The sequence below is a fragment of the Nonomuraea sp. NPDC001831 genome (assembly GCF_042892035.1).
GTDB lineage: Bacteria > Actinomycetota > Actinomycetes > Streptosporangiales > Streptosporangiaceae > Nonomuraea.
In genome coordinates, this window is the sequence record NZ_JBIATU010000009.1 from 1 (window position 1) to 111,667 (window position 111,667).

General features: G+C 71.8%; 111 protein-coding genes, 3 tRNA genes and 2 rRNA genes (1 of these 116 cut by a window edge). 81 read left to right on the forward strand and 35 right to left on the reverse strand.

The features are described from left to right. Positions 1-92, forward strand: a 23S ribosomal RNA gene (locus ACFYYW_RS27300); the annotation flags it as partial. 73 nt (positions 93-165) lie between these two features. Continuing rightward, positions 166-282: ribosomal RNA gene (gene rrf, locus ACFYYW_RS27305) — 5S ribosomal RNA — on the forward strand. A gap of 123 nt (positions 283-405) precedes the next feature. Here rrf and ACFYYW_RS27310 read toward each other — a convergent pair. Next, a complete protein-coding gene (locus ACFYYW_RS27310; protein WP_364393145.1) occupies positions 406-1,290 on the reverse strand; it encodes a carbohydrate-binding protein in 885 nt (294 codons plus the stop codon). Positions 1,291-1,394: 104 nt separating this feature from the next. On the opposite strand from ACFYYW_RS27310, the gene ACFYYW_RS27315 reads away from it, so the two are divergent. The 19 genes from ACFYYW_RS27315 (at position 1,395) to ACFYYW_RS27405 (ending at position 25,045) form a co-directional block, all read left to right on the forward strand. Further along, positions 1,395-2,720, forward strand: a complete 1,326-nt coding sequence (locus ACFYYW_RS27315) for a bifunctional folylpolyglutamate synthase/dihydrofolate synthase (protein ID WP_387652591.1) — start codon at positions 1,395-1,397, stop codon at positions 2,718-2,720. Further along, positions 2,717-3,058 (forward strand): DUF4233 domain-containing protein, encoded by a 342-nt coding sequence (locus tag ACFYYW_RS27320; protein ID WP_364415668.1) that lies wholly within the window; start codon positions 2,717-2,719, stop codon positions 3,056-3,058. Before ACFYYW_RS27315 ends, ACFYYW_RS27320 begins: the two co-directional genes overlap by 4 nt. A gap of 11 nt (positions 3,059-3,069) precedes the next feature. Next, positions 3,070-4,644 carry a hypothetical protein gene (locus ACFYYW_RS27325; RefSeq protein WP_387652593.1) on the forward strand — a complete coding sequence of 525 codons (1,575 nt, stop codon included), beginning with the start codon at positions 3,070-3,072 and terminating at the stop codon, positions 4,642-4,644. A 166-nt stretch (positions 4,645-4,810) separates the two neighbouring features. After that, positions 4,811-5,221 (forward strand): nucleoside-diphosphate kinase, encoded by a 411-nt coding sequence (gene ndk / locus ACFYYW_RS27330; RefSeq protein WP_352328453.1) that lies wholly within the window; start codon positions 4,811-4,813, stop codon positions 5,219-5,221. A 273-nt stretch (positions 5,222-5,494) separates the two neighbouring features. Then, on the forward strand, positions 5,495-6,526 hold the full coding sequence (locus ACFYYW_RS27335; RefSeq protein WP_352328454.1) for a rod shape-determining protein: 1,032 nt from the start codon (positions 5,495-5,497) through the stop codon (positions 6,524-6,526). Beyond that, a complete protein-coding gene (mreC, locus tag ACFYYW_RS27340; RefSeq protein ID WP_387652595.1) occupies positions 6,526-7,404 on the forward strand; it encodes a rod shape-determining protein MreC in 879 nt (292 codons plus the stop codon). Before ACFYYW_RS27335 ends, mreC begins: the two co-directional genes overlap by 1 nt. 90 nt (positions 7,405-7,494) lie before the next feature. Further along, positions 7,495-7,959, forward strand: a complete 465-nt coding sequence (gene mreD, locus ACFYYW_RS27345) for a rod shape-determining protein MreD (RefSeq protein WP_352328456.1) — start codon at positions 7,495-7,497, stop codon at positions 7,957-7,959. Then, positions 7,956-10,004 carry a penicillin-binding protein 2 gene (gene mrdA, locus ACFYYW_RS27350; RefSeq protein ID WP_364393154.1) on the forward strand — a complete coding sequence of 683 codons (2,049 nt, stop codon included), beginning with the start codon at positions 7,956-7,958 and terminating at the stop codon, positions 10,002-10,004. The genes mreD and mrdA overlap by 4 nt, the downstream gene beginning before the upstream one ends. Further along, complete coding sequence (gene rodA / locus ACFYYW_RS27355) at positions 10,001-11,164, forward strand: rod shape-determining protein RodA (RefSeq protein WP_352329260.1); 1,164 nt, start codon at positions 10,001-10,003, stop codon at positions 11,162-11,164. The genes mrdA and rodA overlap by 4 nt, the downstream gene beginning before the upstream one ends. A gap of 69 nt (positions 11,165-11,233) precedes the next feature. Next, positions 11,234-13,144, forward strand: a complete 1,911-nt coding sequence (locus ACFYYW_RS27360) for a TIGR03960 family B12-binding radical SAM protein (protein ID WP_352329261.1) — start codon at positions 11,234-11,236, stop codon at positions 13,142-13,144. Between the two features lie 152 nt (positions 13,145-13,296). Continuing rightward, complete coding sequence (locus ACFYYW_RS27365) at positions 13,297-14,049, forward strand: TIGR03936 family radical SAM-associated protein (protein WP_352329263.1); 753 nt, start codon at positions 13,297-13,299, stop codon at positions 14,047-14,049. Positions 14,050-14,814: 765 nt separating this feature from the next. Continuing rightward, a complete protein-coding gene (locus tag ACFYYW_RS27370; RefSeq protein WP_387652599.1) occupies positions 14,815-17,478 on the forward strand; it encodes an Rne/Rng family ribonuclease in 2,664 nt (887 codons plus the stop codon). Between the two features lie 208 nt (positions 17,479-17,686). Next, positions 17,687-17,989, forward strand: coding sequence for a 50S ribosomal protein L21 (rplU, locus tag ACFYYW_RS27375; protein ID WP_055506260.1), 303 nt, complete (start codon positions 17,687-17,689; stop codon positions 17,987-17,989). Between the two features lie 15 nt (positions 17,990-18,004). Continuing rightward, positions 18,005-18,262, forward strand: a complete 258-nt coding sequence (gene rpmA / locus ACFYYW_RS27380) for a 50S ribosomal protein L27 (RefSeq protein WP_012893687.1) — start codon at positions 18,005-18,007, stop codon at positions 18,260-18,262. 137 nt (positions 18,263-18,399) lie between these two features. Continuing rightward, positions 18,400-19,752, forward strand: coding sequence for a GTPase ObgE (obgE, locus tag ACFYYW_RS27385; RefSeq protein ID WP_352325647.1), 1,353 nt, complete (start codon positions 18,400-18,402; stop codon positions 19,750-19,752). A gap of 543 nt (positions 19,753-20,295) precedes the next feature. Beyond that, complete coding sequence (proB, locus tag ACFYYW_RS27390; protein ID WP_387652602.1) at positions 20,296-21,417, forward strand: glutamate 5-kinase; 1,122 nt, start codon at positions 20,296-20,298, stop codon at positions 21,415-21,417. 10 nt (positions 21,418-21,427) lie between these two features. Next, positions 21,428-22,711, forward strand: coding sequence for a glutamate-5-semialdehyde dehydrogenase (locus ACFYYW_RS27395; protein ID WP_387652604.1), 1,284 nt, complete (start codon positions 21,428-21,430; stop codon positions 22,709-22,711). A 50-nt stretch (positions 22,712-22,761) separates the two neighbouring features. After that, positions 22,762-22,938 carry a hypothetical protein gene (locus ACFYYW_RS27400; RefSeq protein ID WP_352325645.1) on the forward strand — a complete coding sequence of 59 codons (177 nt, stop codon included), beginning with the start codon at positions 22,762-22,764 and terminating at the stop codon, positions 22,936-22,938. A 91-nt stretch (positions 22,939-23,029) separates the two neighbouring features. Next, positions 23,030-25,045 (forward strand): protein kinase, encoded by a 2,016-nt coding sequence (locus tag ACFYYW_RS27405; protein WP_387652606.1) that lies wholly within the window; start codon positions 23,030-23,032, stop codon positions 25,043-25,045. Between the two features lie 21 nt (positions 25,046-25,066). On the opposite strand, the gene ACFYYW_RS27410 is transcribed toward ACFYYW_RS27405, so the two are convergent. After that, positions 25,067-26,098: a M48 family metallopeptidase gene (locus tag ACFYYW_RS27410; protein WP_352325643.1), complete on the reverse strand. Its 1,032-nt coding sequence runs from the start codon at positions 26,096-26,098 to the stop codon at positions 25,067-25,069. A gap of 87 nt (positions 26,099-26,185) precedes the next feature. Between ACFYYW_RS27410 and nadD the strand changes: the two genes are divergently transcribed. The 3 genes from nadD (at position 26,186) to ACFYYW_RS27425 (ending at position 27,916) form a co-directional block, all read left to right on the forward strand. Beyond that, on the forward strand, positions 26,186-26,803 hold the full coding sequence (gene nadD, locus ACFYYW_RS27415) for a nicotinate-nucleotide adenylyltransferase (protein WP_352325641.1): 618 nt from the start codon (positions 26,186-26,188) through the stop codon (positions 26,801-26,803). A 91-nt stretch (positions 26,804-26,894) separates the two neighbouring features. Continuing rightward, the gene (gene rsfS / locus ACFYYW_RS27420) at positions 26,895-27,290 is read left to right on the forward strand and encodes a ribosome silencing factor (RefSeq protein WP_125639389.1); all 396 of its coding nucleotides are present in this window, start codon (positions 26,895-26,897) and stop codon (positions 27,288-27,290) included. Then, a complete protein-coding gene (locus tag ACFYYW_RS27425; RefSeq protein ID WP_352325640.1) occupies positions 27,287-27,916 on the forward strand; it encodes a histidine phosphatase family protein in 630 nt (209 codons plus the stop codon). The genes rsfS and ACFYYW_RS27425 overlap by 4 nt, the downstream gene beginning before the upstream one ends. A gap of 23 nt (positions 27,917-27,939) precedes the next feature. On the opposite strand, the gene ACFYYW_RS27430 is transcribed toward ACFYYW_RS27425, so the two are convergent. Next, positions 27,940-29,127 carry an FAD-dependent monooxygenase gene (locus ACFYYW_RS27430; RefSeq protein WP_387652610.1) on the reverse strand — a complete coding sequence of 396 codons (1,188 nt, stop codon included), beginning with the start codon at positions 29,125-29,127 and terminating at the stop codon, positions 27,940-27,942. A 155-nt stretch (positions 29,128-29,282) separates the two neighbouring features. On the opposite strand from ACFYYW_RS27430, the gene ACFYYW_RS27435 reads away from it, so the two are divergent. Together ACFYYW_RS27435 and ACFYYW_RS27440 are read left to right on the forward strand one after the other, a co-directional pair. Further along, positions 29,283-30,194 (forward strand): TetR/AcrR family transcriptional regulator C-terminal domain-containing protein, encoded by a 912-nt coding sequence (locus tag ACFYYW_RS27435; protein ID WP_387652612.1) that lies wholly within the window; start codon positions 29,283-29,285, stop codon positions 30,192-30,194. A gap of 66 nt (positions 30,195-30,260) precedes the next feature. Then, a tRNA-Ala gene (locus tag ACFYYW_RS27440) sits at positions 30,261-30,333 on the forward strand. 44 nt (positions 30,334-30,377) lie between these two features. Here ACFYYW_RS27440 and ACFYYW_RS27445 read toward each other — a convergent pair. Then, positions 30,378-30,860 carry a hemerythrin domain-containing protein gene (locus tag ACFYYW_RS27445; RefSeq protein WP_352325636.1) on the reverse strand — a complete coding sequence of 161 codons (483 nt, stop codon included), beginning with the start codon at positions 30,858-30,860 and terminating at the stop codon, positions 30,378-30,380. Between the two features lie 179 nt (positions 30,861-31,039). Next, entirely contained in the window at positions 31,040-32,011 is a 972-nt protein-coding gene (locus ACFYYW_RS27450; RefSeq protein WP_352325634.1) for a YafY family protein, read from the reverse strand. 45 nt (positions 32,012-32,056) lie between these two features. Here ACFYYW_RS27450 and ACFYYW_RS27455 point away from each other — a divergent pair, with 45 nt between their 5' ends. Beyond that, positions 32,057-32,512 carry a hypothetical protein gene (locus tag ACFYYW_RS27455; RefSeq protein WP_387652614.1) on the forward strand — a complete coding sequence of 152 codons (456 nt, stop codon included), beginning with the start codon at positions 32,057-32,059 and terminating at the stop codon, positions 32,510-32,512. A gap of 14 nt (positions 32,513-32,526) precedes the next feature. Here the strand turns inward: ACFYYW_RS27455 and ACFYYW_RS27460 are convergent, their stop codons facing one another. The 4 genes from ACFYYW_RS27460 to ACFYYW_RS27475 form a co-directional block, all read right to left on the reverse strand. Then, the gene (locus tag ACFYYW_RS27460) at positions 32,527-32,670 is read right to left on the reverse strand and encodes a hypothetical protein (RefSeq protein WP_352325632.1); all 144 of its coding nucleotides are present in this window, start codon (positions 32,668-32,670) and stop codon (positions 32,527-32,529) included. 210 nt (positions 32,671-32,880) lie between these two features. Beyond that, positions 32,881-33,369 carry a hypothetical protein gene (locus ACFYYW_RS27465; protein ID WP_387652616.1) on the reverse strand — a complete coding sequence of 163 codons (489 nt, stop codon included), beginning with the start codon at positions 33,367-33,369 and terminating at the stop codon, positions 32,881-32,883. Positions 33,370-33,407: 38 nt separating this feature from the next. Continuing rightward, positions 33,408-35,204 carry a Na+/H+ antiporter NhaA gene (gene nhaA, locus ACFYYW_RS27470; RefSeq protein ID WP_387652618.1) on the reverse strand — a complete coding sequence of 599 codons (1,797 nt, stop codon included), beginning with the start codon at positions 35,202-35,204 and terminating at the stop codon, positions 33,408-33,410. Between the two features lie 88 nt (positions 35,205-35,292). Beyond that, positions 35,293-36,663 (reverse strand): Dyp-type peroxidase, encoded by a 1,371-nt coding sequence (locus ACFYYW_RS27475; protein WP_387652620.1) that lies wholly within the window; start codon positions 36,661-36,663, stop codon positions 35,293-35,295. Between the two features lie 138 nt (positions 36,664-36,801). Between ACFYYW_RS27475 and ACFYYW_RS27480 the strand changes: the two genes are divergently transcribed. Both ACFYYW_RS27480 and ACFYYW_RS27485 read left to right on the forward strand, forming a co-directional pair. Continuing rightward, entirely contained in the window at positions 36,802-37,401 is a 600-nt protein-coding gene (locus ACFYYW_RS27480; RefSeq protein ID WP_364415685.1) for a TetR/AcrR family transcriptional regulator, read from the forward strand. Positions 37,402-37,442: 41 nt separating this feature from the next. Next, positions 37,443-37,823 carry a hypothetical protein gene (locus tag ACFYYW_RS27485; RefSeq protein ID WP_352328535.1) on the forward strand — a complete coding sequence of 127 codons (381 nt, stop codon included), beginning with the start codon at positions 37,443-37,445 and terminating at the stop codon, positions 37,821-37,823. On the opposite strand, the gene ACFYYW_RS27490 is transcribed toward ACFYYW_RS27485, so the two are convergent. Continuing rightward, complete coding sequence (locus ACFYYW_RS27490; RefSeq protein ID WP_352328537.1) at positions 37,799-38,293, reverse strand: DUF523 domain-containing protein; 495 nt, start codon at positions 38,291-38,293, stop codon at positions 37,799-37,801. The genes ACFYYW_RS27485 and ACFYYW_RS27490 overlap by 25 nt on opposite strands. 79 nt (positions 38,294-38,372) lie before the next feature. Between ACFYYW_RS27490 and ACFYYW_RS27495 the strand changes: the two genes are divergently transcribed. From ACFYYW_RS27495 to ACFYYW_RS27515, 5 genes are all read left to right on the forward strand, one after another. Further along, positions 38,373-38,735 (forward strand): hypothetical protein, encoded by a 363-nt coding sequence (locus ACFYYW_RS27495; protein ID WP_387652623.1) that lies wholly within the window; start codon positions 38,373-38,375, stop codon positions 38,733-38,735. Further along, on the forward strand, positions 38,732-39,109 hold the full coding sequence (locus tag ACFYYW_RS27500) for a hypothetical protein (RefSeq protein WP_352328541.1): 378 nt from the start codon (positions 38,732-38,734) through the stop codon (positions 39,107-39,109). Before ACFYYW_RS27495 ends, ACFYYW_RS27500 begins: the two co-directional genes overlap by 4 nt. A gap of 31 nt (positions 39,110-39,140) precedes the next feature. After that, a complete protein-coding gene (locus ACFYYW_RS27505; protein WP_352328543.1) occupies positions 39,141-39,758 on the forward strand; it encodes an SRPBCC family protein in 618 nt (205 codons plus the stop codon). Between the two features lie 180 nt (positions 39,759-39,938). Then, complete coding sequence (locus ACFYYW_RS27510; RefSeq protein ID WP_352328545.1) at positions 39,939-41,120, forward strand: MFS transporter; 1,182 nt, start codon at positions 39,939-39,941, stop codon at positions 41,118-41,120. Continuing rightward, the gene (locus ACFYYW_RS27515) at positions 41,117-41,938 is read left to right on the forward strand and encodes a metal-dependent hydrolase (protein ID WP_387652626.1); all 822 of its coding nucleotides are present in this window, start codon (positions 41,117-41,119) and stop codon (positions 41,936-41,938) included. Before ACFYYW_RS27510 ends, ACFYYW_RS27515 begins: the two co-directional genes overlap by 4 nt. Before the next feature lie 41 nt (positions 41,939-41,979). On the opposite strand, the gene ACFYYW_RS27520 is transcribed toward ACFYYW_RS27515, so the two are convergent. Continuing rightward, positions 41,980-42,720: a dienelactone hydrolase family protein gene (locus ACFYYW_RS27520; protein ID WP_387652628.1), complete on the reverse strand. Its 741-nt coding sequence runs from the start codon at positions 42,718-42,720 to the stop codon at positions 41,980-41,982. Between the two features lie 49 nt (positions 42,721-42,769). Between ACFYYW_RS27520 and ACFYYW_RS27525 the strand changes: the two genes are divergently transcribed. From ACFYYW_RS27525 to ACFYYW_RS27560, 8 genes are all read left to right on the forward strand, one after another. Then, the gene (locus ACFYYW_RS27525; protein ID WP_387652630.1) at positions 42,770-43,189 is read left to right on the forward strand and encodes a MarR family winged helix-turn-helix transcriptional regulator; all 420 of its coding nucleotides are present in this window, start codon (positions 42,770-42,772) and stop codon (positions 43,187-43,189) included. Positions 43,190-43,239: 50 nt separating this feature from the next. Then, complete coding sequence (locus tag ACFYYW_RS27530; RefSeq protein WP_387652632.1) at positions 43,240-43,455, forward strand: hypothetical protein; 216 nt, start codon at positions 43,240-43,242, stop codon at positions 43,453-43,455. A gap of 3 nt (positions 43,456-43,458) precedes the next feature. Next, positions 43,459-43,989 carry a Clp protease N-terminal domain-containing protein gene (locus tag ACFYYW_RS27535; RefSeq protein ID WP_387652634.1) on the forward strand — a complete coding sequence of 177 codons (531 nt, stop codon included), beginning with the start codon at positions 43,459-43,461 and terminating at the stop codon, positions 43,987-43,989. 105 nt (positions 43,990-44,094) lie between these two features. Then, a tRNA-Ala gene (locus ACFYYW_RS27540) sits at positions 44,095-44,167 on the forward strand. 138 nt (positions 44,168-44,305) lie between these two features. Further along, positions 44,306-45,103, forward strand: a complete 798-nt coding sequence (locus ACFYYW_RS27545; RefSeq protein ID WP_387652636.1) for a hypothetical protein — start codon at positions 44,306-44,308, stop codon at positions 45,101-45,103. Further along, entirely contained in the window at positions 45,100-46,218 is a 1,119-nt protein-coding gene (locus ACFYYW_RS27550; protein WP_364393179.1) for a histidine kinase, read from the forward strand. The genes ACFYYW_RS27545 and ACFYYW_RS27550 overlap by 4 nt, the downstream gene beginning before the upstream one ends. Then, positions 46,215-46,856, forward strand: coding sequence for a response regulator (locus ACFYYW_RS27555; RefSeq protein WP_387652638.1), 642 nt, complete (start codon positions 46,215-46,217; stop codon positions 46,854-46,856). The genes ACFYYW_RS27550 and ACFYYW_RS27555 overlap by 4 nt, the downstream gene beginning before the upstream one ends. Before the next feature lie 79 nt (positions 46,857-46,935). Beyond that, positions 46,936-47,382, forward strand: coding sequence for a MarR family winged helix-turn-helix transcriptional regulator (locus ACFYYW_RS27560; protein WP_387652640.1), 447 nt, complete (start codon positions 46,936-46,938; stop codon positions 47,380-47,382). Here ACFYYW_RS27560 and ACFYYW_RS27565 read toward each other — a convergent pair. From ACFYYW_RS27565 to ACFYYW_RS27575, 3 genes are all read right to left on the reverse strand, one after another. Further along, the gene (locus tag ACFYYW_RS27565) at positions 47,379-48,935 is read right to left on the reverse strand and encodes a pyridoxal-dependent decarboxylase (protein ID WP_387652642.1); all 1,557 of its coding nucleotides are present in this window, start codon (positions 48,933-48,935) and stop codon (positions 47,379-47,381) included. The genes ACFYYW_RS27560 and ACFYYW_RS27565 overlap by 4 nt on opposite strands. 88 nt (positions 48,936-49,023) lie before the next feature. Then, the gene (locus tag ACFYYW_RS27570; RefSeq protein WP_352326433.1) at positions 49,024-49,209 is read right to left on the reverse strand and encodes a DUF4236 domain-containing protein; all 186 of its coding nucleotides are present in this window, start codon (positions 49,207-49,209) and stop codon (positions 49,024-49,026) included. 36 nt (positions 49,210-49,245) lie between these two features. Beyond that, positions 49,246-50,691, reverse strand: coding sequence for a PLP-dependent aminotransferase family protein (locus ACFYYW_RS27575; RefSeq protein WP_387652644.1), 1,446 nt, complete (start codon positions 50,689-50,691; stop codon positions 49,246-49,248). 71 nt (positions 50,692-50,762) lie between these two features. On the opposite strand from ACFYYW_RS27575, the gene ACFYYW_RS27580 reads away from it, so the two are divergent. The 12 genes from ACFYYW_RS27580 (at position 50,763) to araA (ending at position 65,525) form a co-directional block, all read left to right on the forward strand. After that, positions 50,763-51,512, forward strand: a complete 750-nt coding sequence (locus ACFYYW_RS27580; protein WP_364415702.1) for a metallophosphoesterase — start codon at positions 50,763-50,765, stop codon at positions 51,510-51,512. Positions 51,513-51,965: 453 nt separating this feature from the next. Then, complete coding sequence (locus ACFYYW_RS27585) at positions 51,966-52,949, forward strand: ABC transporter substrate-binding protein (RefSeq protein WP_364415704.1); 984 nt, start codon at positions 51,966-51,968, stop codon at positions 52,947-52,949. Between the two features lie 52 nt (positions 52,950-53,001). Next, complete coding sequence (locus tag ACFYYW_RS27590; RefSeq protein ID WP_387652647.1) at positions 53,002-54,510, forward strand: sugar ABC transporter ATP-binding protein; 1,509 nt, start codon at positions 53,002-53,004, stop codon at positions 54,508-54,510. Continuing rightward, on the forward strand, positions 54,510-55,523 hold the full coding sequence (locus ACFYYW_RS27595; RefSeq protein ID WP_387652649.1) for an ABC transporter permease: 1,014 nt from the start codon (positions 54,510-54,512) through the stop codon (positions 55,521-55,523). The genes ACFYYW_RS27590 and ACFYYW_RS27595 overlap by 1 nt, the downstream gene beginning before the upstream one ends. 5 nt (positions 55,524-55,528) lie before the next feature. Beyond that, positions 55,529-56,503, forward strand: a complete 975-nt coding sequence (yjfF, locus tag ACFYYW_RS27600) for a galactofuranose ABC transporter, permease protein YjfF (protein WP_387653120.1) — start codon at positions 55,529-55,531, stop codon at positions 56,501-56,503. A 209-nt stretch (positions 56,504-56,712) separates the two neighbouring features. After that, on the forward strand, positions 56,713-57,831 hold the full coding sequence (chvE, locus tag ACFYYW_RS27605; RefSeq protein WP_352326442.1) for a multiple monosaccharide ABC transporter substrate-binding protein: 1,119 nt from the start codon (positions 56,713-56,715) through the stop codon (positions 57,829-57,831). 61 nt (positions 57,832-57,892) lie between these two features. Next, complete coding sequence (gene mmsA, locus ACFYYW_RS27610; RefSeq protein WP_352326443.1) at positions 57,893-59,422, forward strand: multiple monosaccharide ABC transporter ATP-binding protein; 1,530 nt, start codon at positions 57,893-57,895, stop codon at positions 59,420-59,422. 5 nt (positions 59,423-59,427) lie between these two features. Next, the gene (mmsB, locus tag ACFYYW_RS27615; protein ID WP_352326445.1) at positions 59,428-60,687 is read left to right on the forward strand and encodes a multiple monosaccharide ABC transporter permease; all 1,260 of its coding nucleotides are present in this window, start codon (positions 59,428-59,430) and stop codon (positions 60,685-60,687) included. 71 nt (positions 60,688-60,758) lie between these two features. After that, on the forward strand, positions 60,759-61,742 hold the full coding sequence (locus tag ACFYYW_RS27620) for a LacI family DNA-binding transcriptional regulator (RefSeq protein WP_364393262.1): 984 nt from the start codon (positions 60,759-60,761) through the stop codon (positions 61,740-61,742). 53 nt (positions 61,743-61,795) lie between these two features. Beyond that, on the forward strand, positions 61,796-63,415 hold the full coding sequence (gene araB / locus ACFYYW_RS27625; protein ID WP_387653121.1) for a ribulokinase: 1,620 nt from the start codon (positions 61,796-61,798) through the stop codon (positions 63,413-63,415). 11 nt (positions 63,416-63,426) lie between these two features. After that, entirely contained in the window at positions 63,427-64,074 is a 648-nt protein-coding gene (locus tag ACFYYW_RS27630; RefSeq protein ID WP_352324635.1) for an L-ribulose-5-phosphate 4-epimerase, read from the forward strand. Continuing rightward, entirely contained in the window at positions 64,071-65,525 is a 1,455-nt protein-coding gene (araA, locus tag ACFYYW_RS27635; protein ID WP_387652653.1) for an L-arabinose isomerase, read from the forward strand. The genes ACFYYW_RS27630 and araA overlap by 4 nt, the downstream gene beginning before the upstream one ends. On the opposite strand, the gene ACFYYW_RS27640 is transcribed toward araA, so the two are convergent. After that, on the reverse strand, positions 65,522-65,869 hold the full coding sequence (locus ACFYYW_RS27640) for a PLDc N-terminal domain-containing protein (RefSeq protein ID WP_352324637.1): 348 nt from the start codon (positions 65,867-65,869) through the stop codon (positions 65,522-65,524). The two genes, araA and ACFYYW_RS27640, sit on opposite strands and share 4 nt — an antisense overlap. Before the next feature lie 66 nt (positions 65,870-65,935). Between ACFYYW_RS27640 and ACFYYW_RS27645 the strand changes: the two genes are divergently transcribed. From ACFYYW_RS27645 to ACFYYW_RS27655, 3 genes are all read left to right on the forward strand, one after another. Continuing rightward, entirely contained in the window at positions 65,936-67,141 is a 1,206-nt protein-coding gene (locus ACFYYW_RS27645; protein ID WP_364415712.1) for an FAD-binding protein, read from the forward strand. A 91-nt stretch (positions 67,142-67,232) separates the two neighbouring features. Continuing rightward, positions 67,233-68,024, forward strand: a complete 792-nt coding sequence (locus tag ACFYYW_RS27650; RefSeq protein ID WP_387652656.1) for an LLM class flavin-dependent oxidoreductase — start codon at positions 67,233-67,235, stop codon at positions 68,022-68,024. A 36-nt stretch (positions 68,025-68,060) separates the two neighbouring features. Continuing rightward, a complete protein-coding gene (locus tag ACFYYW_RS27655; RefSeq protein ID WP_387652658.1) occupies positions 68,061-68,465 on the forward strand; it encodes a DUF3224 domain-containing protein in 405 nt (134 codons plus the stop codon). 29 nt (positions 68,466-68,494) lie between these two features. On the opposite strand, the gene ACFYYW_RS27660 is transcribed toward ACFYYW_RS27655, so the two are convergent. Beyond that, positions 68,495-68,567, reverse strand: a tRNA-Ala gene (locus tag ACFYYW_RS27660). Between the two features lie 94 nt (positions 68,568-68,661). Between ACFYYW_RS27660 and ACFYYW_RS27665 the strand changes: the two genes are divergently transcribed. After that, positions 68,662-69,327, forward strand: a complete 666-nt coding sequence (locus ACFYYW_RS27665; protein ID WP_387652660.1) for a tRNA-dependent cyclodipeptide synthase — start codon at positions 68,662-68,664, stop codon at positions 69,325-69,327. Positions 69,328-69,340: 13 nt separating this feature from the next. Here the strand turns inward: ACFYYW_RS27665 and ACFYYW_RS27670 are convergent, their stop codons facing one another. Then, positions 69,341-70,831, reverse strand: coding sequence for a von Willebrand factor type A domain-containing protein (locus ACFYYW_RS27670; RefSeq protein ID WP_387652662.1), 1,491 nt, complete (start codon positions 70,829-70,831; stop codon positions 69,341-69,343). A 238-nt stretch (positions 70,832-71,069) separates the two neighbouring features. Then, positions 71,070-72,089 (reverse strand): type III polyketide synthase, encoded by a 1,020-nt coding sequence (locus ACFYYW_RS27675; protein ID WP_387652664.1) that lies wholly within the window; start codon positions 72,087-72,089, stop codon positions 71,070-71,072. A gap of 172 nt (positions 72,090-72,261) precedes the next feature. Between ACFYYW_RS27675 and ACFYYW_RS27680 the strand changes: the two genes are divergently transcribed. Next, the gene (locus tag ACFYYW_RS27680) at positions 72,262-73,209 is read left to right on the forward strand and encodes a helix-turn-helix domain-containing protein (protein ID WP_387653123.1); all 948 of its coding nucleotides are present in this window, start codon (positions 72,262-72,264) and stop codon (positions 73,207-73,209) included. Between the two features lies 1 nt (position 73,210). Here ACFYYW_RS27680 and ACFYYW_RS27685 read toward each other — a convergent pair whose 3' ends face one another. After that, positions 73,211-73,867: a TetR/AcrR family transcriptional regulator gene (locus tag ACFYYW_RS27685; RefSeq protein WP_387652666.1), complete on the reverse strand. Its 657-nt coding sequence runs from the start codon at positions 73,865-73,867 to the stop codon at positions 73,211-73,213. Positions 73,868-73,889: 22 nt separating this feature from the next. Here ACFYYW_RS27685 and ACFYYW_RS27690 point away from each other — a divergent pair, with 22 nt between their 5' ends. Both ACFYYW_RS27690 and ACFYYW_RS27695 read left to right on the forward strand, forming a co-directional pair. Beyond that, complete coding sequence (locus tag ACFYYW_RS27690) at positions 73,890-75,221, forward strand: MFS transporter (protein ID WP_387652668.1); 1,332 nt, start codon at positions 73,890-73,892, stop codon at positions 75,219-75,221. Next, positions 75,218-75,631, forward strand: coding sequence for a hemerythrin domain-containing protein (locus ACFYYW_RS27695; RefSeq protein WP_387652670.1), 414 nt, complete (start codon positions 75,218-75,220; stop codon positions 75,629-75,631). Before ACFYYW_RS27690 ends, ACFYYW_RS27695 begins: the two co-directional genes overlap by 4 nt. 15 nt (positions 75,632-75,646) lie before the next feature. On the opposite strand, the gene ACFYYW_RS27700 is transcribed toward ACFYYW_RS27695, so the two are convergent. The 3 genes from ACFYYW_RS27700 to ACFYYW_RS27710 form a co-directional block, all read right to left on the reverse strand. Then, positions 75,647-76,510 carry a pyridoxamine 5'-phosphate oxidase family protein gene (locus tag ACFYYW_RS27700; RefSeq protein WP_387652672.1) on the reverse strand — a complete coding sequence of 288 codons (864 nt, stop codon included), beginning with the start codon at positions 76,508-76,510 and terminating at the stop codon, positions 75,647-75,649. Next, positions 76,511-76,954: a VOC family protein gene (locus ACFYYW_RS27705; protein WP_352324651.1), complete on the reverse strand. Its 444-nt coding sequence runs from the start codon at positions 76,952-76,954 to the stop codon at positions 76,511-76,513. A gap of 88 nt (positions 76,955-77,042) precedes the next feature. After that, the gene (locus ACFYYW_RS27710) at positions 77,043-77,618 is read right to left on the reverse strand and encodes a CGNR zinc finger domain-containing protein (protein WP_387652674.1); all 576 of its coding nucleotides are present in this window, start codon (positions 77,616-77,618) and stop codon (positions 77,043-77,045) included. Positions 77,619-77,716: 98 nt separating this feature from the next. Here ACFYYW_RS27710 and ACFYYW_RS27715 point away from each other — a divergent pair, with 98 nt between their 5' ends. The 3 genes from ACFYYW_RS27715 to ACFYYW_RS27725 all read left to right on the forward strand — a co-directional run bounded on the left by ACFYYW_RS27715 (position 77,717) and on the right by ACFYYW_RS27725 (position 80,683). Then, entirely contained in the window at positions 77,717-78,346 is a 630-nt protein-coding gene (locus tag ACFYYW_RS27715; protein WP_387652676.1) for a TetR/AcrR family transcriptional regulator, read from the forward strand. Further along, positions 78,343-79,842, forward strand: coding sequence for an FAD-dependent monooxygenase (locus ACFYYW_RS27720; RefSeq protein WP_387652678.1), 1,500 nt, complete (start codon positions 78,343-78,345; stop codon positions 79,840-79,842). The genes ACFYYW_RS27715 and ACFYYW_RS27720 overlap by 4 nt, the downstream gene beginning before the upstream one ends. 76 nt (positions 79,843-79,918) lie before the next feature. Next, positions 79,919-80,683, forward strand: coding sequence for a class II aldolase/adducin family protein (locus ACFYYW_RS27725; RefSeq protein WP_387652680.1), 765 nt, complete (start codon positions 79,919-79,921; stop codon positions 80,681-80,683). Positions 80,684-80,689: 6 nt separating this feature from the next. Here the strand turns inward: ACFYYW_RS27725 and ACFYYW_RS27730 are convergent, their stop codons facing one another. Continuing rightward, complete coding sequence (locus ACFYYW_RS27730; protein WP_387652682.1) at positions 80,690-81,643, reverse strand: GlxA family transcriptional regulator; 954 nt, start codon at positions 81,641-81,643, stop codon at positions 80,690-80,692. Positions 81,644-81,714: 71 nt separating this feature from the next. Here ACFYYW_RS27730 and ACFYYW_RS27735 point away from each other — a divergent pair, with 71 nt between their 5' ends. Together ACFYYW_RS27735 and ACFYYW_RS27740 are read left to right on the forward strand one after the other, a co-directional pair. Then, a complete protein-coding gene (locus ACFYYW_RS27735; RefSeq protein WP_387652684.1) occupies positions 81,715-82,983 on the forward strand; it encodes an MFS transporter in 1,269 nt (422 codons plus the stop codon). Beyond that, a complete protein-coding gene (locus ACFYYW_RS27740) occupies positions 82,983-83,651 on the forward strand; it encodes a peptidyl-tRNA hydrolase (protein ID WP_387652686.1) in 669 nt (222 codons plus the stop codon). Before ACFYYW_RS27735 ends, ACFYYW_RS27740 begins: the two co-directional genes overlap by 1 nt. On the opposite strand, the gene ACFYYW_RS27745 is transcribed toward ACFYYW_RS27740, so the two are convergent. Continuing rightward, complete coding sequence (locus tag ACFYYW_RS27745; protein WP_387652688.1) at positions 83,641-84,606, reverse strand: DUF3616 domain-containing protein; 966 nt, start codon at positions 84,604-84,606, stop codon at positions 83,641-83,643. The two genes, ACFYYW_RS27740 and ACFYYW_RS27745, sit on opposite strands and share 11 nt — an antisense overlap. A 170-nt stretch (positions 84,607-84,776) precedes the next feature. Between ACFYYW_RS27745 and ACFYYW_RS27750 the strand changes: the two genes are divergently transcribed. The 6 genes from ACFYYW_RS27750 (at position 84,777) to ACFYYW_RS27775 (ending at position 90,948) form a co-directional block, all read left to right on the forward strand. Beyond that, complete coding sequence (locus ACFYYW_RS27750; protein WP_387652690.1) at positions 84,777-85,595, forward strand: hypothetical protein; 819 nt, start codon at positions 84,777-84,779, stop codon at positions 85,593-85,595. A gap of 37 nt (positions 85,596-85,632) precedes the next feature. Next, positions 85,633-87,552 carry an ATP-dependent zinc metalloprotease FtsH gene (gene ftsH / locus ACFYYW_RS27755; protein WP_352327803.1) on the forward strand — a complete coding sequence of 640 codons (1,920 nt, stop codon included), beginning with the start codon at positions 85,633-85,635 and terminating at the stop codon, positions 87,550-87,552. Between the two features lie 99 nt (positions 87,553-87,651). Continuing rightward, positions 87,652-88,242, forward strand: a complete 591-nt coding sequence (locus tag ACFYYW_RS27760; RefSeq protein ID WP_364415736.1) for a DUF937 domain-containing protein — start codon at positions 87,652-87,654, stop codon at positions 88,240-88,242. Between the two features lie 28 nt (positions 88,243-88,270). Continuing rightward, on the forward strand, positions 88,271-88,852 hold the full coding sequence (locus ACFYYW_RS27765) for a Maf family protein (RefSeq protein ID WP_387652693.1): 582 nt from the start codon (positions 88,271-88,273) through the stop codon (positions 88,850-88,852). Positions 88,853-88,862: 10 nt separating this feature from the next. Continuing rightward, the gene (locus ACFYYW_RS27770) at positions 88,863-89,642 is read left to right on the forward strand and encodes an EI24 domain-containing protein (RefSeq protein WP_387652695.1); all 780 of its coding nucleotides are present in this window, start codon (positions 88,863-88,865) and stop codon (positions 89,640-89,642) included. A gap of 202 nt (positions 89,643-89,844) precedes the next feature. Beyond that, entirely contained in the window at positions 89,845-90,948 is a 1,104-nt protein-coding gene (locus tag ACFYYW_RS27775; protein WP_387652697.1) for a DUF4192 domain-containing protein, read from the forward strand. 44 nt (positions 90,949-90,992) lie between these two features. Here ACFYYW_RS27775 and ACFYYW_RS27780 read toward each other — a convergent pair whose 3' ends face one another. Then, the gene (locus tag ACFYYW_RS27780) at positions 90,993-91,337 is read right to left on the reverse strand and encodes a hypothetical protein (RefSeq protein WP_352327808.1); all 345 of its coding nucleotides are present in this window, start codon (positions 91,335-91,337) and stop codon (positions 90,993-90,995) included. 130 nt (positions 91,338-91,467) lie between these two features. Here ACFYYW_RS27780 and ACFYYW_RS27785 point away from each other — a divergent pair, with 130 nt between their 5' ends. Beyond that, positions 91,468-92,064, forward strand: coding sequence for a DUF1707 and DUF4870 domain-containing protein (locus ACFYYW_RS27785; protein WP_387652699.1), 597 nt, complete (start codon positions 91,468-91,470; stop codon positions 92,062-92,064). Positions 92,065-92,458: 394 nt separating this feature from the next. On the opposite strand, the gene ACFYYW_RS27790 is transcribed toward ACFYYW_RS27785, so the two are convergent. The 4 genes from ACFYYW_RS27790 to ACFYYW_RS27805 form a co-directional block, all read right to left on the reverse strand. Continuing rightward, positions 92,459-93,241 (reverse strand): septal ring lytic transglycosylase RlpA family protein, encoded by a 783-nt coding sequence (locus tag ACFYYW_RS27790; protein ID WP_387652701.1) that lies wholly within the window; start codon positions 93,239-93,241, stop codon positions 92,459-92,461. A gap of 561 nt (positions 93,242-93,802) precedes the next feature. Continuing rightward, positions 93,803-95,326, reverse strand: a complete 1,524-nt coding sequence (locus ACFYYW_RS27795) for an ATP-dependent DNA ligase (protein WP_387652703.1) — start codon at positions 95,324-95,326, stop codon at positions 93,803-93,805. 109 nt (positions 95,327-95,435) lie between these two features. Beyond that, positions 95,436-95,810 carry an FKBP-type peptidyl-prolyl cis-trans isomerase gene (locus ACFYYW_RS27800; protein ID WP_352327812.1) on the reverse strand — a complete coding sequence of 125 codons (375 nt, stop codon included), beginning with the start codon at positions 95,808-95,810 and terminating at the stop codon, positions 95,436-95,438. Positions 95,811-95,963: 153 nt separating this feature from the next. Then, the gene (locus ACFYYW_RS27805) at positions 95,964-97,403 is read right to left on the reverse strand and encodes a GuaB1 family IMP dehydrogenase-related protein (RefSeq protein ID WP_352325202.1); all 1,440 of its coding nucleotides are present in this window, start codon (positions 97,401-97,403) and stop codon (positions 95,964-95,966) included. Between the two features lie 96 nt (positions 97,404-97,499). On the opposite strand from ACFYYW_RS27805, the gene ACFYYW_RS27810 reads away from it, so the two are divergent. Then, positions 97,500-97,952: an effector binding domain-containing protein gene (locus ACFYYW_RS27810; protein WP_352325203.1), complete on the forward strand. Its 453-nt coding sequence runs from the start codon at positions 97,500-97,502 to the stop codon at positions 97,950-97,952. Positions 97,953-97,961: 9 nt separating this feature from the next. Here ACFYYW_RS27810 and ACFYYW_RS27815 read toward each other — a convergent pair whose 3' ends face one another. Continuing rightward, a complete protein-coding gene (locus tag ACFYYW_RS27815) occupies positions 97,962-98,480 on the reverse strand; it encodes a helix-turn-helix domain-containing protein (protein ID WP_352325204.1) in 519 nt (172 codons plus the stop codon). Positions 98,481-98,562: 82 nt separating this feature from the next. Between ACFYYW_RS27815 and ACFYYW_RS27820 the strand changes: the two genes are divergently transcribed. Continuing rightward, positions 98,563-99,789, forward strand: a complete 1,227-nt coding sequence (locus ACFYYW_RS27820; RefSeq protein WP_387652706.1) for an FAD-dependent monooxygenase — start codon at positions 98,563-98,565, stop codon at positions 99,787-99,789. A gap of 7 nt (positions 99,790-99,796) precedes the next feature. On the opposite strand, the gene ACFYYW_RS27825 is transcribed toward ACFYYW_RS27820, so the two are convergent. Further along, positions 99,797-100,918, reverse strand: coding sequence for a CaiB/BaiF CoA transferase family protein (locus ACFYYW_RS27825; protein ID WP_387652708.1), 1,122 nt, complete (start codon positions 100,916-100,918; stop codon positions 99,797-99,799). A gap of 221 nt (positions 100,919-101,139) precedes the next feature. On the opposite strand from ACFYYW_RS27825, the gene ACFYYW_RS27830 reads away from it, so the two are divergent. From ACFYYW_RS27830 to ACFYYW_RS27845, 4 genes are all read left to right on the forward strand, one after another. Next, entirely contained in the window at positions 101,140-102,678 is a 1,539-nt protein-coding gene (locus ACFYYW_RS27830; RefSeq protein WP_387652710.1) for a protein kinase, read from the forward strand. Then, entirely contained in the window at positions 102,675-103,658 is a 984-nt protein-coding gene (locus ACFYYW_RS27835) for an NAD(P)-dependent oxidoreductase (protein ID WP_387652712.1), read from the forward strand. Before ACFYYW_RS27830 ends, ACFYYW_RS27835 begins: the two co-directional genes overlap by 4 nt. Positions 103,659-103,788: 130 nt before the next feature. After that, positions 103,789-105,138, forward strand: coding sequence for an FAD-binding oxidoreductase (locus ACFYYW_RS27840; RefSeq protein WP_352325225.1), 1,350 nt, complete (start codon positions 103,789-103,791; stop codon positions 105,136-105,138). A gap of 2 nt (positions 105,139-105,140) precedes the next feature. After that, positions 105,141-106,400, forward strand: a complete 1,260-nt coding sequence (locus tag ACFYYW_RS27845; protein WP_364415744.1) for a cyclopropane-fatty-acyl-phospholipid synthase family protein — start codon at positions 105,141-105,143, stop codon at positions 106,398-106,400. A gap of 91 nt (positions 106,401-106,491) precedes the next feature. Here the strand turns inward: ACFYYW_RS27845 and ACFYYW_RS27850 are convergent, their stop codons facing one another. Further along, positions 106,492-106,869: a hypothetical protein gene (locus ACFYYW_RS27850; protein ID WP_387652714.1), complete on the reverse strand. Its 378-nt coding sequence runs from the start codon at positions 106,867-106,869 to the stop codon at positions 106,492-106,494. A 94-nt stretch (positions 106,870-106,963) separates the two neighbouring features. Here ACFYYW_RS27850 and ACFYYW_RS27855 point away from each other — a divergent pair, with 94 nt between their 5' ends. Then, the gene (locus ACFYYW_RS27855; protein ID WP_387652716.1) at positions 106,964-107,326 is read left to right on the forward strand and encodes a DUF488 domain-containing protein; all 363 of its coding nucleotides are present in this window, start codon (positions 106,964-106,966) and stop codon (positions 107,324-107,326) included. A 13-nt stretch (positions 107,327-107,339) separates the two neighbouring features. On the opposite strand, the gene ACFYYW_RS27860 is transcribed toward ACFYYW_RS27855, so the two are convergent. The 3 genes from ACFYYW_RS27860 to ACFYYW_RS27870 are packed head-to-tail and all read right to left on the reverse strand — an operon-like array spanning position 107,340 to position 110,710. Beyond that, entirely contained in the window at positions 107,340-108,482 is a 1,143-nt protein-coding gene (locus ACFYYW_RS27860; protein WP_387652718.1) for a phosphotransferase, read from the reverse strand. 9 nt (positions 108,483-108,491) lie between these two features. Beyond that, positions 108,492-109,142 carry an HAD family hydrolase gene (locus tag ACFYYW_RS27865; protein ID WP_387652720.1) on the reverse strand — a complete coding sequence of 217 codons (651 nt, stop codon included), beginning with the start codon at positions 109,140-109,142 and terminating at the stop codon, positions 108,492-108,494. A gap of 32 nt (positions 109,143-109,174) precedes the next feature. Further along, a complete protein-coding gene (locus tag ACFYYW_RS27870; RefSeq protein ID WP_387652722.1) occupies positions 109,175-110,710 on the reverse strand; it encodes a long-chain fatty acid--CoA ligase in 1,536 nt (511 codons plus the stop codon). Between the two features lie 147 nt (positions 110,711-110,857). On the opposite strand from ACFYYW_RS27870, the gene ACFYYW_RS27875 reads away from it, so the two are divergent. Next, a protein-coding gene (locus ACFYYW_RS27875; protein ID WP_387652724.1) for a GMC family oxidoreductase crosses the window boundary here: on the forward strand, positions 110,858-111,667 show its 5' portion. It continues 735 nt past the right edge of the window; the window shows 810 of its 1,545 coding nt (coding positions 1-810); its start codon is at positions 110,858-110,860; the stop codon falls past the right edge of the window.

A 111,667-nucleotide genomic window follows, 5' to 3' on the forward strand; every position in this document is an offset into this window, starting at 1 on the left:
GCTCCCGGTAGACGACCGGGTTGATAGGCCGGAGGTGGAAGCACAGTAATGTGTGGAGCTGACCGGTACTAATAGGCCGAGGACTTGACCACAAATTTTCTTGCTCGCGTCCACTAGGCAATTCTGAAACAACAAGCGGTTGTCCGTTTGATAGTTTCATAGGGTTACGGCGGTTATGGCGGGAAGGAAACACCCGGTTACATTCCGAACCCGGAAGTTAAGCTTCTCTGCGCCGATGGTACTGCACTCGGGAGGGTGTGGGAGAGTAGGTCACCGCCGGACAATCTTTCGAAGAAGCCTCACACGGTTCGTGTGGGGCTTCTTCGCGTTCACAGGCATGGCAACACGAACAGGGCCACCCCCAGCAGCCGGGGTGGCCCTTTTTTGCGTTCGGGGACCAGTGGGTCAGACGCGCTGCCACAAGGCCGGCACGTTGGGCGGTTCCCAACCGGCCATTGACGTGTGCCCCTGCAGGCACCGGTACGTCGACCCGCCGTAGGTCACCTGGTCACCCGCCTGGTAGGTCACCCCAACCTTCCAGGTTCCGCCGCCCGGAGACGGGCTAGTCGTGGGCGTGGGAGTGGGAGTCTGTGTGGGTGGCACTCCCTGGACGTTGAGCACGAAGTCGAACGTCGCTTCCTTCCCCGAGCCGACGGGGCGGACGTTCATGAGCAGTCTCGGGTCGTAGATGGTGTCGGTGTTGTTGCGCGGCTCGCCCGGGAAGTAGAGCTGCGTGGTGAGGATCCCGCGGCCCGGAGCCTGCGCCTTGACGTGGATGTGCCGCGTACGACCGGGGTACAGGCCGGGCACGATGGTGGTGAGCTTGAAGGCCCCCTGGGCGTTCGTGTACTGGTGCCCACGGAAGTTGTACGTGACGTTGTCGTAGTTGCCGTTGGCGTCGGCCTGCCAGAAGTCGAGCAGGACGTTCGCCAGTGGCTGACACGACAGTCCGAACACGTATCCGCTCACCGTCAGCGGGGTTCCCGAACCGGGGAGGGTCGAGCGCTGAGGGGAGTTGGGCTTGAAGTAGGGGCCCTCGGTCTGCGAGATCGTGAGATCGTCACCGTCGTCGCAGAACGGGGTGGGCTCAAGCTGCTGGCCGGTTCCGGCCATGGTGCGGGCCAGGGCCGGCACCTCGCCGATCAGGAACGGGACCGGTGTCGCTATGAGAGCCGCCTTGAACAGCGCCTTTCTGGTGATTCCGCGCTGCCTTTCCTCGCGAGTGTTCTCGCCTTCCACGATGGCCTCCTTGAAAGCGCCTGCTGGGGGGTAGAGCAGGCTGTTCTCCAAGGTGGCACCCTGCGGCGGAGGTGAGTACCCTCTAATTTTCTATACGATTCACGATATGTTTGCCCCGCGTCCAGACCGCTACGCGTGGTCAGTAGGGTTGAGGGGTGGATTATCGTGCGGTTGAACGTGCCATCCTGGAGCGGGGCGTCGAGTGGGACTTCGAGCCGACGCTCGACAGGATCGCTGCGCTCATGGATTTGCTCGGCTCGCCTCAGCGGGCGTACCCGGTCATACACATCGCCGGCACCAACGGCAAGACGACCACGGCGCGGTTGACCGAGGCGCTGCTTCGCGAGCGCAATCTCAGGGTGGGCCGGTTCACCAGCCCGCACCTGGTCACCGTGCGCGAGCGCATCACGGTCGACGGTGAGCCGCTGAGCGAGGAGCGCTTCGCCGAGGTCTACGAGGAGATCGCGCCCTACGTCGAGCTGGCCGACGCGCAGGGGCACCGGCGCATCCAGTTCTTCGAGCTGCTGACGGCCATGGCGTTCGCGGCGTTCGCCGACACGCCGGTCGACGTCGCGGTCATCGAGGCCGGCATGGGTGGGTCGTGGGACGCGACGAACGTCGCCGACGGCCTGGTGTCGGTCATCACGCCCATCTCCCTCGATCACATGGATCGTCTGGGTCCTGACATCCCGAGCATCGCCGGGGAGAAGGCCGGGATCATCAAGCCGGGCGCCACGACCGTGCTCGCTCAGCAGGAGCTGGCCGCGGCCGAGGTGCTGATGCGTCGCGCGGCCGAGGTCGGTGCGGTGGTGGCGCGCGAGGGGCTGGAGTTCGGCGTGCTCGGCCGGGAGATGGCGATGGGCGGGCAATTGCTCACCCTGCGCGGGCTCAAGGGCGTCTACGACGAGATCTACCTGCCGCTCTACGGCAGCTACCAGGCCAGCAACGCGGTGTGCGCGCTGGCCGCCGTCGAGGCGCTGACCGGTGGCGACGATCCGCTCGACGTCGACCTGGTGCGCCAGGCGTTCGCCCAGGCGGCCTCGCCCGGTCGGATGGAGGTCGTACGGCGCACGCCCACGGTGGTGATCGACGCGGCGCACAACCCCGGCGGGCTGGAGGCGAGCCTGGAGGCGTTGCACGAGGCGTTCGACTTCGCCAAGGTGATCGGCGTGGTCGCCGTCATGCGCGACAAGGACGTCGAGACCCTGCTGGAGCTGCTGGAGCCGATGCTCGACGAGATCGTGGTGACGCGTAACTCCTCACCCAGGTCGTTGTCGGCGCAGGAGCTCGCCGCGCTGGCCGTGCCGCTGTTCGGTGAGGACCGCGTGCACGTCGTCGAGCGGCTCGACGAGGCCCTCGACAGGGGCATCGGCATCGCCGACGCTGAGGGCGAGTTCAGCGGGACCGGGGTGTTCATCACCGGTTCGGTGGTGACGGCCGGAGATGCCCGGCATCTGCTCAAAGCGGATGGTGTGAGATGAACTTCGAGGTCACACCGGGCATGCGCAGGCTCGGCGCGAGCGTGCTCGGCATGGAGGCCATCGTGGCCGGGCTCATCACGCCGGTGGCGATCACGGTGGGCGGCGTGGCCCCCGCGCTCGCCGTCACGGTGGGCATCGGGCTGCTGGTGTTGTGCGTGGTCGCCGCGGGCCTGCTCAAACGGCCCTTCGGGTACGTCATGGGCAGCGTCATCCAGGTGCTGGCCATCGCCACGGGCTTCCTCGTGCCGACCATGTTCTTCCTCGGCGCGATCTTCGCGGCGCTGTGGATCACCGCGATTATCGTAGCTCGCCGTGTCGAGGGCGTGACTTCCCGCTAAAGTCGGCCTACATGGCCGTCCCCCCGATTCAACGGTCGCCGCATCCGGCTGGCCTCAGACATTCCTGGCTGCTCGACGTGGTTCTCGGGCTGCTCGTCCTCGTGGCGTTGCCGCTGGCGATCGTCGCGATACCCAACACGCTGTCCGTGGTCGCCGACCTGCTGCCGGGCGACTTCGACCAGATCGGGCTGAGCCGTACGCACGGGCTGGCGCTGCCCGCCCTGATGCTGACGGTGCCGCTCGCGGCCGTCGCGTTGCGGCGGATGAAGGTGGCCCACGTGCTGGTCGCGGGGCTCGCGCTGGTGGCGGTGGCCGACGCGGCGGGCGGCTACGCGGCCTCCGAGCTGGTCGTCGGCGTCGTACGCGTGCTGCGCGGCGTCGGCGGCGGCCTGATCGTGCCGGCCACGCTGGTGGCGGTCTGGGACCGTACGCCCGCGCTGCGCGGCCTGTGGGCCGGGGTGTTGTGCGTCAGCCTGCTGGAGGCTCAGGCGTTCGCGCTCTGGCCGCTGGTCGACGTGACGAGCTGGAAGGTCACGCTGCAGCCGTACCCGATGGTCACCGGGGTCGCGCTGGCGCTGGCGGCGGCGTACCTGCTGGTCTGGAGGCTCGCCGGGAGGCGGCCCGCGCCCGCGCCGGACGCCAGGGAGCGCAGCCGGCTGCTGCTCGCGGCCGTGCCCGCGGCGGGCATCGCGGTCGTGGCGGTCAGCACGGCGAGCGCGGGGTGGGGCGTCGTCCCGGTGCTCCTGCTGGCGGGGGTGGCGATCGCCGGGCTGCTGGCGCTCGGCTCGATCGGCCGGGCGGAGGGCCGCACGCACGCGTACACGATGGTGGCCGTCGGGGTGGTGCTGCTGCCGAGCACGGCGCAGGTCACGTTGGTGGAGATGGGCGGTCTGGGCGGCCCTGGGCTGCGCGGGCTGTGGACGCCGTTCGGGGTGGCGGCGCTGCTCGCGGTCGTCGCCGGGGTGGGCGTGCGCATGTTCGGCAAGGGCGCGGGGCGGCTCGCGGTGCCGCTCGGGTTGCTGGCGATGGTGGTCGGCCTGTGCTCGGTGCGGCTGGTCGTCCCGTCGGCCGACGGGCTGGTGCTGGCGGTGCCGTTCACGCTGCTCGCGGTGGGGGCGACCGTGGCGGTCACGGCCACGCTCGGCGAGATCGGGATCGGGGCGGCGGCGTTCGGGTTGTCGCTGGGCGTCGCCGGGGTGCTGGCCGGCTATCTGCTGGGCACCGGCGTGCAGATGTGGATGCTGGAGGGGGTCGGGTCGCGCCAGGAGCTGGTCGACAGCTTTGTGGGCGCGTTGCACTGGTGGGCGTTGATCGGCGGGTTCCTGCTGGTGGGCGTGATCGTGCTGGCGGCGGTGATGGGGCGGCGGCCGTCCCGGGAGGAGGAGCCGCCGTCCGGCGGCGAGCCGGTGGAGGTCGCGGTCGCGGTCGGGGCCGGTCGCGAGCGCGGGGCGGCGCTGGAGCCGGTCACGACGTGGGGCTCGATCGCTCCCGAGGGTTCGCCCGCGCCGGAGGAGGACGATCCGGACGAGCCGGTGCCCGCGGTGCCGCCGCAGGCGCCCTCGCCGGAGGACGGCGAGCGGTCCTGAAGTCCTCGCCCGCGCGCGTCATGCCTGTGGCGCCGAGGGTGTGGGCGCGGACGGTAAGCTGAGCGACGGCTATGGCGACGCGAGGGCCCGTGTCCCGCGGAGCGCCCTCGTGGTCAGGCCAGGCGCCCGTAGCCGCGACCCGAATCTGTTCAAAGGAGAACCACACGTGTCCGAGCGCACTCTTGTCCTGATCAAGCCCGACGGTGTGAAGCGTGGCCTCATCGGTGACGTGATCGCCCGCGTGGAGCGCAAGGGCCTCAAGGTCGTGGCGATGGACCTGCGCACCCTCGACGCCGACACCGCCAAGGCGCACTACGCCGAGCACGCCGAGAAGCCGTTCTTCGGCGAGCTGGTCGACTTCATCACGTCGGCGCCGCTCGTGGCCATGGTCCTTGAGGGCCCGCGCGCCATCGAGGCCTTCCGCGCGCTGGCCGGCGCCACCGACCCGGTCAAGTCCGCCCCCGGCACCATCCGCGGCGACCACGCCCTGGAGATCGGCGAGAACGTCGTCCACGGCTCCGACTCGCCCGAGTCCGCGGCCAGGGAGATCAAGATCTTCTTCCCCGACCGCTTCTAGCAGTCAGCTCCACCCGCGCGCCCGCCGGCTTCACGCCGTTCGGGCGCGTCTTTTTGTCGGCGGCACGTTGTAGCGTTCACCGAGTCTGGCAGGCGTGGGCGCAGTTGATCCGGTCGTGTGGGTGCAATTCGGGCAAAATCCAGGTTGAGGTAGGGGCTGGAGATTTTTGTGGAGCGCGAGGGCTCATTGCGCTCACTGGTGGGTACGTCACGTTACGATTCGAATTCGATCCGTAGTCATTCGCGAACGACGATACGGAGGGCTCCGTTCCCCATGGGCAGCAAGCTCGCGTTTCTCGGCCGTGACATGGCGGTCGATCTGGGCACCGCCAACACGTTGGTATACGTGCGTGGCCGGGGCATCGTGCTCAATGAGCCGTCAGTCGTAGCGATCAACACCACCACAGGCAAGATCGTGGCGGTGGGCATCGAGGCAAAGCGAATGATCGGTCGTACGCCCGGCAACATCGTCGCGGTCCGCCCGCTGAAGGACGGCGTGATCGCCGACTTCGACGTCACCGAACGGATGTTGCGTTACTTCATCCAACGAGTGCACAGACGACGCCATTTCGCCAAGCCGCGCATCATCATCGCCGTGCCGAGCGGCATCACCAGCGTCGAGCAGCGCGCGGTGAAAGAAGCCGGATACCAGGCCGGCGCAAGGAAGGTCTACATCGTCGAGGAGCCGATGGCCGCCGCCATCGGGGCCGGGCTGCCGGTGCACGAGCCCACCGGGAACATGGTGGTCGACATCGGCGGCGGCACCACCGAGGTGGCCATCATCTCGATGGGCGGCGTGGTCACCAGCCAGTCGATCAGGATCGGCGGCGACGAGCTCGACCAGGCGGTGATCACGTTTGCCAAGAAGGAGTTCTCGTTGATGCTCGGCGAGCGTACCGCCGAGGAGATCAAGATGGCGATCGGGTCGGCCTGCCCCAACGGCGAGGAGACGCACGCCGAGGTGCGGGGGCGCGACCTGATCAGCGGGCTGCCCAAGACGATCATCGTGTCGAGCGAGGAGATCCGCAAGGCCACCGAGGAGCCGGTCAACGCGATCGTCGACGCGGTGAAGACCACCCTCGACAAGTGCCCGCCGGAGCTGTCGGGCGACATCATGGACCGAGGCATCGCCCTGACCGGCGGCGGTGCCCTGCTCAAGGGCCTCGACGAGCGGGTCAAGGCCGAGACCGGCATGCCCGTCCACCTGGTGGAGAACGCCCTCGACTCGGTCGCCATCGGCTCGGGCAAGTGCGCCGAGGAGTTCGAGGCCCTGCAGCAGGTGCTCGTTCCGGAGTCGCGGCACTGATGAGAGATTCGCGCCGGGCCCGGCTGATCCTGGGAGTGCTGCTGATGGCGGCGCTGGTCGTCCTGACCATCGACCATCGTGCGGGCGACAGCTCACCGCTGCGTCCGCTGCGCTCGGCGGGGTCCTGGGTGTTCGGCGCGGCCGAGCGGTTCGGCGGGGGCGTGGTGCGTCCCGTCGGCGGCTTCCTGCACGCCCTGGCCAGCGCGCCCAGCGCGCAGCGGCACATCGAGCAGCTGCAGGAGGAGAACGCCAGGCTGCGGGCCGGGCTGTCCTCCAGCACGCTCGACGCCACCCGCTCGGCGGAGTTGAAGAAGCTGCTCGGCCTCTCCGGCACCGGCGGCTACAAGGTGGTCACGGCCAACGTGGTGGCCAGGCGCGGGCAGCCGGGGTTCGAGGACAGCGTGCAGATCGACGTGGGCACCGGTGACGGGGTGCGTCCCGACATGACGGTGCTCAACGGTGACGGGCTGGTCGGCCGGGTCATCCACGCCTCGTCGGCCACCTCCACGGTGGTGCTGCTCAGCGACCCCGCCTCGGCCGCCGGGGGGCGGCTGGAAGGCGGCCAGGAGATCGGCGTGGTGCACGGGGTGGGCGAGAACGGGCGGCTCGTGCAGTTCCGGCTGCTCGACTCGACGGCGCCGATGGAGCGGGGCGGGCGCATCGTCAGCTTCGGCTCCAAGAACGGGCGGCCGTACGTGCCGGGGGTGCCGATCGGGGTGATCGAACGCGTGGAGTCGACGCCGGGGGAGCTGACCCGGATCGCCTACGCCAGGCCGTTCGCCGATCTGACGGCGCTCGACGTGGTCGGGGTGGTGGTCGAAGGGCCCAAGCGGGATCCGCGTGACGCGGTGCTGCCGGCCAAGGAGGGGGCGCGGTGATCGGCGACGGCACGGCCTCCGGCGAGGTCGCTGCTGGTGTGGTGATCGGGGGATGAGAAGCGTGCTGCTTTCGGCGGGGACGGAGGCGCGGTGATCGGGGCGATGGTCGTGGTGCTGGCGTTGCTGGCACAGGTCATGCTGGTCAACCGGCTGCCGTTGCCGGCGGGCGGCGCGCCTGACCTGGTGCTGCTGGCGGTGGTGGGCATGGCTCTCGAGCGCGGGCCGGTGGCGGGGGCGATGGTCGGATTCTTCTCGGGGCTGCTGGTGGACCTGGTGCCGCCGACGGCCCATCTGATGGGCCAGTACGCGTTCGTGCTGGCCGTGGTCGGTTATGTGGCGGGGCGTGGCGCGGGCGGGCCGGCTACGACCGTCGTGCTGTGCGTGCTGATCGCGCCGCTGGTGGCGGTGGGGGTGGCCGGGCTGCTGTCCGATCCGCGGGTGTCGCTGGCGACGCTCACGCAGCAGGTGCCCGTCACCGTCCTCTACACGCTCATCGTGGCGCCGGTGGTGATCTGGCTGGCCACCCGGGGGAGACAGCCGAGGTACTCGACATGATCCGCATGCGTACCAGGTTGCTGGTGCTGCACGTCCTGGTGGTGCTGCTGCTCGTCGTGCTGGCCGTACGGCTGTGGCAGGTGCAGGTCGTGCGCGGCCAGGAGTTCGTGACCAGGGCGATGGAGACCAGGACGCGCACGGTCATCGTGCCCGCGGTGCGGGGGCAGATCCTCGACTCGTCGGGGCGTCCGCTGGTGCGCAACCGCACGGCCCTGGTCGTGTCCGTCGACCGGACGAAGCTGAACAGGATGCCGGGCGGGGGGATGAGCGTGCTGCGCAGGCTCTCCTCGGTGCTCGACCGGCCGGTCAAGGACCTGCGGCAGCGCATCACGCCCTGCGGGCCGGGGGTGGGCAAGCCGTGCTGGACGGGGTCGCCGTACCAGCCGGTTCCGCTGGACGAGAAGGTGGACACGCGCGAGGCGTTGCAGATTTTGGAGCGGCAGGAGGAGTTCCCGGGGGTGACCGCGGAGATCCACTCCGTCCGGCAGTACCCGGGCGGCCGGGCCGGGGCGCAGATGCTGGGTTACCTGCAGCCGGTGACCGAGGCGGAGCTGGAGAAGCGCGAGGGGCTCAAGGCCAGCTTCTCCGGTGTCGACCTGGCGGGGCGCGACGGCATCGAGTACGTCTACGACGACGCGCTGCGTGGCAAGTCGGGGCTGCGCAGGGTGCAGGTCGACCGGATGGGCAAGGCCCTCGGGGTCGAGGAGCAGGTGCCGCCGGTCGCCGGCGACCACCTGGTGACCAGCATCGACGCGCGGGTGCAGGCGGTGACGGAGAAGGCGCTCGCCCACGCGATGAAGAACGCGCCCGGGGCCGACGGCGGCGCCGCGGTGGTGCTCGACGCGCGTTCCGGGCGGGTGGTGTCGGTGGCCAGCGCGCCGGGGTACGACCCGGAGATCTGGGCCGGTGGCATCTCGGCCAAGGGATACCAGTGGCTGTTGTCGGACAAGTCGGGTAAGCCGCTGGTGTCGCGGGCGATCAACGGGCAGTTCGCGCCCGGTTCGACGTTCAAGGTGTCGTCGGTGTCGGCGATGTTGCGGGCCGGGTATCCGCTCAACGGCACGTACGACTGCCCCGGGGCCTACATGGTGGGCGACCGGTCCTTCAGCAACTTCCGGGGGATCGGCCTCGGGCAGATGAACCTGCACACGGCGCTGGTCAAGTCGTGCGACACGATCTTCTACCGGGCGGCGTACGAGCAGTACCTCAAGGACGGCGGGCGCAACCCGAAGAAGCGCACGAAGGAGGTGTTCGCCAACACGGCCAGGGCCTTCGGCTTCGGCCGGCCGACCGGGGTCGACCTGCCGGGCGAGTCCTCCGGGCGCATCCCCGACCGGGCCTGGAAGAAGGACCTGTGGAACCGCACCAGCGCCACGAGCTGCGAGCGGTCGCGCAAGGGATATCCGGAGGAGAAGGACCGGGCGCGGGCCGAGTTCCTCAAACGCCTGGCGCTGGAGAACTGCACCGAGGGCTTCCTGCTGCGGCCCGGTGACTCGGCCAACTTCGCCATCGGGCAGGGCGACGTCCTGGTGACACCGATGCAGCTCGCGCGGGCGTACATGGCGCTGGTGAGCGACGGCAAGGTCCGCAGCCCGCGCATCGGGTGGGCGCAGGTGAGGCCCGACGGCAAGGTGGTCAAGACCATCGACGTGCCGGTGGTCGGCAAGCTGCCGATCAGTGACAAGGAGCGTAACTACATCAAGAACGCGCTGAGCCAGGTGCCCTCCGACGGCACCGCGGCGGGGGCGTTCACCGGCTTCCCGATGGACAAGGTGCGCATCGGCGGCAAGACCGGTACCGCGGAGGTGTGGGGCAAGAAGGACACCTCGTGGTTCGCGTCGTTCGCGCCCACCAACAATCCGCAGTTCGTGGTGGTCGTCATGGTGTCGCAGGGTGGCATGGGCGCCTCGACCGCTGCGCCGGCCGCACGCGAGATCTACGAGGGCATCTACGGCTTCAAGGGGGAGCCGGCCGCCGTGCCCGGCGGAAGACTTCCGACCAAGCTGCCGAAGTTCGCGCCCGACGGGACGGTGATCCACCAATGAACCGCGCCGTGGCCGCGCGGCGGCCCTCGCTCATCCAGCGGGCGATCGGCGAGCACTCGGTGGTGCGCCGCATGGACGGGCTGATGCTGGTCGCGGTGGCCGGGCTGTGCCTGATCGGCACCCTGCTGGTGTGGTCCTCGACCCGCACGTGGGCGCCCGGCGCCACCGGGCTGGTCAAGAAACACCTGCTCAACGAGGTCATCGGCGTGACCCTGTGCGCCGTGGTGGCGATGGTCGACCATCGGGCGATGCGGGCGTACGCGCCGCTGGTGTTCCTGGTGTCGCTGGTGGGGCTGGCGCTGGTGATCACGCCGCTGGGGGCGACGATCAACGGGTCGCACTCGTGGATCCTGCTCGGCGGCGGGTTCGCGGTGCAGCCGTCGGAGTTCGCCAAGGTCGGGCTGCTGCTGATCATCGCGATGCTGCTGGCCCAGCCCGCCGAGGGCAGCGACCGGCCGCGCGGCCTCGACATCACGCTGGCCCTGGTCGCGGCGGGCATCACGATGGGGCTGGTGATGTTGCAGCCCGACCTCGGCACGGCGCTCGTGCTCGCCGTGATCACGGCCGCCGGGCTGGTGATCGGGGGCGTGCGCAAGCGGTGGATCGTCGGGCTGGTGCTCGTGGCGGCGGCCGGGGTGTTCTGCGTGTTCTGGTTCAACCTGCTGGAGCCGTACCAGGTGGCGCGGTTCACCGCGTTCGTCGATCCGAAGGTCGATCCGCGCGGGGTGGGCTACAACAGCACGCAGTCGCTGATCGCGATCGGTTCCGGGCAACTGCTGGGCAAGGGGCTCTTCGGCGGCGGGCAGACGACCGGCCGGTTCGTGCCCGAGCAGCACACCGACTTCATCTTCACGGTGGCGGGGGAGGAGTTCGGGTTCATCGGGTCGGTCACCGTGGTGCTGCTGCTCGGCGTGGTGCTGCTGCGCGGGCTGAAGGTCGCAAGGCACTGCGACGACCGGTTCGGCACGCTGGTCGCGGGCATGATCGTGTGCTGGTTCGCGTTCCAGACGTTCATCAATGTCGGGATGACGATCGGGATCATGCCGATCACCGGCCTGCCGCTGCCTTTCGTGTCCTATGGCGGTACTGCCACGTTCGCGAACCTCATGGCGGTAGGGCTGCTTCTGGCCATCAGAGTGCGGCGGCAGTCGTTCAACTGAGCGCGTAACGGGGGCCGTCCGCCGGTGGGCCGGATTTGTCACCGTCCGCGCGCCGCTACCCTGGACGGTATGCCTGTCGAGTCGATATTCCACCGCCTGGAAGCGCTGCTGCCCAAGGTGCAGAAGCCCATCCAGTACGTCGGGGGTGAGCTCAACTCGACCGTCAAGGACTGGGACTCCGCCGACGTGCGGTGGGCGCTGATGTACCCGGACGCCTACGAGGTCGGGCTGCCCAACCAGGGCGTGGCGATCCTCTACGAGATCCTCAACGAGCTGCCCCGCACGCTGGCCGAGCGCACCTACGCGGTCTGGCCGGACCTGGAGGCCCTCATGCGGGCCGAGGGCGTGCCGCAGTTCACCGTCGACGCCCACCGGCCGGTGCGCGCCTTCGACGTGCTCGGCCTGTCGTTCTCGACGGAGCTGGGCTACACCAACATGCTGACCGCGCTCGATCTCGCCGGGATCCCGCTCAACGCGGCCGACCGGGGCGAGGACGACCCGATCGTGCTCGCCGGCGGTCACGCGGCCTTCAACCCCGAGCCGATCGCCGACTTCCTCGACGCGGCCGTGCTCGGCGACGGCGAGCAGATCTCGATCGCCATCTCCGAGGTCATCCGTGAGTGGAAGGCCGAGGGGCGTCCCGGCGGGCGCGACGAGCTGCTGATGCGGCTCGCCGAGTCCGGCGGCGTCTACGTGCCGAAGTTCTACGACGTCGACTACCACCCCGACGGGCGCATCAAGCGGGTCGCGCCCAACAGGTCCGAGGTGCCGTGGCGGGTGCACAAGCACACCGTGATGGACCTCGACGAGTGGCCCTATCCGAAGAAGCCGCTGGTGCCGCTGGCCGAGACGGTGCACGAGCGGTTCAGCGTGGAGATCTTCCGCGGCTGCACGCGCGGCTGCCGCTTCTGCCAGGCGGGCATGATCACCCGTCCGGTGCGGGAGCGTTCGATCACCACGATCGGCGCCATGGTCGACAACGGCATCAAGGAGTCCGGCTTCAACGAGGTCGGCCTGCTGTCGTTGTCCTCGGCCGACCACTCCGAGATCGGCGAGGTCGCCAAGGGCCTGGCCGACCGCTACGAGGGCACCAACACCTCGCTGTCCCTGCCCTCGACCCGGGTCGACGCGTTCAACATCGACCTGGCCAACGAGTTCTCCAGGAACGGCAGGCGCTCGGGTCTCACGTTCGCCCCCGAGGGCGGCTCCGAGCGCATGCGCAAGGTGATCAACAAGATGGTCTCCGAGGAAGACCTCATCCGCACGGTCACCACCGCGTACTCGCAGGGCTGGCGGCAGGTGAAGCTCTACTTCATGTGCGGGCTGCCCACCGAGCAGGACGAAGACGTGCTCGGCATCGCCGACCTGGCCAAGAAGGTCATCCAGGCGGGCCGTGAGGCGACCGGCAGCCGCGACATCCGCTGCACCGTCTCCATCGGCGGGTTCGTCCCCAAGCCGCACACCCCGTTCCAGTGGGCCGGGCAGGCCGACCACGAGACCGTCGACCGGCGGCTCAAGGCGCTGCGTGACTCGCTGCGCGGCGACAAGCAGTACGGCCGGGCCATCGGCTTCCGCTACCACGACGGCAAACCGTCCATCGTGGAGGGCCTGCTCTCGCGCGGCGACCGCCGGGTCGGCGCGGTGATCAGGGCCGTCTGGGAGGCCGGCGGCAGGTTCGACGGGTGGAGCGAGCACTTCTCCTACGACAGATGGATGCAGGCCGCGGAGAAGGCCGGCGTCGACGTCGACTGGTACACCACGCGTGAGCGGGCCGAGAACGAGGTCCTTCCGTGGGACCACCTCGACGCCGGGCTCGACCGCGAATGGCTCTGGCAGGACTGGCAGGAGGCCGTGTCCGGCGGCGAGGTCGAAGACTGCCGCTGGACCCCGTGCTACGACTGCGGGGTCTGCCCGACCATGGGCACCGAGATCCAGATAGGCCCGACAGGACGCAAGCTCCTTCCTCTCACAGTGGTCTAGCGCGCTCAGTGGGCGAGCCGTGTCACGGCGTACACGTACACGTGTCGCGGCGGCTTATCCTGGGAGAAGGAACTCTTACAAGGGAAGGACGCAAAGCTCTGAAACCTGTTCCCGACGGGCCTCCGCCCGCGCCTACGGTGCAGCGCCTTCGTGTGCGTTACGCCAAGCGCGGACGTCTGCGCTTCACCAGTCACCGCGACATCTCGCGGGCCGTCGAGAGGGCGGTCCGCCGTGCCGGCATTCCGGTGGCCTTCAGCGCGGGCTTCTCGCCCCATCCGAAGATCTCCTACGCGGGCGCAGCGCCGACCGGCGTCGCCAGCGAGGCCGAATACCTCGAGATCGGTGTCACCAGGCTGTGCGACCCCGAGCAGGTCAAGTCCAGCCTGGACGCGTCACTGCCGCCCGGTCTCGACGTGCTCGACGTCGTGCAGGCCGGCCCAGGGGGGCTGGCCGACCGCCTGGAGGTCTCCGACTGGGAGGTACGCCTGCCCGGGGCCGATCGCGAGCTCGCCGAGACGGCGGTGGAGAAGTTCCTCGCGGCGGGCACCGTGGAGGTCGAGCGCCTCACCAAGAAGGGCCCCCGGCGTTTCGACGCGCGGGAGGCCGTCCTGGGGCTCGTGGTGTCCGAGGGAACAGACAGAACCGCAGCTCAGGTGCCAGGACAGACGTGTGTCATACTGCGCATGGTTGTTCGGCACATGACGCCTGCCGTTCGACCCGATGATGTGCTCACAGGGCTGCGCCTTGTGGCCGACTTCGCGCCGCCGGTCCCCCCCGAGGTGACCAGGCTGGCGCAGGGGCCGCTCGACGCCGGTACCGGTGCGCTTGCCGACCCGCTCGGCCTTGACCGCGATACGACGCGCGGCGGCGAGGCGGGACCGGCGGGTGAGCACGTCGTCGGCTAAGGAGGTGCCCTGCGCGAGCGGGGCGCCACCGCTGACAGGACTTGGCGCCCACGCCTCCCTTCCGGGGGCGGGGGCGGACAACGAGACACGAGGGCTCCTGCGCGGCGCGGCGACGCGCCCGGGAGCTGACGGGAGAGCGCCCGCATGCTCGACAACGAGCCCAACGCCGGGGCCACTGGCCCTGACGGGGAGACAACTGAACAGCCCAAGGTGACCAGGCGTCGCCGCTCCGCGAGCCGCCCGGCGGGTCCCCCGCCGGAGCTGCCGGAGGAGCCGGCCGCCACCGCCCCGATCACCGTCGCGGCCGCCCAGACCGCGCCGTCGGTTGCCGACGTGCAACCGGTGCAGACCAACGCCGTGCAGCGTGCTGCCGGAGAGCCCGCGCCTGACGCCGGGCGTGGCCGGAGAACCCGGGCCCGCGCGGCGGCGCCCGAAGCGCCGGCAGGCCCGGCCGGAGCCGCCGAGGGTGGCCCGGAGGGCGTTCAGGCACAGCCCGGCGCGCCCGAGAGCGCCGTGGCTGGAGCCGGTGCGCCACAGGGCGCCTCCGCTGCGGCCGGCGCGCCTGAGGGTGCCGTGACCGGCGCTGGCGCGCCTGGTGGTGCCGCGCCTGAGGGTGTCGCGGCCGGGGCCGGTGTGCCTGAGCAGTCCGTGGCCGGGGCCGGTGCGGCCGGGGCCGTCGTGCCTGAGGGGCCGGCGCCGCAGCAGGCTGAGAGCCCTGCCGCCTCGCAGGCCGGCACGTCGGCAGAGCCTGTCGTGGAGCCCGCTGTGGAGCCCGTCGTGGCGCCGGTCGTCGAGCGGCGGGAGGCCGCCGGGCAGGTGGCCGGTGCGGCCGAGCCGGTCGTGGCGCCGGTGGTGCAGAGTCCGGGTGCGCCGGAGGCCGAGAGCCCCGCGTACGCGGGTGGCCCGACCGGTGCCGGCGAGGTGGCCGGTGTGGTCGAGGCCGTCGTGGCCGACGCCGTGGTGGAAGCCGCCGACGTTCCCGAGGAGAAGCCCAAGAGGGCCACGCGCACGCGGTCCACCGCGACCACGACGCGCCGCCGTACGACGAAGAAGGCCGAGCCGGAGGTCGCGGGAGCGCTCCCGGAGGAGGAGGCCGAGGCGCCCAAGCGGCGGCGTACGCGGAAGAAGGCCGAAGAGGTCGTCGTCGAGGCGCCGGCGGGCGCCGACGTCGAGGTCGTCGCGACGCCCTCCGACGTCGAGGTGGCCGTCACCGTGCCCGAGGCCGCCGAGGCGGCCGACGAGGACATCCTGGAGATCCTGCCCGAGGACGAGCCGCTCGACGACGAGCCCGCCGGCGAGGACCTCGACGAGGACGTCGACCGGCCGAGCCTGCTCGCCGACCCCTTCGGGCTGAGCGCGCGCAGGCACGACGAGCCGGGCACGGCGTTCCAGCGTCCGGCGGCCATCTTCGCGCCGCTGTTCCAGGCCCCCGACCCCACCCAGGGCAAGCCCGCCGTGATCCGGCGGCCCGAGCCCGAGCCGGAGCCCGAGGAGATCGAGGAGCTGGTCGACGAGACCGTCGTCGAGGACGAGGGTGACATCGACACCTCCGACGAGCAGGAGGAGGAGGGCGGCGGTCGCCGTCGCCGGCGCCGTCGTGGCGGCCGGGGCCGCGGCAAGGCCCGCGAGCGTGACGAGGAGGAAGGCGAGGAAGGCGACGAGGAGGAAGGCGAGGACCAGGGCGAGGAGGCCCAGGAGGAAGAGGCCGCCGGCTCGCGCCGCCGTCGCCGTCGTCGCCGTCGCGGCACCGAGGAGACCCTGGAGCCCTCCACCGACGACCCGCCGAACACCGTGGTGCGCATCCGCGCGCCGCGCTCCGGCCGTGCCGCCTCCCTGGAGACGGCCACCGACGGTGTGCAGAGCGTGCGCGGCTCGACCCGCCTGGAGGCCAAGAAGCAGCGTCGCCGCGAGGGGCGCGAGCTCGGCCGCAGGCGTCCGCCGATCATCACGGAGTCGGAGTTCCTGGCCCGCCGTGAGTCCGTCGACCGCATGATGGTGGTGCGCCGTCAGGGCGACCGTACGCAGATCGCGGTCCTGGAGGACGGCGTGCTCGTCGAGCACTACGTCAACCGCGAGGCCAGCCAGTCCTACGTCGGCAACGTCTACCTGGGCAAGGTCCAGAACGTGCTGCCGTCGATGGAGGCCGCGTTCGTGGACATCGGCAAGGGCCGCAACGCCGTCCTGTACGCCGGTGAGGTGAACTTCGACACCGCCGGGCTGGAGGGCCAGCCCAAGCGCATCGAGTCGGCGCTGAAGTCCGGCCAGTCGGTGCTGGTGCAGGTCACCAAGGACCCGATCGGCCACAAGGGCGCCCGGCTCACCTCGCAGATCAGCCTGCCCGGCCGTTACCTGGTGTACGTCCCGGACGGGTCGATGACCGGCATCAGCCGCAAGCTGCCCGACAAGGAGCGCACCCGGCTCAAGAGCATCCTGAAGAAGGTCATGCCGGAGAACGCCGGTGTGATCGTCCGCACCGCGGCCGAGGGCGCCTCCGAGGACGAGCTGGCCCGCGACGTGGCCCGGCTGTCGGCCCAGTGGGAGAACATCCAGAAGAAGGCCAAGTCGGCCAGCCCGCCCGAGCTGCTGTCGGCCGAGCCCGACCTGACCATCCGGGTCGTCCGCGACGTGTTCAACGAGGACTTCACCTCGCTGGTCGTGCAGGGCGACGACGCCTGGGACACCGTCGACGACTACGTCAAGTACGTTGCGCCGCACCTGGCCGAGCGCCTGTCGCGCTGGGACACCGGGCAGGGTGACGTGTTCGAGTCGTACCGGATCGACGAGCAGCTGGGCAAGGCGCTGGAGCGCAAGGTGTGGCTGCCGAGCGGCGGCTCGCTGGTGATCGACCGTACCGAGGCGATGACCGTCGTCGACGTCAACACCGGCAAGTTCACCGGGCAGGGCGGCAACCTCGAGGAGACCGTCACCAGGAACAACCTGGAGGCGGCCGAGGAGATCGTGCGCCAGCTGCGGCTGCGGGACATCGGCGGCATCATCGTCATCGACTTCATCGACATGGTGCTGGAGTCCAACCGCGACCTGGTGCTGCGGCGGCTGCTGGAGTGCCTGGCGCGCGACAGGACCAAGCACCAGGTCGCCGAGGTGACCTCCCTGGGCCTGGTGCAGATGACGCGTAAGCGGGTCGGTCAGGGGCTGCTGGAGGCGTTCTCGACGGCCTGCGAGTGCTGCAACGGGCGCGGGCTGATCGTCTCGACCGAGCCGGTGGAGACGAAGCCGGAGCCGCGCGGCACGCAGGGCAAGATGGCGATCGAGAAGGCGGTCTCGGACAAGGTTTCCGCGGCCAAGGACTCCGCCAGCCGTGATACCGTGACCGGTGCGCTTGATGACGTCCCGGCTGAGGACGACCAGGCCAGCCAGACTTCCGGCAGAGGGCGGCGACGCTCCCGCCGAGCCAAGTCCGCCGAGTAGCCTCGGCAGGCTTCCGACGATCCGTCCGGTTCGCCTAGGGCACCGTTAAGCGGTACCCTGGTGAATCGGTGCGTCAGGTGACGTGCCCTGTTGGCGCGCTTACTCGGTTCGTCGGTTTGAGACAGGCCGAATGATAGGCGCAGCATTCGGCGGCCGCCTCGATGCGGGGCGGCTGAGGGCAACAGCGAGTCAGTAGAAGGGTTCCGCGGTGTACGCGATCGTTCGTTGCGGCGGCAGGCAGCAGAAGGTCTCCGTCGGTGACGTCCTCGAGGTGGACAAGGTCGCCGGCGAGGTCGGCTCTTCGGTTACGCTGCCGACGGTGCTCGTCGTCAACGACGGCGATGTGACCACCGAGGCCGGCAAGTTCACGGTCAGCGCCGAGATCCTCGGCGAGACCAAGGGCCCGAAGATCCGCATTCTCAAGTACAAGAACAAGACCGGTTACAAGAAGCGCCAGGGTCACCGTCAGCGGTACACCCAGGTGAAGATCACCGGTATCGACCAGGCCTGATCGGGAGTTTGAGAGATGGCACACAAGAAGGGCGCGTCGTCCACCCGGAACGGCCGTGACTCCAACGCTCAGCGCCTGGGCGTCAAGCGCTTCGGCGGCCAGCTGGTGAACGCGGGCGAGATCATCGTTCGTCAGCGCGGCACCCACTTCCACCCCGGCGACAACGTCGGCCGCGGTGGCGATGACACGCTGTTCGCGCTGGCCGCCGGCCACGTGCAGTTCGGCGTCAAGCGCGGTCGTCGCGCCGTCAGCATCGTTCCCGTCGCGGAGTAATCAGCTTCGCTTCGGTGTTGCTTCAAGGGGTGGATCGCCTGTCGATCCACCCCTTAGGCGTTTTCTGGGGGCCCTGCGGGGGCGCCATGTTGTGATTGATCTTGTATGCCCTGGTGGGCTTGATGGAGGAGAGCTGGATGCCGGACTTCGTGGACCAGGTGGTCCTGCACGTCAAGGCCGGTGACGGAGGGAACGGGTGCGCCTCCATCCACCGGGAGAAGTTCAAGCCGCTCGGCGGCCCCGACGGGGGGAACGGCGGCCGTGGCGGCGACGTGATCCTCGAGGTCGATCCCAACACCGCGACCCTGCTGGACTACCACCGCCGTCCCCACCGCAAGGCCGACAACGGCAAGCAGGGGCAGGGCTCCAACCGCGACGGCGCCAACGGTGACGACGTGATCCTCGCCGTCCCGAACGGGACCGTGGTGAAGGACGCCAACACGGGTGAGGTGCTGGTGGACCTGGTGGGGGCCGGCACCCGGTACGTGATCGCGCAGGGCGGTCACGGCGGGCTCGGGAACGCCGCGCTGGCCACGTCCCGGCGGAAGGCGCCCGGGTTCGCGCTGCTGGGGGAGCCCGGTGACGGGCTCGACGTCATGCTGGAGCTCAAGAGCGTCGCCGACGTGGCGCTGGTCGGGTTCCCCAGCGCCGGCAAGTCGTCGCTGATCGCGGCGCTGAGCGCGGCCAAGCCGAAGATCGCGGACTATCCGTTCACCACCCTCATCCCGAACCTGGGCGTCGTGACGGCCGGCGAGAACGTGTTCACGGTCGCCGACGTGCCCGGGCTGATCCCGGGTGCCTCGCAGGGCAAGGGGCTCGGGCACGAGTTCCTGCGCCATGTCGAGCGCTGCGACATGCTCGTGCACGTCATCGACTGCGCGACCATGGAGCCGGGGCGCGACCCCGTCACCGACTACGAGGTGATCGAGGCCGAGCTGCGGGCGTACGGGAAGCTCGAGGACCGGCCGCGGATGATCGTGCTGAACAAGGCCGACGTGCCCGACGCGCGGGAGCTGGCCGACCTGGTCAGGGCCGAGTTCGAGGAGCGGGGGCTGCAGGTCTTCGTCATCTCGGCGGCCACGCACGACGGGTTGCGGGAGCTCACGTACGCGATGGGCGAGTGGGTGGCGGCGGCCAGGGCCAACAAGCCGGTCGAGGAGCCGACCCGACTGGTGATCAGGCCCAAGCAGCTCGGTGAGGCCGGGTTCAAGGTGCGGCGGGTGAACGAGAACCTGTTCCAGGTCACCGGGGAGAAGCCGGAGCGGTGGATCCGGCAGACCGACTTCAGCAACGACGAGGCCGTCGGGTACCTGGCCGACCGGCTCGAACGGCTCGGCGTGGAGGAGGAGCTGGTCAAGGCGGGCGCCAAGGCGGGGGCCGAGGTGGTCATCGGGCCGATGGAGGGCGGGTACGTCTTCGACTGGCAGCCGACGCTCAGCGCCGAGTCGGTGCGTCAGGGGCCGCGCGGCTCGGACAACCGCCTGGGCTGACGGCTGCCGGGGGTGACGGTCGACTTGGCGTGACTGCCGTGTGGCGTGACTGCCGTGTGGCGTGACTGTCGTATGGCGTGACTGCCGTATGGCATGTCTGCCGTATGGCGTGGCCGCCGGCTGGTGACCGTCGTTTGAGGTGACCCTCATTCGAGGTGACCGCCGGCTGGTGACGGTCCTACGGGGGTGACCCTCATTCGAGGTGACTGTCGGCTGGTGACCGTCCCATGGGGTGAACCCAGTCGGCGGGGGCGTCGCGAACGGGGCCGCCGGCGGGCCCGTTGTGGTTCCACGGGGGTGAAGCGGCCGGTGGTGGTCCTGTGGGGTGGGATCGCCGCCGTTCCATGAGGGCAAGACTTGCGGTGGCGGTCGCGCGTCGGGGGCGCTGCGGTTCCACAGGGGGCCGCAGGGGGCCGTTGAGGCTTCTCGGGGTGCAGGTTCTGGAGGCGGGCGTCGCGCGCGGGCTGTCGCCGTTCTGTTGCGGTTCTGCGGGGGGTGAACGGGGGACGGGGGTGGGGGCGGGGCGCGGATAGGCTGTCAGGCGTGCGGGAACAGATCAGCTCAGCGTCGAGGGTCGTCGTCAAGGTCGGCTCCTCCTCGCTCACCACCCCCCAGGGCATGATCGACGTCGACCGGGTCGACGCCCTGGTCGACGTCCTGGCGGCGCGGCGGCGTGCCGGGGCGCAGATCGTGCTGGTGTCGTCGGGAGCGATCGCGGCGGGTCTCGGCCCGCTGGGGTTGTCGGCGCGGCCACGCGACCTGGCCACCCAGCAGGCGGCGGCCTCCGTCGGCCAGGGGGTGCTGGTCGCGCGCTACACCTCGTCCTTCGCCCGCTACGGCCTGCGCGTCGGCCAGGTGCTGCTGACCGCCGACGACATGATGCGCCGCGCCCACCACGCCAACGCTCAGCGCACTCTGGCCCGGCTGCTGGAGCTGGGCATCGTGCCGATCGTCAACGAGAACGACACGGTCGCGACCGACGAGATCAGGTTCGGCGACAACGACCGGCTCGCCGCGCTGGTCTCCCACCTGATCCACGCCGACGCGCTGGTGCTGCTGTCCGACGTCGACGCCCTCTACGACGGCCCACCGAGCCGGGCCGGCTCGCGCCGGCTGGCCGAGGTGCGCGGCCCCGAGGACCTGGTCGGCGTCGAGCTGGGCAGGAACGGCGCGGCGGTCGGCACCGGCGGCATGGTGACCAAGGTTCAGGCGGCCAGGATCGCGACGGGCGCGGGCGTGCCGGTCGTGCTCACCGCCGCCGCCCACGCCGCCCAGGCGCTCACCGGGGCCGACATCGGCACCTACTTCCACCCTGGCGGCCGTCACCCCGGCACACGGCTGCTGTGGCTCGCCCACGCCACCACCGGGCGCGGTCGGCTGCACCTCGACCAGGGGGCGGTCGAGGCGATCGTGGGCCGGCGCAAGTCGCTGCTGCCCGCCGGCGTGACGTCCGTGGAGGGCGAGTTCGCCGCGGGCGACCCCGTCGACCTGTGCGGGCCGCAGGGCGGCGTGGTGGCGCGCGGCCTGGTCAACTTCGACGCCGTGGAGATCCCGGGGCTGCTCGGCCGCTCCACGAAGGAGCTGGCCAGCGCGCTCGGTCCGGAATATGAACGCGAGCTGATCCACCGCGACGACATCGTCATACTGGAAACCCGTCACCAGTGAGGAGCACGCGATGTCCGAGGAGTTCCTGAAGGTCGCCCGCGCGGCACGAGAGGCCGCCGCCGAGCTGGCCCCGCTGCCGCGGGCGCCCAAGGACCGGGCGTTGCGGGTGATCGCCGACGCCCTGGTCGCGCACGCGGCCGAGATCGTCGAGGCCAACGCCGAAGACGTCGAGCGGGCGCGCGCCCAGGGCACGTCCGAGGCGATGATCGACCGGCTGCGGCTCGACGAGTCCAGGATCGAGGCCATCGCCGAGGCCGTGCGGCAGGTGGCCGACCTGCCCGACCCGGTCGGTGAGGTCGTCCGGGGCAGTACGCTGCCCAACGGGCTGGAGCTGCGGCAGCTCAGGGTGCCGCTGGGCGTGATCGGCATCATCTACGAGGGGCGTCCCAACGTCACGGTCGACGCCGCCGCGCTCTGCCTCAAGAGCGGCAACGCGGTGCTGCTCAGAGGCTCGTCGAGCGCCTACTCGTCCAACACGGCGCTGGTGCGGATCATGCAGGACGCGCTCGCGGGCACGCAGGTGCCGGCCGGGGCGGTGCAGCTCGTGCCCGGTACGACGCGGGAGTCGGTCAAGGAGCTGATGCGCGCCCGCGGGCTGGTCGACGTGCTGATCCCGCGCGGCGGCGCGGCGCTGATCAACTCGGTGGTCGAGGAGTCCACGGTCCCGGTGATCGAGACCGGCGTCGGCAACTGCCACGTCTACGTCGACGCGGAGGCCGATCTCGACCTGGCCGTGCAGATCCTGGTCAACTCCAAGGCGCAGCGGCCGTCGGTGTGCAACGCGGCCGAGACGTTCCTCGTCCACGAGGGGGTCGCCGACGCGTTCGTGCCGAGGGCGCTGCGGGCGCTGGCCGAGGCCGGGGTGACGGTTCACGGCGACGAGCGCATCGCCGGTTACGGCGAGGTCGTGCCGGCCACCGACGACGACTTCGCCGCCGAATACCTGTCGCTCGACATCGCCGCCGCCGTCGTCGGCTCGCTGGAGGAGGCCGTGGCCCACATCCGGCGCTACGGCTCCGGGCACACCGACGCGATCGTCACCCGGTCGCAGCCGGCCGCCCGCCGCTTCGTCTCGCTCGTGGACTCCGCGGCCGTGGCGGTGAACGCCTCGACCAGGTTCACCGACGGCGGCGAGTTCGGGTTCGGCGCGGAGATCGGCATCTCCACGCAGAAGCTGCACGCGCGTGGCCCGATGGGCCTGCCGGAGCTGACCTCCACCAAGTGGATCTATACGGGAGAAGGGCATCTGCGCACGTCAGAAGGCACCGTGGTGCCCGGACCGGCTTGCGGTTAGTCGGCGTGTCGGGCTGACCGGCGGCCCGCGGCCTGGGTTGACTGGGTGTCATGGAAATTGTCGTCGCCCTTGTCTTCTCTGCCGCGGTGCTGTTCGGCGCCGACCGTCTGCTGCTCTGGCTGGAGAGCCGCGGTCACGTCAACTGGCGCAGGAAGGGTCGCAAGCCCCTGGCCGAGGAACCCACGGCCGAGCTCGACAGCATGCTCTCCGACCGTTCACCCCGATAAAGGTTCAACGGCTCCGGCGCGCCGCGGGCGTCAACTGTCGTCCCAGCGCTAGGGTTGTGTCCCTTATGGGCGCGCCGGGCGGGGAGGGACGGTGAGCAAGCTCGGCAAGGTCGGGCCGTACAGCCTGGTCGAGCGGCTCGGCCGAGGCGGCATGGGCGAGGTCTACCTCGCCACCACCCGCCGTGGCGAGCAGGTCGCACTCAAGGTCCTCCACGACCTGGCCGAGGACGAGATGTCCCGGGTCAGGCTGGAGCGCGAGGTGCGCGCGCTGCGCAGGGTCGAGAGCCCCTACGTGGCCAAGGTGCTCGACGCCGACCTGAGCTGTGCCCGGCCCTACCTGGTCATGGAGCACATCGAGGGCGTCACGCTGCTGGAGCGCGTACGCCAGAGCGGGCCGCTCGACCTGGGCCAGCTCGTGCACATGGCGCAGGGCATCGCCGCGGCGCTGGCCATCATCCACGCGGCCGGGGTCGTGCACCGCGACCTGAAGCCGGGCAACATCATCATGGGCACCGAGGGGCCGGTCCTCATCGACTTCGGCATCGCGCAGGTGCTCGACGCGACCCGGCTCACCATGACGGGCACGTTCCTCGGTACGCCGGGCTACACCGCGCCGGAGATCTTCGCCGACGAGCAGGTCGACTCGCCCGCCGACGTGCACGCCTGGGCCGCGACGGTGGCGTTCGCGGCGACCGGGCGGCCCACGTTCGGGCGCGGCACGGCCGAGGCGCAGATGTACGCGGTGCTGAACGGGCAGGCCGACCTCAAGGGCGTGCCGGTGGCGCTGCTGCCGCTGGTGCGGGCCGCGCTCAACCGGGAGCCCGGCAAGCGGCCCACCGCGGCGTTGCTGGCCGACCGGCTGTCCCGGCTGGCCAAGGCCACCAACGGGCCCGACGGCGACGCGCCCGCGGCCGCCGAGGAGGCGTCCAGGGGCGAGAGCGCACGAAGCCGGGCGAACGGCGCGACTGCCGAGGTCCCCGCGCCCCGCGGCCGGGCCGGCACGGAGGGCAAGACGCCCGTGCCGCGCGGCCGTACGGGCGCGGACGGGAAGACGCCCGTGCCGCGTACGCGTACCGGCGTGGACGGGAAGACCCCCGTCCCCAGGAACCGGACGGAACCGCCCACGGCGCGCAACCGTACGGAACCGCCCGCCGCGCGGAGCCGGGCCGACGGCGCCGCCTCGGCCGCGCGCACCAGGACGGGCACGGACGGCGCGACCCCCGGAGCGCGCACCAGGACGGGCGCCGACGGACCGGCCTCCGGCCCTCGCCCGAGGCCGGGAACGGAGGCCGCCCGCGCCAGGACCGGCACGGAGGGCGCCCGCCCCCGCACCGGCACAGAAGGAACGCGGACCCGCACCGGCACGGAGGGAACGCGGGCCAGGGCCGGCGCCGACGGGACGCGGGTCAGGGCCGACGGCGCGGTTCCGCCGCCGCGGAGCAGGACGAACACCGACGGCAAGGCCGCCACGCCCCGGACCAGGACCGGCGCCGACCCCAAGACGGGCCCGCGCGCGCGGGCGACGGCGGCCGTGCGGAGCAGGTCACAGGACGGCCGGCGGGCCAGGCTCAGGGGCGAGGCGCCGACCACGCTGCCCGCGGGCAACACGGCTCTGCTGCTGCTCGCGGTGCTGGCGGTGCCGTGCGTGGTGACGTCGGTGATCTGGCCGATCGCCTCGATCGCCATCACGACGGCGTTCGTGGTGCTGACCAGGACGCTCTGGATGAGTCATTGGCTGGTCAGGAAGCGCAGCGCGCGTCGCATGCGGATCGCGCTGCGCGTGTTGCTGTTCCCGTTCGCGCTGACCGGGGCGGCGGCGACCGCCGTGGTGTGGCCGGGAGTGCCCGTCGCGGTGGCGTCGGGCGGTGCGCTCTGGGTGACCGGCGGCGGTCAGATCGACTCCGACTGGTGGCAGCAGCCGGCGCCCGTGACGGTCGCGGCGGTGGTGTTCGGCATGTTGTGCGGCGGTATCACCGGGCGCGAGATCGAGCGGATCGGCGGCAAGCTGCCGGAGTTGCGCAGGGAAGGGCTGCGCGCACTGGCCGTGCTGGGCGGGTTCGTCGCCCTGTGCGCGGCCGCCGTGCGCGCGATCGCCCTCCTGCTGTAGGCGGCGAGGACGGCCGGCCGGTCAGCCCTGGCCGCCGTCGCGGCGCGAGAAGCGGTTGAAGATGCGCTCGCCCGCGTTGACCGCCCCTTCGGCCACGTCGCGCAGCACGCCGATGAACGGGTCCTGCGACTGGGACCAGGAGGCGCGGTAGGACTCGGCCGCGGCCTTGATCTCGTCGGTGACGCGGGCGTTGGCGTCGTCCTCCCGGCGCGGGTAGTCGCCGCCGATGATGCGGTCGTACTCGCCGCTGCGCTGCCACTTGTCGAGCTCGGCGACGCGCACCACGGCGAACGGGTGGGTGGTGCCGAGCAGGTTGAGCACCTTGAGGAAGCCGTCGCGCAGGTCGCCCGCGGTGTCGTACTCCTGGTACTGCGCCAGGAACGCCTCGATGTTCATCTCGTGGGTGTAGGCGCCGCCGGCGAGCTTCATCAGGGCGCGCTTGGCCGAATCGGGGTTCTGGGCGGTCAGCAGGCCGCCGCGGTCGGAGGAGAGCTCCGACTTGCGGTACCACTCCTCCAGGCCCGCGACGATCGCGCGCAACCCGATGTAGCCGAGCGGGATCCAGGCGACGCGGGTGGCCAGGCGGGTGAGGATGTCGAGCATCGTCCGGTAGACCGCGTGACCCGACAGGATGTGCGAGGTCTCGTGGCCGATGACGAAGCGCTGCTCCTCCTCGTCCATGAGGTTGAGCAGGCCGGTGGTGACGACGATGAACGGGTCGTCGAAGCCGATGGCCTTGGCCTGGACGTGCGGGTCCTGCTGGACGTAGATCTCCGGGATGCGGTGCAGGTCGAGGATGTAGGCCGCGTCGCGCCCCATGTCGTACAGGGAGCGGAACTGGGTCTCGCTGACGCGCACGGACGACGCCAGGTACATCAGGCGAAGGCGGCGCTCACTCACAAGACCGGACATCTGCTTGAGAACCGTGTCGAACCCACTCAACTTACGCAGAGCGACCAGGGCGGACCGGTCTGCGGGGTGTTCGTAGGCTCGGGACGAGATGCCGGGCAGTTGGACGCGGTTGCGGTCCGGGGTGGTCGTCATGCCCGGCATGCTACGTCCGCAACGGATGCGATGCGCGGACATCACCAAGGGGGGTGCCGTCATGTTCGGGTACCGCGTCCGCGTAGGGTCCGACACATGATGAACGCGCCTGGTGTCCAGGGGAAGCGGCGGGTGGGTGTGATGGGCGGGACCTTCGATCCCATCCACCACGGCCACCTGGTCGCAGCAAGCGAGGTCGCCCATCACTTCGACCTCGACGAGGTCGTGTTCGTGCCGACCGGGCGGCCGTACCAGAAGTCCGGACGCGAGGTGTCGGCGCCCGAGGACCGCTATCTGATGACGGTCATCGCCACGGCCTCCAACCCCCGCTTCTCCGTGAGCAGGGTGGACGTCGACCGCCCCGGCCCCACCTTCACCATCGACACGCTGCGGGACATCTCCAACGTCTACGGCCCGCAGGTGGACCTGTTCTTCATCACCGGCGCCGACGCGCTCGGCGCGATCCTGGGCTGGCAGGACGCCGAGGAGCTGTTCGAGCTGGCGCACTTCGTGGGCTGCACCCGCCCCGGGCACACGTTGCACGACCCCGGGCTGCCCGAGGGCAGGGTGACCCTGCTGGAGATCCCCGCGCTGGCCATCTCGTCGTCGGAGTGCCGTCAGCGGGTGGCCAAGGGGGAGCCGATCTGGTATCTGGTGCCGGACGGGATCGTGCAGTACATCAACAAACGAGGGCTGTATCACGGGGAAGGCTGAAGCTCTCCGCGCCGTGGGTGAGGGGTTTCGGCCTGGAAGGGTACCCTCGATACATGGGCATGCTGCCGACACAGGAGGACAGACCCGCATCGTGACCGCATCCGACAGATCCGTTCAGCTCGTCCAGATCGCCGCCGAGGCCGCGGCCGACAAGCTGGCCGATGACATCCTCGCCTACGACGTGAGCGAGCAGCTCGTCATCACCGACGCCTTCCTGCTCTGCTCCGCCACCAACGACCGCCAGGTCCGCGCCATCGTCGACGAGATCGAAGACCGGCTGCGCACCGAGGCCGACGCCAAGCCCGTGCGCCGCGAGGGCGAGCGCGAGGGCCGCTGGGTGCTGCTCGACTACATCGACATCGTCGTGCACGTCCAGCATGAGGAAGACCGCACGTTCTACGCGCTCGAGCGCCTGTGGAAGGACTGCCCGGCGATCGGCCTGCCGGAGAGCGTCATGCTCGCCAACATGCAGCGGGCCCGCAGTTGAGCAGGCGGATCGTCTGCCTCCGCCACGGACAGACCCTGTGGAACGTGGAGCACCGCTTCCAGGGCCACTCCGACATCCCGCTCGACGAGACCGGCGTCGCGCAGGCGGCCAGGGCCGCCTCGCTGCTGGCCTCGCTGCGGCCCACCCTCATCGTCTCCTCCGACCTCCAGCGCGCCCATGACACGGCCCTGGCGCTCGGCAGGCTCGTGGGGCTCGACGTCACCGTCGACAAGGACTTCCGCGAACGCGGCGGCGGTCAGTGGGAGGGGCTGACGCGCGACGAGATCGCCGCGCGCTGGCCCGAGGAGTACGTCGCCTGGGAGGCCCCCGACGGCGAGCCCGTCTCGGAGGTCGCGACCCGGGTGGCTGCCTCCATGCGCAAGTGGGCGGCCAAGCTCGACGACGACGGGCTCCTGGTCGTCGCCTCGCACGGCGCCGCGCTGCGGCTCGGCATCTGCGAGCTGCTCGGCCTGCCCGAGGAGCTGTGGCCGGCGCTGGGCGGGCTGGGCAACTGCTCCTGGTCGGTGCTGCAGGAGGGCCGCCAGGGCTGGCGGCTGCTCGAACACAACGCGGGCACCCTGCCCGAGCCCATCAGCAGCGACGACCGTCCTGACGCGCAGGCGTAGCCGACCGGCTCAGGACGGTCGGCTCAGGCCGGCTGCGCGGGGCGGCGAGCGCCCTGCCCGGGAAGGTCCGGCAGCGTGACGGCGCTCGCGGCCTTGTCCGTCATCCGCTTGACCATGCCCTTGCCCGGCAGGTACGGCAGCATGCGCATCATCTGGTTCCGCAGCCGGATCCGCGCCCGCGTGCCCGGTACGAGGTATTTGTCGGCCCCCTCGGCCTGCTTCTGGCACACCTCGACGTACGGTCTCATCCGCCGCTCGTAGGCGTCGAAGGCGGCGTTGTGGTCGTCGGGGGCCATGGCCAGCTCGGCGGCCAGCACGTACGCGCCGATCATCCCGAGCCCCGTGCCCATGCCGCCGGGGCCGGGGGCGTACCCGGCGTCGCCGACCAGCGCCACCCGGCCGGACGACCACCGGGGCAGCACGACCTGGGCGGCCTGCCAGAAGTAGAAGTCCTCGGCACTGTCCATGGCCGCCAGCAGGGACGGGACCTGCCAGCCCACTCCCCGGAACGCCCGCGCCACCAGGGCCCGCTGCGCCGCCTGGTCGCGGTGGCCGACGTCGAGCGGGGGCGTGGCGAAGTCGAGCGAGGCCCTGGTCCGGCCGTTCGTCCGGACGATGGTGGCGCAGCGGCCCGGCACGTTGTGCATCAGGCCGTCGTGGTCCAGCCCGTACGTGCCGGGGACGGAGAAGACGGCGCCGTAGAAGCCGAGATGGCGCAGGGGAGCGGCCGGGAAGGCCAGCTCGCGTACCTTGCTGCGGATGCCGTCCGCGCCGACGACCAGGTCGAACGTGCGGGGTGCGGCCTTTTCGAAGGTCACGTGCACGCCGTCGGGGTGTTCGGTCAGGGAGGTGATCGAGTCGCCGAGGAGGCGTTCGGCGGGGGCGGCCTCGTTCAGGATGCGGGTCAGGTCGCCGCGCAGGATCTCCACGTCGCCGCTGAACACCTCCGACGGCAGCCTGGCCAGCCGTCTGCCGCCGCCGTCGACGATGGCGATGTCGCCCATGCCGGTCTGGGCCGCCCTGATCGGGTCCAGCACGTCCATGCGCTTCAGGACCTCCAGCTGCGGGGCGCCGCGGAAGTCGACGGCCTGGCCGCCGGTGCGCAGGGCGGGGGCGCGTTCGACGACGGTCGGCCGGAACCCGTGGCGGGCCAGCCAGTGGGCGAGCGTGAGCCCGGCGACGCCGCCGCCGGAGATGAGGACGGTCTGCACGGTTGCCTCCCTGGGTAGTGCGCCATGTACGACGTACGCGTACCGTAGGTTCGGGTTTGTCGGCAGGCAAGAGGGTCGCCCGGCGCACTAGTGCGGCGCGGAGGGTCCGGCGGGTGCGGCGAGCCCGGTGCACTAGTGCTGCGGAAGGGGTGGCCGTGGATCGGCCCGTGTATCTGCGGATCGCGGAGGAGCTGCGCGACCGCATCGACGCCGGCGAGCTGGCGCCGGGGGACAAAGTGCCCTCGACCCGGCAGATCATCCGGGAGTGGGGCGTGGCGATGGCCACCGCGACCAGGGCCCTCGGCAGGTTGCGCGAGGAAGGGCTCACGCGGGCCGTGCCCGGGGTCGGGACCGTCGTCGCCGGGCCCGTGCGGCGGGCGGCGCAGGACCTCACCGCGCGGCGCGTCGTGCGCGAGGCGATCAGGGTCGCCGACCGGGAGGGGCTGGCCGCGGTGTCGATGCGCCGCCTGGCCGCCGAGCTCGACGCCTCGGCCATGTCCCTGTACCGGCATGTGGCGGGCAAGGACGAGCTCGTCCGGCTCATGATCGACGCGGTCTACGGCGAGGAGCCGCCCGCCGGGCAGCCGCCGCGTGGCTGGCGGGCCCGGCTGGAGCTGGAGCTGCGGCAGCTGTGGCGGGTGCACCTGCGGCATCCGTGGCTGGCGCAGGCGGTCTCGCTGAGCCGGCCGCAGCTCGTGCGCAACGGCATGGCGTCCACCGAACGGCTGCTGCGGGCCCTGGACGGGATCGGGCTCGACGCCGGCGCCATGCTGCACGCCGTCGTGTCCCTGGTGAACTTCGTCCGGGGCACCGCCGTGACCCTGGAGGCGGAGCTGCAGGCGCGTACCGAGACCGGGGTGACCGAGGACGACTGGCTGAGCGAGCACGAAGGGGAGATGGCGGAGTTGTTCGCCTCCGGCGCCTTCCCGACTCTGGCGAGGGTGGTCACGGATCCCGGGGTGGATCTGGACCTGGACTCCGTCTTCGAGTTCGGGCTCCGCAGGCAGCTCGACGGGCTCGCCGTCCTGGTGGCACGGGCGCAGGGCGGACGGCGGCCGGGCGATTAGGCGAAAGGGCGCGGATGGCTATATGCTCTCGGAGCGCCGCAACGGGTGATCCCGCAGCGGTGACCAGGGGCTATGGCGCAGTTGGTAGCGCGCCTCCATGGCATGGAGGAGGTCTGGGGTTCGAATCCCCATAGCTCCACACAGATTGTTTCCCTGGTTCGAGCGGTCAGGCTCGGCCGCCCGTCAGTCCAGGAACGCCGGAGCGCTCCACGTCGTGGCGGGCAGGGCGTTGAGGGCGGCGACGATCCGCTTCTCCTCGTAGACGAAGTGCGATTCCAGCAGGGCCGACAGGCCGTCCAGCTCGGTGCGCACGTCACGGGGGCCCGGTGCGTCGGCGCTCAGCAGGGTTTCCAGGTCGCGCAGGATGGCGGCCACCTGCTCGTGGTCCCGGCGCAGTTCCTCCAGGACGGGCCGCAGTTCGGGGAACTCGGCGGCGAGCACCGGGAAGGCCGTGGCGTCCTCGCCGGTGTGGTGGGTGGTGATCGCCGAGCAGAAGGTCAGGCAGTGGGTGCGCAGGTCGCGCAGGGAGCCGCCGCGGCCGGCGGTGTCGCGCAGCCTGGCCAGCTCTTCGCGGAGCCGGAGGTGCACGTCGATCAGCTGGTTGCCGAAGGCCGCCAGACGGCGGGCCGGCTCGGGGAAGTCGTTCATGGTCGTGTCCGATGTCACGGCGCCTCCATGCCCGCGGCGGTCTCCTGGCCGGGTGCACTGCGACGCTGATCAGGGATCAGATCATGCTTTTCGCGGCGAATCAACTCGGCGGGCCGAGCCCCGAGGAGGCCCGGCCCTGGAGCGGTGCCCCCCGGCAGGCGCTCGGAGGGCGGGAGAGGAGGCGTGAAGCTTCCGGGTCAGGCGTAGCGCCGGGCCAGCTCCGCCGCCGTCGCGCCCAGGGCCTCGCGCAGCGCGGGCGGGGACAGCACCTCGACGTCGGTGCCGAGCCGCAGGAACTCGCCGAGCGCGTGGTCGTGCGACTCGATCGGCAGGGTGACCCGCGTCCAGCCGTCGGCGTCCGGGGGCTCGGCGGTCTCCCGGGCGGCCGCCGCGACGCCGGGCGTCATGAGGTCGGGCAGGCGTTCCAGGCCGCGCGGCGACAGCCGCACCACCGCCTCGCCGCGCCGCAGCCTGGCCTCGAACTCGGCCAGGTAACCCTGCCAGTACGCCGCCAGGGAGAAGTCGTCCGGCCTGGCGAACGTCTCAGGGAGCGCGTGCAGGTCGAGGATCTGGGAGACGCGGTAGGTGCGTACGTGCTCGCCGCAGCGCGCGACCAGGTACCAGCGGCCCGCCTTGACCACCAGCCCGTACGGCTCCAGCCGCCGTTCCACCTCCTGCGGCGCCTTCCACCGCCGGTAGGTGACCTGGACGGGCCGCTCGTTCCACACGGCGTCGGCCACGGCCGGCAGGTACGTGACCGGTTCGGCGTCCCGGTACCAGGAGGGCGCGTCGAGATGGAACCGCTCCTGGATGCGGCCCGCGCGGTCGCGCAGCTCGACGGGCAGCGCGGCCATCAGCTTGAGCTGGGCGGCCGTCACCACCGCGCCGAGGCCCAGCTCGGCCGCCGGGCCCGGCAGCCCGGCCAGGAACAACGACTCGGCCTCGTCGGTGGTCAGCCCGGTGAGCCGGGTGCGGTAGCCGTCGAGGAGCTGGTAGCCGCCGTTGGGCCCGGCGTCGCCGTAGAGCGGGATGCCGGCGGCGTGCAGGGACTCCATGTCGCGGTAGATGGTCCGGACGGAGACCTCCAGGCGCTCGGCGAGGTCGTGGGCCGTCATGCGGCCGCGCGTCTGCAGCAGCAGCAGGATCGAGACCAGGCGGGAGGCGCGCACGGTCACTGACACTACATGTCAGTGACCCGGCCGTACGTTCGCCGCATGAACGACTTCGACTTCCTCGCCGGCACGTGGGACGTGGTGAACCGCAGGCTGCTCAAGCCGCTCACCGGCAGCGACGAATGGGACGAGTTCCCCGGCCGCTCGGTCGCCACCCGGCACTTCGACGGCGCGGCCAGCTTCGACGAGATCGCCTTCCCCACCAAGGGCCGGTACGGGATGACCGTGCGCCTCTACCACCCCGCCACGCGGCAGTGGTCGATCTACTGGGCCAGCAGCGCGACCGGCACGCTGGACACCCGGCCCATGGTGGGCGCCTTCACCGGGAACCGGGGCGAGTTCCACGGCGAGGAGACCCACGAGGGCCGGCCGGTGCGCTGCCGGTTCGTCTGGACCGTCGTCGACGAGCGCCGGGCCAGGTGGGAGCAGGCCTTCTCGGCGGACGACGGCCGGACGTGGGAGACCAACTGGACGATGGACTTCACCCGGGCGTCCTGAGCTTCGTCCCGGCCTCAGGACGCCTGGCCGCGCACCCACAGGACCGTGGCCACGGCCAGCACCGCGACCAGCAGCAGGAGCCCGCCCACCAGGACCACCCACCGCCAGGCCGACTTCGGGGGCGGCGTGGCCTCGTACAGGGGGACGTCGGGGAGCATGTCGGGGGTGTAGGGCAGGCTCTGCGTGTACGGCGCTTCCGGGGGACCCTGCGGGGGGTGCTCCGGGCGCGGGACGCGATGTCGGACGGTCCGGTTCGGGTCCGGATCCTGCGGCTCTCGCTTCATGATCCCCTCAGGCGCGGCTCTGGAGGTGGGTTTCATCGACATTGTCATACTTGCCGGTGAAACGCGGTCCAGACGTCGGAAGGCTCAGTAACCGCTCTGATCGCCCCCGTAGGGCGGCTGCGGCGGCTGCCAGCCGCCCTGGGGACCGCCCTGCGGGCCGGGCTGGGGGCCGCCCTGGGGGCCGGGCTGCTGGTAGGGCTGGTGGTACGGCTGCGGGGGCTGCTGCCAGCCGGGGCCCTGCGGCCGCTCCTGCCGGGGGGCGGTGCGGCGCGCGACGACGGCCCAGATCAGCAGCCCGATGCCGGCCAGGTGGAAGAGCGAGGAGACGAGGTAGGCGAACGGCAGGGCGGCGAGCATGCTGGAGCCGTACGACTCGATCAGCGTCTGGGTCAGGATGCTCAGCACCAGGTTGATCAGCGTGCCGATCAGCAGCAGGCCGCAGCCCGACATGCCGAGGGTGGCCGCGCGGCCCACGTGCCGGCGGTTCATCCCGATCAGGACGATGCCCACCACCAGCAGCAGCGCGGTGACGAGGGCGGGGAGCAGGTTCGTGAGCATGTTGAGGAAACTCATGGGGGCGACTCCAGCCAGAAGGGAGGACTCGGGGGACGTTACGGGGATCCGCGCAGTTCTTCCACCGCACGGTTGATCGACTGCAGGTCGAGGCCGCCCTTGTGCCGGCGGCCGTTGAGGAACAGGGTCGGGGTGCCGCGCACGCCGCTCTCCTTGCCCGACGCCTCGTCGAGCGCGATGCGGGAGGCGTGCCCGGCCACGTCCGCCCAGGGGGCGACGTCGAGTTCGGCGGCGTAGTGTTCGAGGTCGGCGTCGGTGAGGAAACGCTGGTTGTCGTAGAGGATGTCGTGCATCTCCCAGAACCGGCCGCGGTCGGCGGCGGCCTCGGAGACGATGGCGGCGGAGGCGGCCCGCGGGTGCAGCGTCCGGATCGGGAAGTGCCGGAAGACCAGCCGGACGTCGGGGTTCCGGCGCAGGATCTCGTCCAGGACGGGGTGGAGGCGGCCGCAGTAGGGGCACTCGAAGTCGCCGTACTCGACGATGGTCACCTTCGCGGTCGCCGGACCCCGTACGTGGTCGTCGGGGCCGACCGGCACGGACAGCACGTCGGGCAGCTCCTCGTCGGGCTCGGCCTCGGGCGGCGCGCAGACGCCGCCCCGGTCCCAGGCCAGCCGGAAGACCACCCAGCCCAGCGCGGCGGACAACAACGACCCGGCCAGGATGCCGATCTTGGCCTGGCTCTGGATCGCCGGGTCGTCGAAGGCCAGGTCGACGATGAACAGCGCCACCGTGAACCCGATGCCGGACACCGCCGCGCCGCCCAGCAGCTGCCCCCACACCAGGTTCCCCGGCAGGATGCCCCACCCGAACCGCAGCGGCAGCCACGTGCCGAGCGAGATCCCGGCGAACTTCCCGAGCAGCAGCCCCAGCGCGATGCCGAGGGAGATCGGCGAGGTCAGCGCCGCCCGCAGGGTCTCGCCGTCGAGCCGCACCCCGGCGTTGGCCAGGGCGAACACCGGCACGATCACGTAGCTGCTCCAGGGATGCAGGCGCAGCTGGAGCCGTTCGTTGACCGAGACGGCACGCTGCACGCGCCGCGAGGCCTCCCTGGCCGCCCGCGCGCTCGGCTCGGTGGTGAACTCCTGGACGGCCTCGCCCGCCAGCAGCAGCTTCTGGTCGCTGGGGGCGTAGACGAACACGAGGACGCCGAGCGCGATGCCCACGAGCGTCGGATGGATGCCGCTCTCCAGCGTCGCGACCCACAACCCGAACCCGAGCGCGATGTAGGCCGGCGCCCGCCAGATCTTCAGCCAGCGCAGCAGCACGATCGCCGCCAGCAGCACGACGGCCACGACCAGCGCGGTGAGCTGGAGGCTGGCCGTGTAGAAGATCGCGATGATCATGATGGCCAGCACGTCGTCCACGATGGCCAGCGTCAGCAGGAACGCCCGCAGCGGGTCGGGACAGCGCGCCCCGACGACGGCCAGCACGCCCAGCACGAACGCGGTGTCGGTGGCGATCGGCACCCCCCACCCGCCCGCGCCGGGGCCGCCGAGGTTGAGCGCGAGGTAGACGCCGGCGGGCACGAGCATGCCGCCGAGCGCCGCCACGGCCGGGACGGCGATCAGCCGCCGGTCCCTGAGCTGCCCGAGCCGCACCTCGTAGGAGACCTCCAGGCCGATCAGGAAGAAGAACACGCTCATCAGGCCGTCGTTGACCCAGTGGCGCAGGTCGAGGGAGAACACCGCGTCGCCGAACGAGATGCCCATGGGCAGGTGCCAGAACGACTCGTAGGTGCCGGCCCACGGCGAGTTGGCCCAGACCATGGCCAGTGCGGTGGCCACGAGCAGCACGCTCGTGCTGCCCGCCTCGGTCTTGAAGAACGCCCGCAACATCGTCAGATCTCCCCCCGGAGATCCGATCTTAGAACCCGCCCCGGCGGCGGCCGGGCCCGGCGGGGGGTTCCCGCCGGGCCCGGGGGTGTCACAGGTTGCGGAGATAGGCCAGGGACGGCGCGAAGAAGTACTCGCCGCCCTTCATCGTGATCGTCTGGGCGACCTGGGCCTGCGGGGCCGACTGCTCGGCCCGGCCCCACGCCTTCGGCCAGCTCACCTTGGCCTGGCGGGCTCCCTGCCCGATGAGCGGGTCGTGGCCGGTCGCCGGGTTCAGGAAGTCCTCGTTGTTCGCCCAGCTCTGCTGCGTGAACTCGAACTGGGCGAGCAGGCTGCTGTTGAACGCCATGAACAGCAGGCCGACCTCGCCGCTCGGGCGGGTGCCGGGCGGGGAGTCGTCCCAGGGGTCGTCGGTGCGGTCGCCGTAGGTCTGGCCCCGGCGGGCCATGAGCACCTCACGGCCGAACGACCGCGGGTTGGTCTTCCTGATGTGCCCGCTGAAGGGGCACTTCGAGCCCGGGTCGTCGTCGAAGGTGAAGTCGTTGGCCACCGGGCCCCCGCCCGGCTTCTGCTTGAGCGTGACGGGGGTGCCGTCCTTGAAGCGGCCGACGAGCATGGCGCCCGCGCGGTCGCGGTCGGCGCCGAGCAGGCCGAGGGCGTCGGCCAGGTCCTGCTCGATCTCCTTGAACGCCCGTACGTTCTGCTCCAGCTTCCTGAAGACCAGGTAGCTGCCGAAGTGCCGCTCCGGGTGCGGCGCGAAGGGGTCGGCGACCAGGATGTTGGAGAGCGGGAAGGCGGGGTCCCAGTGCTCCTTCGGCTCCTTGTCCACCTCGTCCCGCACGAACAGCGGCTGGCTGCGGCCGTCCACGTACCCGAAGTGCTCGATGCCGTCGCCGGCCGGGTTGCGCATGCCCTGGCCGGTCTCCTCGCCGAGCAGCCGCGCGCTTTCCGGCAGCTCGCCCAGGATCTCCTCGCGCAGTTCCTCGACCCGGTCCCGGCGGGCGTCGCCGATGAGGATGACGGCGTGGATCTCCCGCTGGTAGGCGGGCTCCCACTCCGTCACCGGCGGGTCGTTCAGCTCGGCGCCGCGCCGCTTCATGCCGTCGCGGAACGCCTTGTCGCCGAACCTGCGCACGTCCTCGACGGAGTGGCCGAGGTCGCGGTAGCCGGCCTTGCTGATGCCGATGCCGACGTACGGCGTGCCGCGCCGGCCGTTCGCGCCGAACTCGCGCACCTCCTCAAGGTGCCGGCGCGCGGACTTCATCTTCGTGACGGCGATGTGCCGCAGGAACGCCTTTCCCGCGGCGACGTCGTTGAACCTGACGAACAGCACGGACAGGTGCTCGCGCACGTGCGCGCGGAGAATGTTGGGCTGGAGATTGTCCAGCATCTCCTTGGTGTCCGCGTCGAGCTTGGCCGAATCCCAGGCCAGGGGTTGTGCGTTGTTCAGGTCGACAGTCATTGTCGCCGATTCCTTTCCCCGTTTCGAAATGAATCGGGCCCCCTGCATCTGTACGACTCCCGGGAATGCGAGAAAGTTTCCGTTGATCAGGTCAGTTCGATTTCTGATCAAACCCGGCGGACCGTACATAATGACCGGATGAAGAACCGGGGCTGGGGACGTTCCAGCGGCACCCGCGACACGCTGCTGCGCGCGGCCCGCGAGGTCTTCCTGGCCAAGGGGTACGCCGAGGCCACCGTCGCCGACATCGTCGAGACGTCGGGCATCAGCGTCGGCAGCCTGTACCACCATTTCGGCGGCAAGCCGGGCCTGTTCCTCGCCCTGTGGGAGCAGTTCATGCGCGAACAGGAGGAACGCACCTCCCGCGCGGCCAAGGCGACCGCCGGCGCCGGCGAGGAACGGTTCCTGGCCGGCGCCCGCGCCTATCTGGAGGGCTCGTGGGAGCAGCGCGACGTGGCCAGGCTGTTCCTGGAGAACGACGGCCCCGCCGAGTTCACGACGCTGCGCAGGCAGCGCGGCTGGGAGTGGATCGGCGGCAACAAGCGGCTGCTCGGCCTGGCGGACACGCCGGAGGGCAACGTGCTGGTGGTGCTGCTGACCACGGTGATGGGCGAGGCCGGGCGCGAGGTGGCGGCCTGCGAGTCCGACGAGGACGCCCAGGTGACCATCGACGAGGTGATCCGGATCGTCCGCCGCATGCTGGCTACGACGGGCGGCGTACCGCGGCCTTCTCCCTGAGGACGATTCCGCCGGCCCCCCGCGATGCGAGCGTGTAGCCCATGGACGCACTGCGCAGAGCCCTCGGCGTGCTCTCCCTGGCCTACGCGCTGATCTTCGCCGGGGCCGCGCTGCTGCACGCGGGCGTCACGGTCGGCCCGCTGTCCCAGCCGGTCGTGCCGCCCGCGGTGGTGGTGGAGACGTTGTGCGCCCTGGGCCTGCTCGCCGGCGGCCACGGCGCGCTGACCCGCCGCCGGTGGGCCTGGGACGGCCTGGTCCACACCCACGCGGGCGCCCTGGGCGGCGTGCTGATCGGCATCCTGGCGCTGGCCCTGCACCCGTCGGCGGCCACGGCACTGAGCACCTGGTTCCACGACACGATGGCGGTGCTGCTGGCCGCCGGTCTGGCCGCGGCCTTCTACGCCTCCAGATCGCGCAGGTGATCGGCCGCCGCGGGCAGCTGGTCCTCGGTGAACACGCGGACGCCGTGCGCTTCGAGCAGGGCGGTGGTCACCCCCTGGCCGGGCACCCGACGGCCGCCGAACGTGCCGTCGTGGATCGCCAGCGCCCCGCACGAGGGACTGCCCTCCTTGAGCACGGCCAGCCGGGCCCCGGCGGAGCGGGCGGCCTCGAGCGCGGCCCGCGCCCCCGCCACGAACTCGGCCGTCACGTCGGAGCCGTCGCTCGCCAGCACGCGGGCGTCGCCGGAGAGCACCGCCGCCCCGCCCGCGCCGCCCTCGATCTCGGCCGCCGGGCGCGGCACGGGCAGCCCGCCCGCGACCTCGGGGCAGAAGACCACCAGCCGGCCCTCCGCCCGCCAGCTCGCGAGCAGGGCGTCGGCGCTGGTCTTCGCGCCGCCGTCGTAGCGGACCCGGCGGCCCATCAGGCAGGCGCTGACGAGGATTCTCTGCACGTCCCCGATCCTATGAGCGCGATCGGCACCAGCGGGACGGCGGCGGGGGCGACCTGCACGGGCGCTAACCTGTGTCCCGATGAACACCGCCGTCGCCACGATCGTCATCGTCGGCTCACTGCTGCTCATGCTGGCGAGCCTGGTCGTCGCCGTCCGCGACCGGCCCATGGGCATGGTCCTGCTGGTCGGCTTCGCCGTGCTGGAGGTGGCCATTCTGGTGCAGGCCGGGTTCGTGATCGCGGCGGTGAGCGGCGGCGAGGGGCCGCCGGAGAAGGCCACGCTGTTCGGGTACATCGGCGGTCAGGTGCTCATCCCGCCCGCCGGGGTGTTCCTCGCGCTGGCCGAGCGCAGCCGGTGGGGCACGGCGATCCTGGTCGTGGCCGGGTTCGCGATCGCGGTGATGAACGCGCGGCTGCTGCAGATCTGGCAGGGCGTGGCGTGAGCGCCCCGATCGGCACCGGCCCCGGGCGCGCGCTGGTCGCCGTCTACGGGCTGTTCTCGCTGGCGGCCGGGGCGCGGGCGGCGGTGCAGATCGCCACCCGGTTCGACGAGGCGCCGCTGGCCTACGCGCTGTCGGCCTTCGCCGCGCTGGTCTACGTCGTGCTCACCGTCGCCCTCGTGCGCGGCGCCCGCCGCCTCGCGCTCGGCGCGCTCGTCATCGAGCTGGCCGGCGTGCTGCTGATCGGCACCGCGAGCGTGGCCGACCCGGCGGCTTTCCCCGACGCCACGGTGTGGTCGTCGTACGGCAAGGGTTACCTGTTCGTCCCGCTGGTGCTGCCCTTCGTGGGTCTCTACTGGCTGCTGCGCAGGCGTTAACGCCGGGCGTGCGCGGGCAGGGACAGACCCCATGAGCACGATCGAGCACTCAGTAGACGTCAACGTCCCGATCCGCGTGGCCTACAACCAGTGGACCCAGTTCGAGAGCTTCCCCGAGTTCATGGAGGGCGTGGAGTCCGTCAAGCAGATCTCCGACACGCTCACCGAGTGGGTGGTCGAGATCGCCGGGGTCCGCCGCGAGTTCCAGGCCGAGATCACCGAGCAGCACCCCGACGAGCGCGTCGCCTGGCGCGGCACGGACTCGCCGCACCACGCGGGCGTCGTCACCTTCCACCGCATCGACGCCGACACCACCAAGGTCACCCTCCAGATGGAGTACGACCCCGAAGGCGTCATCGAGACCGTCGGCGACGCCCTGCAGATCGTCCGGCTGCGCATCAGGAACGACATGGAACGGTTCAAGTCGTTCATCGAGTCGCGCGGCGGCGAGACGGGCGGCTGGCGCGGCGACGTCCCCGGCGCCCACCAGCACCAGCACGAGCACGGCTCCACCTACGGCGACAGCGGCGCGCCGGTCCCGCCCGGCACCGTCGGCGGCGGCGACTACCCGCCGAGCGGCACCCTGCCGCCCCCCGGCCCGGGTATCCCGCGCAACCAGCCCCCGGAGGGCCCGAGCCCGGTCCTGTAGGACGGATCTCCCCCGAGAATCTCAGCCCCCGCCCCGGGGGCTTTCTCATGTCCAGGAATAAAGGGACATTTCGGTCCTGTTAAGGTGGTGATTCGTCCCATGATTTGATGAGTGGAGGACCTGACCAGCATGAGCGTGCTAGCCCAAGAAGCCCGTGGCAGAACAGGCAGAACCGCCCCCTTGGCCTGGCTTCTCGTGCTGGGCATCGTTCTGGCGGCGCTGAACCTGCGCACGGCCGTCACCAGCGTCGGGCCGCTGCTCGACCAGCTCGCCGGGGCGCTCGGCATGAGCAGCGTCGGCACCGGCCTGCTCACCACGCTGCCCGTGCTGGCCTTCGCCGGCGTCGGCGCGGTCACCCCGACCCTGGCCCGCCGGATCGGCGAGCACCGGTTGCTGCTGCTCGCGCTGGTCACCCTCGGCTCGGGCATGCTGGTCAGGTCGCTGGTCGGGTCGGCCCCGGTGTTCCTGCTGAGCAGCGCGGTCGCGCTGTCCGGCGGCGCCGTCGGCAACGTGCTCATCCCGACGCTGATCAAGCGTCACTTCCCCGGGCGTACCGGGATCATGACCACCGTCTACACCACGGCCCTGGCGGCGGGCACCATGCTGGCCGCCGCCGCGACCGTGCCGATCGAGCGCGCGTCGGGGGACTGGCACATCGCGCTCGGCGTGTGGGCGGCCCTGGCCGCCGTGGCCGCCATTCCGTGGCTTGCGCTGCTGCGCAGTGAGCCGGAGCGGGACACGGGCAGCCGGGACGCGGGCATCTCGACCCTGCTGCGCAGCAGGCTCGCCTGGATGGTGGCGATCTACTTCGGCACCCAGTCGATGATCGCCTACATCATGTTCGGGTGGCTGGCCACGATCCTCACCGACGGGGGATACACCTCCTCGCAGGCCGGGATCATGCTCGGCGTCTTCACCGCCCTGAACATCCCGGTCTCGATCCTCGTGCCGACGATCGCCGCGCGCTTCCGCGACCAGCGGCCGGTCGTCGTGGGACTGGTCGTGTTCTACACGATCGGCTTCCTCGGGCTGTGGTTCGCGCCTTCCTCGACGGCCATGGTCTGGGTGGTGTTCGTGGCGGTCGGCATGGGGTCGTTCCCGCTGGCGCTGGTCATGCTGGGGCTGCGCACCCGTACGCCGGAGAGCACGGCCGCGCTGTCGGCCTTCGGGCAGAGCGCCGGATACCTCATCGCCGGCGCCGGACCGCTCCTGGTCGGGGTGATCTACCAGATGACCGGCGGCTGGTCGCTGACGTACGTGCTGATCTTCGGCGTGATCGCCGTCCAGCTCCTCACCGGCCTGTACGCCGGCCGTGACCGCTATCTGGAGGACGAGCGCCGCCCTGCCACAATGACCAGGTGAGATCCACTGTCGTCACCTTCCCCAACGGCCGGGTCAGCGGCCGTTCCCCGATTGTCGGGGCCGTGCCGGTGGGGGACCGGCACGGCCTCGTCACCGCCGAGACGCCGTTCCACCCCCTCGACCACACCTGGCCCGACCAGCCCGCAGACCGGGGGACGATCGGCGAGCTGCCGGTCCTCGACTGCGTGACAGGGGCCCAGTCGAACGACGGTGAGATCTTCGTCGGCGAGTCCATCCCGGTCCGGCGCGGCGCCGAGGGCTGGGAGTGGCTGGTCGTCCACGTCACCGACACCCCGCTGCCCGTCGGCGCGGAGGTGGACCTGGAGGTGGACGCCGGATACCGGGCGGCGCTCTCGGCCGGCCACACCGCCTGCCACCTGGCCGCGCTGGCGCTCAACGCGGCGCTGGCGGACCGGTGGCGCAAGGAGGTGCGGCAGGACCGGCTCGGCCATCCCGACTTCGACCAGACGGCGATCACCTCCTCGCGCATCGTCCCGCACGGCAGCGTGGACGAATACCGCCTCGGAAAGTCGCTGCGCAAGAAGGGCTTCTCCGCCGACGACCTGGACCTGACCGAGCTGGCCGGGCGGGTGAACGAGCGGCTCGGCACGTGGGTGGCGGCCCGTGCGCCGGTCCGGCTCGACGTGCCGGGGCCGGGGCTGACCGCGTTGCGCACCTGGCACTGCTCGCTGCCCGAGGGCGAGGCGTCGATCCCGTGCGGCGGCACGCACGTGCGCGACACGGCGGAGCTGGGCACGGTCGAGGTCGCCTTCACCCTGGAGGAAGCCACCCTCACCATGCGCACCACCTGCGGCTAGCGAGTCCTGACTCCGGGGGCCCCTTACCGCGGGGCCCCGTGTCAGGCCCTGGCGGCCAGAAAGGCGAGGACCCGGCGCCACGCGTCCGCGCAGATCGCCTCGTGCTCGCCGTGGGCCTCGTCGAAGAAGCCGTGCGGGGCGCCGGGGTAGACGACGATCTCGTGCTCCACCCCGGCCCCGGTCAGCGCGGCCTCGAACTCGGCCACCTGCTCGGCCGGGATGCCCTCGTCGGCCCCGCCGAACAGGCCGAGGATCGGCGCGCCCAGCTCGGCGGCGTGCTGGGCAGGGCCGGGGCCGTACGGGCCGGCGATCCCCGGCACGCCGTAGAACCCGATCACGCCGGCGAACCCGAACCTGGGCGCCGAGGCGAAGAACGCGTTCCGGCCGCCCATGCAGAAGCCGAGCGCCACCACCGGACGTCCGAGGTGCGCGGTCGCGGCCTGGAGGTCGGCCTGGATGTTCTCCCTGGTCAGCTTGGGGATGTGCGCCATGACCTGGAACGACTCGCCGCGGTCGTCGTCGGGGGCGGTCCTGCCGTAGTAGTCGAGGGCGAGCGCCGGATGCCCTTGCTCGGCCAGCCGTACGGCGAGCTGCTTGTAGAAGTCGTGCAGGCCGCGGACGTCGGGCAGGATCACGACGCCGGGCCCGCTCACCCGGTCGGGACGGGACTCGTAGGCGGCGAACGACGTGCCGTCGGCGGAGGTCAGGCGGAGGTCGGCGGAGCGGGTGCCGGTGATCGGCGGTTGCGGGCGCGGTGGTGCGGCGTCGTTGTCGTAGCACATAGTGCCGGGAAACTACCAAAGCTGGATTGATAAAGCTAGACTTGGTTTTGTGCTCGCCAAGGAACTGCGGATCTCGGTCGGGCGGCTCGCCCGCCGCATCCGGCAGCTTTACACCAACGCCTCGGGCGACGACGTGTCGTTCACCGAGCTCGCCGTGCTCTCCCGCCTCGACCGGGACGGGCCGCACACCTCGGCCCAGCTCGCGCACCTGGAACGCATCACCGCCCAGGCGATCGGCACCGTCCTGGGCGGCCTCCAGCAGCGCGGCATGGTGGCCCGCGAGCCCGACCCGGCCGACCGGCGGCGGGTGATCACCGCCATCACCGGCTCCGGCCGCGCCGCGCTGGTCAGCCGCGAACAGGTGATCACCGAACGCCTGGCCGCGGCCGTCGACTCCCTCACCCCCGACGAACGCGAACGCCTCGCCGCCGCCCTGCCCGTCCTCGCCGACCTGGCCGAACGGCTCTGAGGCGTCAGCATGTGTTGACAGGCGGCCGTCTGTCAGCACATGCTGACACCATGGACGTCACCGAACTGGCCGGTGCGGCAGCCGACCGCGCCCCCGGAACGGGCCTCGCGGCGGTGGCCGCGCTCAGGGCCCTGCTGGAGGAGCTGGAGGCCGTGCACGTCAGCAACGCCCGCGCGGCGGGCTGGTCGTGGGAGCAGATCGCCGGCGCGCTCGGGGTCCGGCGGCAGTCCGCCCATCGCAAGCACGCCCGCAGAACGGGGAGGTAACAGGTGTTCGACAGGTTCACGGAAGGCGCCCGCCGGGCGGTGGTCCGGGCCGGGATCCTCGCGCTCGACGCCCACCGCGCCACGCTCGACGCCGACCTCCTGCTGCTGGGCGTGGCCGACGTGCGGCCGTTCTCGCTGGCGTCGTTCACCGCCTCCGGCGCCGGTCTCCGCGCGCGCATCGACCTGGGCGACGCGCGTGAGCTGCTGGCCACCCTCGGCATCGACCTCGACGAGGTGCGCCGCCGCACCAGGGCCGGGACGGACGCGCCCGACCAGTGGGTGCTGCGCCGGTCCAAACTGCGCCCGCTGCGCGTGACCCTGGACGGGCCGCTGGGCACGATCCCGCTGGCCATGCACGCCAGGAAGGCGATCGAGGTGGCGATGTGGAAGCCGGGGCCGGTCACCGGCGAACGGCTGCTGTGGGGCCTGCTCGCCGACGGCGCGAACGGCGCCGGCCGCCTGCTCCGCGAGGCCGGGGTCGACGTGGCCGCGCTGGTCAGGGAGGCGGGCATCCCGTCCCGCCGCGCCGCCTGACGCCACCTCGTCCAGGGCGGGCCGGAGGGCTCCTCCGGTCCGCCGGGGCGCGGGATCCGGCGTGACGCGAGGGGTCCGGAAGTCCGATACACTTGGTGATCGCAAGGGGCTATGGCGCAGTTGGTAGCGCGCCTCCATGGCATGGAGGAGGTCTGGGGTTCGAATCCCCATAGCTCCACAGCAGAAAAGGTGGCGTCCGTGAGGGCGTCACCTTTTTTCGTGCCTACGCCGGGCCGTGTCAATACCTCTCAGGTCACCTCTTGTCCGGACCTGAGGGAGACGCGGGCGGCCGGCCGGAGCCGCGATCGTCGAGGGCATGCGACTTCAACGACTGCAGATCTCGGCGCTTTCCGTCCTCGCGCTCGTCGTGGCGCTCGCGCTCGCGCCGCTGCCGGGGCTGCCGTACACCATGGGGTTCGCGCCGCACTGGGTGACCGTGCTGGCCGCCGGGCTGGGGGCGGTCTTCGTGGTGCGGCCGCATCCGGCGGGGCTGGTGCCCGTCCTGCTGCTGCTGTGGTCGGCGGGCGGGCTCGTGCTCGACGTCTTCCGCGCCTTCTTCGCGCTCACCGGCATCCCCGCCGGGGAGTTCGCGCAGGTCGACTGGCCCGGGATGGCGCTGCGCGGGCTCAGCCTGGCGGCCTGCGCGCTGCTGGGCGCGCTGCTGCTGCCGCGTGTCAGGGTGCCCGGCGGGCCCTGGCTCGGGTACGCCGCGTTCGCCCTCGGGTTCGTCTACCCCCTGGCCAAGCTCTACTGGTCGGCGGGCGGCACCCTGTTGCGCCCCGCTGACTACGGCGAGGGCTTCCCGTACGGCGAGACGATCATGCTGGTCATCGGCGCGGTCGGCTCGCTGGCCCTCGTGCAGCGGTGGGGACGGTCGCTGCCGCGGCGGCTGGTGCTGGCCGGCGGTTGGACGGGCGCCGCCATGTTGACCACTATGGGAGCCATGTCTGTTCTCGGCACGTTCTCCCAGCTCCTCGGCCTCACCCAGGGGCCCGTGCCGCTGTCCGAGCCGGCCACGGTGGCGGCGGTCGCGGTCGTGTACGGGAGCTGGCTGCTGTTCGGACTCGCGGTCGCCGGGGCCACTCTCTCCTACCAGCGCACGACGGCACGATGACGCCCCGCCGCGCCGACGTGGTCCTGGCCCTGGTCGCCGGGGTGACACTGTTCCCGCTCTCCCTGACGGTGGCGGTGTTGTCGGCGCCCGGCGTGCGGGCGGTCCTGCTGGCGGGGGCCTGCCTGGCGGCGCACGCGGCCGTGGCGTACCGGCGGCGGACGTGGGCGTTCCTCGTGGTCGCCGCGGCCTTCGCCGTCCAGGTCGCGGTGACCGGGCTGTTCCTCGTGCTGCCGTCGTCGGCGCTGTTCCCGCTCGCGGTCTACTCCTGCGCCGCCCACGCCCGGCGGCGCCCGCCGCTGGTGGTCGGCCTGGCGGGGGCGGGGGCGGCGGCGGCCAGGTTCGCGACCGACTCCAGCGTCGCGGCGGCCGGGCTCGGGCCGGACCCGTGGCTGCTGCTGGCGCTGCTGGCCGCGGTGGTGGTCGCGGCGTGGGGGCTCGGCCTGTACCGGCGGACCCAGCTCGCCCACCTCGACCTGCTGCGGGAGCGGGCCCGCGAGGCCGCGGCGCGGGCCACCGCCGAGGAACGGGCCAGGATCGCCAGGGAGATGCACGACGTGGTCGCCCACGCGCTGGCCGTCATCGTCGCCCAGGCCAGGGGCGGCCGGTTCGCGCCCGCGCGGGCGGCCGAGATCCTGGCCGCCATCGAGGAGACGGGACGCGCGGCCCTCACCGACATGCGGGCCGCCGTCGGCGTGCTGCGCGCCACGCCCGGTGACGGGCCGCCGCCCGGATTGACGGGCCTGCCGGACCTGGTGGCGCGGACCCGGGACGCCGGGCTGCCCGTCGAGGAGATCGTGCGCGGCACGCCGCGTCCCCTCGGGCCGGGGGCCGATCTCGTCGCCTACCGCGTGGTGCAGGAGGCGCTGACGAACACGCTCAAGCACGCGGGCGCGGGCGCGCGCAGCACCCTCCGGCTGGACTGGACGGACGACGCCCTGCGCATCACCGCCGGCGACGCGGGCGGCACCGCCTCCGCCGCGACGTGCGGTGACGGGCCGGGGAACGGGCTGGCGGGCATGCGCGAGCGGGTGACCGCGCTGGGCGGGACCCTGGACGTCCGGACGGAGGAGGAAGGCGGGTTCGTCGTCGAGGCCCGCCTTCCGTACCCGGCATGACCATCGGCGTGTACGTCGTGGACGACCAGCGGCTGGTGCGTACCGGCACGGTGATGGTGATCGACGCCCAGGACGACATGCGCGTGGTGGGGGAGGCCGGCGACGGGGTGGAGGCGCTGGCCGGGCTGCGCGCGGTGACGGCCGACGTCGTGCTCATGGACGTCCGCATGCCGCGCATGGACGGCGTCGAGGCGACCCGGCGGCTGCTGGCGACCCCCGGCGCGCCCAAGGTGATCGTCCTGACCACCTTCGACCTGGACGAGTACGCCTTCGCCGCGCTGCGGGCCGGCGCGTCGGGCTTCCTGCTCAAGGACGCCCCCGCCGAGGAGTTGCTGGCCGCGGTGCGGACCGTCCACCGGGGGGACGCGGTGATCGCCCCCTCGACCACCCGCCGCCTGCTCGACCACGTCGCGCCGCACCTGCCGGACGCCGGGCCCGACCCGCTGACCGAACGGGAGCGGGAGGTGTTGCGGCACATCGCCTGGGGCGAGACGAACGCCGAGATCGCAGGCGCGCTGTTCCTGTCCGAGGGCACCGTCAAGACCCACGTCGGCCGCGTCCTGGCCAAGCTGGGGCTGCGCGACCGGGTCCAGGCGGTCATCTGGGCCTACGAGCACGGCCTGCACCGCCGCCCCTGATCGGGCGCGCGCCGGCCCGGGCGCGACGGGCTTGAATCGTTCATGCTCTGAATGATGTATCGGCACTACCATTGTGCGGGTGGACGAAGTCAAGCCGGTGTCGGTGGCGGGGACGATGGCCTTCAGGATCGGGACGCTCGGGGCGATCCTGACCGAGCGGTTCACGGCCGCGCTCGTCCCGCTCGACCTCAAGCCCAAGCACGTCGGGCTGATGACCCTGCTGGAGGCGCGCGGCGCGGCCTCGCAGCTCGACGTCGCCAAGACCATGGGCGTCGCGCCGAGCCTGGTGGTGACGCTGGCCGACCACCTCGAACGGCTCGGCGGGATCTCCCGGGTGCGCGACCCCGGCGACCGGCGGCGTCAGCTGCTCGACCTCACCAGCGAGGGGCGCGCGCTGCTGGGCCGGTGCCTGGAGGTGACACTGGAGCTCGACGCCGAGCTGACCGGCGGGCTCGGCCCGCGGGACCGGGCCGTGCTCGCCAGGGTCCTCGGCACGCTGGCCGCCCAGGCGGGGCTGCCGGTCTAGTCGTCGCGAGCGGTCTCCCGGGCGGTCTCCCGGGCGGTCTCCCGGGCGGTCTCCCGGGCGGTCTCCTGAGCGGTCTCCTGGGCTGTCTCCTGGGCTGTCTCCTGGGCCAGGGCGGCGTGTCCCTGGCGGATGGCGGCCCAGGCCCGGTCCACGTGGCGGAGTTCGGTGGCGGGGCCGCCGACGGCCATGCGGAGCACGATCCGGCCGCCGATCGCGGTGTGGGTCAGGTAGAGGGAGCCGCCGGCGTTCAGGGCCTCCATCAGGCGCAGCGTGGCGGCGTCGGCGTCGGCGGGCGGCAGGCCGGGCCAGCGGGGACGGAAGCAGACCAGGCCGAGCGGGTGCGGCTCGTGCAGCTCGAAGGCCGGGTCGGCGGCGATCAGGGCGGCCAGGTGCTGGGCCAGGGAGACGCCCTTGCGGATGTGGGCGCGCAGGCCCTCGGCGCCGTACCAGCGGATCACCGACCACAGTTTCAGCGCCCTGAACCGGCGGCCCAGCGGGATCTGCCAGTCGCGGTAGTCGACCACCGAGCCGGCCGTCGTCGCCGCGTTGCGCAGGTACTCCGGCAGGATCGACAACGCGCCGAGCAAGGGGGCGCGGTCGGCCGTCCACAGGACGGTGCAGTCGAAGTTGGTCAGCAGCCATTTGTGCGGGTTGGTGGAGTAGGTGTCGGCGTACTCCGCCACGCCGTCGTTGAGCCCGCGGAACTCGGGGCAGACGGCGGCGACCCCGGCGTAGGCGGCGTCCACGTGCAGCCACACGTCGTGCTCGCGGCACACCTCGCCGATCTCCGGCACCGGGTCGACGGTGGCCGACGAGGTGGTGCCGACGGTGGCGCAGACCATCGCGGGGACCGCGCCGGCGGCCTTGTCGGCCGCGATCAGCTCGCGCAGCCGTCCCGGGTCCATGGCCAGCGTTCGGGGGTGCACGTCCACCACCCGTACGCCGTCGGACCCGAGGCCGGCGACGCGGGCGGCCTTCTCCAGCGAGGAGTGCGTCTGCGACGAGACGTAGATCGTGTACCGCTCGGCGACGCCCGTACGCGTGACCCGGCCGTCGCTCGCCCGGTGCAGGGCGGCGAGCAGCGCGACCAGGCAGGCGCTGGACGCCGAGTCCTGGATCACGCCGCCGCCGCGCGCGTCGGTCCTGAAGTGCGCGGGCAGGCCGAGCAGGCTCGCCAGCCAGTCCACCACCACGGTCTCCAGCTCGGTGCAGGCGGGGCTGGTGACCCACAACATGCCCTGCACGCCGAGGCCGCTGGAGAGCAGGTCGCCGAGGATGGCGGGGCCGCTGGCGTTGGAGGGGTAGTAGGCGAAGAAGGCGGGGTGCTGCCAGTGGGTGATGCCGGGCAGCAGGATGGTGTTCAGGTCGTCCAGGACGGCCTCGAACGGCTCGCCGTGCTCGGGCGGCTCGGCGGGCAACGCGCGGCGGACGTCCCCGGGCTCGGCCCGTGACATCACCGGACGGGACTCGATGCCGGCCATGTAGTCCGCGATCCAGTCGACGACCTGCCGGCCATGGCGGCGGAACTCCTCCGGGCTCATATGGGCGTTCATGTCTTACAGATCATCATTTGGGCGGCGTCCCGGGAAGACGGGAACGGGCCGGAGGCCGCGCGCCTCCGGCCCGTCGTTCCGGCGGGGGTCAGCGCCCGCTGAGTGTCTTGCGCCAGTGGAAGCCGCCGGGCAGATTGACCGACAGCGTACGGCGGCCGTCGGCGGTGCGCGTCACCCTGAACAGCCGGTTGCCCCAGCTGTGTCCAACGCCGCCGCGGGACAGGTTCAGCCGGACCGGGCCCAGCTTGATCGTCTTGCGGTAGCTCCAGCTCATCGGATTCCTCCGTCGAGGTCGGTGAGAGCCGATCAACTACCCGGAAAGGCCGGAAATATCGGGGTTTTCGGCGCTGCCGGCGCTTCCTTCGGCGGATGCCCAGGTCAGGGCGTCGGCGAGGGCGTCCAGGGCGGCGGGGAAGGCGCGTTCGGAGGGGGCGGCGTACCCGATCAGCAGGCCGCCGGGGCCGGGCGTCTGGCGCAGCGGGCTCAGGCCGCGCAGGGCGATGCCGCGCCGCTCGCAGGCCGCGAGCACGACGGACTCGGCCGGCCCGGACGGCGGGAGCATCAGCAGCGCGCGCAGGCCGGCGGCCACGCCGGGCAGGCGCGCGCCGGGCAGCGGGGCGGCCGGTCCCGGGCCGAGGCGCGACAGCAGCAGCTCGCGGCGGCGGCGGTAGCGCAGGCGCGCGGCGCGCACGTGCCGGTCGTAGTCGTGGTCGTCGATCAGACGGGCCAGGACGAGCTGGCCCAGCACCCCGGTGTGGGCGTCGGCGTGCAGCTTGGCCTCGGCGACCGGGCCCACCAGGGCGGGCGGAAGCGCCATCCAGCCCAGGCGCAGCGCCGGGGAGAGCGACTCGGAGGTGGTGCCGCAGTAGACGACCTGGTCGGGGGCCATGCCCTGGAGGGCGCCCACGGGACGGCGGTCGTAGCGGAACTCGCCGTCGTAGTCGTCCTCGATGACCGGGCCGCCCCACTCGCGCAGCAGGCGGCGGCGCGCCGGGGCCAGGGGGACGCCGGTCGGGTACTGGTGCGCCGGGGTCAGCACGGCGGCGGCCACCCCGGACGTGAGGTCGCCGGTACGGGCGCCCTGCCCGTCCACCGCGAGGGGGACGATCGTGCGGCCGGCGCGGCGCAGGACCTCCCGGTAGAAGTCGTGGCCCGGGTCCTCCATGGCGATCGGGCCCGCGCCGAGCACCTGCGCCAGCAGGTTGAGCGACTGGACGAAGCCCGTGGTGACGACGATCCGGTCGGGGGCGGTGCGCACGCCCCGGGTCCTGCCGAGATAGCCGGCCAGTGCGGTGCGCAGCTCGATCCGGCCGCGCGGGTCGCAGGGGCCGAAGACGTCGGCGGGGGCCGCGGCGAGCACGTGGCGGGTGGCCCGCAGCCAGGCGCGCGCGGGGAAGGCCGACACGTCCGGCTGTCCGGGACGAAGGTCGTGCACCGGCTGCGACGGCCCGGGGGCGGAAGGGGAGCCGATCGGCGCGGGGGCGGGTGGGAGGGCGTCGGCGACCTCGGTGCCCGAACCCGGGCGGGTGGTGAGGTAGCCCTCCTCGGCGAGCTGGTCGTAGGCGGCGCCCACCGTGCCGCGGGCCAGGCCCAGCCCGGCCGCGAGCGCCCTGGTCGAGGGCAGGCGGGTGCCGGGCGGCAGCCGCCCGTCGCGTACGGCGGCGCGCAGCGCGTCCTCGACGGCCCGCCGCCGCCCGAGTGCGGGATCGAGCTCCAGATGCAGGTCCACTCCGGAACTGGTCCAATTTTTCACCACGAAACCGGATCTTACGGATGGTCCGGTGGGCGGTTACCGTCGAGGGCGTACCTCGAAAGGAAGTCCTGCCCATGCTCGTGATCGCCCATCTCAGCGACATCCACCTCGGCGGCTCGGACCGGTCCGTCGAGCGCGCCGACGCCGTCATGCGCTATCTGGACGCCCTCCCGTACGACCTCGACGCGGTGCTCGTCACCGGCGACATCGCCGACCACGGTCTGCCTGAGGAGTACGAGCAGGCGCGCAAGTTGCTGACCTCGCGCCACCCGGTCCTCGTGTGCCCCGGCAACCACGACGTCCGGGAGGGGTTCCGGCGGGTGCTGCTCGGTGAGCCGGCCGCGTCCGGGCCGGTCAACCGGGTCCACCGCACCGGCGGAGCCGTCTACGTGTTGTGCGACTCCTCCGTCCCGGGCCGGGCCGACGGTCACCTGGACGACGAGACGCTGTCCTGGCTCGACGGCGTGCTCGGCGCGGAACGCGGCCTGCCGCTGTTCGTGGCCTTCCACCACCCGCCCGCGACGCTGCACTCGCCGGTCGACACGATCATGCTCCAGGCCCCGGAACGCCTCGCCGCCCTGCTGGCCGGGCACCCGCACGTGACGGCCGTGCTGGTCGGCCACGCGCACACCGCGGCGGCCACCACCTTCGCCGGCCGCCCGCTGCTCGCCGCGCCCGGCGTGGTGTCCACGCTGCGGCTGCCCTGGGAGGGCGCGACCACGCTGGCCGGCTGCGCCGACTACGAACTCCCGCCGGGGCTCGTCTTCCACGTGCTGGACGACGACGGCCGGATCACCACCCACCACCGCGTCGTACCGGTCTGAGGGCGGACGGCGGCGGGCCGGGAGGCCGCGGGCCTCCCGGCGCGGGGACGATTCGCTTCACGGGGGTGCTCCTCGGACGAGGGGACTGTTAGCGCTACCAGTCGAAGTGACCGCTAACAAAGGTGATCGGCGTCACGTTAGGGAGGGAACAGCCCTGGAGTCAAGGGGTGTCCGGCGTGACGTGACCGTGATGTGGCGGGCTCTTGACGGATGTGCTTGTTAACGTTCACAGTCGTGGCCAAGCCAGGAAAGGAGCGGTCGCGGGATCGGTCCGGGGTCGTCTCCCCTCGGTCGCGGCCGAGGAGGCGAGGTGGCGGCCCGCCTCCTGGCGCCCCGCGGTCGCCGGTACGCGAGACGGGCACGGCCCGACGGGACCGCGCAGGCCCCCGAGGCAGGAAGGCGCCGGCAGCCGGGTTCGGTTGTTAGCGCTCACATGAGAAGGGAACCCCCCACGTGTTCAGAAGGATCTCGGCGTTGGTGCTCGCCGGGCTCACCGCGATGTCGGTGGCGAGCTGCGGCGGAGGCAGTGGCGGCAGCGGCGGCAGCGGCGGCGGCGACGGCTCGATCACCATGGGCTTCGCCCAGGTCGGCGCGGAGAGCGGCTGGCGCACCGCGAACACCAAGTCCGTGCAGGACTCGGCCAAGAACGCGGGCGTGACGCTCAAGTTCTCCGACGCCCAGCAGAAGCAGGAGAACCAGATCAAGGCCATCCGCTCCTACATCCAGCAGAAGGTGGACGTCATCGCCTTCTCGCCGGTGGTGGAGTCCGGCTGGGACACGGTGCTCAAGGAGGCCAAGGACGCGAAGATCCCGGTCATCCTGACCGACCGCGCCGTCGACTCCAAGGACACCTCCCTGTACAAGACCTTCCTCGGCTCCGATTTCGTCGAGGAGGGCAAGAAGGCCGGCCAGTGGCTGGTGCAGGAGTACAAGGACGCCAAGGACCCGGTGAACATCGTCGAGCTCCAGGGCACCACCGGCTCGGCCCCCGCCAACGACCGCAAGGCCGGGTTCGCCCAGGTCATCGGCGCCGACCCGAAGTTCAGGGTGATCGCCTCGCAGACCGGCGACTTCACCAGGGCCAAGGGCAAGGAGGTCATGGAGGCCTTCCTGAAGTCCAACCCGGACATCGACGTGCTGTACGCCCACAACGACGACATGGGCCTGGGCGCGATCGAGGCCATCGAGGGCGCGGGCAAGGTGCCCGGCAAGGACATCAAGATCATCACGGTCGACGCCGTCAAGGACGGCATGCAGGCCCTGGCCGACGGGAAGATCAACTATATCGTCGAGTGCTCGCCGCTGCTCGGCCCGCAGCTCATGGACCTGGCCAAGAAGGTCGTCAAGGGCGAGCAGGTGCCGGCCCGCGTGGTGACCGAGGAGACCACGTTCACGCAGGAGCAGGCCAAGCAGGTCCTGTCCAGCCGTCAGTACTGATCGTGCGGGCCGGGCCCGGTGGCCCGGCCCCTTCAGGCGGAAGGGGAGGCGCATGGCCGCACCCGTGCCGGTCCTGACGATGAACGGGATCGGCAAACAGTTTCCCGGGGTCAAGGCCCTGGACGGCGTGGACCTGCGGCTGCTGCCCGGCGAGGTGCACGCGCTCATGGGCGAGAACGGCGCCGGCAAGTCCACCCTGATCAAGGTGCTCACCGGCGTGCATGCCGCCGACTCGGGCACGATCGAGCTGGGCGGGCGGCCCGTCGCCTTCGCCGGCCCGGCCGAGGCGCAGCGGGGCGGCATCAGCACCGTCTACCAGGAGGTCAACCTCTGCGCGAACCTGTCGGTGGCCGAGAACATCTTCATCGGCCGCGAGCCGCGCAGGTTCGGGCGCATCGACTGGAAACGCGTGCGGGCCAGGGCCGGCGAGCTGCTGAGCGGGCTGGACCTGAGCATCGACGTCTCGGCGCCGCTGTCGGCGTACTCGCCGGCGGTGCAGCAGATGGTGGCCATCGCGCGGGCGGTCGACATCGAGGCCCGGGTGCTGATCCTGGACGAGCCCACCTCCAGCCTGGACGCCGACGAGGTGCGGCAGCTCTTCCGGGTGATGCGGCGGCTCAAGGAGGAGGGCATCGCCATCCTCTTCGTCTCCCACTTTCTCGACCAGATCTACGAAATTTCGGACCGTATGACGATCCTGCGCAACGGACGGCTCGTCGGCGAGTACCTGACCCGCGAGCTGCCCCAGCTCGACCTGGTCGCCAAGATGATCGGCCAGGAGCTGGCCGCGCTCGACCGCCTGCACGGCGAGGCCAGGGTCTTCGACCGCCCGCTGGTCGAGGCGCGCGGGCTGGGCCGGGCCGGGGCCGTCGAGCCGTTCTCGCTCACCATCCACGAGGGCGAGGTCGTGGGGCTGGCCGGGCTGCTCGGCTCGGGGCGTACCGAGGTCGCGCGGCTGCTGTTCGGCGCCGACCACGCGAGCGGCGGCGAGCTGTCCGTCGGCGGCGCGCCCGCCGCGCTGCGCACCCCGCGCGCGGCGATGAACCACAAGATCGCCTTCTGCTCGGAGAACCGCAAGGAGGACGGCCTGATCCCCGACCTCACCGTGCGCGAGAACATCATCCTGGCGCTCCAGGCCACCCGGGGCTGGACCAGGCCGGTGCCGCGCGAGCAGCAGGACGAGCTGGTCACCCGGTACGTCAAGGCCCTGCGGATCAGCCCGCCCAACCCCGAGCACCTGGTGCGGAACCTGAGCGGCGGCAACCAGCAGAAGGTGCTGCTGGCGCGCTGGCTCATCCTGGAGCCCCGGCTGCTCATCCTCGACGAGCCCACCCGCGGCATCGACGTCGGCGCCAAGACCGAGATCCAGCGCCTGGTCGCCGAGCTGTCCGACGGCGGCATGGCGGTGTTGTTCATCTCCGCCGAGCTGGAGGAGGTGCTGCGGCTCAGCCACAAGGTCGAGGTGCTGCGCGACCGGCGGCTGGTGGCCGAGCTGCCCAACGACGCAGCGCTCACCATGGACGTGCTCATGGAGACGATCGCGAGCGGAGGGCGGCCCTGATGCGGCGGCTGTGGTGGCCCGTGGCGGTGCTCGCGCTGCTGCTGGCCCTGAACGTGTTCTTCACCCCCAGCTTCCTGTCCGTCCAGGTCAGGGACGGGCACCTGTACGGGAGCCTGATCGACATCCTGCGCTTCGGCGCGCCGCTGATCCTGGTCTCGCTGGGCATGACGCTGGTCATCGCGACCGGCGGCATCGACCTGTCGGTGGGCTCGGTGGTGGCGATCTCGGGCGCGCTGGCCTGCCTGCGGATCAGCGAGGACGCCGGCGTGCCGGCTGCCGTGGCGCTCGCGCTCGGACTGTGCCTGCTGCTCGGCGCCTGGAACGGGTTCCTGGTCGCGCAGGCGGGCATCCAGCCGATCATCGCCACGCTGATCCTCATGGTGGCCGGGCGCGGCCTGGCCCAGCTCATCACCGACGGGCAGATCATCACGGTCAACAGCCCGTCGTACAAGCTGATCGGCGGCGGGTATCTGCTGGCGGTGCCGTTCGGGGTGCTGCTGGTGCCGGTCGTGCTGGCGGTCACCGCGTTCCTGACCCGGCGGCTGGCGCTGGGCCTGCTGATCGAGTCGGTCGGCGGGAACGCCGAGGCCAGCAGGCTCGCGGGCATCAGGTCGCGCGGGATCGTCATCATGGTCTACGCCTTCGCCGCCCTGTGCGCGGGCATCGCCGGGATCCTGATCAGCTCGAACGTCTCCAGCGCCGACGGCAACAACGCCGGCCTGTGGATCGAGCTGGACGCGATCCTGGCCGTGGTGATCGGCGGCACCTCGTTGTCGGGCGGCCGGTTCTCGCTGGGCGGGACCGTGGCCGGCGCGCTCGTCATCCAGACGCTCACCACGACGATCTACTCCATCGGCGTGCCGCCCGAGACGACCCTGCTGTTCAAGGCGCTGGTCGTGACAGCGGTCTGTCTCGTGCAGTCGCCGTCGTTCCGCGCGAAGGCGCTGCGCCGGCGCGGCGGCAGCGCGCCGCCCAGCCCGGCCCCCGAGGAGAAAGTGCGGGTGACCCTGTGACGACCATGACCGTGGGCCGGGTCGCGTTGCCGGCCCGCCACCTGCCCGTGCTGGTGACGGCGTGCCTGTTCGTGGCGATGTTCGTCGTGGGCGGCCTCCGGTACGAGGGGTTCGCCAGCGGGCAGGTGGTGCTCAACGTCTTCATCGACAACGCGTTCCTGCTGGTGGTGGCGGTGGGGATGACCTTCGTGATCCTGGCCGGGGGCATCGACCTGTCGGTGGGGTCGGTGGTGGCGCTGTCCACGATGATCTCGGCGTCGCTGATGTCGGGGCCGGGGTGGCCGCCGTACGTGGTGGTGCCGCTGGTGCTGGCCGTCGGGTCCGGGCTCGGGCTGGTGATGGGGTACATCGTGCACGCCTTCGACATCCAGCCGTTCATCGTGACGCTGGCCGGGATGTTCCTGGCCCGGGGGCTGTGCTACACGATCGGCACGGACTCGATCCCGATCGAGGACCCGACGTTCACGGCGTTCGCGCAGACCAGGATCGACCTGTTCGCCGATCTGTGGATCTCGCCGAGCGTGCTCATCGCGGTGGGGGTCGTGCTGGCAGCGGCGTACGTGCTGCACTACACCCGGCTCGGCCGGGCGGTGTACGCGACGGGCGGCAGCGAGCAGTCGGCGCTGCTCATGGGCCTGCCGGTGGGCCGGACGAAGATCACGGTCTACACGGTGAGCGGCTTCTGCTCGGCGCTCGGCGGCGTGCTGCTGTCGTTCTACATGCTCTCGGGCTACGGCCTGCACGCCGTCGGCATGGAACTGGACGCCATCGCCGCCGTGGTGATCGGCGGCACGCTGCTCACCGGCGGCAGCGGCTTCCTGCTCGGCACGGTGCTCGGCGTGCTGGTGCTCGGCCTGATCCAGACGATCATCAGCTTCGAGGGCACGCTCAGCTCCTGGTGGACCAAGATCTTCATCGGCCTGCTGCTCTTCGTCTTCATCGTGCTGCAACGGGTCTTCAGCGCGCGCCCAAGGCGCTGACCTGCGAGGAGTCTGCCGCGAAAGTTACCTAAAGGTTTCCGTCAGGTTATCCTCAACCGTTGACATCGTCTTTGTTAGCGATAACAATCGGCGGGAACGAAGCGAGAACTTTGTTCTGATTCGGCACGTTCTGTGACTGAGTCCTCTGCAAGATCGGCAGTTAACGCTCACATTCCCGCTGCCGCAACCCCCATTGCAAGGAGTGCCACATGAGGTTGGGACGTATCGGGGGCGTGGTGTCCGCCATCGCGCTCGCCGCGACCATGACGGCCTGCGGCTCCAGCCAGAAGACGGTCGACGCCGACGCCTCCACGTCGGCCGCCGCCGGCGGCGCGGGCGCCCTGATCGGCGTCACGATGCCCACCAAGTCGTCCGAGCGGTGGATCCACGACGGCGACAACGTCAAGCAGCAGCTCGAACAGCTGGGCTACAAGGTCGACCTGCAGTACGCGGAGAACGACATCCCGACGCAGGCCAACCAGATCGAGAACCAGATCACCAAGGGCGCCAAGCTCCTGATCATCGCCTCGATCGACGGCACCGCGATCACCTCGCAGCTCCAGCAGGCCGCCGACGCCAAGATCCCGGTCATCTCCTACGACCGCCTGATCCGCAACAGCCCCAACGTCGACTACTACGCCACCTTCGACAACTTCAAGGTCGGCGTGCAGCAGGCCACCTCGCTGCTCAAGGGCCTCGGCGTGGACGACGGCAAGAAGGGCCCGTTCAACGTCGAGCTGTTCGGCGGCTCGCCCGACGACAACAACGCCACGTTCTTCTGGAACGGCGCCATGTCGGTGCTCCAGCCGAAGATCGACGACGGCACCCTGCTGGTCAAGAGCGGCCAGAAGGACTTCAAGACCGCCGCCATCCTGCGCTGGGACCCGGCCACGGCCCAGAAGCGCATGGAGGACATCCTCACCAAGACCTACACCGGCGGCACCAAGGTGGACGGCGTGCTGTCCCCCTACGACGGCCTGTCCATCGGCATCCTGTCGGCGCTCAAGAGCTCCGGCTACGGCACCAGCGGCCAGCCCTACCCCGTCGTGACCGGCCAGGACGCCGAGCTCGCCTCGGTCAAGTCGATCATCGCCGGCGAGCAGTACTCCACCATCTTCAAGGACACCCGCAAGCTCGCCGAGCAGACGGTGAAGATGGCCGACGCGGTCCTCAAGGGCGGCAAGCCCGAGGTGAACAACACCAAGGACTACGACAACGGCAACAAGGTCGTCCCCTCCTACCTGCTCGACCCGGTGATCGTGGACAAGAGCAACTACAAGGAGATCATCGTCGGCGGCAACTACTACACCGAGGACCAGCTCAAGTAAGGGCCCGCCCCGGGGGACCGCGGTCCCCCGGGGGCACTTCCCACACCTGAGCGAGGGGCATATGACCGAGCACATCTTGCGGATGAGCGGGATCACCAAGACGTTCCCCGGTGTCAAGGCGCTGCAGGACGTCAACCTGGCCGTCCGGCGCGGCGAGATCCACGCCATCTGCGGCGAGAACGGCGCCGGCAAGTCGACGCTGATGAAGGTGCTGTCCGGGGTCTACCCGCACGGCGACTACGAGGGCGAGATCACCTTCGAGGGCGCGCGCTGCGAGTTCGCCGGCATCCGCGACAGCGAGCACGCCGGGATCGTCATCATCCACCAGGAGCTGGCGCTCAGCCCGCAACTGTCGATCGCGGAGAACATCTTCCTCGGCAACGAGCGCGCCAGGCGCGGCTTCATCGACTGGAACCGCACCAACTACGAGGCCGCCGAGCTGATGCGCCGCGTCGGCCTCCAGGAGAACCCCACCACCACGGTCTCCGACCTCGGCGTCGGCAAGCAGCAGCTCGTCGAGATCGCCAAGGCGCTGTCGAAGGAGGTGAAGCTGCTCATCCTCGACGAGCCGACCGCCGCCCTCAACGACGACGACTCGGCCCACCTGCTCGACCTGCTGCGCGGCCTGCGGGACGAGGGCATCACCTGCGTGATCATCTCGCACAAGCTCAACGAGGTGACCGCGATCGCCGACTCCGTCACGATCATCCGCGACGGCCGCACGATCGAGACCCTGGACATGGCCACCGACCACGTCACCGAGGACCGGATCATCTCCGGCATGGTCGGCCGCGCGCTGGACAACCGCTTCCCGCCGCACGAGTCGACGATCGGCGAGGAGGTCCTGCGGATCGAGGACTGGACGGTGCACAGCCCGAGCCAGCCCGGCCGCAAGGTCGTGGACGGCGCCTCGCTCACCCTGCGCAGGGGCGAGATCGTCGGCCTGGCCGGCCTGATGGGCGCCGGGCGCACCGAGCTGGCGATGAGCCTGTTCGGCCGCACCTACGGCGTGCACATCTCCGGCAAGGTCTTCAAGGACGGCAAGCCGATCGAGATCCGCAACGTGCAGGACGCGATCCGCCACGGCCTGGCCTACGCCACCGAGGACCGCAAGCGGTACGGCCTCAACCTCATCGAGGACATCAAGCGCAACATCAGCGCCGCCGGGCTCAAGGGCCTGGCCCGGCGCGGCTGGGTGAACGAGAACGAGGAGTACAAGGTCGCCGAGGAGTTCCACCGGAGCATGAACATCAAGGCGCCCAGCGTCAACAGCGTCGTCGGCAAGCTGAGCGGCGGCAACCAGCAGAAGGTCGTGCTCTCCAAGTGGATCCTGACGCAGCCTGACGTGCTCATCCTCGACGAGCCCACCCGCGGCATCGACGTCGGCGCCAAGTACGAGATCTACACGATCATCAACCGCCTCGCCGACCAGGGCAAGGCCGTGCTGGTGATCTCCAGTGAGTTGCCTGAGCTGCTCGGCCTGTGCGACCGCATCTACACGCTCTCCGAAGGTCGCGTCACCGGCGAGGTCCCCCGCCGGGAGGCCACCCAGGAAAGCCTCATGCATCTCATGACCAAGGGACAGGAGTAGCTCCGATGAGCAGCATCACGCCCGCCGACGTGCAGGTCGGCGCGGGAGGCGACGGGGGAGCGCCGCGGCGGCCCGGCCGGGTGTCGCTGGGCGGCATGTCGCTGAACCTGCGTTCGAGCGGCATCTACATCGCCTTCGCGCTGATCATCGTGCTGTTCTCGGTGCTCACCGACGGCGCGTTGCTCCAGCCGCAGAACATCTCCAACATCATCGTCCAGAACTCCTACGTCCTGATCCTGGCGATCGGGATGATCCTGGTCATCATCGCCGGGCACATCGACCTGTCGGTCGGCTCGGTGGTGGCGGTCACCGGAGCGCTGGCCGCCGTGCTCATGGTGAACATGGGCCTGCCGTGGCCGCTGGCCCTGCTGATCACGGTCGCCGCCGGCGCGCTGATCGGGGCCTGGCAGGGCTACTGGATCGCCTACTTCGGCATCCCGGCCTTCATCGTCACGCTGGCCGGCATGCTGCTGTTCCGCGCGCTCACCATGACGGTGCTCGGCAACCAGGGCATCGGCCCGTTCCCCGACCAGGTCCGTACGCTGGCCAACGGCTTCACCGACGGCTACCTGGGCAACGTGGGCCTCGGCCCGCTGGGCGGCGCCGACCTGTTCAGCCTGCTCATCGGCCTGGTCGCGATCGGCGGCATGGTCGCCGCGCAGTGGCGCACCCGCAACGCCCGCAGGGGTTACGGCCAGTCGGTCGAGCCGATGGCCGTGTTCGCGCTGAAGATGGCGGCCGGCGCCGCGCTGATCCTGTTCCTGGTCGTGCAGCTCGCCCGCTTCAAGAACCTGCCGTGGGTGCTGGTGCTGCTGGCCGCGCTGGTGCTGGCGTACTCGCTGATGGCCAACCGCACGGTCTTCGGCCGGCAGATCTACGCCATCGGCGGCAACCTCCAGGCGGCGGTCATGTCCGGCGTCAAGGTCAAGTCGGTGGTCTTCTGGATCTTCGTCAACATGGGCGTGCTGGCCTCCGTCGCCGGCATCATCTTCGCCGGCCGGCTCAACCAGGCGGGCCCGACCGCGGGCAACAGCTTCGAGCTGGACGCCATCGCGGCGGCCTTCATCGGCGGCGCGGCCGTCCAGGGCGGCGTGGGCAAGGTCGTCGGCGCGATCACCGGCGGTCTGATCATGGCTGTCATCAACAACGGCATGTCGCTCATCGGCTCGCCCAGTGAGCGGGTGATGCTCGTCAAGGGCGCCGTGCTGCTGGCCGCCGTCGCGTTCGACGTGTGGACCAAGCGGCGCGCCGGCGCCTCCCGCTGACCACCGCAGGCCCGGCAAGCCCCGCGAAAGGAGAACCCGTGGTACCGAGCCCCAGGCCGCGTCCGCCGGTCATGGCCGACGTGGCCAAGGAGGCCGGCGTGTCGCACCAGACGGTCTCACGGGTGCTCAACGACCACCCGAACGTCCGGGCCGACACCCGTGCCCGGGTGGAGGAGGCGATCGTCCGGCTGGGCTACCGGCGCAACCTGGTCGCCCGCGCGCTGGTCACCAAGCGGTCGCGCACCCTCGGGGTGGTGAGCTTCGACACCACCCTGTACGGCCCGGCCAGCATGGTCTACGGCATCGAGCAGGCGGCCAGGACCGCGGGTTACTTCGTCAGCATCGTGAGCCTGAAGTCGATCGACGCGGCCAGCGTCCGCGACGCGCTCGACTACCTGGCCGAGCAGAGCGTGGACGGGGTGGTGGTGGTCGCGCCGCAGCGCTCGGCCGCCTCCGCCCTGGAGAGCCTGCCGGCCGGGGTGCCCGCGGTCGTGGTCGAGGGCGCGCACGGCGCCGACGTCTCCGCGGTCTGCATCGACCAGGTCGAGGGCGCCAGGCTCGCCACCCAGCACCTGCTCGACCTGGGCCACGAGACGGTCTGGCACGTCGCGGGACCGTCCGACTGGCTGGAGACCGAGGGGCGCGTCGAGGGCTGGCGCTCGACGCTGGAGGCCGCCGGCCGGCCGGTGCCCGAGCCGCTGCCCGGCGACTGGAGCCCGCGCGCCGGGTACGCGGCCGGCCGGCGCCTGGCCGGGATGGACGGGGTCACCGCGGTGTTCGCCGCCAACGACCAGATGGCGCTGGGCGTGCTGCGCGCGCTCAGCGAGGCCGGGGTGCCCGTCCCCGGGCGGATCAGCGTCGTGGGCTTCGACGACATCCCCGAGTCCGAGTTCTTCTCGCCGCCGCTCACCACGGTCCGGCAGGACTTCGACGTGGTGGGCCGCCACTGCATCGAGGTGCTGCTGCGGCAGATCGACGCCGGGCCGGCGGCGTACGAGCGCATGGTGGTGCGTCCCAGCTTCGTCGTCAGGTCCAGCACCGCGCCGGCCCGATAGCCGGCAGGCGAACAGACAACTCTCTGGAGTGCAATGTGAACGCTAACAAGTTCGTGGTCGGAGTGGACTTCGGCACGCTGTCGGGGCGCGCGGTCGTCGTCCGCGTGTCCGACGGCGCGGAGCTGGGCAGCGCCGTCCACGAGTACGCCGAGCGCGTCATCGAGCACACGCTCCCCGGCACCGGCGTGCGGCTCGGCCCCGACTGGGCGCTGCAGTCGCCGCGCGACTGGCTGGACGTGCTGCGCGTGGCCGTGCCCGGGGCCCTGGCCGCCGCCGGGGTCGCCGCCGAGGACGTGATCGGCATCGGCACCGACTTCACCGCCTGCACCGTCCTGCCGACCACGGCCGACGGCACGCCCCTGTGCTTCGAGACGCCCGAGCAGCCGCACGCCTGGCCGAAGTTGTGGAAGCACCACGCCGCCCAGCCGCACGCCGACCGCATCAACGAGCTGGCCGCGCGGCGGGGCGAGAGCTGGCTGCCGCGCTACGGCGGCAAGATCTCCTCGGAGTGGGAGTTCGCCAAGGCCCTGCAGGTCCTGGAGGAGGCCCCCGAGGTGTACGCCAGGGCCGAGCGCTGGATCGAGGCGGCCGACTGGATCGTCTGGCAGCTGTCCGGCGTCGAGAGCCGCAACATCTGCACCGCCGGCTACAAGGGCGTCTTCCAGGACGGGAGCTACCCCTCCGAGGACTTCCTCGCCGCGCTCAACCCGGGCTTCTCCGGCTTCGCCGGCAAACTGGCGACCGGGGTGGTCGGCGACGACGTCGGCGGCGTCACCCTGGCTCCCCTCGGCGGCCTGGCCGGCGTGCTGACGGCGCGGGCGGCCGGATGGACCGGCCTGCCCGAGGGCATCGCCGTGGCCGTCGGCAACGTGGACGCCCACGTCACCGCCGCCGCCGCGGACGCCGTGCGCCCCGGCCAGATGGTGGCCATCATGGGCACCTCCACCTGCCACATCATGCCCAGCGACCGGCTGGCCGAGGTGCCCGGGATGTGCGGTGTCGTCCGGGACGGCATCGTGCCCGGCCTGTGGGGCTACGAGGCCGGCCAGTCCGCCGTCGGCGACATCTTCGCCTGGTACGTCGACACCTTCGGCACCGACGGCCACGAGCGCCTGACCGAGCTGGCCGAGCGCCAGGCTGTCGGCGCGCACGGGCTGGTCGCGCTCGACTGGTTCGGCGGCAACCGCTCGGTGCTCGTGGACCACGACCTGTCCGGCGTGATCGTCGGCCAGACCCTCGCCACCAGGCCCGAGGACGTCTACCGCGCGCTCATCGAGTCCACCGCGTACGGCGCCCGCATGATCGTCGAGACGTTCGAGAAGTCCGGCGTGCCGGTCGAGGAGTTCGTGGTCGCCGGCGGGCTGCTGAAGAACCGCTTCCTCATGCAGGTCTACGCCGACGTGCTGCGCCGCCCGCTGTCGGTCATCGGCTCCGACCAGGGCCCCGCGCTCGGCTCGGCCGTGCACGCGGCCGTCGCCGCCGGCGCCTACCCGGGCATCGAGGAGGCCGCCGCCGCCATGGGCAAGCGCACGCGGGCGGCGTACGTGCCGGACGAGGCCCGCGCCGACGCCTACGACCGCCTGTACGCCCAGTACCGCGACCTGCACGACCACTTCGGGGACGGGCGCATGCTGCACACCCTCCGCGCGATCAGGAACGAGGCCGCCAAGTGAACCACGAGGAAATGAGAGCGACCGTCGCCGGGCTGCACGCCGAGCTGGTGCACTACGGCCTGGTCGTCTGGACCGCGGGCAACGTCTCGGGCCGGGTCCCGGGCGAGGACCTGTTCGTCATCAAGCCGTCCGGGGTCTCCTACGACGAGCTGACCCCGGAGAACATGGTCGTCTGCGACCTCGACGGCAACCTCGTCGAGGGGGCCCACGCGCCCTCCAGCGACACCGCCGCGCACGCCTACGTCTACCGCGAGATGCCCGAGGTCGGCGGCGTCGTGCACACCCACTCGACCTACGCCTCGGCGTGGGCGGCCCGCGGCGAGCCCATCCCGTGCGTGCTGACGGCCATGGCCGACGAGTTCGGCGGCGAGATCCCGGTCGGCCCGTTCGCGCTGATCGGGGACGACTCCATCGGCCAGGGCGTCGTGGAGACGCTCAAGGGCCACCGCTCGCCGGCCGTCCTCATGCAGAACCACGGCGTCTTCACCATCGGCAAGGACCCCAAGGCCGCCGTCAAGGCCGCCGTGATGTGCGAGGACGTGGCCCGCACCGTCCACGTGTCCAGGCAGCTCGGCACGCCGCTGCCCATCGGCCCGGCCCACATCGACCGCCTGTACGACCGTTATCAGAACGTCTACGGACAGAGGAGCCCGCGTTGAACATCTGGTTTCTGACCGGCAGCCAGGGACTGTACGGCGAGGACACGCTGAGCCAGGTGGCCGAGCAGTCGCGGCGCATCGCCGAGCAGCTTCCCGTGCCCGTGCAGTGGCGGCCCGTGCTGACCGACGCCGCCGCGATCAGGCGCGTCATGCTGGAGGCCAACGCGGACGACGAGTGCGCCGGCGTCATCGCCTGGATGCACACCTTCTCCCCGGCCAAGATGTGGATCGCCGGTCTCGACGCGCTGCGCAAGCCGCTGCTGCACCTGCACACGCAGGCCGACGTCGAGCTGCCGTGGAGCTCCATCGACATGGACTTCATGAACCTCAACCAGGCCGCGCACGGCGACCGCGAGTTCGGGTTCGTGCAGACCCGGCTCGGCGTGCCGCGCAAGACCGTCGCCGGGCACGTCAGCGACCCGGCCGTCGGCGCGCGCGTCGAGGCGTGGGCGCGCGCGGCCAGGGGCGTGGCCGAGGTGCGGGCGCTGCGGCTGGCCCGCTTCGGCGACAACATGCGCGACGTGGCCGTGACCGAGGGCGACAAGGTCGAGGCGCAGCTGCGCTTCGGCGTCTCGGTCAACACCTACGGCGTCAACGAGCTGGTCGAGGCCGTGGACGCGGCCTCCGACGCCGACGTGTCGGCACTGGTCAAGGAGTACGCCGAGCTGTACCGGGTGGCCCCCGAACTGCTCGGCGAGCGCCACGAGTCCCTGCGGTACGCCGCCAGGATAGAGCTCGGCCTGCGCGGCTTCCTGGAGCGCGGCGGCTTCCGCGCCTTCACCACGAACTTCGAGGACCTCGGCGGCCTGCGCCAGCTCCCCGGCCTGGCCGTGCAGCGCCTGATGGCCGACGGCTACGGCTTCGGCGGCGAGGGCGACTGGAAGACCTCGGTCCTGCTGCGCACCCTCAAGGCCATGAAGCCGGGCGGCACGTCGTTCATGGAGGACTACACCTACGACCTGACGCCCGGCAACGAGCTCATCCTCGGCGCGCACATGCTGGAGGTCTGCCCGTCCATCGCCGCCGGGACGCCGTCGTGCGAGATCCACCCGCTGAGCATCGGCGGGCGGGAGGACCCGGTGCGGCTGGTGTTCGACGCCGCGCCCGGCCCCGGCATCGTCGTCGGCCTGGCCGACATGGGCGACAGGTTCCGCCTGGTGGCCAACGAGATCGACGTCGTCGCGCCGCCGCAGCCGCTGCCGAAGCTGCCCGTGGCCCGCGCCGTCTGGTCGCCGCGGCCGAACCTGCGCACCTCGACCGAGTCGTGGCTGACCGCCGGCGCGCCGCACCACACCGTGCTGTCCACGGCCGTCGGGCGCGAGGAGCTGGCGGACCTGGCCGACATGCTCGGCGTGGAGCTGCTGGTGATCGACAAGGACACCACGACGGCGCAGTTCACCAAGGAGCTGCGCTGGAACCAGGCGTACTACCGGCTCGCCCAGGGCTTCTAGTCCTCCGGCGGCTTCTTCGGGGCGTTCCTGCGCTGCTCCTCGGCACGTTCGCGGCAGCGGCGCAGGAACTCCGCGTCGTCGTCGGGGTCGGTGGCGGCGAACCGCCCCGGGCGGTCGTACTCGGGGAACGCGCTCGGCCGCGAGGTCGCCTGCGGGGCACGTTCGGGACGGCCGGCCACGAGCCAGATGACCGAGCCGACCAGCGGGAACAGCAGGACCACCAGCACCCATACGATCTTGGGCAGGTTCCTGCAGACCGCGTCCGGCGTGGTGATCACGTCGAAGAGGCAGTAGAGCCACAACACGAGGGTGGCCAGGCCCATGGCCTCGGACAGATACAGCACGGGGCCGAACGTAGTGACGGGCGGGGGAGACGGCAAGGGAAACCGGATGAATAGGGTGAAGCCGTGATGTTGACCAACTGGGCGGGCAACACCGCCTTCCGGGCGCGAGCCGTCCACCACCCCGCCTCGCTCGACGAGCTGCGCGGCCTGGTGGCCGGGAGCGACCGGGTGCGGGCCCTGGGCAGCGGTCATTCCTTCAACGACGTCGCCGACACCACCGGCGACCTCGTCGTGCTCGACCGCATGCCCGCGACGATCGAGATCGACAGCGCGGCGCGCAAGGTCCGGGTCGCGGCCGGCACCACGTACGCGCGGCTGGCCGAGGCGGTGCACGCGGCCGGGTTCGCGCTGGAGAACATGGCCTCGCTGCCGCACATCTCGGTCGCCGGCTCGGTCGCGACCGGCACGCACGGCTCCGGCGACGCCAACCGCTGCCTGGCCGCCGCCGTGTCCGGGCTGGAGCTGGTCACCGCCGACGGCTCGCTGCTGTCGTTGTCCCGCGGGGACGACGACTTCGCCGGCGCGGTCGTCGCGCTGGGCGCCCTCGGCGTCGTCCACACGCTGACGCTGGACCTCGTACCGGCCTTCGAGCTGCGCCAGTACGTCCGCGAGGGCCTGACGCCCGACGCGCTCGACGGGTTCGACGACATCATGGCCGGCGGCCACAGCGTCAGCCTGTTCACCGACTGGCGCGACACCAGGATCTGGCTGAAGCGCCGCGAGGAGTTCACCGCCGGCTCCTGGCACGGCACCCGCCCCGCCCCCGAACCCCGCCACCCGCTGCCCGGCATGCCCGCCGACGCCTGCACCACGCAGCTCGGCGTGCCGGGCCCCTGGCACGAGCGGCTGCCGCACTTCCGGCCCGACGCCCCGCCGAGCGGCGCCGGTGACGAGCTCCAGTCGGAGTTCCTGCTGCCCCGCGCGCACGCGGTCGCGGCGCTGCGCGCGCTGTACGCCGTCGGCGACCGCGTCCGCCCGGCCCTGCAGATCTCGGAGGTGCGCACGATCGCCGCCGACGACCTGTGGCTCAGCCCGTTCCGCGACCGTGACAGCGTCGGCGTGCACTTCACCTGGATCAGGGACGTCGCCGCCGTGCTCCCGGCGATCGATCTGGTCGAGCGGACGCTCGCCCCCTTCGACCCACGGCCCCACTGGGGCAAGCTGTTCATCCGCCGCCCCGCCTGCCCCGCCGGTTTCCGCGAGCTGGCCGGGCGGCTGGACCCGGCGGGCAAGTTCGCCAACGACTTCGTCCGGCTACTGCTGGGGGAGTAGCGGGCCGCGCCGGGCGTGCGCCCGCCGTCGTAGCGGGCCACCGGTCCGGCGGACGATGTGCCGGCCGGGCCGTCGCGGCATCGTGGAGCGCATGACCGATCACCCGTTCAGATTCGGGGCCGTCGCCGGTTACGCCCCCACCGCGCAGGCCTGGACCGGGCTGGCCCGCAGGGTCGAGAGCCTGGGCTTCTCCACCCTGCTCGTCCCCGACACGCTCGGGACGCTGTCGCCGTTCGCCGCCGCGGCCGCGGCCGCCGCCGTCACCACGACGTTGCGCGTCGGCACGTACGTGGTCAGCGCCCCGTACCGCACCCCCGAGACCGTCGCCTGGGAGACCGCCACCCTGCACACGCTCACCGGCGGACGCTTCGAGCTCGGGCTGGGCGCCGGCCGTCCGGGCGCCGAGCAGGACGCGGCGGCGCTCGGCGTGCCGTTCGGCACCCCGGCCGAGCGCGTGGCCCGCCTGGCCGCCACGATCGACGCGGTCAAGGACGTGCCGATCCTGGTCGCCGCGACGGGCGCCCGCGTGCTGGGCCTGGCCGCGCGCAAGGCGGACACGGTGGCGCTCGGCGTGCCGCCGCAGCACACCGAGGACCAGCTCGCCGCCAAGCTGGACGAGCTGTACGAGCTGGCCGGCGACCGCTTCCACGACCTGGAGCTCGGCATGAACCTGGTGGCCGCCGGCGGCGAGCCGCCCGCCTGGCTGGCCGGCCGCTTCGGCCCGCTCGGCCCCGAGGCCACCGGCCTGCTCACCGGCGCCCCCGACGAGATGGCCGACGTCCTGCGGCGGCGCAGGGACCGGCTCGGGATCTCGTACGTGACGGTGAACGCCCAGTTCGTCGACGCCTTCGCGCCCGTCGTGGAACGGCTGGCCGGTACCTGACGGAAGCTGACAGGTAAGAGTGACACGATGGCTCCCATGACCGCACAGGGAACCTTCGACACCGCCGGCTGGGACGCCAAGCCGCCCTTCGACGACCGCGACGGCGTCGCGCTCGGCCTCGTCAGCATGACCAAGACCTTCCACGGCGACCTGACCGGGACGAGCGTCGTCCATCTGATGGTGGCCTCGACCCCGGTGGAGGACTCGCGCGCGTACGTGGCGATGGAACGCATCGAGGGCACCCTGGAGGGCCGCAAGGGCGGCTTCGTCGTGGCGCACCAGGCGCTGAGCGACCGCGGCGGGCAGTCGCTCACCATCACGATCGTGCCCGACTCGGGCGTGGGCGAGCTGACCGGCATCACGGGACGGATGAACATCACCATCGCCCCGGACGGCTCGCACTCCTACACCCTGGACTACGAGCTGCGGGAGAGAGAGTGACCCGGGCGAACACCCGGGTGGATGAGGGGTGGAGCTATGGGGATTCGAACCCCAGACCTCCTCCATGCCATGGAGGCGCGCTACCAACTGCGCCATAGCCCCTTGCTGCGGTCACAAGTGTATCGGACTCCGGGACCCGCGACACACATGCGCGTACCAGGCATACGCTGAGTCAAATCTTGCTACTCTCCGTGCCATGTCCAGCGTGCAGGCCGTCCCGTTGACCCCGCGGTGCGCGAAGATCCTCGCCGCTCGTGAGCATGCCGTCGTCGAGGTCAGCGCGTTCAACGGGTTCTTCACCCTGCGGGCCATCCGCAGCCTGCTGGAGTGGGCGACCCGCACGTTCACCGGCGTGCACGTGCTCGTGCCGGGCGTCGAGCTGGCCGGCACGCTGGTCGCGCGCGGGCTGCCGTCCGGGGCGGCGCTGATCAAGGCGCGGTCGGCGGCCAACAACACGCGCAACCGGGTGATCCGGGTGCTCGAAGGCATGGGCGCGGCCAACGCCACCGTCTTCGACTGGAACGAGCTGGCCGGCAACCGCGCCTACCGGCGCTCCCGTCGGGAGCTGGAGCGGCTGGCCGCCAAGGACGCGGCGTTCCGCGCGCGCTGCGTGGCGGCGGTGCTGCCGATTGTCGGCGGCCGGGAGCTCACCCCCGAGCAGGCCGCGAACGCGCTGCCCTTCCTGCTGGCCGGGCTGCCGCTGGTGCTGAACAGCCCGGCGATCCTGCGCACGGGCTCGTCGGTGTTCTGCCACCCTGAGCCCATGCCGCTGGTGGGGGAGCTCTACGCGGGCACACTGCCCGTCTCGCGCTCGCCCCACCAGGGCTTCGTCGCCTCCCGGCCGGCCCCCGACCCTGCCTGACCCCGGCGGGCGGTCAGTCGACCGAGCGGGCCATGTCGATCAGCTTGACCAGCTCGGCGACCATCGGGTCCTCCGAGCTCCCCGACAGGCGCTCGGCGTGCTCGCGCAGCGCCGGCAGGTCCAGGCCGAACGCCTTCCTGTCGCGCAGGTAGACCGCGAAGGCCGCGACGACCACGTCCACCTGCAGCCGGATCGGCGTGCCGGTCCAGATCGAGGGCTTCAGGTCGTCGGCCCGCAGCGACTTGCCGGCCTCGGAGGCCGCCCGGGTGTCGGGGTCCAGCCAGCGCACGGTCGCCTGGGCGAGCTGTCCACGCGCGCCCGGCTTGAGGTGGAGGGCGTACAGGGCCGTGACCGAGTGGCCGGGGCCGATCTCGCCGCCGTCGCGGCTGTCGTCGCGGAACTCCTCGGCCGACATCGCGCGGTTCTCGTAGCCGATGAGCTGGTAGCTCTCCACGACCGAGGGGTTGAAGACGACCTGCGCCTTGGCGTCGCGGGCGCGCACCTCGATGGTGGCCGGGAGCTGGGTGGTGAAGACCTTCTCGGCCTCCTGCTCGGAGTCCACGTAGACGGCCATGCCGTCGCCGTTGTCGGCGAGCTGCTCCATCAGCTCGTCGCCGTATTCGCGGCCGACGCCGACGGTGAGCAGCGTGACCTGCTTGCCCGCGTACTCCTTGACCTGCTCCACGATGGTCCGCCACTCGGTGTCGCCCTGGTTGGCCAGGCCGTCGGAGAGCAGGACGACCCGGTTCGTGGCGGCGGCCCGGAACGCCTGGGACGCCTCCCGGTACCCGGTCAGGACGCCGCTCTGCAGGTTCGTGCCGCCGGCGGTGGCCAGCTCGTCCACCGCGGCGTGGAGCTGGCTCCTGGCGGTGAGCGGCGTCATGGAGGCCAGCACCTCGGCCTCGTCGCTGAAGGCCACGAGCGACACCTGGTCGCCGGGCGCGAGCTGGTCGAGCAGCTTGTGCAGGGCCGACTTGACCAGGTCCAGGCGGCCGGTCTCGGCCATCGAGCCGGACACGTCGACCACGAACGTGAGGTTGGCCGGACGGCGCGCGCCCGGGTCGGAGGCGCGGGTCTGCAGGCCCACGCGGAGCACGGCCTCGTCGCGGGCGGGCAGCCGCGCGCCGTCCACGTGCACGGCGAAGCCGTCGTCGGAGGGCTGTGGGTAGTCCTGCCCGAAGGCGTTGACCCACTCCTCGGGGCGGATCTCGCCGGGCGCGGGCCAGCGGCCTTCCTGGAGCGTACGGCGGGCGTAGCCGTACGAGGCGGTGTCCACGTCCAGGGCGAAGGTGGAGATCTGCGCCGTGGTCGTGTCCTTCTCGGATTCCTGGGTGCCGGCCGGGGGCGCGCTCGGCGCGGGCTGCCGCTGCGTGTCGGACAGGGGGGCCCGCGCGGCGCTGCCGCTGGACGATCCGCCGGAGCCGCCGCACGCGGCGAGTCCGAGAAGCGCGGCGAGCCCGACGCTGATGGCCAGGGGACGAATGGCTAAGGGGCGACATCTCATCGCAACCACCTCCGCGTCCTATGACGGAGATCCGTGTGGCAGCGGCCGGGCCGGAGACGCAAGCGAGCACAAACCGCGATCGTCACGTGATCAGTTGTGACAGATCAGAATTGATGGGATGGGCGGGGATGTGCGGCGCGGACGGTCGCGCGGGCCCGGAGGCGGCCGCCGTCGCCCCGTCGTTACCGGCCGTCGCCCGGTCGTTATCGGCCTTCGCCCGTTCGTCGGCCGGTCGTCCTCACCAGTGGAGCAGGAGCAGCTCGGCGGAGAAGCCGGGCCCCAGGGCCATCAGGACGGCGGGCCGGCCGGAGTGCCCGCGGGTCTCCTGGAGCACGTGGAGCACCGAGACCGACGACAGGTTCCCGTACGTCCGCAACGACCGCCACGTCACGTCCAGCGCCCTGGGGTCGAGGTCGAGGCTCTGCACGATCTTGTCGATGACCTTGGGGCCGCCGGGATGGCAGATCCACGTCGGCACCTGGTCGGGGGTCAGGCCGTAGTCGGCCAGGAAGGCCCTGATGTCGTCGGCCAGCACCTGGTCCACGAAGTGGGTGAGGTCGGCGTCGAGCACGATGTGGAAGCCGTGGTCGCCCACCTCCCATCCCATCAGGTGCTCGGTGTCGGGGTAGAGCCTGCTGCGGGTGGCGACGACCTCGGGGCCCCGGCCGCGCCCGGTGGCGACGACGGCCGCCGCGCCGTCCCCGAACAGGCCGCTGGCGATCATGTTGGCGATCGAGGAGTCGTCGCGCTGGATGGTCAGCGAGCACAGCTCCACGCACACCAGCACGGCGGCGTGGTCGGGCCAGCCGCGCAGGTAGTCGTGCAGACGTGACAGGCCCGAGGCCCCGGCCGCACAGCCGAGGCCGAACACGGGCACCCGCTTGACGTCGCCGCGCAGCCCGAGGCGCTGGGCGAGCCTGGCGTCCAGCGAGGGCGTGGCCAGGCCGGTGGTCGAGCAGAACAGCAGGTGGTCGATCTTCCCCGGCGGCACGTCGGCCTTTTCGAGGGCGCCTCGGACGGCCTGCTCGCCCAGGTCGAGGGCGATCTCGACGTAAATGGCGTTGGCGCGGGCGAAGGAGTCGAGCTTGGTGTAGCCGTCCAGCGGGAGTGCGAGGTTGCGGCCCACGACGCCGGTGGCCGCGTGGAAGCGCCGCAGCAACTCCTCGTCGCAGTCCGTCAGACGGGAGAACGCTTCGGTGATCTCCGCCTGCTCGTAGCGGTGATCGGGGAAAACGGTCTCTACCCCCGAAATATGCATATATCACTCCTGCCGCAGGGAGGGGAGCGCTAACCTGCTCGCGCCGGATATGGGCGGTTAATATGCGTATGTGCCGCTTCCGACCTCCGGCCGACCGCCCATGATCTCCGCCGCCCCGCTCCCGGCCCCCGTTCCGCTTCCGGCCCCCGCCCGGCTGCCGGTTCCCGCCCGGTTGCCCACGGTCGCCGTGCTGGCCTTCGACGGGATGGCGCCGTTCGAGCTGGGGTGCGTCGTGGAGTTCTTCGGGCTGCCCCGGCCCGAGCTGGACGTCCCCTGGTACGACCTGAAGGTGTGCGCCGAGACCGCCGAGCCGCTGCGCGTGGTCGGCGGGTTCACCATGCAGGCCGCGCACGGGCTCGACGTCCTGGCCGGGGCCGGGACGGTGATCGTGCCCGGCGTGGCCGACGTCCGGGGCGAGGTCTCCGGCGAGCTGGTCGAGGCGCTGCGCCAGGCCCACGGCCGGGGCGCCCGGATGGTGTCGATCTGCTCCGGCGCGTTCGCGCTGGCCGCCGCCGGTCTCCTGGACGGCCGCGAGGCCACCACCCACTGGAGGTACGCCGACCTGCTCCAGCGGCGTTTCCCCGCCGTCCGCGTCAACCCCTCGGTCCTGTACGTGGACGGCGGCGACGTGCTGACCAGCGCGGGCAGCGCCGCCGGCCTCGACCTGCTGGTCCACCTGGTACGCACCGACCACGGGCCGAACGTGGCCAACGCGGTCGCCCGCCGTCTGGTCGTCGCGCCGCACCGGGAGGGCGGTCAGGCCCAGTTCATCGAGGCCGCCGTCACGCCGGTGGCCGACGACGGCGGCGTGGCCAGGGCGATGGGATGGGCGCTCGACCACCTGGCCGAGCCGATCGGCGTGGCGGACCTGGCCGCGGTGGCGCACATGTCGCAACGCTCGTTCATCAGGCACTTCAAGCGGCAGACCGGGACCAGCCCGCTGCGGTGGGTGATCTCGCAGCGGGTGGCCGCGAGCCTGCCGATGCTGGAGTCGACGGCGGCGCCGGTGGAGGAGGTCGGGGCGGCGGTCGGGTTCGAGAGCCCGGCGACGTTCCGCCACCACTTCACCCGCGCGATGCGCACCTCCCCTTCCGCCTACCGCCGCGCCTTCGGCCCCTGACTCAACCTTTCGCCGTGTGGCTGGGGAGCAGGCCGTCCACCAGGGCGCGCAGCCCCAGCTCGTAGGTGTCCGCGGCGGTGAGCTCGGCCCAGCGGCCGCCCAGTTCGGCCAGGCGGGGCAGGGCCGCCGGGTCGAGGCCGGCGAAGACCTGGTCGCGGTAGGTCGGCCGGCCCTCCTCGCGCCTGCGCCCGGCCGCCGCGCGGATGGTGATCTCGCCGGCCGTGTAGTGCCAGATGATGCGGTAGAGGTGCACGGCGCGCTCGGCCGTCAGGCCCGCGTCGAGGGCCGCGTCGATGATCTTCTCCGGGTACCACAGCGCGCCGACCGCGAGCAGGTCGTCGGCGCGCAGCACGTCCACCGCCCAGGGGCAGCCGGCCACCCCGTCGCGCATGGCCAGGGCCACCACGACCACGCGTTCGCGCGGGTCGGCGGGCAGGTCGGGGCGCGGCAGCCCGGCCGCGTACTCGTCGAGCAGGAGCAGCAGGAGCTCCTCCTTGTCGCGGACGTGGTGGTAGAGCGCCATCGGCGTGCTGCCGACCTCCTTGGCCAGCCTGCGCATGGTCAGCCCGCCGACGCCGTCGGCCTCGATGACCCGGTGCGCCGCTGCCACGATGTCGGCCCGCGAGATCCGGGGCGGCCTTCCAGTGCGTGCGGGCATGCCGTCATGTTACTTTCTATACATGTATAAAAAGACATCGCCGTGGACGGCGGTGGTGGTCCTGGCGTTCGCCGTCGCCGTCGGGTCACTCCAGATGACCGTCGTCGTCCCGCTGCTCCCGCTGCTCCAGAGGCAGTTCGGCGCGTCGCCCACCTCCGTCTCCTGGACGCTCACCGCCGGCCTGCTGTCCGGCGCGGTCGCGATCCCGCTGCTGTCCCGGCTCGGCGACATGTACGGCCGCCGCGCCGTCGCCATGTCTGCGCTCGCCTTGCTGGTGGCCGGTTCGGCGGTCGCCGCGCTGTCCGGCACGCTCGGCGCGGTCGTCACCGGACGGGCGCTGCAGGGCGTGTCCGCCGCGCTGCTCCCGCTGGCCATGGGGCTGGCCAGGCAGGCGGTCCCCGCCCAGCGGCTGGCCACGGCGATCGGCGTGCTGAGCGCCACCATCGGCGTGGGCAGCGGCGGCGGCATGATCCTGGCCGGGCTGGTGGGCGGCGACCACCGGGCCATGTTCTGGATCCTGGCGGCGCTGGGCGCGCTGAGCCTCGTCCTGGTGGCGGCGCTGGTGCGGGAGGCGGCGCCGGCCGGGCGCGCGGGGCGTCCCGACCTGGTGGGGGCCGTGCTCGTCGCCGGGTGGCTGGTCTGCCTGCTGCTCGCGATCAGCAAGGGCGGCGCCTGGGGCTGGACGTCGCCGCCGACGCTGGGGCTGCTCGCGGGGGCGGTCGTGCTCGCGGTCGCGTGGGTGGTCACGGCCCGGCGTACCGCCTCGCCGCTGATCGAGATCCCCATGCTGCTGCACCGGGGCACGGTCGGGGCCACGGTGGCCTCGTTCCTCATCGGGTTCGCGCTGTTCGGGGCGATCACCACGTTGTCGGCGGTCGCCCAGGGCTCTCTCGGGGCCTCGGTGCTGCAGGTGGGGCTGTACCTGCTGCCGACCACGGTGCTGATGCTCGCCGTCTCGATGCTGGCCGGGCCGCTGATGCGGCGCTTCCCGGCCGCGGCGCTGGTCTCCGGCGGCTCCGCGCTGGTCACCGCCGCCGCGGTGTGGCTGGCGGTCTTCCGCGACACCGCGGCCGACCTGTACGGGGCCGCCGCCGTCCTCGGCCTCGGCGTCGGCCTGGTGTACGCGGCGCTCGGCACGATGGCCGTCGAGCACGTCGAACCTGCCAAGACCGCGGCGGCCGGAGGGGTGAACGCGCTGGTCAGGGTCGTGGGCAGCAGCCTGGCCGGAGCCGTCGGCGCGGCCGTGTCGGCCGCCGGGGGAGCGGGCTGGAGCTTCGGCGTCGCCGCCGGGGCCGCCCTGCTGGCCGCCGTGTTCGCGGCCGTCCACCGGGCGAGGGCGGTGGCGTGGGCATGAGCGAGGAACAGCGCCTGATCGCGTGGGGCGACGAACTGGTCAAGCTGCACGACGGCTTCCGGCGGGAGCTGGCACGCCTGCGGGCCGGCGGCGACGGCTTCGACCTGCGTACGCACTGCCTGGCGTTCTGCGACGCCCTGCACGCCCACCACGAGGGGGAGGACGCGGTGCTGTTCCCGCACCTGGCCGCCGAGCGTCCCGAGCTGGCCGACGTCCTGGCCCGGCTGGGCGCCGAGCACCGCGTGGTGGCCCGGCTGGTCGCCCGCGTCCGCGACCTGGCCGGCACGGACGCCGGCGCGGGCGACGAGCTCGACCGGCTGGCCGCCGAGCTGGAGGCCCACCTGGACTACGAGGAGGAACAGCTCGTCCCGTTGCTGAACGGCATGACCTCGATGCCCGAGAACCTCTGAGCCCGCCGCCCGTCGTCAGCGGGTGACGGGCGGGTTGAAGCGGTGGTGTTCCGGCGGCGTCCAGCCCGCCCCGACCGTGCCGTCCACCTCCGTGTACGCGGTCAGCTCGAACCGCACCGACCGCTGCTCCGCGGTCCAGTCCACCTCCGCCCGGCCGGTCAGGTGGAGGGTCCGGCCGGCGTCCCAGTCGACGAACAGCAGCCCGGCGGCCGGGTCGAGCTCCAGGTTGCCGAGCGTCATGTACATGGAGTTGCCGACGTAGTCCGGGAACTCCAGCGACCCCGGCCCGGTCACCCGGACGAACCCCGGGTTGCCGCCGCGATGGGAGACGTCGGCCCCCAGGCCCGCGGCGCGGGTGGCGATGAAGAACGTGTCGGCCCGCTCGATCCACCCGACGTGGTCCGGCGCGAGCCGCGTCCCGCCGCCGACGACCTCCGGGACGCCGGGCGCGGCAGTGGGCTCGCGGGCCTGGATGTACTTGGGGCAGTTGGCGTACACCTGCTCCGTCCAGATCACCAGGCCGCCGCCCGCCTGCACGGCGGTGCCGTTCACGCGCATCCGGCGCCGGGTGTGCGGCTCGATGGCCAGCAGCCCGATGTCGCGCTCCGCCGTGAACAGGCCCCGCAGCGGCGCCGCGGGCAGGGCGCGGACGGTGATCGTGCGGTCGTCGTCGGCGTCGGCGAACCCGGGCGGCCCGGTCAGCACGTCGGCCCACACCTGGCCGAGGTCGTCGGCCGCGCCCGCGACCAGCAGGTGCTGCGCCCGCAGGAACGCGGCGGCCACCTCGGGGATCTCGGGCCGGGTGCGCGAGCTGCCGAACGCGCCCGGCGTCCGCACCCCGGCGCGGGCCTGGACGGCGATCTCGCCTGGATGTCTCATTTAGAAGAATCCGCAGGTGGGAGCGCCGGCGGTGGGAGCGGGACGGTCGCCCGCCGCGCCGGGGGCGGAGATCTCCAGCCGGATGCCGTCGGGGTCCTCGAAGAACACGCCGCCGGAGGAGGCGCCCTCGCCGTGCGGGACCACGCCGTCGTGGTGCAGCTTCGCGCCGACCTCCCTGACGACCTGCTCGGCCCTGCGCACCGCGTCGAGGTCCGCCACCTGGAAGGACAGGTGGTGCAGGCCGGGCAGGGCGGTGGGGAAGCGGCCGTCGCTCTGCTGCCAGAGCGTGACGACGAGCTCGCCGTCCTGGGCGAGGAGGGCGTAGCGGCGGCCGTCCTCGGCGGACTCGTGGGCGACGGTGAAGCCGAAGACGCGGCCGTAGAACTCCTTCGACCTGTCGAGGTCGGTGACGTTGAGCCCGACGTGCCCGGTCCGGAATGACATACGACTCTCCTCGTCTAACGGTTGCACGACTGATTAGCCGTTAGAAATCAATATAACGGCAAAAGTAGGTCGTTGGCGTTAGAGGGGGCTATTTCTTGTGCTCCCGGTAGTGCCGCGCCGCCCGCGCGCGGTTGCCGCACGCCGGTGAGCACCACTCCTGGCGCGGGTGCTCCTTGACGAAATAGAGCACGCAGCGCGGGGCCCCGCAGGTGCGGAGCAGGGCGCGGTCGGGCCCGGCCAGGAACTCCACCGCCGCGACGGCGAGCCGCCCCCGCAGGCGCGTGGACGGGTTCGCCTTGGTCGCGGGGGCCATGGTCAGCGCCGGCTCGCCGGTCCACGACAGTTGCGGGGCCGTGGGGGCGGCCAGGGCGGTCGCGTTGACCAGGGCCAGCGACTCGGCGAAACCGGGCAGGCCGGCGGCGTCCGCGACGCTCGGCGGTGCCGGGGCGATGGCCCTGGCCAGCAGCGCCCGGACGGCCTGGCGCAGCCGTACGGTCTGCTCGCGCAACTCCTCCGTGGCGGTGAAGCCGGGCGGCACGTCCAGGTCGGCCGCGTGCTCGCGGAGCCATTCGGTCATCGCGGCGGCGTCGCGCAGCCGGTCGACGGGCCCGGAGCGGTCGGCTCTGACCGTGCCGGCGAACTCCATGGTCAGCGTGGTGGACATGCCTCCAATCTAACGCCTGCTCGCTCGTGCGCCCGTTAGGTAAAAAATTGCTTAACCAGAAAGATTGCGTGATCGGAAAAACTGCGTAATCTGAAAGGGTGACCGGATTGAGGGAACGGAAGAAGCAGGCGACCCGCGAGGCGCTGATGGACGCGGCGCTCCGGCTGGCCCTGGAGCGCGGCCTGGAGAACGTCCGGGTGGAGGACGTCGCCGAGCTGGTCGGCGTGTCGCCGCGCACGTTCAACAACTACTTCTCCAGCAAGTACGAGGCCCTCGCCGCCCGCCACACCGACCGCGTCCGCCGCACGGTGGCCGTGCTGCGGGGCCGCCCGGCGGCAGAGCCGCTGTGGGAGGCGCTGATCGCGGCCGTCGCCGAGCCCTGGGAGCACGCCTTGACCAGCCCGGGGCCGCCCGACGCCGACCGGCTGGCCCTCACCAGGCTGCTGGCCGAGGAGCCCGCGTTGCGCGCCGAGGCGCTCAAGGCCCAGTTCGCGGCCGACGGCGAGCTGGCCGCGGCCGTGGCCGAGCGCACGGGCGCCGATCCGGACCGGGACCTCTACCCGCACCTGGTGGCGGCCACCGTGAGCGCCGCTGTGCAGGTGGCCGTCGGCCACTGGCTGCGCTCCGACCCGCCCGTCCCGCTGGTGCCGGTGCTGCGCGAGGCGCTGCACCGCCTGGCCGCGGGGCTGCCCGCCCCCCACCCCCGAACCGAAGGAGACACCCCATGACCGCAGCGGACCCCACGGTCGCCGACGTCGTCATCGCCGGCGCCGGGCCCAACGGCCTGATGCTGGCCTGCGAGCTCAGCCTGGCCGGAGTCCGGCCCGTCGTGCTCGAACGCCTGCCCGTCCGCAGCGACCGGCCCAAGGCCAACGGCATCGTCGGCCAGGTCGTCGGCCTGCTGCACCAGCGCGGGCTGGCCGCGGCGCCCGCGCCGGTGCCGGCGTTCGTCTTCGGCGCCATGCCGCTCGACCTGGCCGGGCTCGACGACAACCCGCTGCGCGCGCTGCACGTCCGGCAGCCGGAGCTGGAGGAGCTGTTCGAGCGGCGGGCCGCCGAGCTGGGCGTGGAGATCCGCCGCGGCCACGAGCTGACCGGCTTCGAGCAGGACGCCGACGGCGTCACGCTCTCCGTGACAGGCCCCGAGGGCCCCTTCGAGCTGCGCACGTGCTACCTGGTGGGCTGCGACGGCGCCCACAGCCTGGTCAGGAAGCGGGCCGGCATCGGCTTCCCGGGAGTGAGCGCGCCCGACGTCGTCAGCCGCACGGCCCACGTCACCGTGCCCGGAGCGGTCGTGCGGCCCGGCACTGCCGAGATGGAGGTGCCCGGCCACGGCACGTTCGTGCTCTACACCTGGCACCGGACCGAGCGCGGCGCGTACGCGATGCTGCCCACGGGGCCGGGCGTGCTCTCGGTCACCGCGATGGAGTGGAGCGGCGAGACCTCCGGCGACGGCGAGGCCCCCGGCGACGACGTGCCGATGACGATCGGCGAGCTGCGCGCGAGCCTGGCCCGCGTGCTCGGGGCCGACCTGCCGCTCGCCCCGCCCACCGGCGAGGGCCCCCACCTGCTCCGGCGGCTGAACGGCCGCGAGACCCGGGTGGCCGACCGCTACCGGGCCGGCCGCGTGTTCGTGGCCGGCGACGCCGCCCACGTGCACTCGGCCATGGGCGCCCCCGGGCTCAACCTCGGCCTCCAGGACGCCGCCAACCTGGCCTGGAAGCTGGCCGCCGAGCTCCAGGGCTGGGCGCCCGAGGGGCTGCTCGACACCTACGACGCCGAGCGCAGGCCCGCCGCCGAGCGGGTGGCCGTGCACTCCAGCGCCCAGCTCGCCCTGGCCGCGCCGGGCCCCGACGTGACCGCCCTGCGCACGCTGTTCGCCGAGCTGCTGGACGACGACGCCAACCGGCGGCGCGTCGCGGCGCTCATGGCGGGCTCCGACCTGCCCTACCCTGCGCCCGGCAGCGCGCATCGCCTCGCCGGCCGGTTCCTGGCCGACCTGCCCGCCGAGCCCGCCTCCCGGGCCCGCCCGCTGCTGCTCGACCGCACCGGCGAGCTGCGCGTGCGCCACGAGCGGGTCGAGACGGTCACCATGCCGTCGTGCCCGGCCGAGGCCGTGCTGGTGCGCCCCGACGGCTACGTGGCCTGGGCAGGCACGCCGGACGAGACGCTGACCGAGGCGCTGGAGACCTGGTTCGGCAAGGGGGTGGAGGTGGCGGCGTAGGCAGCGGCGTGGACGGCGGGCGTGCCGTCAGGCGTTAGTCTGCGGTCAGAACAACATTCTGTGCACAAGGAGAACCTTGCCGGACAACCTCATCTTCCGCCTGCCGCCGACGTTCGAGACGATCGAGGAGGAGCGGCGGCACCGCAAGGAACGGCTCGCGGCGGCGCTGCGCATCTTCGGCAGGTTCGGCTTCGAGGAGGGCGTGGCCGGGCACATCACCGCCCGCGACCCCGAGCTGAGCGACCACTTCTGGGTCAACCCGTTCGGCATGTCCTTCAAGCACGTCAGGGTCAGCGACCTCATCCTGGTCAACCACGAGGGCCAGGTCGTCGAGGGCCGCCACCACGTCAACGAGGCCGCCTTCGCCATCCACTCCCAGGTGCACCAGGCCCGTCCCGACGTCGTCGCGGCCGCCCACAGCCACTCGATCCACGGCCGCGCCCTGTCGGCGCTCGGCCAGACCATCGAGCCCATCACCCAGGACGCCTGCGCCTTCTACCAGGACAACGCGCTGTTCGACGACTACACGGGCGTCGTGACCGACCTGGAGGAGGGCAAGCGCATCGCCGCGACGCTGGGCGGCAACAAGGCCCTCGTGCTGCGCAACCACGGCCTGCTGACGGTCGGCGACACGGTCGACGCGGCCGCCTGGTGGTTCATCACCATGGAACGCTCGGCCCAGGTGCAGCTCCTGGCCAAGGCCGCCGGGCAGGTCGTGCCCATCGAGCCCGACAACGCCGCGCTGACCCACCAGCAGATCGGCAACGACCTGGTCGGCTGGATCAACTACCAGCCGCTGCACGACCAGATCGTGCGCGAGCAGCCCGACCTGTTCGAGTAGGGGCTCTCAGGAGCTGCGGAAGGTGTGCCGGTAGGTCAGCGGCGCGACGCCGACGGCCGCGTGCAGGTGCTGCCGGAGCGAGACCGCCGTGCCGAAGCCGGAGCGCCTGGCCACCTCCTCCACGCCGAGGTCGGTGGTCTCCAGCAGCCGCCTGGCGTGGCGGACGCGGTGGCCGGACAGCCATTTGGCCGGGCTCATCCCGGTCTCCTCGCGAAAGCGCCTGGTGAAGGTGCGCACGCTCATCCTGGCGTGCGCGGCCAGCGCGTTGAGGTCGAGCGGGGCGTCGAGGTGGGCCAGCATCCAGTCGCGGGTCGCGGCGGTGCCGCCGGCGCCGTCGTGCGGCAGGGGGCGCTCGATGTACTGCGCCTGGCCGCCGTCCCGCCAGGGCGGCATCACGCAGCGGCGGGCGGCCCGGTTGGCCACCTCGGTGCCGTGGTCGCGCTTGATCACGTACAGGCACAGGTCGAGGCCCGCCGCCACCCCGGCCGAGGTCAGCACGTCGCCGTCGTCCACGAAGAGCACGTCGGGGTCCAGCTTGACCTGGGGGAACAGGGCGGCGAACCGGGCCGCCTCGCGCCAGTGCGTGGTGGCCGGACGGCCGTCCAGCAGGCCCGCCGCGGCCAGCACGAACGCGCCCGTGCAGATCGACATGATCCGCGGCCGGTCCTGCAGGGCGGCGCGCAGGGTGTCGGTGATCGTGCCGTCCTTCATCGCCCGGCCCGCGTGGATGCCGGGGACCAGCACCGTGTCGGCCGTGTCCAGCACGTCGAGGTCGTGGTCGGGCAGCACGGTGTAACCGGCCGTGCAGCGGACCGGCTCGCGGTCGGGGGAGCAGGTCACGACCTCGTAGAGCTTCTCGCCGTCCGGCGTCTCGGCCGACTCGAAGACCTGGCCGGGCACGCCGAGGTCGAGCGGGGCGAAGTGGTTCAGCACGACGACCGCGACACGATGGGCTGCCATGGCCCGATTCTTGCACATATTGGCTTTCGGGCCACTCGCGCCGTCAAAATGCGATGAATCAGGATTGGCGCATGACGTTGAGCACCACCCCCACCCCCACGCGGACCCGCAGGATCCACCGCGCCTGGTGGGTCGCGGCCGTGGCCTTCGTGGCCATCCTCGGCGCGGCCGGCTTCCGCGCCACCCCCGGCGTGCTGATCACCCCGCTGCACGACGAGTTCGGCTGGAGCAGAGGCACGATCTCGCTGGCCGTGTCGATCAACCTGGTGCTCTACGGGCTCACCGCGCCCTTTGCCGCCGCGCTGATGGACCGCTTCGGCATGCGCCGCGTGGTGTCGCTGGCCCTGCTGCTGGTCGCGGTGGGCAGCGGGCTCACCGTGATCATGACGGCGAGCTGGCACCTGCTGCTGTTCTGGGGCGTGTTCATCGGGCTCGGCACCGGGTCGATGGCGCTGGTGTTCGCCGCCACGGTGACCGACCGCTGGTTCGTCCGGCACCGGGGGCTCGTCACCGGCATCCTGACCGCGGCGGGCGCGACCGGGCAGCTCATCTTCCTGCCCGTGCTGGCCTGGCTCGCCGAGGGGCCGGGCTGGCGGGTGGCCTCCCTGACGGTGGCCGGCGCCGCGCTCGCGGTGGTGCCGTTCGTCTGGTGGTTGCTGCGCGACCACCCCGAGGAGGTGGGCACGACGGCGTTCGGCACCGAGGCGGGCGCCGTACGGACCGGGCCGGCCGGCGGGAACGCGGCGGCGCGGGCGCTGACGGTGCTGCGCTCGGCCGCGCGCACGCGGCCCTTCTGGTTCCTCGCCGGCGGCTTCGCGATCTGCGGCATGAGCACGAACGGCCTGGTCGGCACGCACTTCATCCCCGCCGCGCACGACCACGGCATGGCCGAGCCGGTCGCCGCCGGCCTGCTCGCCATCATCGGGATCTTCGACATCGCCGGGACGGTCGCCTCCGGCTGGCTCAGCGACAAGGTCAACCCCAAGCTGCTCCTCGGCGTCTACTACGGCCTGCGCGGCCTGTCGCTGATGCTGCTGCCCGGCCTGTTCGCGGCCACCACCGAGCCCAGCATGCTGATCTTCATCGTGTTCTACGGCCTGGACTGGGTGGCCACCGTGCCCCCGACCGTCGCCCTGTGCCGCCAGATCTACGGCCAGGACGGCGCGGTCGTGTTCGGCTGGGTGTTCGCCTCCCACCAGGTGGGCGCCGCCGTCGCCGCCGTGGGCGCCGGCCTGACCCGCGACCACCTCGGCGCCTACGACCTGGCCTGGTACGCCGCCGGCGCCCTCTGCCTGCTGGCCGCGGGAATGTCCCTGGCCATCCGGCATGCTAGACGGTGATGAACGAGACCGAACTGATGGTCCTCCCCCTCGTGGTCAGGATCGAGAGGGCCGCTCCCCCCGAGCGCACCGACGCGCTGGAGGCCGCCGCCATGGCCGTGCTGAGCCTGCTGGACGACCCGGGGGAGTGGGCCGCGGAGCTGCACGCCTGGCAGTCCACCGGCAAGATCCGCAAGGTGGTGCGGCGCGCCAGGGGCGCCGAGTGGCGCAGGGCCGCCGCGCTCCCCGGCCGCACGGTCGAGCACCGCACGGCGCAGGTGCGGGTGCACCCGCCCGTCCCGCTCGACGCCTGGCCCAAGGATCTGGCCCGGCTCCAGGTGGGCGGCACCGAGCTGAGCGACGCCGCCGAGCCCGGCGACCCGCCCGCCGGGCCGCCGGTCCTGTGGGAGAACCCCGCGCTGACCATGTCGGCGGGCAAGGCCATGGCCCAGGCCGGGCACGCCGCGCAGCTCGCCTGGTGGGCCAGCGACGAGGCCGAGCGGGCCGCCTGGCGGGCGGACGGCCTGGCGGTCTCCGTGCGCGCCGCGCCCGGCAGGGACGACTTCGACGCCAAGGTGGCCGCCGGATTGCCCGTGGTGCGCGACGCCGGGTTCACCGAGATCGAGCCGGGTTCGTGCACGTTCGTCGCCGAGGCGCCCTGGCTGCTCGGGCGGGTCGCTAGATCGTGAAGACGTCGGCCAGCACGCCGCCCGCCGGGGTGATCCGGGCGGGCGACGGGCTGTCGTAGACGACCATGAGCCGGCCGTCGGGCAGCACGGCCAGCCCTTCCGGATGGTCGTCGCCGACGCCGTAGGGCAGCTCCAGGACCGTCTCCAGGTCGTGTGCGGGCACCAGCCCGCCGCCCTGCCGCTCCCGCCAGCGCACGACGCGGACCGGGCCGTCCAGGCTCATCGTGGGGCCGGTGAGCAGCAGCAGGTCGCCGCCGTGCGGGCACATGTCCCGCACGCCCAGCCCGCCGAGGTCGAGGAAGTGCTTGCGGTACGGCCCGTCGAGCCGTAACCGGCCGCCGCCGTCGTCCACCGGACGGATCTCCAGCACCACCGCCCAGCCGCGCAGCACCGGCCCGCGCAGCCCGAGGTAGACCCGCTCGCCCACGACCGCGATGCCCTCGATGTCGAGCCCGTTGTCCTTGCCCGGCAGCGCCAGGAACGGCGCCAGATGGCGGTCACCGGCCAGCATGGCGGCGACGTTGCGCTCGCCGGACAGGATCGCGCCGGGCAGCGGGCGCTCGCCGGTGCCGTCCAGCGGCAGGCGGACCAGGATGAACCGGTTCTCCTCGCGGACGACCGTGCCCAGCCTCCTGATCGACTTCTCCGGCGAGCCCGGCTTGGCCTTGCGGCGCTTGAGGCTGTGCGAGCCGACCGCCCACAGATGGCCGTCGGCCCTGGCCAGGCCCTCGATGTCGGCCTCGTCGAAGCGTCCGGCGGGCAGGTTCACGTAGTCGGCCAGGAAGAACGAGCGCTCGTCGCCGTAGTGGTCGCCGGTCCAGGTGAGCCGCTCGACGGTGGCGGTCTCGTCGCCGGCCACCCACAGGCCCGACGGCTCCCACCTGACCGCGGAGAGATTCGTGTGCGTCTGGGCGAACCGGGAGTCCTCGCCGAACCGCAGTTCCACCTGTTCCACCCCGCCATGATTGCACTTCGGTCGCTTCACACACGCAATGGCGGGATATGTCGTACGCTCCCGTCGTGCTCCATGGGGAAGATGAGACCGAGGGTTCACGAGTGAGAACCACAGACCGCCCTGCGAACCCTGTTTCACCGCCCAGGCGCTCCCGCATCGGCGATGTCCGCATGCGGTCGATCTATCGGGGGCTCGCCGTCGTGGCGGCCGTGGCGGTCGGCGCCACGGTGATCGTCCTGGCGCTCCCGTCCGGGCCGGACGAGGTCGTGGCGGGGCCGGTAACCGCGCCGCCGGCCGCACCCGCCTCGTCCGCGCCGGCCCCATCCGCGGCGGCCCCCACCTCGTCGGCCACCCCCACGCCGACGTCGTCCGCCACGCCGACCTCTTCCCTCACGCCGACGTCGGCTCTCACGGCGACCCCGTCGCCGTCGCCGGGCGCCTCGCTCGCGCCCGGCTACACCGCCATGCAGGCCCTGTACGCCGACCCGCGGGTGCCCCGCCTGACCGGCCGGGTCAAGCGGATGGCCCTGCCCCGGCCGGCCAGGCGGCTGATGAAGGACCGGCGCACCGGCCTGGCCGTGCCGCGGCTGGGCAAGCCGTGGAAGACGCACGGGGCGGCGCCGTTCACCAGCAAGCAGGTGCTGCCGGCGGTGCGCGGCGGCAGGCTGCGCGGCATGCTGGTGACCTGCCCGTTGCCGATCATGGAGCAGAAGTCGCCGCGCGACACGGCGCTGCTGGCCGCGCGCTGGACGCTCAACCACCACCCCAAGGGCTCCAAGATCAGCTGGCTCGCCTCACAACGCGTCAAAACCGGATGGATGCTCGTATACCGCGTCAAATACGGCAAACATTCCTCTCGAGCAGCCGTCGTGGTGATGGACGGGGGAATGAGCAAGCCGGGACTTGCGTTCGTCACAGTGCCTGACTCGCAGAGAAAGCGCTGGCGTGATATTGGCCGTGTCGTCTCAGGAGTGCGTGTTCTAGGCTAGAAAGATCATGTATGCGGCGATGTGGGGGAGTGACGCCGTGGAACGCTCTGGACCGCCGCAGGCACCGAACAAGGGCAAGGTCAAGCCGCCCTGGCGCTCGGAAGGCCTGCCCGGTTCGCCAGGCGGGCGGCCGAAGATCAATTGGTGGCGCTTCGTCGTCACCCTGCTCGTCGTGTACGCGGGCTTCTTCGTCGTCTCCTCGCTGGTCGACAACAACTCGGTCGAGACGATCTCCTACACCGAGTTCACCAAGCAGGTCGAGGCGAAGAACGTCAAGGACATCTACGCCCAGGGGCTGTCGGTCGAGGGCGACCTGAGGAGCGCGGCCAAGAACCCCGAGAGCAACGAGTCCTACACCAAGTTCCAGACCGAGATCCCCGCCTTCGCCAACACCGACCAGCTCGACCAGCAGCTCAAGTCGGCCCAGGTGGAGACCACGTCCAAGCCGCTGACCCGCGGTTTCTTCTCCAACCTGCTGCTGTCGCTGCTGCCCGTGCTGCTGCTGGCCGGCCTGTGGATCTGGATCATGCGCCGCGGCGCCAGCATGATGGGCGGCGGCCTGAGCGGGCTCGGCAAGTCCAAGGCCGCCAAGCCGGTCGAGGCCGGCAAGGTGCGCGTCACGTTCGACGACGTCGCCGGCATCGACGAGGTGGAGAACGAGCTCGTCGAGGTCGTCGACTACCTGAAGGACCCCGGCAAGTACCGCAGGCTCGGCGCCAAGCTGCCCAAGGGCGTGCTGCTCGCCGGCCCTCCCGGCACCGGCAAGACGCTGCTGGCCAGGGCCGTGGCGGGCGAGGCCAAGGTGCCGTACTTCTCGGCCAGCGCCTCCGAGTTCATCGAGATGATCGTCGGCGTGGGTGCCTCGCGCGTCCGCGACCTGTTCGAGGAGGCCCGCAAGGTCGCGCCCTCGATCGTGTTCATCGACGAGATCGACGCCATCGGACGGGCCCGCGGCGGCGCGGGCGGCATCGGCGGCCACGACGAGCGCGAGCAGACGCTGAACCAGATCCTCACCGAGATGGACGGCTTCTCCGGCGCCGAGGGCGTGATCGTCATCGGGGCCACCAACCGGCCCGAGATCCTCGACCCGGCGCTGCTGCGTCCCGGGCGCTTCGACCGCACGGTGCAGGTGGGCCTGCCCGACGCGGCCGGACGCACGGCCATCCTGGAGGTCCACTCGCGCGGCGTGCCGCTCGACGGCGAGGTCAGCCTCGACCGCATCGCCAAGACCACCCCCGGCATGACCGGCGCCGACCTGGCCAACCTGGTCAACGAGGCCGCACTCCTCGCCGCCAAGCGCGGCAAGGAGAAGGTCGACATGTCCGACTTCGCGGACGCGCTGGAGAAGCTCCAGCTCGGCGCGGCCCGCAGCATCGTGATGCCGGAGGAGGAGCGCACCCGCACCGCCTTCCACGAGGCCGGGCACGCCCTGCTCGGCATGCTCCAGCCCGGCGCCGACCCGGTCAGGAAGATCTCGATCATCCCCCGCGGCCGGGCGCTCGGCGTCACGCTGTCCACGCCCGACACCGACCGCTACGCCTACGACGAGCCGTACCTGCGCGGGCGCATCACCGGCGCGCTCGGCGGCATGGCGGCCGAGCAGGTCGTCTACGGCATCATCACCACCGGCGCCGAGAACGACCTCGAACAGGTCACCATGATCGCGCGCGGCATGGTGGGCCGCTGGGGCATGTCGGAGAAGATCGGCCCGCTGACCATCCTGCCCAACGACGGCTCCTCGCCGCAGGCGTCGCCGGCCACGCTGGCCACCGTCGACGAGGAGGCCCGGCGCATCGTGGACGAGTGCTACGAGCGTGCCGTCCAGGTGCTCACCGAGAACCGCGAACGGCTCGACGGCATCGTGGCGGCCCTGCTCGAACACGAGACGCTCGACGAGGCGAGCGCGTACGCCGCCGCCGGCCTGACCAGCGGCAGCAAGCAGCCCGCACTCGACTGAGCCCCGGCAGACCCGCCTTTCCCGAGACTTAGCGGAACCCCGGCCTTGCCTCGATCACGGCCGGGGAACGTCTCCCGCGACTCGGATCGGGGGACTGCCTTGACACTGAATGACGAGCTCCTCACCCAGCTCGGCGACTCAGGCGTAGACCAGATCGCCGGCATGCTCGGCACCGACACGGCCACGGCGCGCAAGGTCGTCGAGGCCGTGGCCGGCACCGTGATCGGCGGCATGGCCCGCAACGCCGAGCACCCCGACGGCGCCGAGGCCCTGCGCGGCGCCCTCGACGACCACGTCGACGCCGACCCCTTCAACGGCGACGTCGCCTCGCTGACCCGCGACGGCCACAGCATCCTCGGCCACGTCCTCGGCGGCCAGGGCACCGAACGGGCCGCGGCCGGGCTCTCGCAACTGGCCGGCGTCAGCTCCGGCACCATCATGCGGCTGCTCCCGCTGGTCGCCCCCATGGTCATGTCCCTGCTGGCGGCCCGCGCCGCCAAGGCCAACATGGACGCCTCCGCCCTGGCCGCCGAGCTGCGCGAGGAGCACGCCTCGCTGCCCGGCGGCCTCGGCCACCTGCTCGACGGCCTGCTGAGCGGCATCTTCGGCGGCACCGTCCCGGCCCAGGGCGGCCCGTACGACCCGGCCGACCGGCAGCCCGCGAGGGGCACCCCCAACCACGACTGGTGACCGCGCGGGCCTTCGGTAAGCTGGGACGGTGATCGTTCTGGCCTCTGCCTCGCCCACCCGCCTCACCGTGCTGCGCAACGCCGGCCTCGACCCCAAGGTGATCGTCTCCGGGGTCGACGAGGACGCCTTCACCGCGCATTCGCCGGCGGCGCTCAGCCTCGTCCTGGCCAAGGCCAAGGCGCAGGCCGTCGCGAGCGGGCTGGAGGAGGGGCTGGTCATCGGCTGCGACTCGATCCTCGAACTCGACGGCCGCCCCTACGGCAAGCCCGGCACGCCCGAGGAGGCCGTCGAGCGCTGGCGCATCATGCGCGGGCGCACCGGCCGCCTGGTGACCGGCCACTGCGTGATCGACGTGCCGGCCGGCCGGCAGGCCGCGCAGGTGGCCACCACCGTGGTGCGCTTCGGCCAGCCGTCGGAGGAGGAGATCGCCGCCTACGTCGCCACCGGCGAGCCGCTCGGCCTGGCCGGCGGGTTCAGCATCGAGGGGCGCGGCGGCTGGTTCGTCGAGGGCATCGAGGGCGACCACGGCAACGTGCTCGGGGTGTCCCTGCCGCTGCTGCGCGAGCTGTTCGACGAGCTGGGTTACGCGGTCACGTCGTTCTGGCGCTAGCCTGCCGGGCATGCGATCTCTGCGCGACTTCGCCGCCGGCGTCGGCTTCTTCTTCCAGGGTCTGGGATGGGTGTCGCGGCACGGCCGGTGGTGGCTGTTCGGGCTGATCCCTGCGGTGATCGCGTTCGCCGTCTACGTGACGGCGCTGATCCTGCTCGGCACCCACGCGCGCGACCTGGCCGAGTTCTTCACCCCGTTCGCCGACTCGTGGAGCTGGGCCGACCTGTTCCGCACGCTGGTGGGCATCGCGCTCTTCCTCGGCGGGCTGGCGCTGGCGGTGCTGACGTTCACGGCGCTGACGCTGGCGATCGGCGAGCCGTTCTACGAACGGCTCTCGGCCGAGGCCGACCCGCTGCCCGGCGCGGTGGAGCAGCCGTGGTGGCGTACGCTGCCCCGCTCGATCAGGGACAGCCTGGTCACCCTGTTCTACGTGCTGCTGTTCACCGTGCCGCTGTTCTTCCTGGGGTTCGTGCCGGTGATCGGCCAGACGGTGGTGCCGGTGATCGGCGCCTTCATCTCCGGGTTCTTCCTGACGGTCGAGCTGACCACGCTGGCCCTCGAACGCCGGGGAGTGGCCAGGAAGGAACGCTTCGCTCTGCTGCGCCGGAACATGGGGGTCACGCTGGGGTTCGGGGTGGTGGGGTTCCTGCTGTTCCTGGTGCCGTTCGTGGCGGTGGTGGCCATGCCGGCCGCGGTCGCCGGCGCCGCCCTCCTCGTACGCACCCGCATATCCCCCACCCCGCCCCCCGACCCCACCCCCGACCCCACCCACGTGATCCCACCGGCGTGACCCCCGCCCGCGTGCTCCCAGCGGCCTGACTCCCACCCGCGTAACCCCCAGCAGGCTGGTCCCCACCCGCAGCCCATCCCCTGACCTGCTGGGTTGTTCCACCCGCGCTGCCGTCCACAGGATGAGGTGCCGGAGCGCTCGTCATCCACAGAACCGCGCTCGGACGCTCTCGGGACGTGCCTCCCCGGCACCCTTGACGCTCATGACGACCAACGCCCCGGCCCCCTGCCTCACGCTCACCAGCCCGGCCGACATCCTGGCCGCCGTCCCCTACCTGGTCGGCTTCCACCCCCACGACAGCCTGGTCGTGATCGGCCTCCACCGGGGCCAGGCCAAGGTGGCGGCGAGGTGGGACCTTCCGTTCCCCCGGGGCACCCTCGACCCCCTCACCGGCCTGCTGTCCCGCGAAGGCGTCACCGAGCTGGTCATCGTCGGCTACGGCAGAGGCGACACCGTCACGCCCGCCGTCGACGAGGCCAGGCTGCTGGCCGCCGCATCGGAGATCCGCGTGGGCGAGGCGCTCCGCGCCCACGAAGGCCGCTACTGGTCCTACGTCTGCGACCTGCCCCGCTGCTGCCCGCCGGAAGGCACCCCGTACGACCCGACCACCAGCCAGATCGCCGCCGAGGCCACCGTGCGCGGCCTGGTCGCCCTCCCCGACCGTCGCAGTCTCGAACGCACGATCGCCCCCGCCGCCGGCCCGGTCCGCCTGGCGATGCGTCAGGCCACCGCCACCGCCGTCGCCGAGGTGCGAGCCCGCCTGGTGGCCGCCCCAGACCTGGACACCTTCGCCCGCGGCTACGTCGCCGAGGCGCTCGCCGAAGTCCGCACCACCCTGACCGCCCACGCCCGCGGCGCCCGCCTCGACGACCTCGCAGCCGCCCGGCTGGGCCTGGCCCTGACCGTGATCAGAGTCCGCGACGAGGCCTGGACCATGATGCGCGAGGCCCACCTGCCCCTGTGGAAAGACCTCACCCGCCGCCTGGAGCCCCGCTTCGTCCCGCCGGCCGCCTCCCTGCTGGCCATGGCGGCCTGGCGCACGGGCGACAACATCCTGGCCACCATCGCCCTCGAACGCGCCCTCACCACCGACCCCCACTACTCGATGGCCAACCTCCTGATGCACGCGCTGCAGAGCCTGCTCTCACCCGCCGTCGTGCGAGACCGCCTGCCCACCCCCGCCGAGCTCGACACCGCCATGGGCCCGGCCAACGGCGGCTGGCTGATCCCCATGCTCGGCCTGCTCGACGACGTCCCGTCCCCGCCGGGGCCCGACCGGCACCGGGGGGCGGGTGGGAGCGCATGAAGAAAGGGTGCCGGTGGCCTCCACCAGCACCCTTCCCGCCGGAACTACAGGCTGCCTTCTTCGCGGCGCCGGCGCTCGTTGTACGCACGCATCCGAGGGGGATAGCCCGTCAGCTGCACGTCGTACACCGGTAACGCCAGATCCCTGGCCACCTTGTGGATCACCGCGGGCGACCCGACCCTGCGCCTGGTCCACTCGCCGTCGTCGGCCACCGCCACAGCTGTCGTGTCGGTGGCGAACGTCTCCGGCTCGACGTAGAACTCGACGCCACGCCGCGAACGTGCGAAGGCGATGAGCGCTTCGATGTCGGCATCGGTCGCCTCGCGGTCGAACCGCGCGATCTTCTGCCCGCGCAGCCGACGGATACCGTAGCGGTCTCGCCATCTCATGGATCCTTTTTATACCGTCCGGAGCGCCGGTGTCGGGGATGATCTCGGGGACAGCTCGGGGTTTCTCCCGATGGCACGTCCGGCTCCGAGGACGCAGTATGAAAGTTGACTGCCGAATCCAAGGAGAGGCATGACCATCATGGCTGGGGTACCCAAGACCCCCGGGCCGGGACAGGTGCCGCCAGCTCATCTGCGCGTCACCCACCAGGACCGAGAGCACGTCGTCGAGCACGTCAAGGCCGCCTACGCGGAGGGCCGCTTCGACAAGCTGGAGTTCGACGACCGGCTGGAACGCGCGATGACCGCGCGGACGCACGGCGACCTGATGCCCATCATGAACGAGTTGTACGGGACGATGGCGGTGCCGAGATTCGCGCCGCCGACGCCCCGGCCGGTCCGTCCGCAACGGGCTTCGGAGAGCAACGAACGCGTCCAGGCCGCCTTCGGCCACCTGCTGATGGCCATCGGGATCCCGGTGGTGGGCCCGTTGATCCTGCTCCTCACGGCGGCCAAGACCTCTCCCTACCTGCGGCAGCAGGCGCTGGAGGCCCTGAACTTCCAGCTCACCGTGGTGGGGGTGAGCTGCATCCTGTCAGTCACCGTCATCGGCATCGTGCTGCTGCCGCTGATCTGGGTCGCCGCCGTCGTCCTGGGCATCGTCGGTGGCATCTCGGCCCTGGCCGAAAGCAGCTTCCGCTACCCGCTGACGGTCCGCCTGGTCAAGTAACGCCCGCGGAGAGCGGATGCCGGGGGATCTGAGTCGGAGCTGCGGCATCGGTACGGAGGGACGTCGGGGGACGTCCGGGGACATCGGGGGCGTCCCTGGGAAGTTGGGGGGATTCGGGTCGGGGCCCGAGGCGTCGGAACCGCGGTACGGGGACGTGATTGAGGGGATGTCCGGGGGCCTGCGGGATGGCGGGGACGTCCGGGAATGGCGGGGGATCGGGTATCCGGATCGGGCCCGCGGTATTGGGCCCGCGGTATCGGGGTCGAGGGACGTACGTCGATGGACGTCCGGGGATATCGGGGGATGTCCCCGCTCATTCATGCCCCGGGGAGGGCCCGGCCCGCCCCCCGGGGATGCATGAGCGGGGGCGGGGCCGAGGAGAGGCCGAACGCGGTCAGCGGGCCAGGACTTCGTAGCGGACGGTCATCACGCCCGCCCCCAGGCTGCCGATCGCGTCGAACGCGGCCGTGGAGAGGTCGAGACACCGGCCGCCCACGTACGGGCCGCGGTCGTTGATGCGTACGGTGACCGACGAGCCGTTGCGCGGGTTGGTGACGCGGACACGGCTGCCCAGCGGAAGGGTCTTGTGGGCGGCGGTCATGGCGGAGGGGTTGAAGCGTTCCCCGCTGGCCGTCATCTGGGGCTCGCCGTAGTACGAGGCGCCACACGTCCCGGAGGACAGGACGCGGACCTTCGGCTTCGTGGTCCGGAGCTTGACCGGCTTGACGGTCTTGGTCGTCTTCTTCGCCGTGTCGGACGCCGCTGTGTCGGAGGCGGCCGTGTCGGGGGCCGACGATTCGGTGGCGTCGGGCCGGGCGGCGTCAGGGGCCTTCGGCGCGGGGTTGGCGCCGTGCGGGGCGTTCGGGACGCCCTTCGCGCTGGGCCCCGAAGCGGTGGAGGTCGAGTCGCTGGGGGTCGAAGCCGTGGGAGCCGGGGTGGTGGTCCTGGGCTGGGAGACGTTGGCCGCGACCGGCGGGTTGGGGGTGCCGGTGGAGGTGGTCGCCGTGGCGGCGTCCTTGGCGGCGGCGGTGCTGGGGGCGTCGTTGCCGACGGCGGCCCAGGCGGTGGTCGAGGCGGCGGCCACTACGGCGGCCCCAGCGGCGATGGCGGTCCAGCGGCGCTTGCCCGGGGAGAGCTTGCGGTCGTTGGGGGACGATTTGTGGGAGTGCTGGCCCAAGGTAAACCACGGTCCTAGCTAGGGGGCATGAAAGGGAAAGGCCAGGTCAAGGGGGGTGGGAGGCGTGTGACGGCCTGTCCGCCCGCAAGGGATGGGGGATCCGGCGGGCGAGGAAGAACATATGCGACAAACAGCAGGTAAAGACAACTTAATGCGACATACAGTGACATATCTCACTTAAGGGCGCAAGAGGCTCAGAACGCCGAGCGTACGCCGAGGATCTTGGGGTTTCCGAAGAACGACAGAACTCGTCTAACACCACGCCCCAGACCAATCCGACCTCAGGCCCCACCGAGGGCGAACCTGCTCCGCGGCCGCGAAGGCCCCACCGGACCTGCGATCGGGTGGCAAGGCGGGCAACCCAGTTCGCCGGCCTTCGCATGCTGCTGTGCCTGCTTCTTGGGTGAGCAGTCCGTCATAGGAGGCAGGGGTGGCGAGGTGGGGCGGCGGTCAGCGCGCGGACGTACCATGCGTGCGCGCGGGCGGAATCGATGGCAGCACCAGGGGACCCCTCGTCCACCTCTGAGAGCCGGTCTCCGCGCGCCGGACGGGCGGGTGGGGTCAGAGCATGAGGGAGCGGACGGTGGCGACGGTGTCGGCGTCCTCAGGGCGTTTGTCCGGTCGGTAGCGCAGCACCCGGGCGAAGCGCAGCGCCATCCCCCCGGGGTAGCGCGGTGAACGCTGCACGCCATCGAAGGCGATCTCCACCACCAGTTCGGGCCGCAGCTTGACCGCCCATTCGTCGGTGGGGCCGTCGGCGAGTTCGAGGAAGCGTTCGGTCTGCCAGGCCAGCAGCTCGTCGGTGAGCCCCTTGAACGTCTTGCCGAGCATGACGAACCCGCCCTCGGGGTCGCGCGCGCCCAGGTGGAGGTTGGACAGTTTGCCCTCGCGCCGGCCATGGCCCCACTCGGCCGCCAGGACCACCAGGTCGAGCGTGTGCCGGGGCTTGACCTTGATCCAGCCCGCGCCGCGCCGGCCGGCCGCGTACGGGGAGGACAGGGACTTGACCACCAGGCCCTCGTGGCCCGCCTTGACCACGTCGGTGAAGAACTTCTCCGCCTCGGCCACGTCGGCGGTGATCAGCCGCGGCGTCAGCAGGCCGGGCGGGACGGCGCGGGCCAGGGCCTCCTGGCGCTGCGAGTACGGCAGGTCGAGCAGGTCGGCGCCGTCGGCGCGCAGCGCGTCGAAGAAGAACACGCTGAGCGGGGTCTGCTCGCGCAGCCTGGCGACGTCGGTCTTGCTGGAGACGCGGCTCGCGGTCACCTGGAACGGGTGGGGACGCCCGTCCGGCCGCAGCGCGAGGACCTCGCCGTCGAGCACCAGGTCGGCGGAGTCGAGCCCGAGCACTGCCTCGACCAGCTCGGGCACCTGCGCGGTGATGTCGTCGAGGGTGCGGGTGAAGACCCGCACCTGCGTGCCCGAGCGGTGGGCCTGCACGCGTACGCCGTCGAGCTTCCACTCCAGGGACGCCGGCGAGCCGGCCTTCTCCAGCGCGGCGGCCACGTTGGGCGCGCTCCCGGCGAGCATGGGGGAGACCGGCCGCCCCACCTCCAGCTTGAACGCGTGCAGCGCCGCCACGCCGCCCGTCAGCGCCGCCGCGCCCACGGCGGGCAGCCAGCCGCGCAGGGTGAGCGCCCGCCGCACGTCGGCCGACGGCGCGCCGGACGCCCTGGCCAGCGCTTCGATCATGACGCCGTCGAGGGCGCCCTGGCGCAGCTCGCCGTTGAGCAGCCTGCGCATGAACTGCTGCTCCTGGCTGGTCAGCCCGGCGAACAGCTCGGCGACCAGCGCTCTGCGCGCCGCCTGCGAGCCGGGGCCGGAGACGGCCTTGATCCGGGTCAGCAGCGCGTCGACGGTCGTGAGGGTGGCGGTGGCGGCGAGTTTGGGCTGCGGGACGTCCTCCAGCGAGCGCCAGCCCACGCCGATCTGGCGCTGGGGCAGGTCGCCCGACAGGTAGGCGATGGCGATCTCTGCCTCGTCCGGGCCGACCCGGGCGAGCAGCTCGGCCAGATGCCCGACCTTGCCCAGCCGTGCGGAGGTGCGCGTCACCGCGTCGGAGGTCCGGACCACGTCGATCAGAAGCACACCGCTATCGTGCCTCACCACGCCGACATTTCCCCACCCGATATGTCCCGGGTTTTCCAAAGCAGGGGTAGCCGGGCGGGCCACTGTCCGCGGCCCGCCCGTTCCCGGTCTAGCTGACGCCGAGCAGGTCGACCACGAAGATCAGCGTCTCGCCGCCCTTGATGCGCGGCGGCGCGCCGCGGTCGCCGTAACCGAGGTGCGGCGGGATGACGAGCCTGCGACGGCCGCCGACCTTCATCCCGGCGACCCCGCGGTCCCAGCCCGCGATGACGCGGCCGCCCCCGAGCGGGAACTCGAACGCCTGGCCGCGGTTCCACGACGCGTCGAACTCCTCCCCGGACGAGAACGAGACACCCACGTAGTGGACGCTGACGTTGTGGCCCGGCTTGGCCTCGGGGCCAGTGCCTTCGACGAGGTCGACGATCTCCAGGTCGGCGGGCGGGTTGCCCTCGGGGAAGTCGATCTCGGGCTTCTCGAGTGCCACGAATGTGCTCCTGTTGACGATGACAATAACCCGACGACTCTATGCCGTCGGGGTACGGCCGTCGTTCATGGCCGCCCCTTCTCGGGGCGCCGGGCCGCCCCTTCTCCCGGCGCCGGGCCGCCCGGCGCCGGGAGAAAGGGCGCGCCGCCGGGGTCACCAGCTCTGGTGCAGCGGCATGCCCTCCGCGTAGCCGGAGGAGCTCTGGATGCCGACGACGGCCTGCTGGTGGAACTCCTCCAGGTTCGCCGCGCCCGCGTACGTGCACGACGACCGCAGGCCGGCGACGATCCCGTCGATCTGGTCCTCCACGCTGGGCCGCTTGGGGTCGAGGTACATGCGCGAGGTCGAGATGCCCTCCTCGAACAGCGCCTTCCTGGCCCGGTCGTAGGCGGAGTCCTCGGCCGTCCTGAGCCGTACGGCCCGGGAGGAGGCCATGCCGAAGTTCTCCTTGTACTTGCGGCCGTCGGCGTCGGTGCGGGCGTCGCCGGGCGACTCGTACGTGCCGGCGAACCACGAGCCGATCATCACGTTGGACGCCCCGGCCGCCAGCGCCAGGGCCACGTCACGAGGGTGCCGGACGCCGCCGTCCGCCCAGACGTGCCTGCCGAGCCGGCGGGCCTCGGCCGAGCATTCGAGCACCGCCGAGAACTGCGGACGCCCGACGCCGGTCATCATCCGCGTGGTGCACATGGCGCCCGGCCCCACGCCGACCTTGAGGATGTCGGCCCCGGCCTCGACCAGGTCGCGCACGCCCTCGGCGGTCACCACGTTGCCCGCCGCGACCGGCACGCCGGGGTCGAGCGCCCGGACGGCGCGCAGGGCGGCGATCATCTTCTCCTGGTGGCCGTGGGCGGTGTCCACGACCAGGCAGTCGGCCCCGGCCTCCAGCAGCTCCTTGGCCTTGGCGGCGACGTCGCCGTTCACGCCGACGGCCGCGGCGATGCGCAGGCGGCCCTGGGCGTCGAGCGCGGGCTGGTAGAGGGTGGCCCGCAGCGCGCCCGTACGGGTGAGGATGCCGACCAGCCGGCCCTCGTCGTCCACGATGGGCGCGAGGCGGTGGCGGCCCTCGTGCAGGCGGTCGAAGGCGGCGCGCGGGTCGAGCCCGGCGGGCAGCGTCAGCAGCTCGCTCGACATGACCTCGGACAGCTGCGTGTACATGTCCACGCCCTGGCAGTCGGCCTCGGTCACCACGCCGACGGGCCGGTTGTCCCAGTCGACGACGATGACCGCGTTGTGGGCGCGCTTGGGCAGCAGTTGCAGCGCCTCGCCCACGGTGTCGTGCGGGGTGAGAGTGAGCGGCGTGTCGTGGACCAGGTCGCGCTTCTTGACCCAGTCGACCACGTCGGCGACGACGTCGAGGGGGATGTCCTGGGGGATCACGGTGATCCCGCCGCGGCGGGCCACGGTCTCGGCCATGCGGCGGCCGGCGACCGCGGTCATGTTGGCGACGACGATCGGGATCGTGGTGCCCGTGCCGTCGTTCGTGGACAGGTCGACCGCGAGCCGCGATCCGACCGAGGAGCGCGACGGCACCATGAACACGTCGCTGTAAGTCAAATCGTAACGAGGCTCTTGGTCGTTGAGAAACTTCACGTTCATCCATCTTATGGGGTGACAGGGCTAACTAGGGGTTTCCCCCGTTCTCCGGGGCTTATGATCGGCCGGGGACACATTTGGGGGAGGTATGTCGTGGACATCGTCGAACGGGCCGAGCTGATCGTTGTCGGCTTCGCCGTACGCACGACCAACGCCGACGAGGCGGATCCGGCGCGGGCGGCGCTGCCCGCGCTGTGGCAGCGGGCGGGCGCGCCGGGGGCCTTCGCGCACGTGCCGGGCCGCATCGACGAGAACCTCTACGCGGTGCTGACCGACTACGAGAGCGACCACACCGGCGCCTACACGCAGATCGTCGGCATCGGCGTGCGCACGGTGCCGCGCCTGCCCGAGGGCATGGTGGCGGTGCGCGTGCCGGCCGCCAAGTCGATCCGGCTGGAGGCCCGCGGGCAGCTGCCGCAGGCGCTGATCGAGGCGTGGCAGCAGGTGTGGCGGCACACCGAGTCGGGCGGCCAGCCCTCCCGCGCCTTCACCACGGACCTGGAGGTCCACCACTTCGAGGGCGCCGACCTCTACGTGGCCGTCTAGGCCCAGGGGTCACAACCCGAGCGCCTCGGCCGCCGCCGCGACGGCCGTCGGCTTGACCTCCTCCAGGGGGAGGCCGGCGTACTCGACCGTGCAGTCGGCCATGCCGCCGAGCGCCAGCGTGGCGCGGATCTGCTGGGCCTGCGTGAGCTCGGGGCCGAGCAGCAGGGCGATCAGCTCGCGCCGCCATTCGAACATGCGCTGACCCAGGTCGAGATAGGCCAGGATCGACAGGTCGCGCACCATCATCCCGGTCACGTCGCGGTGGCGCCACATGAGCTCGAAGTAGTCGTCGAGCAGCGCGCGCGGGTCGCCGGGCTCCTGCCTGGCGGCGAAGCGCTCGAAGTCCTCCACCAGCGGCTGCACGATGCTGCGCACCAGGTCGTCGCGTGAGGCGAAGTGGTAGTAGAGCGCGGGCTTGGTGATGCCCAGCCGGTCGGAGATCTGGCGCAGGCTGGTGTTCTGCACGCCCTGCTCGGCGAACAGCTCGCGGGCCACCGCCTGGATGCGGGACTTGGTGTCACTGGGCATGCCTGAAGTTTATCCCTTACCTACCGTTAAGTAAGGACGCGTGCTAGCGTGCACTTACCAACCGTTAAGTAAGGAGGTGGCCATGAAGGTGCTCGTCTCGGGCGCCAGCGTCGCCGGCCCGGTGCTGGCGTACTGGCTGACCAGGTACGGCTTCGAGGTCACGGTCGTCGAACGCGCCCCGGCGCTCAGGAAATCGGGCGGCCACGCGGTGGACCTGTTCCGGCCCGCCATGGACATCGTCGAGAAGATGGGCCTCCTGGAGCCGGTCCTGGCGAAGAAGACCGGCACCGACCGGCTCAGCGTCCACCGGGAGGGCCGGGCGCGGCCCGTGGAGCTGGAGCTGCGCCGCCTCCTCGCCGCCGTCTCCGACCGGCACGTCGAGATCATGCGCGACGACCTGAGCGAGGTCTTCTTCGAGGCCACCCGGCACGACGCCGCCTACGTCTTCGGCGACTCCATCGCCTCGATCTCCGAGGACGGCGAGGTGCGCTTCGACAGCGGCCGGCAGGACCGCTTCGACCTGGTGATCGGCGCCGACGGGCTGCACTCCAACGTGCGCCGTCTGACCTTCGGCCCCGAGGAGCGCTTCGCCACCTGGATCGGCGCGTACCTGGCCGTCGCCTCCGTCCCGGACTTCCTGGGCCTCGACGGCCGGATGGAGGCCCTGGCGGGCGAGGGCTACATGGCCGCCGTCTACAGCGCCGCGCACATGGACGACGCGCGGGCCGGCTTCCTGTTCAGGACGCCAGAGCCGCTCGACTACCACTACCGCGACGTGGCCCGCCAGAAGGAACTGCTGCGCGAGCGGTTCGGCGGCCTGGGCTGGCACGTCCCCAGGATCCTGGACGAGGTGGACCGCACGTCCGCCTTCTACTTCGACTCCATCACCCAGCTCAGGCTCGACTCCTGGTCACGCGGCCGGGTGACGCTGGCCGGCGACGCCGGCTACTGCCCGGGGCCGGCCGTGGGCGGCAGCACGAGCCTGGCGGTCGTGGGGGCGTACGTGCTGGCCGGCGAGCTGGCCGCGCACGGCGGCGACCACCGCACGGCCTATCCCGCCTACGAGGCCGAGATCGGCGAGTACGTGCGCCGCAGCCGCGCCTTCGCCCGCCGCGCGGCCAGGGGGATCGTCCCCGGGAGCCGCTTCGACCTGTGCGCGCTCACCCAGGGCATCCGCCTGGTCAACCACCTGCCGGTCGCCCTCACCAGGGCCGCGACCAAGATCAGCAGCAAGGGGGTGCGCCTGCACGACTCGATCCGGCTCAAGGACTACGCCGCCCACGCGCGACCGGTGACGTCCCGCCCCTGACGAAGGCTCAGGCCAGCACGCCCTGCTCCCGCAGCTTCTCCGCCTCCGCCGCCGGCAGCCCCCACGCGGACAGGTCCGTGAGACGGGTGGCCGGCGACAGGTCCGGGGCCGGCACGCCGAGCAGGCGCGGCGCGGGCACCGGCTGGGTCATGCCGCCGACCTCGGCGAACGCGCCCCGGGCGACGTTGTGCGGGTGCCGCGCGGCCTCGGCCATGGACAGCACGGGCGAGACGCAGGCGTCCGAGCCCTCGAACAGGGCCTCCCACTCGGCGCGGGTGCGCTTGGCGAACTCCTCGGCCAGCCGGGCCTTGAGTGCGGGCCACTGCGTCCTGTCGTTGCGGTCGGGCAGGCCGGTCAGGCCCATCAGGTTCACCATGGCGTCCCAGAACTGCGGTTCGAGCGAGCCGACGGCCAGGAAGCCGCCGTCGGCGGTCTCGTAGGTGTCGTACTGGGGGGCGCCGGTGTCGAGCAGGTTGGTGCCGCGCGGGCCCCAGAAGCCGCTCTGGGCGGCCTGGTAGAACATCGAGAACAGCAGGGCAGCGCCGTCCACCATGGCGGCGTCGATCACCCGGCCCTTGCCGGTGCGCTCGCGTTCGAACAGGGCCAGCAGCACGCCGTAGGCGAGCATGAGGCCGCCGCCGGCGAAGTCGCCGAGGATGTTGATCGGCGGGGTGGGCTTGCCGCCCTCGCGGCCGAGCATCGACAACACGCCGGAGATCGCGATGTAGTCGATGTCGTGGCCGGCGGTGGGCGCGAGCGGGCCGTCCTGCCCCCAGCCGGTCATCCGGCCGTAGATCAGCCGCTCGTTCACCGCGTGCAGGTCCGCGGGGCCGATGCCGAGCCGTTCGGCGACGCCGGGACGGAACACCTCGATCACCACGTCGGCGTTGCGGGCCAGCTCCTTGAAGGCGGCCACGCCCTCGGGCGACTTCAGGTCCAGGCCGATCGTCCGCTTCCCGCGGTCCATCACGTCCGTACGAGGTCGGTCGGAGACGGCCTTCACCCGGTCGACCCGCAGCACCTCGGCGCCGTGGTCGGCCAGCATCATCCCGGCGAACGGCCCCGGGGCCAGCCCCGCGAGCTCCAGCACGCGCACCCCGGCCAGCGGGCCGCCACTACCCTTCGACATGGACATCTCCTCGACAGTCGCACAGGCGAACGCTTGGCTTCACGGCTCCGAACCCGCCTCAGTAGAACAACATTCGGCACGTCGTGGCAAGCGGCCTTTTGCGTCCTTCCCGCGAACTCGTGGGAGGTATGGGAAACTTGCCCACTGTTCGGGTGGTCTACAGATCGCCGGCGTCCAGCGGCTGTCTGCAGCAGGCGCTCGCGCCGCTACAGGGGTAGGACATGGTTTCGGAGAGCAACCGGCTTGTCGCCAGGCGCTACCAGTTACTGCGCGAACTGGGCCGCGGGGGTATGGGCGTCGTCTGGGAGGGTTACGACACGCTGCTCAACCGGCAGGTGGCCATCAAGGAGGTGCTGCTGCCCGAGGGGCTGTCGCCGGGCGAGCAGGAGCGCCACCTCATGCGCACCGCCCGCGAGGCCCGTACGGCGGCCAAACTCAACCACCCCTCCGTGGTCTCGGTCTACGACGTGGTCGAGGAGGGCGGCCGGCCCTGGATCGTCATGGAGCTGGTCGCGCACCCCTCGCTCGAAGAGGTCGTGGCCACCTCGGGGGCGCTGCCCGTACGGCAGGCGGCCGACGTGGGCCGTCAGGTGCTGTCGGCGCTCAGGGCCGCCCACGAGGCCGGGATCCTGCACAGAGACGTCAAGCCCGCCAACATCCTGCTCGCCGACGACGGCCGCGCGGTGCTGATGGACTTCGGCATCGCCACGGTCGAGGGCGACGCCTCGCTGACCAGGACGGGCATGGTGACCGGCTCGCCCAGCTTCCTGGCCCCGGAACGGGTGCGCGCGGACGAGGCCGGACCGCCCTCCGACCTGTGGTCGCTCGGCGCGACGCTGTTCGCCGCGATGGTCGGCCGCTCGCCCTTCGACCGCGGCGAGGCCATGGCGACGATCAACGCGCTGCTCAACGAGGAGCCCGACTACCGGCGCATCCCGCCGATCATGCACCCGATCCTGAAGGGCCTGCTGCGCAAGGAGCCCGCCGACCGGGTGGACGCCGAGGAGGCCGACCGGCTGCTCGCGGCCATCGAGGTGGCGGCCAAGCCGTCCTACACCGACCTGCCGGAGAAGAAGCCGGGCAGCGGGCGTGGGCGGGCCGTGCTGGCCGTGGCCGCCGCCGCCGTCGTGGTCGTCGCGGGCGGCGCGGTCGCCTACTTCAAGCTCGCCACGCCCGCCGAGGGCGCCCCGCGCACCGCCCAGCCGGCCGCCGCGGCCAGCCCGCTGAGCCCGTCGCCTTCGCAGCAGCCCACGGCGAGCCGGACGCCGTCGGCGACCCCCACGCCGACCGTGCGGCGGGTGCGCCCGGCCGTACGCGCGTGGACTTCGCGGGAGGGCTGGTCGATCCTGCGCCCGATCGGCTGGCGGGGCGCGCTGCGCGAGTCCGTCACCGAGTGGACGCGCCGCGACGGCAACGCCCACCTCGGCGTCGAGGCCCTGTACTCCAGCCTCGACGCCAACCAGATCCTGCGCGACTCGGAGGAGACGCTGCGGCAGGACGGCCAGGAGGTGATCAGCCGCGGCCGCCGCGTGGTCAACCACCGGGGCGTCAAGGCCGTCGAGTGGGAGTTCTCCTGGACCGCCGCCAGCGCCGCCGGCACCCACTGGATCAGGCCGGGCATGACCTACCACGAGGTGCGCCGCGCGGTGGTGTCCGGCGAGACGGCCTACATCCTGTCCTGGACGGTCACCCAGGACCAGTGGCTGCGCAACAGGACACTGATGCGACAGGTGATCGACAGCTTTACTGTGAAGGCATGAGCCCCTGGAACCTGCTCGCCCTGCCGCCGCTGCCCGAGGAGGCGACGCGCGGCTTGCTCGCCCCGCTCGGCGACCGGGTGACGGTCCGCGTGCCCGCCACCCGCGACCGGGCCGGGCTGCTGGCCGCGCTGCCCGAGGCCGAGATCGTGCTCGGCGACTGGACCTCCACGCTCGTGCTCGACGCCGAGGCGGTCAAGCACGCGCCCGCGCTGGCCTTCGTGCAGCAGCCCTCGGTGGGCGTCGACGGCCACGACCTGGCCGCCCTGGCCGAGGCCGGGGTGCCGCTGGCCAACACGCCGGGCGTCAGCGCCGTCGCGGTGTCGGAGTGGTGCCTGGCCGCCACGCTCTCGCTGTCGCGCCGGCTGGGGGCCGCCGACGCCGCCGTCCGCGCGGGGGAGTGGCCGCAGCAGGGCCTGCGCCCGCGCGAGCTGAGCGGCCGCCGGATCGGCGTCGTCGGGTACGGCCCGATCGGCGAGAACTGCGTGCGTCTGTTCGGCGCCCTGGGCTGCGAGGTCTCCTACTGGACCAGGTCCCCGCGGCAGGCGCCCGGCCGCGCCGACCTGGAGACGCTGGTGGCCGGCAGCGACGTGCTGGTCGTGGTGATCGCGCTGTCGGAGGAGACCCGCGGGCTGATCGACCCGCGCCGCATGAAGCAGGGTGCGCTGCTGGTCAACGCGGCCAGGGGCGGCGTCGTCGACCAGGCGGCGCTGGTCGACGCGCTGCGCGACGGGCACCTCGGCGGGGCCGCGCTCGACGTGTTCGACACCGAGCCGCTGCCCGTCGGCGACCCGCTGCGCGATCTGCCGGACGTGCTGCTGTCGCCGCACGCCGCCGGGGTGACGCCCGAGGCGACGACGCGCCTGCTCACGGCCGTGCTGGACAACCTCACGGCGGCACTGGAGGGACGAGAGGTGCGGGCCGTGCTCAATGGGGTCTCACCCCTGGTCCGGCGTAGATTTCCGCATTTGCCTACCACATAGGCGTTTCACCTGGCACGATGAACAGTTTTCGTGTCTTTAACGACCCCGGTCTGTTCGAGCCGGGCCGCGGGAGATACGGTCTTACGGACGATCTCTACCAGCTCAAGGGGGTGCTTCCGTGACGACGACGATGTCGACACACCAACGGGCAGTAGAGCAGATCCGGCAGTCCTACGCCGAGATCCCCGGCGACGCCGCTCCCCGGTTGGCCAAGTCCACGTCCAACCTGTTCAGGTTCCGTGACGGAGGCAGGACGGCCAAGCTGTCGGCCAGAGACCTCGACGAGGTCATCAGCGTCGATCCGGCGACGATGACGGCCGAGGTCCAGGGCATGACCACCTACGAGCACCTCGTCGAGGCCACGTTGCCGCACGGGCTCATGCCGTACGTGGTGCCGCAGCTCAAGACGATCACGCTCGGCGGCGCCGTGACCGGCCTCGGCATCGAGTCGACCAGCTTCCGGGACGGCCTGCCGCACGAGTCGGTGGAGGAACTGGAGATCCTCACCGGCGACGGCCGCATCGTCGTGGCCCGCGACGACAACGAGCACCAGGATCTGTTCCGCGCCTTCCCCAACTCCTACGGCACGCTCGGCTACGCCCTGCGCATCCGGATCAAGCTCCGCAAGGTCCAGCCGTACGTGCACCTGACGCACATCAGGTTCACCGACGCGGCCAAGTGCATGCTGGCCATGCAGGAGATCTGCGACAGCATGGTGCACGACGGCGAACAGGTCGACTTCGTGGACGGCGTCTTCTTCGACCCGGAGGAGATGTACATCACGCTGGGCCGCTTCGCCGACCGCGCGCCCTACGTCTCCGACTACACCGGCATGCGCATCTACTACCAGTCGATCAGGCAGCGCAGCCGCGACTGGCTGAGCATCCACGACTACCTGTGGCGCTGGGACACCGACTGGTTCTGGTGCTCGCGGGCGTTCGGCGTGCAGCAGCCGGTGGTCCGCTCGCTGATGCCGCGCCGCTGGATGCGCTCCGACGTCTACCGCAAGCTCGTCGCCCTCGACCGGCGGACCGGGCTGACCGCCCGCATCGACCGCTGGCGCGACCAGCCCGTCCAGGAGTCGGTCATCCAGGACGTCGAGGTGCCGATCGAGCGCGGCGCGCAGTTCCTGGAGTTCTTCCACGACAAGGTGGGCATGACCCCCGTCTGGATGTGCCCGCTGCGGTCGGGCTCCCAGTGGCCGCTGTACCCGCTGGAGCCGGGCAAGCTCTACGTCAACTTCGGCTTCTGGGGCATGGTCCCGCTGCCGCGCGGCCAGTTCGACGGCTACTACAACAGGCTCATCGAGGACTCGGTACACGAGCTGGACGGCCACAAGTCGCTCTACTCGACCTCCTTCTACGCCCGTGAGCAGTTCTGGGAGCTGTACAACGGTGATGCTTATTGGCCGGTCAAGCGGGAATACGACCCGAACGGTCGCCTGCTGGACCTGTACGAAAAGTGTGTACGGGGAAGGTGAGCATGGCTCTCGCAAGCATCTTTGAGAAGATCGTCGGCTCTGACGCGAACATCTCGTTCATGGCCTACGACGGCAGCAAGGCCGGTCCCGACGGCGCCGACCTCGGTCTTGAGGTCAAGTCGCCCATCGCGGTGGCCTACCTGGCGCAGGCCCCCGGGGAACTGGGCCTGGCCAGGGCGTACATCTCGGGCCACATCGACGTGCACGGCGACCTCTACACCCTGCTCGACCGCATGTGGAACATCACCACCAACGACCTGACCGCGGGCGAGAAGCTCGCCGCCGTACGGTCGCTGGGCGTCAAGCCGCTGCTCATGCGGGTGCCGCCGCCCCCGCAGGAGGTGCGCCAGAGCGCCCTGGCCCGGCTCGGCTCGCGGCACGCCAAGCAGCGTGACGCCGAGGCGATCCACCACCACTACGACGTGTCCAACCGGTTCTACCGGTGGGTGCTGGGGCCGTCCATGGCCTACACGTGCGCGACCTTCCCCGAGGAGGACGCGACGCTGGAGGAGGCCCAGTACACCAAGTTCGACCTGGTGGCCAGGAAGCTCGACCTCAAGCCGGGCATGCGCCTGCTCGACGTCGGCTGCGGCTGGGGCGGCATGGTCATCCACGCCGCCAAGCACTACGGCGTCAAGGCGCTGGGCGTGACGCTGAGCCGCCAGCAGGCCGAGTGGGCCCAGAAGGCGATCGCCGACGCGGGCCTCCAGGACCTCGCCGAGGTGCGCTTCATGGACTACCGCGACGTGCGGGAGACCGGCTTCGACGCGGTCAGCTCCATCGGCCTGACCGAGCACATCGGCAAGGACAACGTCCCGTCGTACTTCGAGTTCCTCTACGGCAAGCTCAAGCCCGGCGGCCGGCTGCTCAACCACTGCATCACCCGTCCGACGGGCAAGGAGAAGACGTTCAACAAGGGCGGCTTCATCAACCGCTACGTCTTCCCCGACGGCGAGCTGGAGTCGGTGGGCTGGCTGATCAGGCAGATGGAGGACATCGGCTTCGAGATCCGCCACGAGGAGAACCTGCGCGAGCACTACGCCAAGACCCTGCGCCACTGGTGCGACAACCTCGACGCCAACTGGGACGAGGCCGTCCAGGAGGTCGGGATGGGCACGGCCAGGGTGTGGGCCCTGTACATGGCGGGCTGCATCGTGGGCTTCGAGCGCAACAAGGTCCAGCTGCACCAGGTGCTGGGCGTCAAGCTCGACGACGACGGCAGGTCCGGCGTGCAGCTGCGGCCGGCGGTCAACTGGCCGTGACGGGCGGGAGAGGGCCCGCCGCCCTCTCCCCACGGCTCACCCCGCTCCGAGGTGCTGTCCGAGCGGCCGGCTGACCTGGGTGTGCCCGGGGTCAGAGGTGGCCCACGGCGGCGACGGGCGTGCGGGTGTGCGGGCACGACCATGTCGCGACGCCGTCCGCCACCGTCGCGGCCAGCGGGTGGGTGCCGGGATGCTGGGGGCACTCCGGCCACACCGCGGGCAGCCCCTGCCCCCACAGCGCCTCGACCGCCCACTCCTGCACCTGGTCGGCGAGGTCGGCCACCTGCTCGGCCGGGCTACCGGCGACGCCGAGCCGCAGGCCCACGCCGCTGCCGTCGGGCGCGAACAGCATGAGCAGCCGCTCGCCGCCCCACAGCGGCGTCTCCTCCCGCAGGTCCGGACGCACCCCGCAGGTGGCGCGCAGGTCGCGGAGCACGGGCAGCAGCGCGTCGGGGATCGGCTCGTCCACATCCCGGATCCTAGACGTCACCCGCCGGGTCCCTGAACGGCGCTTGGCATCGCCCGGCGTAGCGTGGTCTCACGGTCGGCAGGAGGGGCGGACGGTGACGGCTGGGAACAAGGTTCAGGTGCGCCGGGTCTACGACGAGCCCGTGCCGGACGACGGCGCCCGGGTGCTGGTCGACCGGCTGTGGCCGCGCGGCCTGGCCAAGGCCGACGCCCACCTCGACGAATGGTGCAAACAGGTCGCTCCGTCCACCGAGCTGCGCACCTGGTACCGGCACGACCCCGACCGGTTCGCGGAGTTCGGCCGCCGCTACCGGGACGAGCTGGCCGAGCCCGAGCGGGCCGAGGCGATGGCCCACCTGCGCGAGCTCGCCGGGAAGGGCCCGCTGACCCTGCTCACCGCCACCAGGCAGCCCGAGATCAGCGAGGCCGCGGTGCTCGCCGAACTGCTCAACGCCTGACCGCCGGGAACGCTCAGCGGGCGGATGGCCCGCCGGCGGCCAGGCCGTCGAGCGTGCGGGTGAGGAAGTGCCAGCTCAGCTCGGCGTCGCGGGTGTGGCCGTGCGGGCCGCGGAACAGGGCGACGTACTGGGCCACGTCGTCGAGGCTCCACCGCAGCCGGTAGAGGGCCAGGGCGGCGGGGTCGGGCGTGCGGCCGCCGGCGGCCGCGTACCTGGCCAGGTCGGCGGGGGTCCTGGCGACCAGCCACAGGTCCCGTTCCGGCACGGCCAGGCCGACGGTGTCCCAGTCGACCAGCAGGCAGCGGCCCTCGTGCCGGAGCAGGTTGCCGGGGTGCGGTTCGCCGTGGGTGACGACGGGCGGGCCGAGGTCGCGGCAGCCGCGGTCGAAGTCGCGCAGCCGGGCGTGCAGGGTTCCGGCGTGCCGGTCGAGCAGGGCTCGGGCCCGCTCGGCGTACGGGCCGCCGGTCCACGGGCGGCCGGTCTCGGTCAGGGCCCGCTCCAGCGCCGCCCGTCCGGGCGGTTGCAGCGGGCGGGACGGGGTGGACGGGGGCGGGGGCGTGGCGTGCAGCTCGGCCAGCAGGTCGATGACCTGGGCGCGGTCGTGCTCGGCCGGCTCGTCGTCGAAGCCGCCGGTGACGCCGTCGATGAACGGGAAGACGCTCAGCGCGTACCGGGCGGCGAGCGGGCGGAGCAGCGCGCCGCCGTCGAGGTCCGGCACGGGCGCGACCACGAACCGCAGGGTCGCGGCCAGCGCTGCCGCCGTCTCCAGCGCCCGCCCCAACTCCCCGAACGCCACCCGCGCCACCCCGCCCAGGTCACCGGCCGCCCGCGGCTCGTGGGAGAGGCCGGCTGGAGCCGGTGAGGGGGGTGGAGGCAGTTCCGGTTCGCGGGACGGCGCAGCGTCCGGTTCGTGGGGGAGAGGGACGTCCGGTTCGCGGGACGGCGCAGCGTCCGGTTCGTGGGGGAGAGGGGCGGCCGGTTCGGGGGAGAGGGTGGCGGCGGTGAGGAACCAGCGCCGTCCGTCGGCGCCGGTCGCGATCCAGTGGTGGTCGCCGAAGCCCACCGGCGCGTACGCCAGCCCGACGGCCTTGATCCCCCACGCCTCCAGAGCGGGCGCCAGCAGCGATTCGTCCAGGTCCGCGGGTCTGTCACGCATCGGGCCACACTAGCGAGCGTCCCCGCCGCCGGGCATCCCGATTAACAGCTCCATGGCCGCGAGCACGTCGTCCACCGTCAGGTCCGCCGGGGGAGCCGCCGCGCCCGTCCCGCGGTCGATCCAGATCGTCCGCAATCCGGCCGCGCGTCCGCCCGCGATGTCCTTGTCCGGGTCGTCGCCCACCATCCACCCGCCGGCCGGCACGGATCCGCACCGGTCGGCGGCGATCCGGAACAGCCGGGCGCCGGGTTTGCGCACGCCCTCCGCGCCGGAGATCGCCCACCCGTCCACCCGCTCGGCCAGCCCGGTACGCCGGATCTTGCCCGTCTGGTTGTCGGCCATCCCGTTCGTCACGATCCCGACCGCCCACCCCGCCGCCCGCAGCCGGTCCAGCCCCGCCAGCACCTCGGCACGGCACTCCACCAGGTACGGCAGCCTGGTCCGGTAGGCCCGCCACAACTCCTCGACGGGCTCGGCAAGCGCGAAGCGCTCGCGGACGCGGGCGAAGAAGGCGTCCATCGGCACGGACCCGTCGGCGTCCAGCCGCACCAGCCAGTCCACGGCGTCCGGGCCCAGCCCGCGCCCCGCGGCGAACTCGGCCGCCCACAGCCGGAACGCGGCCAGCCGGTCGATCAGCGTGTTGTCCAGGTCGAACAGCACGAGCGGGCGGTCCCCGGTGATCGGCGCAGCGGTCAGCGGAGCTCGCGCTTGAGGATCTTGCCCGTGGCCGTCATCGGCAGGGCGTCGCGGAACTCGACGATCCTCGGGTACTTGTAGGCCGCCATGTTCTCCCTGGCCCAGGCGATCAGCTCGTCCTCGGTGACCGACGAGCCGGGCGTGCGGATGACGTACGCCTTGACCTCCTCGCCGTGCGACTCGTGCGGGACGCCCACGACCGCCGCCAGCGACACCGCCTCGTGGGTCATGAGCACCTCCTCCAGCTCGCGCGGGTAGACGTTGAAGCCGCCACGGATGATCATGTCCTTGGCCCGGTCGACGATGGCGTAGTAGCCGTCGGCGTCGCGGGTGGCGATGTCGCCGGTGCGGAACCAGCCGTCCTTGAGCACCTCGGCCGTCGCTTCCGGGCGGCCGTAGTAGCCCTTCATGACGTTGTGGCCGCGGATGGCGATCTCGCCGGGGCCCTCGCCCTCGACCGTCTTCCAGTCGCCGTCGATCAGCTTCATCTCCACGCCCCAGATGGGCGTGCCGATCGTGCCGGGCTTGGTGGGCCGTCCGAGCTGGTTGAAGCTGGCCACGGGGGACGTCTCCGACAGGCCGTACCCCTCCAGGATGCCGATGCCGAAGGTCTGCTCGAAGTCCTTCAGCACCTCCACCGGCGACGACGCGCCGCCGGCCACGGCCACCTTCAGGCTGCGCGGCACCTCGGCGCCCTCGGCGTGGATCTTCGTGAGCATGCCCCAGTACATCGTCGGGACACCCGCGAACGTCGTCACGTTCTCCTTGCGCATGAGCTCCAGGGCCTCGCCCGGCTCGAAGCGCGGCATCAGCACGACCGTCGCGCCGCGCATGAAGGCGGTGTTCATGACGGTCGTCTGGCCGAAGGAGTGGAACAGCGGCAGCACCGCGAGGTAGGTGTCGCCGCCCTCGCTGCGGGGGAACATCCGGTCGCTGATCAGGGCGTTCATCAGCATGTTCTGGTGGCTGAGCTCGGCGCCCTTGGGCTGGCCCGTGGTGCCCGAGGTGTAGAGGATCACGGCGGTGTCCTCGGGGTCGGTCTGCACCGTCTCGAAGTCGGCCGGCACGCCGTTGAGCGCCGCCCACACCGTCTCGCCGTACGGGGACTCGGTGGCCAGGGGGGTGGCGGGCAGCACGAAGAAGTGCTCGCAGCCGTCCGCGGCCTCGAAGCCCGCCTTGCCGCGCTCGCCCAGCGGCAGCTCCGGCGAGCCCTCGAAGCAGAACAGCGCCTTGGCGTCGCTGTCGTCGAGGTGGTAGGCGATCTCCCGGCCCTGCAGCAGCACGTTCAGCGGCACCACGGTCGCGCCGGCCTTGAGGATGCCGAAGTAGACGAACGGGAAGTACGGCAGGTTGGGACAGGCCAGCGCCACCTTGTCGCCCTTGCCGATGCCCCGCGACACCAGCAGGTGCGCCACCTGGCGGGCGACAGTGTCGATCATGCCGTACGGCAGGCGCATGTCGCCGAAGACGATCGCCGTGCCGTCGGGGTTGTTTCTGGCGCTGTCCTCCAGGACGACCGACAAGTTGAGCATGAACGCCTTCCTCCTCTGTACGCGCTTGCCGCCATCTTGGCATCAGCCCATACCGACCGGTAGGTAACCAAGGTTACAGATGCATATGGACGCGAAAGCTCACCTGGAGTAAGCAAGTGACAGGTTACTTAGCCCCCTGGAGTGCTCATGCAGTACGACTACGTGATCGTCGGAGCGGGGTCCGCCGGGTGCGTGCTGGCCAACCGGCTGTCGGCGGACCCGTCGGTGTCGGTGGCGCTGGTCGAGGCGGGCGGGCATGACGACAAGCTGGAGATCCGCATGCCCGCCGGCTTCGCCAAGCTGTTCAAGACCGACTACGACTGGAACTTCACGACGGCCAAGCAGAGCGAGATGTCCGGCCGCGAGCTCTACTGGCCGCGCGGCCGGGTGATCGGCGGCTCGTCCTCGCTCAACGCGCAGATGTGGGTGCGCGGCTGCCAGCAGGACTACGACCAGTGGGGCGTGCCCGGCTGGACGTACGAGGAGGTCCTGCCCTACTTCACCAGGGCCGAGCAGCGCGTCGGCAGCAACCACGGCGGCGTCTACGGCACCTCCGGCCCGCTCTACGTCTCCGAGCTGCGCAGCCCCAACGTCACCACGGCCGCCTTCCTGCGGGCCTGCGAGGAGCTGGGCCTGACCCGGCTGCCGGAGCTGAACGGCCGCTCCAACGAGGGCTACTGCCCCACCCCCGTCACCCAGAACCGCGGCCGCAGGTGGAGCGCCGCCGACGCCTACCTGCGGCCGGCCGCCGCCAGGCCGAACCTCACCGTGCTCACCGGCGCGACCGTGGACCGCGTGGTGTTCGAGGGCTCCCGCGCCGTCGGCATCGAGCACAGCGGCGGCACCCTGGTCAGGGCGGCCAGGGAGGTCGTCCTGTCGGCGGGGGCGATCGGCTCGCCGTACCTGCTGCTGCGGTCCGGGGTGGGCGCGGCCGAGGAGCTGCGCGACGCGGGGGTG

Bases quoted from the DNA above. Each gene is read 5' to 3' on its own strand.
- ACFYYW_RS27320 (WP_364415668.1), top strand. From the start codon at position 2,717: ATGAACTTCGAGGTCACACCGGGCATGCGCAGGCTCGGCGCGAGCGTG.
- ACFYYW_RS27325 (WP_387652593.1), top strand. From the start codon at position 3,070: ATGGCCGTCCCCCCGATTCAACGGTCGCCGCATCCGGCTGGCCTCAGA.
- ACFYYW_RS27335 (WP_352328454.1), top strand. From the start codon at position 5,495: ATGGGCAGCAAGCTCGCGTTTCTCGGCCGTGACATGGCGGTCGATCTG.
- mreC (WP_387652595.1), top strand. From the start codon at position 6,526: ATGAGAGATTCGCGCCGGGCCCGGCTGATCCTGGGAGTGCTGCTGATG.
- mrdA (WP_364393154.1), top strand. From the start codon at position 7,956: ATGATCCGCATGCGTACCAGGTTGCTGGTGCTGCACGTCCTGGTGGTG.
- rodA (WP_352329260.1), top strand. From the start codon at position 10,001: ATGAACCGCGCCGTGGCCGCGCGGCGGCCCTCGCTCATCCAGCGGGCG.
- ACFYYW_RS27360 (WP_352329261.1), top strand. From the start codon at position 11,234: ATGCCTGTCGAGTCGATATTCCACCGCCTGGAAGCGCTGCTGCCCAAG.
- rpmA (WP_012893687.1), top strand. From the start codon at position 18,005: ATGGCACACAAGAAGGGCGCGTCGTCCACCCGGAACGGCCGTGACTCC.
- obgE (WP_352325647.1), top strand. From the start codon at position 18,400: ATGCCGGACTTCGTGGACCAGGTGGTCCTGCACGTCAAGGCCGGTGAC.
- ACFYYW_RS27395 (WP_387652604.1), top strand. From the start codon at position 21,428: ATGTCCGAGGAGTTCCTGAAGGTCGCCCGCGCGGCACGAGAGGCCGCC.
- ACFYYW_RS27400 (WP_352325645.1), top strand. From the start codon at position 22,762: ATGGAAATTGTCGTCGCCCTTGTCTTCTCTGCCGCGGTGCTGTTCGGC.
- ACFYYW_RS27410 (WP_352325643.1), bottom strand. From the start codon at position 26,098: ATGCCGGGCATGACGACCACCCCGGACCGCAACCGCGTCCAACTGCCC.
- nadD (WP_352325641.1), top strand. From the start codon at position 26,186: ATGATGAACGCGCCTGGTGTCCAGGGGAAGCGGCGGGTGGGTGTGATG.
- ACFYYW_RS27455 (WP_387652614.1), top strand. From the start codon at position 32,057: ATGAACGACTTCGACTTCCTCGCCGGCACGTGGGACGTGGTGAACCGC.
- ACFYYW_RS27460 (WP_352325632.1), bottom strand. From the start codon at position 32,670: ATGCTCCCCGACGTCCCCCTGTACGAGGCCACGCCGCCCCCGAAGTCG.
- ACFYYW_RS27465 (WP_387652616.1), bottom strand. From the start codon at position 33,369: ATGAGTTTCCTCAACATGCTCACGAACCTGCTCCCCGCCCTCGTCACC.
- nhaA (WP_387652618.1), bottom strand. From the start codon at position 35,204: ATGTTGCGGGCGTTCTTCAAGACCGAGGCGGGCAGCACGAGCGTGCTG.
- ACFYYW_RS27475 (WP_387652620.1), bottom strand. From the start codon at position 36,663: ATGACTGTCGACCTGAACAACGCACAACCCCTGGCCTGGGATTCGGCC.
- ACFYYW_RS27480 (WP_364415685.1), top strand. From the start codon at position 36,802: ATGAAGAACCGGGGCTGGGGACGTTCCAGCGGCACCCGCGACACGCTG.
- ACFYYW_RS27485 (WP_352328535.1), top strand. From the start codon at position 37,443: ATGGACGCACTGCGCAGAGCCCTCGGCGTGCTCTCCCTGGCCTACGCG.
- ACFYYW_RS27495 (WP_387652623.1), top strand. From the start codon at position 38,373: ATGAACACCGCCGTCGCCACGATCGTCATCGTCGGCTCACTGCTGCTC.
- ACFYYW_RS27505 (WP_352328543.1), top strand. From the start codon at position 39,141: ATGAGCACGATCGAGCACTCAGTAGACGTCAACGTCCCGATCCGCGTG.
- ACFYYW_RS27520 (WP_387652628.1), bottom strand. From the start codon at position 42,720: ATGTGCTACGACAACGACGCCGCACCACCGCGCCCGCAACCGCCGATC.
- ACFYYW_RS27530 (WP_387652632.1), top strand. From the start codon at position 43,240: ATGGACGTCACCGAACTGGCCGGTGCGGCAGCCGACCGCGCCCCCGGA.
- ACFYYW_RS27545 (WP_387652636.1), top strand. From the start codon at position 44,306: ATGCGACTTCAACGACTGCAGATCTCGGCGCTTTCCGTCCTCGCGCTC.
- ACFYYW_RS27550 (WP_364393179.1), top strand. From the start codon at position 45,100: ATGACGCCCCGCCGCGCCGACGTGGTCCTGGCCCTGGTCGCCGGGGTG.
- ACFYYW_RS27555 (WP_387652638.1), top strand. From the start codon at position 46,215: ATGACCATCGGCGTGTACGTCGTGGACGACCAGCGGCTGGTGCGTACC.
- ACFYYW_RS27565 (WP_387652642.1), bottom strand. From the start codon at position 48,935: ATGAACGCCCATATGAGCCCGGAGGAGTTCCGCCGCCATGGCCGGCAG.
- ACFYYW_RS27570 (WP_352326433.1), bottom strand. From the start codon at position 49,209: ATGAGCTGGAGCTACCGCAAGACGATCAAGCTGGGCCCGGTCCGGCTG.
- ACFYYW_RS27580 (WP_364415702.1), top strand. From the start codon at position 50,763: ATGCTCGTGATCGCCCATCTCAGCGACATCCACCTCGGCGGCTCGGAC.
- ACFYYW_RS27590 (WP_387652647.1), top strand. From the start codon at position 53,002: ATGGCCGCACCCGTGCCGGTCCTGACGATGAACGGGATCGGCAAACAG.
- ACFYYW_RS27595 (WP_387652649.1), top strand. From the start codon at position 54,510: ATGCGGCGGCTGTGGTGGCCCGTGGCGGTGCTCGCGCTGCTGCTGGCC.
- yjfF (WP_387653120.1), top strand. From the start codon at position 55,529: ATGACCGTGGGCCGGGTCGCGTTGCCGGCCCGCCACCTGCCCGTGCTG.
- chvE (WP_352326442.1), top strand. From the start codon at position 56,713: ATGAGGTTGGGACGTATCGGGGGCGTGGTGTCCGCCATCGCGCTCGCC.
- mmsA (WP_352326443.1), top strand. From the start codon at position 57,893: ATGACCGAGCACATCTTGCGGATGAGCGGGATCACCAAGACGTTCCCC.
- mmsB (WP_352326445.1), top strand. From the start codon at position 59,428: ATGAGCAGCATCACGCCCGCCGACGTGCAGGTCGGCGCGGGAGGCGAC.
- ACFYYW_RS27620 (WP_364393262.1), top strand. From the start codon at position 60,759: ATGGCCGACGTGGCCAAGGAGGCCGGCGTGTCGCACCAGACGGTCTCA.
- ACFYYW_RS27630 (WP_352324635.1), top strand. From the start codon at position 63,427: ATGAGAGCGACCGTCGCCGGGCTGCACGCCGAGCTGGTGCACTACGGC.
- ACFYYW_RS27645 (WP_364415712.1), top strand. From the start codon at position 65,936: ATGTTGACCAACTGGGCGGGCAACACCGCCTTCCGGGCGCGAGCCGTC.
- ACFYYW_RS27650 (WP_387652656.1), top strand. From the start codon at position 67,233: ATGACCGATCACCCGTTCAGATTCGGGGCCGTCGCCGGTTACGCCCCC.
- ACFYYW_RS27655 (WP_387652658.1), top strand. From the start codon at position 68,061: ATGACCGCACAGGGAACCTTCGACACCGCCGGCTGGGACGCCAAGCCG.
- ACFYYW_RS27665 (WP_387652660.1), top strand. From the start codon at position 68,662: ATGTCCAGCGTGCAGGCCGTCCCGTTGACCCCGCGGTGCGCGAAGATC.
- ACFYYW_RS27670 (WP_387652662.1), bottom strand. From the start codon at position 70,831: ATGAGATGTCGCCCCTTAGCCATTCGTCCCCTGGCCATCAGCGTCGGG.
- ACFYYW_RS27675 (WP_387652664.1), bottom strand. From the start codon at position 72,089: ATGCATATTTCGGGGGTAGAGACCGTTTTCCCCGATCACCGCTACGAG.
- ACFYYW_RS27685 (WP_387652666.1), bottom strand. From the start codon at position 73,867: ATGCCCGCACGCACTGGAAGGCCGCCCCGGATCTCGCGGGCCGACATC.
- ACFYYW_RS27690 (WP_387652668.1), top strand. From the start codon at position 73,890: ATGTATAAAAAGACATCGCCGTGGACGGCGGTGGTGGTCCTGGCGTTC.
- ACFYYW_RS27695 (WP_387652670.1), top strand. From the start codon at position 75,218: ATGAGCGAGGAACAGCGCCTGATCGCGTGGGGCGACGAACTGGTCAAG.
- ACFYYW_RS27700 (WP_387652672.1), bottom strand. From the start codon at position 76,510: ATGAGACATCCAGGCGAGATCGCCGTCCAGGCCCGCGCCGGGGTGCGG.
- ACFYYW_RS27705 (WP_352324651.1), bottom strand. From the start codon at position 76,954: ATGTCATTCCGGACCGGGCACGTCGGGCTCAACGTCACCGACCTCGAC.
- ACFYYW_RS27710 (WP_387652674.1), bottom strand. From the start codon at position 77,618: ATGTCCACCACGCTGACCATGGAGTTCGCCGGCACGGTCAGAGCCGAC.
- ACFYYW_RS27720 (WP_387652678.1), top strand. From the start codon at position 78,343: ATGACCGCAGCGGACCCCACGGTCGCCGACGTCGTCATCGCCGGCGCC.
- ACFYYW_RS27730 (WP_387652682.1), bottom strand. From the start codon at position 81,643: ATGGCAGCCCATCGTGTCGCGGTCGTCGTGCTGAACCACTTCGCCCCG.
- ACFYYW_RS27735 (WP_387652684.1), top strand. From the start codon at position 81,715: ATGACGTTGAGCACCACCCCCACCCCCACGCGGACCCGCAGGATCCAC.
- ACFYYW_RS27740 (WP_387652686.1), top strand. From the start codon at position 82,983: ATGAACGAGACCGAACTGATGGTCCTCCCCCTCGTGGTCAGGATCGAG.
- ACFYYW_RS27750 (WP_387652690.1), top strand. From the start codon at position 84,777: ATGCGGTCGATCTATCGGGGGCTCGCCGTCGTGGCGGCCGTGGCGGTC.
- ACFYYW_RS27770 (WP_387652695.1), top strand. From the start codon at position 88,863: ATGCGATCTCTGCGCGACTTCGCCGCCGGCGTCGGCTTCTTCTTCCAG.
- ACFYYW_RS27775 (WP_387652697.1), top strand. From the start codon at position 89,845: ATGACGACCAACGCCCCGGCCCCCTGCCTCACGCTCACCAGCCCGGCC.
- ACFYYW_RS27780 (WP_352327808.1), bottom strand. From the start codon at position 91,337: ATGAGATGGCGAGACCGCTACGGTATCCGTCGGCTGCGCGGGCAGAAG.
- ACFYYW_RS27785 (WP_387652699.1), top strand. From the start codon at position 91,468: ATGACCATCATGGCTGGGGTACCCAAGACCCCCGGGCCGGGACAGGTG.
- ACFYYW_RS27815 (WP_352325204.1), bottom strand. From the start codon at position 98,480: ATGCCCAGTGACACCAAGTCCCGCATCCAGGCGGTGGCCCGCGAGCTG.
- ACFYYW_RS27820 (WP_387652706.1), top strand. From the start codon at position 98,563: ATGAAGGTGCTCGTCTCGGGCGCCAGCGTCGCCGGCCCGGTGCTGGCG.
- ACFYYW_RS27825 (WP_387652708.1), bottom strand. From the start codon at position 100,918: ATGTCGAAGGGTAGTGGCGGCCCGCTGGCCGGGGTGCGCGTGCTGGAG.
- ACFYYW_RS27830 (WP_387652710.1), top strand. From the start codon at position 101,140: ATGGTTTCGGAGAGCAACCGGCTTGTCGCCAGGCGCTACCAGTTACTG.
- ACFYYW_RS27835 (WP_387652712.1), top strand. From the start codon at position 102,675: ATGAGCCCCTGGAACCTGCTCGCCCTGCCGCCGCTGCCCGAGGAGGCG.
- ACFYYW_RS27840 (WP_352325225.1), top strand. From the start codon at position 103,789: ATGTCGACACACCAACGGGCAGTAGAGCAGATCCGGCAGTCCTACGCC.
- ACFYYW_RS27845 (WP_364415744.1), top strand. From the start codon at position 105,141: ATGGCTCTCGCAAGCATCTTTGAGAAGATCGTCGGCTCTGACGCGAAC.
- ACFYYW_RS27860 (WP_387652718.1), bottom strand. From the start codon at position 108,482: ATGCGTGACAGACCCGCGGACCTGGACGAATCGCTGCTGGCGCCCGCT.
- ACFYYW_RS27870 (WP_387652722.1), bottom strand. From the start codon at position 110,710: ATGCTCAACTTGTCGGTCGTCCTGGAGGACAGCGCCAGAAACAACCCC.